This is a genomic window from Solibacillus sp. FSL K6-1126, assembly GCF_038003445.1.
In the GTDB taxonomy this organism is placed as follows: Bacteria; Bacillota; Bacilli; order Bacillales_A; family Planococcaceae; genus Solibacillus; species Solibacillus silvestris.
This window is the reverse complement of the sequence record NZ_JBBOPD010000001.1, coordinates 1,269,558-1,384,900: the sequence shown is the minus strand read 5'-3', so window position 1 is coordinate 1,384,900 and position 115,343 is coordinate 1,269,558. Positions and strand designations below refer to the sequence as shown.

Genomic DNA, 115,343 nt, shown 5'->3' with positions numbered 1-115,343 from the left:
CGCCGAAATGTTTCCTTGACCAATTCCGGTAAAAAACAACAACGACCATCATCACGACTACTAAAATATATAAGCTGAATGCGCCAATGTAAAACCAGCTTACAAATGCTAGAATACTTTGAAAAACGATCAAAAAAACAAGTTTATTTCGAATGACAATCCCTTTAAAATAAGCAGCGAGGCCCTTTTCTTTTGCCGGCTGCATCGTTACAAAATAGAGCAGCATCCCCATTCGCGCTATAAAAGGAATAAAGATTAAATAGGGCACAATCGCCAATTGCCCATACGTCAACATTTCATAAATAACGCCGATTTTTAATACAAGTAAACCAAAAACACTAAGTACCCCAAATGCGCCTGTTCGCGGATCATCTAATATCTCCAGCCGTTTCTCTTTTTCTCCATAGGAAAAGAACGCATCGCTCATATCGATCCAGCCGTCTAAATGCAGTCCACCTGTCAGAACGATTAATCCGATCACAATCAAAATCGCCAACAGCAACTCTGAAACCTCACTATAGCGAGATAGTATAAATACACCACTACTAATGATTGACCCGATAAGTAAACCGACAATCGGTAAAAATCCATACATCCATGTAACAGACTTGGCATTCATATCCAGCTGTTTTTTTATCGGCACTGCCGAAAAAAATTGCCAAGCTAACAAAAAACCGCTCAAACTATTTTTCAACTTGGTTCCTCCTTACTTCCAACGCTGTACAAGCTGAAATTGTACTTCATATGCTTCATCACTATTTTGGACAATCCATTGATGAAGCTCACCTAACAATTTGCGATACAAATTTACCTCATCATACGGTGATGGCAGTTCATCCAGCACTTCATTTGATACAACTATTATTGTAGCACCTTGCTTCCGCCATGTTAGCAATTGCTTTTGCAGTGATTCGATACAATTATCGATGTACTCGCTATTTTCATTTTTTTGTTCATATGTATACAGTACATTCGAAAGCCATGTTGTCACACATTCAAAAAGCACAACATCATTATTTGAAAGCTGCTCGATCGTAAAAGGAATCTGTACTTGCATTTCCACTGTGTTCCAATGGGCGTTCTGATTTTCGCGGTCTTGCTGATGGCGGATAATTCGTTTTTCCATTTCCTCATCAAAGGATACACCTGTCGCGACATAGTAGAGCGTCTTTTCTTCACCTAACTGCCTAGCAAATTTTTCTGCAAAAGCACTTTTGCCGCTGCGCACACCACCGGTTATAAAAATCAATCGTATCCCCCCTTATTTTTATCAATTACGCCTCGGCGTAATTGCGTCCGTATTCTGCTTTGCGCTGAAGCGCAAAGAATTCATCGCCGAAGTCGTGACATCCGCCGGAAGCCAATTAATTTCATTCAGCGATATCCGCTGAATGAAGTTAATTGAAAAAGACATGCCTAAACTTAGGCATGTCCTTCTATTCTATACTTATTTAAATAGTTCCGGGTATACTGATTGTGCCATAATTTCAACGGCTTCACCAATACGCGGTCCAGGACGGGACATAATATCTCCATCGACCAGATAAACTGCCTTTTCTGAAACTGCCTGTATTTTATCCCAACCTGTGCGTCCTAGAATCTCGTCAACTGCATTTTCCATATAGGTTGCCGGTGTAATAATAATTTCAGGATTACGAGTAATGACATCTTCTTCCGTCACACTAATCCAGCTCGTCTGATCAGCAAAAATATTTTCAACATTGGCGTGATCCATTATTTCCTGCTGGAATGTACTGCTGCCGGTAGTCCAAAGATCCGGAGCTGGCGAAACTTCATAATATGCTTTTTTCTTCGTATCAATTGTCGCTGTTTTTTCTTGTACTGTTTCGATTTGTGCTTTAATGTCGGCTACAATTTCTTCGCCTTTTTCTTTTACATCCATTACTTCGGACAGTTGGATAATATCTGTATAAACATCATCAAATGTCGCAGCCGAAGCAATTACAAATACTTTCAAACCTGCATCTTCCAATTGGGCAATTTGTGCTTCCTCCCCAATTGTATAGGCAACAACGACATCCGGATCCAATTCCAGAATTCGCTCTGCATTGATGACAGTAGAAGTCGACACACGTTCAATTTTTTGTGCGGCTTCCGGATATGTATCATATTCTGTTGCCCCGATAATTTGTTCACCGACACCCAGCTCAAACAAAATTTCTGTATTGCTAGGCTGCAGGGAAATAATCGTTTCCGGTACTTCATCGAATGTTACTTCAACACCACGATCATCAACAACTGTATACGGTGCACCTTCACTTTTCGAACCGGCCTGCTCTTCTTTTTTCACATCATTTTCAGACTTTTCATCATTTGATCCGCATGCTGCTAATAAGAATGTTGCCGCTAAAGCAACGATCCATTTGTTCTTAAATTTCATTTGTTGTAACCCCTTTTTTCTTTTTCGTCGGATAAGATTTTGAGATAAATGGAATTTCCTCTTGTTGATGCTGCTGATTCATATAGACCGCCATGACAAAAAACACATTGGCAAGCAGCCCGAGAAAATCAAACAAAATTTCATCCACTTCTCTTTCCTCGCTCACTTTATGTAATGCCCTGAAAGACTTTTTCGCCTCACTGCGGCAAATATGCAGTCTTGCTGAACTTTCGATTCCTTGTGGCAGTACAAACTGCTGAATCGCTTCTCCAACTTCACTTACATAAAAATCGTATCGATCGCTTAGCCATTGCAAATCCTCAAATGTAATGGCTAATTTACCGCGTACCGAACCATTGACATGATAAGCTAACGGTTGGATTCTCCTCAAATCTTCCAAAACGAGCTGACCGGAAGCATCATCAACTAACGTCGGAAAGACTGTACCGATTCGCGTTGTCAAAGAATCGGTGCGGATTTCATAGTCGACGCAGCTTGATTTTTCCCGCATAAACGGATAACAGGAAAAACGGATATCCTTTTTCATAAAATTCTCCTCACTTCAAGTAGTGCCTCACGAAATTACGAGTGTACGAAAAAAAGCCACCCAAGAAAATGGATGGCTTCAAAAATCAAAAAAGAGTGCTGCAAAAGGATGCTCATTCGATCAGTGACTGCCGTACATTCTCTTTAATTCCGAAGAGGGATGTTACGATAAGAAAAAGATTGGTCTCCTGGCTCTGCGTTTCACTTTACTCATAAGTACCTTCCCGCTATATTAGCAGTGGTCTCACACTTATTTTCATCAACGCTTACAGTTACGGAAATAGCTTCGGATTTACACCGAATTCCCATTTATGCATAATGCATCTTTTTCCTGCAAATTTATTCAATTTGTCTTAATCACTTTAGCATATTAACAGAAATATGCAATGGAAATTTACAAACAATCCGGACATTTGCCATAAATCTCAAATTTGTGTGCTTCTACAGCATAACCCGGCAGCTTTTCACCGAGCATTTCCATCGGGCAAACAGACAGTTCCTTTACATTCCCGCAATCACGGCAAATAAAATGGTGGTGATGATGATCCGACTCACAATGCATACGGAAGTTACGCTCACCGTTTAATTCTGTTTCTTCTAGAATATCAAGCTCCACGAAAGTAGCGAGGTTACGGTAAATTGTATCGAAACTCATCCCAGGGAAATCTTTTTTCAATACTGATAACAAATCACGGGCAGTCAAATATTTGTCTGTAGATGCAAACATACCCAAAATCAACTCTCGTTTATCCGTCTTTTTATAGCCATTATCCTTTAATATTTCCCACGCGCGCGCTGCATTCACAGTATCTCTTCTCCTTCCGATTTAATTGTGAATTTCAAAACAAGCTTTTTGATTAAAATTACTAATAGCAAGATCAAAATAGATGTGACAACAATTGTTCCACCCGGTGCCAAGTTCAGGTAAAATGCAGAAATGAGTCCGATTACTACTGCCAGCTCTCCAAATACAATCGCTAAAATAATCGCCTCTTTAAAACCGCGAGCTAAACGCATCGCTGCAGCTACCGGCAATGTCATTAAGCTTGAAACAAGCAAAATTCCGACAATACGCATACTTGCTGCGATAACTAGTGCGACAACGATCATGAACAATAAATGAATCCATTTCGCAGGTAAACCGCTCGCTTTCGCATATTCCTCATCGAATGACAATACGAAAAGCTCTTTAAAAAATAAAACTAAAAATAATACAACTACGACTGCAATTGCCAGCACAACATATAGATCCTGACGTGATACAGCCGATACAGAGCCAAATAAATAGCTCATTAAATCGGTATTAAATCCGCTTGCAAGTGATATTAAAATGGCACTCACACCGATTCCGCCCGACATAATAATTGGTATCGCAAGTTCTTCATAATGTTTATATAGTCGGCGTAATCGTTCAATTAAGATCGAACCACTTACAGATGCGATAATCCCTAAATAAATCGGGTTCAGCAAAGCCAGCGCTGCAAACGATTGGCTCAAGTACAGGCTCCCGGCAATCCCCGCCAGTGTTACATGCGACAGTGCATCCGCAATTAGCGATAAACGTCTTACTACGATAAATACACCAAGCAATGGTGCAATTACTCCAATAACAAGCCCTGAGAAAAAGGCATTTTGCAAAAATTCATAGTTTAATATAGCTTCTATCATAACGGCCTGCTCCTCTTAGTGAATCTTTCGAACAGAGTGGCCGTTCCAGCTAGCAATCTGTTCTTCCGAAATCGTATCAAAATCATTTTTGTACCCGTGGAAATGAATCGACTGATTTAAGCACGCTACATGACTGACACGATCCGAAACCGTGTCCACATCATGTGTAACTAAAATCATCGTCATATTGTGATGCTTATTTAAATGTGCGAGCATATCATAGAATGCCTGCACATTTTCTCGGTCAATTCCGACTGTCGGTTCATCCAAAATAAGAAGCTTCGGATCGGATACTAAAGCACGTGCAATGAACACACGCTGCTGCTGCCCGCCGGAAAGCTGTCCAATATTCCGTTTTAGAAATTTATCCATGCCGACATCTTTTAAAGCACTTTTCACTAAAATATCCGCATCTTTGGGATAGCGTTTAAACAGCCCTACCTTTTGCGATAAACCACTTTTCACGACTTCTTCGACCGTTGCAGGAAACCCCGAGTTAAAGGCATTGGATTTTTGAGAAACATAGCCAATCCATTCGCGGTGTTTAAAATGGCTTGCTTGTTCGCCAAATAATTTAATTTCCCCTGACATAGGCTTTAACAGTCCTAAAATTAATTTTAAAAGTGTCGATTTACCAGAGCCGTTTTGCCCAATTAATGCTAAAAAATCGCCTTCATTGACACGTAGTGAAATATTTTTCAATGCTTGTGTGTATTCATATTGAAAGGAAACATCCTTCAATTCTATCAATGGTTTTTTCATTTCGTTCGCTTCTTTCTAATTCAAAATCATTACGATTTACATCATGTTAGTATAATGCAGTTTTTTGTTCATGTAAAGGATTTAAAGTTGAACTTCAATTAGTGGGGATTTTTCTCATCCCCACTGAAAGTTAATTTAACCAATCGGGCTTTTACGGGTAGTTGACCTCCCGCCTATCCTTTTCGATCTGATTAGGTTTAGAGGCGGGAGTCTTGGCTCTGCCGCTACGCTTTCGAGGCAGATGAATTATTACCCGTTAATGCGGGATAAACTTGAAAGGATGAAGACAATTCAAATGCTACAATGGCTTGATAACTTAAAAGGAATGAATGACAGGCAACTGCAGGATTTCGCCAAACAGCAGGGACTTGAATTGAACATAGAAGAAGTTCAGAAGCTGCAAAAAATTCTGAAGCATGCCAATATCAGCTGGGCTCTTACCGGCGTTCCAAAAGAAGTTTTAAAAAAAATTCAGAAGCTGCTTGGGGATAGACGTTATAAAAAATTAATGAAGTTAGTCGGTTTGTAATTTAGACGGTTTTTCAGAACACATTTTTTGTAATGCTCCGTAAATTATTTTCCAATCTTTTAAAAACAAAAATCAGCCGCAACACGGCTGATTTTTTTGTCTTATTATTTTCCCATTACTTTAAATGCCCTATACAGCATTCTTACCTACACATACATCGAGTGCCAGTTCAATGGCCGCTGTTAAATCACGCATTGACCAGCCCGGAATCCGGCCGTGCTCGATCGCCAGCTCGAATGATGCAGGTATATGAATAAATCCTGCAGCTCGGATTGCTTCATTCTTTGCAGCGTAGTACAAACCTTCATACATAATATTATTACATAAATATGTTCCGGCAGAATTGGATATTGCTGTCGGATATCCTGCAGAATTTAAACGGTTGACAATTTTACGGATCGGCAATGTCGACAAATACGCAACATCCCCATCTTCTTTGATCGGTGCATCCTCAAATGCATTCCCTGCATTGTCCTTTTCCCCATCTTTTACATTCAATGCAACACGTTCCGGAGAAATTTTCGTAATGCCCGCCGCTAAGCCTAATGAAACGATAATCGTCGGCTTTACTTCTTCGACCAGTGCCAAAAACTGTTCCGGTGCTTTTGCAAAATCGACAGACAATACATGGCCAACAATTTCATACTGACCGATCGACTTTCCATTCAGTGCCTGTACCACTTCCATTGTAGGGTTGATCGGATTTGATAAAAACGGTTCAAATCCTGTTAAAAGTAATTTCTCCATCTGTCTTGCCCCTCTATAAGTTTTTTACAAGCGCTGCCATTGTACGGTCAATATATACATTTCCACTTGATTTATTCTCCAGTAGAATCGAGAAGATATATTGTTTTCCGCTTTGGCCTTTCATATAACCTGATAATGTATATACATTTGGGATATAGCCTGTTTTTGCATAAATTCTATTTTGCAAAGCACTGTTTGTTAAACGGCTTTTTAATGTACCGCCGACCATGCGATCTTTATTGCCGGCGACTGGCAACGAATCAAAAAATGTACCGAAATAAGATTCTTTTTGAACTTTGTACAATAACTGCGAAAGTCCGTTTGACGTTACACGGTTTGAATTGGACAATCCAGAACCATCTGCAAAACGCCAGTTGTTCACAGGAATATCCAATGAAGCACTGTACTTTTTCAGTAACGTGGCACCTTTGTTCGTACTGCCTTCACCTAGCTGCTGCTTACCCATTGCCTTTACAAGAATATCGGCAATACTGTTGTTGCTCAGTTTCATAAATGCCGGGAAAATGGCTGCCAACGTGCGTGATTCATTCGTGTAAAGCAATGTTGCCTTTTGCGGAACTTTTCCTAATTCCACTTTCGAACTCTTCACAAATTTTAAACCTGTCCCTTGCAGCGTCTGCTTAATTGCCTGCATTGTGTTTTTCGACGGGTCTTGCAATGTTACCCATTCCTTCTTACTGCTCCCTTGTGGCAGGTTTCCGGAAATGATAATACGGTTTGTATTGTAGGCACGCTTGATTGTGATTGTATTACGACTTCCTTTACTAACTGTTTTTGCTTGGTTGGAAATGACCATACCGCTTAAATTCGGTTCAATCGAATAGCTCGGTTTTGCTCCAACTTTACCAGGCTTTGCAGTAATAATGACTGTACTCGCATCAAAGTCATTGTTTTGTGACATCGTAATCGCAGAAGTACGCGCACCGAAGTAATACGTCTCATCCGACTTTAGAACACCCGGTGGCAATGTACTGCCGGAAAATGCTGTATCATCACCGATTAAATGACCATTGATTGTACGAATGCCAATGCGCTTCAATTCTTTGGCAAACTCTAAAAAGTCATCTTTTTTTAATGTCGGATCGCCACTGCCTTTTATGTAAACATTTCCATTTAATGTATCGTTGACAATAATGCCATCGATATATAAATTCGTTTTAAAACGATAGTCCTCGCCTAAAATCGACAATGCGGCAGCACCCGAAACTAATTTCATATTGGAAGCCGGTCGCATCAGTTTGTCCCCGTTTTGCGAATAGACGATTTTCCCGCTCTCTGCGTCACGAATCGTCACTGCTGCATTACTTTTCCCTAAATGTGTTGTAACCGCACCATTGATCGATGCGAAACTTTGAATAGGCAATGAAAAGAATAACGCTAACAAAATGACGAGCTGAAATATTTTTTTCATCAACTGATACCTCCTTTTGAATATTGCTAATTTACAGTTAACTCATTATAACAAATTATGTCATAAAAAACGCAAAAAAACATACTTTGCATCAAATTTGTGCCAAGTATGTTTTTCTTATTCTTATTATTCGCGCATTGCATCAATTAATGCTGGCTGGAATTCACTATTGCGAAGCATCGCAATTTCATGTAAATATGGCGCTTTTTTGTTTTTTGCATCCGGACCGACAAATGGTGTTTCCAGTATTTTCGGTAAATGCATTAACTGTGGATGATGAACAATATAGTGCATTGCCTCAAAACCGATTTCACCAAAACCGATATTTTCATGACGGTCTTTTCCAGCACCGCGCACATTTTTCGAATCATTAATGTGCAGTACTTTTAAACGATCCAACCCGATGACTTTATCAAATTCATTTAACACTCCGTCAAAGTCACCTGTAACGTCGTAGCCGGCGTCATGAATATGGCATGTGTCCATACAAATCGACAGGCGCTCATTGTTTGTCACACCATCGATAATACGTGCCAATTCTTCAAATGTACGACCGATTTCAGTGCCTTTGCCCGCCATCGTTTCCAATGCGATCTGTACTGGGTAGTCCTGTGTCAGCACTTCATTTAAACCTTCTACAATCCGTTCAATACCCGCATCAACACCTGCACCGACATGCGCACCAGGATGCAGTACGATTTGTGTCGCTTCCAATGCAGCAGTACGTTTAATTTCTTCCTGCAAAAAGTTTACGCCAAGCTCAAAAGTTTCCGGTTTTGTCGTATTCCCTAAATTGATAATATACGGTGCATGGACAACAATGTTGGATAGTCCGTTCTCTTTCATATGGAGCAGGCCCTTCATAATATTCAGCTCTTCAATCGGCTTTCTGCGCGTATTTTGAGGTGCGCCTGTATAGATCATAAAAGTATTGGCACCATAGCTTAATGCTTCTTCGCTGGCACCTAGCAGCATTTTTTTTCCGCTCATCGAAACATGTGAACCTAATAACATTCTACTTTCCTCCATTTAACGAATAAACAGGCTGCATAGAAAAATCATTCTAAGCAGCCCCTTGTGTAATTAGTTATTGTTGCGGCGCGCTTTAATACGGCGTTCGCGTTTTTTCACTTTTTCCATTTCCCACTTCATATTACGTTTATAGCCTGGTTTAACTTTCTTCGGCTTACGTACCAGGGCTTTGGCTTTTGCATCGATTTCATCTTCTTTACGCTCACCTTTACGGCTTGCACGCTGGTGACGGTCTTTTAAGTCAGACCATTCGCCATTTTTAATATCTTTTTGTACAAATGGAATCCCCATTTTTTCGATGCGTACTACTGCATCCTCATCTTCCGGCTGGAATAACGTAATCGCTGTTCCTTTTGAGCCGGCACGTGCTGTACGACCAACACGGTGAATGAAGAACTCAAGATCTTCCGGAATTTCATAGTTGATAACATGCGAAATCCCTTGAATATCAATACCACGTGCAGCTAAATCTGTTGCTACGATATATTGGAACTCAAGATCACGTACTTGCTTCATCATTTTTTTACGGTCACGCGGACTTAAATCTCCGTGGATTTGTCCTGCACGGATACCTTGTTCTGCTAAAAAGCTCGCTACCGATTCTGCATTTTTACGTGTGTTACAGAAAATAACAGCAAGGAATGGATTGATTCCCTTAATTACTTCAAGTAAACGTGTATTACGTGCCTTCGAACGTACAGGTACTAATACAAAGTCAATGCCTTCCGCCACCGGACGTTTATCATTCATATGAATATGGATCGGTGAATCCATGTATTTCTTTAAGAATGGTTTTAATTTTTCTGGAATTGTCGCTGAGAACACGAACATTTCAAGCTTTTCTGGCATATGCGACGCAAAGCCGTCAATATCTTCAATGAAGCCCATGTCAAATGCCAGATCTGCTTCATCGACAACTAAAATCGGCGCAGTGTGAACAAGCAATGCATTTTCTTTCACCAAATCTTTAATACGACCCGGTGTACCTACAACGATTTGAGGCTGTGTTTTTAATCGGTCGATTGTACGTTGTTTGTCCGTACCGCCGATAAATAATTTAGTTGAAATTTCCGTTCCTTCAACAAGCTGGTTTAACGCATCAAAAATTTGTTGTGCCAGTTCTCGTGTCGGCGACGTGATAACCGCCTGTACTTCTTGTTTTTCTTCTACAATACGCTCTACGATCGGCAATAAAAAACTATGTGTTTTTCCTGTTCCTGTATGAGCTTGTCCGATTGCACTCTTACCTTTTAATACGAGTGGAATCATTTCTTTTTGAATGGGTGTCGGCTCTGTAAATCCAAGCTTTGCAATGGCGTCCTGCAAAAATGGCTTGAATTGATAATCAGTATATTTTGACATTCACGTACCTCCTTACATCTTTCCTATTGTACCATAATTCGTACATTTAAGTGACCATCTGCATATCATAACGGTAAATAGTTTCAACGTCAAACTGTTGGGACGAATTTATGAAAGAAAATTGAAATATCATGTCGATTTTTAGAAAGGAGTTTATTATGCGCCCACCTTATTACTTTCCACCTCAAGGAATGATGAATCAAATGCCGGTTGCACCACGTTTTCCAATGTATGCACCATACATGATGCGAGGCCCGAGTCCAGGAGGAGGTCCGATTCCTGGAATAGGAGCTATTCCTGGAGTTGGTCAATTTATGAACCAAATGCCAATTCCACCTCAGGCAGCTGTGCAAGGTGCAGCAGGTGCACCGAAGCTCGAAGGGTTTTTATCAGGAGCAAACTCTTTATTTAGTAATGCCCAAAAGTTCACACCATATATTCAGCAGGCAGCCCCAATGTTTAAAAATCTGCCCGCTTTATGGCGTTTATATAAAGGATTTAAAGAAACTTCCGACCCGCTGGAGTCTTCTACTGTTTCAATGCCGCAGGAACGGCCAAGAGAGAGAGAAAGAGTGAGAGAAAGAGGAAATCCACGAGGCAACCGGCGAGAACAGGAGCCAGTTGAGGAGAAAATTACGACAAAACCATCATTACCGAAAATATTTCAGCCTCCTTTTGAATAACAAAATAAAAGCTACCCCAAGCAAATGAGTGCAGATTCGTATCTATTACGAGTCCTCTCATATGCGTAATGGAGTAGCTTTCTATTTTTACCGTGTATACTTACTGAATCAATATACTCCTTGGATCATGCTTATGAACACATAGTGCCTCCGCCATTTACATGGATACATTGGCCGGTAATATATGTTCCGTCCTGGGATGCCAGCAGCACATATGCTCCAGCAAGCTCACTCGGCTGTCCTGGGCGTTTTAATGGTGTTTCAGTACCGAATTCCGCTACTTGATCCGCATCGAATGTAGAAGGAATTAATGGTGTCCAAATCGGTCCTGGTGCGACCATATTTACGCGGATTCCTCGATCAGCTATATTTTGTGCCAAACTTCTGACAAATCCTACTATCGCACCTTTTGTGGATGTATAATCAATTAAAATCGAATGGCCTCGGTAGGCATTGACCGATGTCGTACATATAATAGAATCTCCCTGCCCCAAATGCGGAACAGCTTCTTTGCATAAATAAAAAATACCATCCAAATTTGTACGGAATGTTTTGTCCCATTGTTCGACCGTAATATCTAAAAATGAATCGACAGGATATTGTACCGCTGCATTATTTACGACAATATTAATTTGCTGGAAATGGTCAAGTGCTGTCTTTACAAGTTTTTTACTTGTTTCATAATCACCAATATCCCCTTCAACAAGAACTGCCTGAACGCCTTCTTTTTCAACCAGTTGTTTCGTTTCTTCTGCATCGGATTGCTCTTTTTCCAAATAGTTTATAACAAGATTTGCCCCTTCTTTTGCGTAGGCAATGGCAACCGCTCGGCCAATTCCTGAATCACCGCCCGTAATAATTGCCACTTTGCCTTTTAACTTATCGCTTCCCGAATATTCATAAGGCTGTGTTGATAATGGGTTCATTTTGCTTTCGATTCCAGGTTGTGATGGCTGAGTTTGTGCGGGTGTACCGCCAACTTGTTTATTTTCAACATTTGTCATGAAAGAAACACTCCTCTATTGAAATATTGTTATAAAGTTTTAGTGAAAAGTTTTCGATTGTTTCGTTCACATAAAACTATTTATGTAATATTTTTTCCCCGGCTATGTAGTTTAAAACAAAACTGAATTTTCTTTCAGCTCGTTTACCACATTTTGTAAGAGTGTTTCCGCATCTTCTGCTTTGATCAGTTCACCATTTACAATCGCAAATAGATGACATTCGCAAATTTCACAGTTTGAAGTACAGCCGGATTCCGTTAATTCAATATCTTCCCGCTCCAGCAGCACATCATATACATCTGCTGCGCCGAGCGATAAATTTGTCATGCAAAACTCCACCTGATTTTTTAAAGCTACTGATTTATTCCTCCTAAAAAAAGAAAACGCCATCCCATTTCCCCACTTTTCGTTTTATTTATTTCTGCTATTATAGCAAACGTTCACAAAATTCTGTACTTATGCGATTACTTCGCTATATCGCGACATTTCCATCGAATTTACTAGAGATTTCAGTAAGCGAACTTTGAATAAAGCATACACGTCCTATATAATGAAATTACAGGGCTTTGAAAGGAGTTACGTATAAATGAAAGTTGTTAAAATTAATCCGCGTGGATACTGCTATGGGGTAGTAGACGCTATGGTCATTGCACGCAATGCCGCACTTGATCCTACATTACCAAGACCAATCTACATTTTAGGTATGATTGTACACAATAAACATGTTACAGATGCATTTGAACAAGATGGCATCATTACGCTTGATGGCGACAACCGTAAAGAAATAATTGAACAGGTAGAGCAAGGCACAGTTATTTTCACGGCACACGGTGTATCACCTGAAATCCGTGAAATCGCGAAACGTAAAGGACTCGTATCAATTGACGCGACTTGCCCGGACGTTACGGTGACACATGACTTAATCCGCGAAAAAACAGCAGAAGGCTACGATATTATTTATATCGGTAAAAAGGGACATCCTGAACCGGAAGGCGCAATCGGTGTTGCACCAGACCATGTTCACCTAGTTCAATCGATGAACGATATAGATAATCTTGCTTTTGAAAACGAAAAAATTCTCGTAACAAACCAAACGACGATGAGCCAATGGGATGTCGCTTTTCTAATGGATAGTTTAAAAGAAAAATTCCCTCATGTCGAAGTGCATAAAGAAATTTGCCTGGCGACACAAGTCCGTCAAGAAGCAGTAGCTGAACAGGCCGGTACTTCCGATTTATTAATCGTTGTAGGCGATCCAAAATCGAACAACTCGAACCGTTTAACACAAGTATCAGTAGAGATTGCCGGAACACCATCTTACCGCATTTCGGATATTTCAGAGCTGCAAATTGAATGGCTGGAAAACGTTGAAACAGTAGCAGTAACAGCAGGCGCTTCAACACCGACACCAATCGTTAAGGAAGTCATTTCATTCTTGGAGAAGTTCGACAAAAATGATTCTGCAACACATGAAATCGTACGCTCCGTAACTTTGGACAAAATTTTACCGAAAATTAAAGCTCCAAAACCAGTTGAAAAAATTATGCCTTACTAACGCCAAATAAGCGAACCTAAAAAATCTCAATTTTCTTCTACCGGAGAAAATTGAGATTTTTTGTTGTTCCTGATTAAATAAACTGAAACGGTTCTGTATTGATTTTGGATTGGATAAATTCAACAGGCAATTTTTGATCCGCACATAAAGAAGCCATTTTTTCTGCAACGCCTTTAATCATGACCTTTTCAACATGGTGACCTGGATCGATAATGCTTAAGCCTTCCACTTCTGCATCCTGCGCCATATGGAAGCCGATATCTCCTGTTACAAATACATCAGCCCCCGCAAATTTTGCAGCACGAATATATTTATTGCCGTCTCCTCCAACAACTGCAACCTTCTGGACAACACGGTCCAAAGGTCCAACAGCACGCAGACAAGGCACGTCCAACTGTACCTTCACTAATTGGGCAAATTCCCGTAATGTCATCGGTTGTTTTAACTTACCAATTCGGCCAAGCCCCTGTTTATTTGTGTCAACGTCCATCGTAAACAGATCATAAGCAGGCTCTTCGTACGGGTGGTTGTTTAGCATCGCCTTTAATATTTTATTTTTCATCGATTGCGGGAACACGACTTCCACTTTTTCCTCTTCCTCGATGTGAAGCTCACCGATCTCCCCTACAGCCGGATCTGCTCCTTCTGTTGCACGAAAACGGCCTTTACCTTCCAATGTATAGCTGCATGCCTCATAATGGCCTAAACGACCGGCTCCGGCTTTAGCCAGCACATCACGCAAAGCATCTGCATCATCCACAGGAACGAATACGGCTAGCTTCATCATTTTTTCTTCGAACGACACTTCTAGAATTTTGCGGTTTTCCAGTTGCAAAGCATCTGCCAGTAAATCATTGACCCCGCCCGGCGCTACATCGAGATTCGTGTGCGCTGCATATACAGCGATATCATTTTTCAGACACTTTTCATACAGTGCCCCTTTCGGATTATCTGTACGCAAGTTTGAGAGCTTCATAAAGATCGGCGGATGATGGGCAATAATAAGCTCACAACCATTGTCGATCGCTTCATCTACGACTTCATTTGTCACGTCAAGTGTTACAAGCACTTTTGTGACAGGCTTATTTAACGTACCAATGGCCAAGCCGATCGGATCATTCGGCATGCATGCATATTTTTTAGGTGACCATGATTCAAATACTTGGATAATCTCGTTGCCATTTACGGATTTCACGCAATCGCCTCCTGTACCATTTTAATGTAATGTGTAAGTTGTTCATACTTTTCCTGATTATCAGGTGTTTTTTCCGCTTCTGAAATTGCTTGTTGAACACGTTGCCAATTCGCGATTTCACGTGACCACTTTTCAATGAAAACAGGTACTTTTGTTTCCATCAGCTTCGGTCCAAGCAAAGTTTGCGCTTCGTTTAATTTCATTTCACCGCGCTGTAATACAAGGACCTCATAGATTTTCCCATCCTCTTCTAAAATGACTTCATCCTGGATTGCCCAGCCATTTTCCATGGCCCATTCACGGATGGCCTTTGCATGAATATTCGGCTGTAAAATTAAACGGGTTACCGATTTTAAAGCTTGTGGATGCTTTTCTAAAATGGACACGATCAATGGTCCGCCCATCCCTGCAATTGTAACGGCTGTAATTTCATCCGCTTCTTCAACAGCCGCCAGACCATCTGCCATGCGTACTGTAATTTTATCTGTTAAGCCTTCAGTGCGAACTTGTTTTACAGCTGATTCATAAGGTCCTTTTACAACCTCACCCGCTACTGCACGTGCAGCAATACCTTTATGCACTAAATAACATGGCAGGTAGGCATGGTCACTTCCGATATCCGCTACAATTGCTCCTGTCGGTACAAATGAAGCGACCGTTTCCAGTCGTTTTGAAAGTTTTTGTGCGTTCATATTTATATATCCTCTTTTCTATATCACAAACTACCCCTATTATATAGAACTTTCACAAAAACGTCTCTTTCCAGAATACAAAAAAGTGCAGAACAGGATTACTCCATTTCTGCACTTGATTATTCATTATAAACCTGAAATATACTCAGCTACCGCATCTGCTTCCGCTTCGTTTTTAAGAACTGGCGGCATCATGCCGTTATCCGAACCATTTAATGCGAAGTCTTTAATATGCTCAGCATCTAATCCAACGATTGAAGGACCTCCACCACCAGTTAAATCACCACCGTGGCACGAAATACAGTTCTTTTGAGCAATATCTTCACCATTTAATTCAGCAGTTTCCCCTGAATGTTCGCCGTCCGCACTGTTTTTATCAGCTGCACCCTCAAATGACATGAAGAAAATTAGTCCGATACCGAATGCCATGATAAGTACGTAAGGAATAAGTGGATTGTTTCTCATTGCGTTCCCCTCCCTCATTAAATATTCTATTTCATGCTAGACATTAGCCTAGTAAACAATATTAATTGTACTTGATTCTATGGAAAACCGAAAGAGTTTACGAACAAGTTTTACTAGCTTTGTAACAATTTTACCAATTTGCTATTTCTATCATAATATATGTCTTGCAATTACCATTTTCTGTACTTCAGACGTACCTTCCCCAATTTCCAACAGTTTTGCATCCCGTAAAAAGCGTTCCACTTCATATTCTTTCATATAGCCGTAGCCGCCATGAATTTGAATGGCTTCATCACAAACTTCCATTGCCATCTCGGAAGCATAGTATTTGGCGATAGCAGCCTCTTTGCCGAATGGACGCCCCTGATCCTTCAGCCATGCCGCTTTATACACAAATGTCCGCGCTAATTGTATTTTTACCTCCATATCAGCCAATTTAAACTGTGTTGCCTGAAAATCTGCCAATGCCTTTCCGAATTGCTTACGTTCTTTTGCATATTGAACCGCTTTATTTAATGCGCCTTGTGCAATTCCAACTGCCATTGCCGCAATACCGATCCGGCCGCCGTCAAGCGTCGTTAAGAATTGTTTAAAGCCATTCCCCCGGACTCCAAGTAAATTTTCTTCCGGAACGCGGACATTTTCTAAAATCAATTCCGTTGTATTCGAAGCATTTAAGCCCATTTTTTCGTATTCCGACTTAATCGTAAACCCTTTTGCATCAGTCGGTACAATTATGGCGCTGATTTCTTTTTTGTTTCCATCTCGATTTGTAATAGCTGTTAACGCTAAATGTTTGGCATAACTTGCATTTGTAATAAAAACTTTCGACCCGTTAATGACAAATTCTCCATTATCCAACACAGCGGTAGTTTCTGTCCCACCTGCATCAGAACCGGCATTAGGCTCTGTTAAACCGAATGCGCCGAATGATTCACCTGTACAGATCGGTGTTAAGTATTTTTCCTTCTGCGCTTCTGTACCGAATAAATGCAATGGTGCACCGCCTAATGAAATATGTGCCGAATATGTAATTCCTGTCGAAGCACATGTACGGCTCAACTCTTCGGTAACGATCGCAAAGCTGATTGTATCTGCACCCGCTCCGCCATATTGTTCTGGAAATGGCAGACCCATAATGCCCATATTGGATAGTTCTTTAAAAATTTCTACTGGGAAGGCTTTCGTTTTATCACGCTCGATTGCTCCTGGTGCCACTACTTCATCCGAAAACTCACGTATCATCTTTTGTAACATCGCTTGCTCAGTTGTTAAATCAAAATGCATACCATTCATCCTCTCAGCCTATTTCATTTCAATTCTATTGTAATCTAAAAATATGTATTTTTACAGAAAATATATGTATTTTGCAGAGTATTTTGTAAAACGATACAAAAAAGCCATGCAGAAAAGTTTCATTTCTTCTGCATAGCTTAAAAAAATAGTATAAGTTTATGTATTATTTTGATGTTCCTACAGGAAATAAATCCATGCACTAATAATGGCAATTAACCCAAGAACGCCTGAGATTGTAAAATAAATAATTTTCAGCATGACACCGCTTAAAAGCCAGAATAAACAGTTCACAATAAGGATGATATAAAGCATTTCATTATTGCCGGCAAAATATGTTGTACTCACTTTCAATGTTACACCTAAAATCGCTAAAGCGGTCGCCAGCTGCAGCATCACTGCCATGAGATGGTTTCTTTTTGCAAAATAGATAGCCCCGATCAGACAGCCTGTTGCAAAAACTGCGGCAACAGCAATGACAACCCATTCGAACTGCATTGTAAACAGCAGCAACAACATAACAAATGCGCTGATTGGAAAGAACATCGATAGATTGCGGTTTTTTCGTTTTTCGACATTTATGACGGCATTTTTTGATTTTCCTTCAATCTCTTCTTGATGATTTCCTTCCGAATAAAGGGACATCAAAAAATCGCAATAATGTTCTGGTAACATTTTATTTTGTTTCCAGAACGTGATTTCATTCATAATAATTTGTTTTTTTGGATTTGACATCGTTTCGCTCCAAATCTGTATTTATATGCTACATCATATTGTAAATAATTCACGAATAAACAACATCGGTAAAAAGCAATACCATTATTCTTGGAAAATAGTAATTACCTGCTATATTTACACAAAAAAAGATGAAGAGTAAAATACTCCTTCATCTTTTTCCTGTTTAGCTTATTCTAAGAAATCTTTTAAGCGTTTTGAGCGAGATGGATGACGCAGTTTACGTAATGCTTTCGCCTCGATTTGACGAATACGTTCACGTGTAACACCAAACACTTTACCTACTTCTTCCAAAGTTCGCGTACGGCCGTCATCTAAACCAAAACGTAAACGCAATACGTTTTCTTCACGGTCTGTTAATGTATCCAGCACGTCTTCCAACTGTTCCTTCAATAACTCATATGCTGCATGATCAGAAGGAGATTGTGCTTCTGAGTCTTCGATGAAATCACCTAAATGTGAATCATCTTCTTCCCCAATTGGAGTTTCCAATGATACAGGCTCTTGTGCAATTTTTAAAATTTCACGAACTTTTTCAGGTGTTAAATCCATTTCTTCTCCAATTTCCTCCGGAGATGGTTCACGGCCTAAATCCTGAAGAAGCTGACGTTGTACACGGATTAATTTGTTGATTGTTTCAACCATGTGTACTGGAATACGGATTGTGCGGGCCTGGTCTGCAATCGCACGTGTAATCGCTTGACGAATCCACCAAGTTGCATAAGTCGAGAACTTGAACCCTTTACGGTGGTCAAATTTTTCAACTGCTTTAATCAGACCCATATTTCCTTCTTGAATAAGATCCAAGAACAACATTCCACGACCTACATAGCGTTTAGCAATCGAAACTACAAGACGTAAATTAGCTTCTGCCAGACGTTTACGTGCTTCTTCGTCACCTTGTTCAATACGTTCCGCTAAACGAATTTCCTGATCTGCGGAAAGTAAATCCACACGTCCGATTTCTTTTAAATACATACGTACCGGGTCATTAATTTTAACGCCAGGAGGAACACTTAAATCATTTAAGTCGAAAGCTTCTTCACTTGATTCTTGCTTAGAAAGTGCTTCTTCTTCAAATTCTTCTTTTCCTTCAACTGTTACATCATTTTTTTCGATTTCATCGGCAAAGTTGAAAATCTCTTCATTCTCCAGTTCAAAAAATGCTAATGTATCAGAGATTTCCTTCATTGACATTTCGCCAACCTGTTTTGCTTTAGCTAAAAGTTGCTTTTTTACCTGCTCTAATGAAACCCCGTTCACTACCGTATCTTTTGAATGTTTTGACTTGTCCGCCATAAACCTTCCTCCTTCTAAAAACAAATCGCGTTAAACGCCCATTTTTATCTTTCTATTTAAGTTAATTATTTGTTGGGCAATCTCAAGTGCTCGTCTATGCTCATGCATTTTTTCTGCTTCTTTTTGATCGTGCTTTAATTGTTCAATCTTTAGTTCTAATCGGCGTTTTTCGATTTGCTTTAAACAATCAATTATTTCCGCTTCACCATTATCAGGGTCACGCTCAAGTAACGCAGCATCCATCACGATTTTTCGTAAATCATGATCATCCAACACTTCGACGAATCGATGGAAATCAGCCATTTCATATTCTTCATAAAAACCAATTAAACGTACAAATACGGATAAATATTCCTCATGGATGAAAGGTTCGTTATTTCCCTCTCTGAGAACTTTATTCACAATATTTACATCATGCAACATATGTGCTAAAAGTATACTTTCGGCACGGTCTGTTGCGTCTTTTTTACGCTCCCTTTGGAGAAGGACAGTTGGTTCTTCCACCATTTTTTGATCGCGTTTCTGCTCTTTTACATTATCCGCGACCATTTTTCTTAATTGGGTGCTGATTGCCTCATGGGAAATATTTGTTTCATTTGCCAATTGGCGAATGTATAAATCACGTTCAGTTGGAGAAGTATTATTTTTTAATGTTTCCAGAACTTCTTGAATGTATTGAAGTGTGTCATTTTCAAATTGGAAATTTTTGCCGCGTTTCGCATGCATCATCATAAATGCAATATACGCGTGCGGCTTTTCTATTATTTGATTTTTAAATGCCTCTTGTCCGTGTGTACGAATATATTCGTCCGGATCAAGTTTATCTGGTAAAACAGCGACCTCAACTTTAATCTGTTCTTGATGAAGCATTTGTGCAGCGCGCTTGGCAGCCTCAAAACCAGCATTATCACCATCATAGCAAATCGTAATTTGCTGAACTAAGCGTTTGAGCTTTGTAATATGCTGGGGCGTAAGAGACGTACCCATCGTTGCTACAGCATTGTATATGCCCGCCTGGTTTGCTGCTAAAACATCAATAAAGCCTTCCATTAAAATTACTTGTCTTGATTTACGAATGGATGCCCGCGCCTTATCCAAATTATAAAGTACTTGACTTTTATGGAAGATCGGCGTTTCAGGACTATTTAAGTACTTAGCATCTTCGCCATCGGAATTCAAAATCCTGCCTGAAAATGCAATCGTTTTTCCATTTTCATCTCGAATCGGAAACATAATCCTTCCCCGGAAACGGTCAAAGTAGCTATCATCACTTTCTTTACGAATGATCAGACCGCTTTCGGCCATTTCTTCCGGATCATATCCTTTGCGCTCCAGTAAGATGGACAGCGTGTCCCAGTTCGGTAACGCCCATCCTATCTGATGTGTTTCGATTTGCTCACGTGTAAATCCTCTTTCAAGCAAATAATTTAATGCAGGTTCGCCATCTTCTGTATTCATTAAAATATGATGATAAAACTCCACTGCAAACGTATGAGCCTCTCGCATTTGCTGCTCTTTTTTTGAAATGGGCGAATTCGACATCGATTGATCGGTCGACAATTCCATTTCAAGCGGGATTCCCGCACGTTGACTTAGTTTAATGAGTGCATCCGGAAACGACAGATGTTCCATATCCATTACAAAGGTAATGGCGTTTCCTCCTGCCCCACAGCCAAAACAGTGAAATATCTGTTTATCGCTGGATACGGAAAAAGAGGGTGTTTGCTCACCATGGAATGGACATAATCCAAAATAGTTGCGCCCTCTTTTCGTTAACTGCATATAATCGCTAATGACATCGACTATATCGGACTGCGAACGAATTTGTTCAATCACATGTTCGGGTATTTTTCCAGCCATATTATCACCATCTACAGTATTCGAGATAAATTACAAATTTCCTCTATAATACGACAAAATTCTTTAATAAATTTGTAATTACCCTATAATAAATATTTTTACCACAATTTTATTATTATAAAACAAAAAGACTATACTTGCTATATAATTTCAAAAAAATAATCAGAATATAACTATAAATGTCGAAATTCAGCAAAATACAAAAGGTTTTCTGAAACAAAAGTATAGTTCACTTAGTTTCTAAAAAAACGCGAATATTATTCCACCAAAAAAACCTCCTCTTCCTTTTTGGAGAGGCGGCTTCAGTTGCTATCAACAATCAAGCTCTAGCATATCAATTATTTTGTGCGCTGTTTCTTCGACAGCACGATTCGTCACATCAATCGTTCGACAACCTATTTTATCAACAATACTATAAAAATAGCTAATTTCCTGCTCAATTCTACTATGTTGCGCATAAAATGCATTTTCCGTTAATCCTAAAGTTATTAAACGCTCTTTCCGGATATTATTGAGCTTTTCCGGTGTAATGACTAACCCAAAACATTTTTTCGGATCGATTTGCATTAATTCTATAGGGGGTTCCACTTCCGGAACAAGCGGCACGTTTGCCACTTTATATCGTTTATGCGCCAAATATTGCGATAAAGGAGTTTTGGATGTTCTTGATACACCGACCAACACAATATCCGCCAGCAAAATGCCGCGCGGATCCTGGCCGTCATCATATTTAACAGCAAATTCAATCGCTTCGATCTTTTTAAAATAATCATCATCCAATTGATGCACAAGTCCAGGCTTTTGCAATGGCATTTCATCAAAAGAAGTTTCGATCAAATCAAGCATCGACCCCAATAAGTCGATTGCATGCACTTTATATTCACTTGCAATTTTTTGAAGTGCCTGTCTCATCTGCTTTTCAACTAGCGTAAAAACAATGGTTGCCTCATTTGCAATCGCAATTTGGACAATTTTTTCCAGTACATCAACATTCGCAATATGAGGAAACTTTCGAATCCTTACTTTTTCGAAATTTGGCCGAAACTGGCTTACTACTGCCTTCACAGCAGCTTCTCCAGTTTCACCGACCGAATCTGACACAACAAATATAGTCAATTTTTTCATGAGATCACCTATAAATCATGCGTTTCTGCTAACGAAATAAACGCACGTGTAATATTCGTCTTCGTTAACCGCCCGGTAATGACTAATCCCCGCTCTGTTTCTTCAACAACCGGCATGGAATCGATCTCTCGTTCTATTAACTTTTTAGCCGCCACGATTAATGAATCCGAATTAACACAATAGGCGATGTTCGGCATTCTCGTCATTATTATATGCACAGGCATTTTATTTAAATCCTGTGTTCCGATACTGGAACGCAGTAAATCTTTTCGAGACAGTACACCTTGTAATATTTCATCTTTATCAATAACGAATAGTGTTCCGACATCCTCGGAAAACATATGGATAATCGCATCATACACCGTCATATCATCTGGAACAACTACCGGGATTGACTGAAAATCTTTCACTTTTAAATTAAGCATTGATTCCGTAAAGGCTGCCGTTGTTTTTTTTCCTGCATAGAAGTAGCCCACACGTGGACGCGCATCTAAAAATCCAGCCATCGTTAGTATAGCTAGATCAGGTCTCAAAGTAGCGCGCGTTAATCCAAGGCGCTCTGCGATATGTTCGCCCGTAATAGGGCCATTTTCTTTTACAATTTGCAAGATTACATCTTGACGTTTATTGAGTTCGATTGGACTCACCCGCTTCAAATAATGTTATACTTTTTCATTAATTATTATATACTATTTCCTTCTATATTGCGAAGAAAACAAACCCATGCTACAATATTACCGAACAACTCACTTGTTGTTTATGATTATTAATATGTAAGCGATGAAGGGATTTATAAGTATCAATTCTAACATAAGCGAGTAGGGATAGTGCAAGCCTACATTGAATTGAGAAACGGCACCCCTGAGCTATTTTTATAAAAGAGGTTTTTATTTATTTAAAAACAAGCGGGGTGGAACCGCGGGTACATCGTCTTGATGCACTCGTCCCCGGGCAGAGCTTTTGTGCCCGGAGACGGGTGCTTTTATTTTTATTCAGCGGGTGTTTATACACCCGCTGAATAAAAATAAGCTCTGGCAGATGTCACAGATTTTTTAGATGAAAAAAGAAGTCAGCCTAAATACGTCACATTCTGTGACAACGGCTGACTGACCCACATCCTGTGGGTCTAAAAATCTGGACGCAATTATGCCGAGGCATAATTGATTAAATATTTATGAGGAGGTTTTTTTCATGGCAGAAAAATCAATGGAGACAATTGTATCATTAGCAAAACACCGCGGATTCGTATTTCCTGGATCTGATATTTATGGTGGTTTAGCAAACACTTGGGATTACGGTCCACTTGGTGTAGAACTTAAAAACAACGTAAAAAAAGCTTGGTGGCTAAAATTCGTTCAGGAATCAGAACATAACGTAGGCTTGGATGCTGCAATTTTGATGAATCCTAAAGCATGGGTTGCATCTGGTCACGTAGGTAACTTCAACGACCCGATGATCGACTGTAAAGCATGTAAAGCGCGTCACCGTGCAGATAAATTGATTGAAGATGCTTCTTTAACAAAAACAGGCAAAGAAATTATCGTTGACGGTATGACTTTTGATCAAATGAAAGAAAAAATGGAAGAGCTTGAAGTAGCTTGTCCTGACTGCGGAAAAATCGACTTCACAGATATCCGCCAATTCAACTTAATGTTCAAAACGCACCAAGGTGTAACTGAATCTTCTTCAAACGAAATCTACCTGCGTCCTGAAACAGCACAAGGTATTTTCGTAAACTTTAAAAACGTTCAGCGTTCAATGCGTAAAAAAACACCATTCGGTATCGCACAAATCGGTAAATCTTTCCGAAATGAGATCACACCAGGTAACTTCACATTCCGTACTCGTGAATTCGAACAAATGGAACTTGAATTCTTCTGTAAACCGGGTGAAGATCTTGAATGGCACTCATACTGGAAAGAGTTCTGTAAAAACTGGCTTCTTGCATTAGGTATGAAAGAAGATTCAATGCGTTTACGTGACCATGAAGATGATGAGCTTTCACACTATTCAAATGCTACAACAGATATCGAATTCCGCTTCCCATTCGGATGGGGCGAACTATGGGGTATCGCAGACCGTACAGATTACGACTTAAAGCAGCATATGGAACATTCAGGTGAAGATTTCACTTACATCGATCCTGTTTCAAATGAGCGCTATGTACCATACTGCATCGAGCCATCATTAGGTGCAGACCGTGTAACATTGGCATTCTTATGTGATGCATATGAAGAAGAGCAATTAGAGGGCAATGATACGCGTACAGTATTACGCTTCCACCCTGCTCTAGCTCCATTTAAAGCAGCAGTATTGCCGCTTTCTAAAAAGTTATCTGAAGAAGCTGGCGACGTTTGGGCTGACTTGCGTAAAGCATTCCCGGTTGATTACGATGAGTCACAATCGATCGGTAAACGTTACCGCCGCCAAGATGAAATCGGTACACCATTCTGTATTACGTACGATTTCGATTCAAAAGAAGACGGTCAAGTAACAGTTCGTCACCGCGATTCAATGGAACAAATCCGTATGCCGATCGCTGAAGTAAAAGCTTATATCGAAAAACATTTACAATTCTAATTTTATAAAACACTTTCTGTTCGTTTTGAGCAGAAAGTGTTTTTTAATTTAACAAAAAACAATCCAACCGTTCTACACCCGGTTGGATTGTCTTATTTATTCAGCTGTTTTTCAATATCGAATTTTGCATGTAAAATGAGTTCACGTAATTCATCAAACTGCTCTTCATCAAAGCGCGCTTCCGGAATAATAATTGCAATCGATGCAACCGGCCGCCCGTTAGAAATTATCGCCGTACTGAATGAGCAGGCTCCGATAATACGTTCTGCACGTGTAAAAACATATTGCTGTTTTCGAATTTCCTGCAGCTGCTCCAACAACTGCTCGCGATCAACAACCGTATTTTCCGTTACATGCTCCATCGCCACCTCATCCAAATACTGATCAATTTCTTCCTGCGGTAAAAAGGCCAGCAATGATTTAGCAGAGGCTCCGGCATAGAGCGGTGAAGTATCCCCAACATGATTACGTGCCGATAAAGCATATGAACTCTCGATATTCATAATACAGCGGCGCTCATTACCGTCAATAATGCTCATCGAAATACTTTCTTTCGTCGCTTTGTTCAGCTGCTGGAGAATGGGCTGTGCAATCGTAATGATGCTTGATTCTTCCTCAACTAGCTTGCCTAAGTGGATTAACGATAGGCCAAGCTGATACTGCTTCGTCCGATCATCCCGGATTAAAAAACCTTCATACACTAGTGTGGCAACAAAGCGTTGCAAGCTAGATAGCCCGATTCCTGTCTTTTTATTTAATTCCGTTAAAGAAAGCTTTGGCTGTTCTTTCGTAAAGGCACGCAATATTACAATTGTTTTTTGAACTGTTTGCATTAAATACATTTTTTCAAATTTTTGTTGTTCCACCCAAAAGCCCCCCTTTTCCTAATAGTAGCAAAACTCATTCATATAAAAAAGAAGGGGCTATGTTAAAAGTCATAAAACTTTTCACCTAACTTTTTCACCAACAATAGATATCAATCAATAGGAATCACCAATTTTGGCCCAACAATTCCTAATTTTTATTAATTTTCAACAAATCATCCGTATGTTCCCCTAACTGCGGTGCCCCGTATTCATAGGAAATATTAAGCTCCGAATGTTGTAAAGGGTTTTTCACAAATTTCACTGTCCCGTATGACGGATGTTCGATCTCGCCTACTAGATTCCGGGCGACAACTTGCGGCTGCTGAAATGCTTCCTCTATTGTGTTGACACGTCCGCCAGGAATTTTATACTGCTGTAAAAGCTCGAGCCATTCATCACGGGTTTTTGTTTTTGTAATATCGGAAATATAAGCTGCTAGTACGTCTTCATTTTGTTTGCGTAATGAATTTGTTTTAAATCGCTCATCTGTCACCCAACCCTCGCGATTAATCATCTTGCAAAACTTTTTAAACTGATCTTCAGTGCCGACACAAAACATGAGCGGTCCATCCGAACATTCAAACACCTGATATGGCGCTACGTTATTATGCTGGTTGCCAAGACGGTTCGACTTGAAGCCGGTATTTAAATACGCGCTTGCAACATTAGCGAGTGAACTCATTTGTACATCAAGCAGTGCCAGATCAATAAATTGACCTTTGCCCGTCATGTCACGCATTCTTAATGCCGACAGTATCCCAATTACGACATAGTGGGATGTTAAAATATCTGCAATTGGCACCCCTACTTTTGTCGCTTCTCCATCAGGATGTCCCGTTACATCCATTAAACCGCTCATTGCCTGAATAACCGGATCAAATCCTGGCTCTGCAGCGAGCGGCCCGGTCTGACCAAATCCGGTCACCGAGCATTGAATAATTCGCGGATTAATTTGCTTAAGCTGCTCATAATCGAGACCCATCTTTTTCATATCGCCCGCTTTAAAATTATCGATAATGACATCCGCTTCTTTTACTAAATCAAGCAGTACTTCTTTATCGGACTGGTCTTTTAAATTTAATGTGATTGATTTTTTATTGCGATTCGCACAAATATAATATGTGCTTTCCCCATTTATAAATGGACCCCAACCACGCATACTATCCGAACCAGCCGGATGCTCGACCCGAATGACTTCAGCACCTAAATCCGCTAAAATCATCGTTCCTGCCGGAGCAGCATACACACGCGATAAATCCAATATTTTAACATTATCCAATGGGCGCATCCCCATCACCTCAATTCTTCTACTCTTTTATTAACGATGGTGCAATTTTCCGTTCCGGCTGCTTCAAAATGATTTGTGTCGCAACAGCAACGGCAATTACTGCTAACGCGATTAAGTTATAAATTAACGTAGTATCCATTAACGCAATCCCAGCGCCAAAAAAGACGAGGCGCTCGATGAAATACGTATGTCGGAATAAATAACCTTTAATACCGGCAGCAATCGATACACCACCGATACAAGCCGTAATCGCTGCAAAAATGTATTCTCCGATTGTACCGCCTGTTAGCAGCAGCGCCGGGTTAAAAATAAAGAAGAACGGGACAATAAAGCCGATCAACCCGAGACGAACCGATTCAAATGATACTTTATTCGGCGATTCGCCAGCGATACCTGCTGCGGCATATGGTGCCAATGCTACAGGTGGAGTAATACTTGATAAAGCAGCAAAGTAGAAGGCAAACATATGTGCTGCAATCGCCGGTACACCTAATTGTGTTAAAATCGGTACAGAAATTGTTGCAACAATAATATAGGCAGCTGTTGCGGGAATCCCCATTCCTAAAATAATACTGATTACCGCTGTTAAAATAGCTGCCAGCATGACACTGTCTCCAGCAAAACTTAATACGTTGTTTCCGATGATCAAACCGATACTTGTTAGCGTGATCGTCGCAATAACAATCCCTACGATCGCACAGGCAATTCCTACACTAATCGCTCCTTTGACCCCTTCAACAACAGAATCGATAACCGCTTTCAGATTCATACGTGTATGTTTGCGAATGGCTGCTGTCGGCACGATAGAAAATAGCGCGAAGATTGCCGCATATAACGGCGAATAGCCTGCAAACAGCATAAATAATAAAATAAATAAAGGGATTAATAAGTGCCCCCCGTTTTTAAGAACTTGCATTGCTACCGGAATATTCTCTTTTGAAATACCCGATAACCCCATTTTTTTCGCTTCAAAGTGCACAATCATAAACAATGTTAAATAGTAAAGTATTGCTGGTACAACTGCCGCCAGCATAACAACCGAATACGCAACACCTAAATACTCCGCCATAATAAAGGCTGCTGCACCCATTACCGGTGGTGCAATTAAGCCACCTGTTGAAGCAACCGCCTCAACAGCCCCGGCAAATTTTTTCGAATAGCCGGCCTTTTTCATCATCGGGATTGTCACTGTACCAGTTGTTACAACATTACTTACAGCACTCCCGCTGATTGTGGCCATCAACGCACTTGCAAATACTGCAACTTTAGCAGGTCCGCCTGCTGTACGGCCCGCAATTGTCAGTGCCAAGTCATTGATAAAATCCGAAAACCCGCCGTTTTTTAAAAAAGCACCAAACAGTACGAAAATAAAAATATATGTTGCCGAAACACCTAGAGCTGTTCCGAAAATTCCTTGCCCGCCCCAGAACATAATGTTGATAATCCGTTCAAGGCTAAATCCGTAATGCCCTAAAATTCCTGGTATATAGGCTCCAAAGAAATTGTAGGCAAGGAAAAACAGTGCAATTAATGTCAGCGCATTGCCGACAACGCGACGTGCAGCCTCAAATAATAATACGATCGCTATCCCGCCGACCCATAAATCAAGAATCGTATTTTCTCCTGCACGGTCTCGAACTAAAATATCGTAAATAATAACGAAATAAAGTGTCACGAAAATTGATAATGTAATACAGATGCTGTCAAACCATGTAGGCAACTTTCTCGTCCCAACACTTTTCTTTGTAGCAGGATAATAAATAAAACTAAATAAAAGCAAAAACCCTAAATGCCACGCACGAAATTTTGTCGCTTCCATCACACCGATACTGCTCATATATATTTGGAAGATGGACCAGATGATTGCAACACTAATCACGATTTTTCCAAATATACCAACATAATTACGGGAATTGATATTTTTATCTTCAAGGTCCATTAATTGTTGAATTTCATCTTTTTCAAGTACTTTTTCTGTCATACCGTCCCCTCCTTGTTCTTTACTTTTAATCGATTACACCAATTTCACGATAATAGCGCTCTGCACCCGGATGTAGCGGTATATCCGCCGTTCCCGCAACCGCGCTTTCCGGACTGAACTGCTTCGCAATGCTGAATGATTTTTGCAGTGAGTTCAAGTTTTCCCACAGCTCTTTCGTCAACTGATAAACGGTTTCTTCATTCACACTTTCGTCAATTACGATCGTGCTGTACTGACCGACAGTTTGTATCGCTTCCGGCTGTTTATCATATGTGTTTGGCTCGATCGTATAAGCAAAGTTCCAAGGGTATTCCTCTACTAAATGGTCAATGGCGCTGTCAGAAAAGCTTAAAACTTTTGAATCCACTGTTGAGATCAGCTCTGTCGCAGCAGCTGCCGGTACACCTGTGTATATATTGACACCTTCCACTTGACCATTTCGCATTAAATCAGTCGCTTCTGTAAAACCGACATAGTTTGCTTTAATATCCTTTTCTCCAATACCATGTGCTTCAAGGACGAGACGGGATTCTACCTCAGTCGCACTTCCCGCAGCTCCGAATACGAAGCTTGTTCCTTTTAAATCTTCAATCGAATTGTATTTCTCATCGTTTTTCACAATAATGTGACTGATATTAGGATATAAGTTTCCTAATATACGAACATCTTCATATTGTTTTCCTTCAAAGCTTCCAACACCGTTGTATGCTTCATAGGCGATATTCACCGTCGTAAATGAAATATTCGCCTCCCCTTTACGCATTAAATTCAAGTTCTCAATACTCCCATTTGATGCTTGAGAAGCAACACGCTTTTCCAGTTCATTTGTCCACATCGTTGAAATACCTGCTCCAAGTGAATAGAAAACACCTGTTGTTGTACCTGTTGTAAAAATAAGCGGCTCCCCATAACGCTCAGCATTACTTTGGCAACCTACTAGCAACATAGCAGCCATTGATACTATTGCGAGAAATTTTTTCTTCATCCGCGTCCCCCCATGTGCACTGTATTATTTGAAAACGGCTTTTCGTTTTTCTACTATCGCTTTGACTCCTTCTTCGTATGCTGGTAATTCTGTTACTAAGCCCATTTTTGACGAAATATAGTCAAGTGAAGAACGAAGACTCATTGATTGGCTTTGAAAAACAGCGCGCTTAATAATTTTGATCGTTTCAATTGGACCATTTGCCAGTTTCTCCGCATAACTTTGTGTAAAGCTTTCCAAGTCCTCATCATTCACAACAAATGTTACGAGTCGTGCTTCCTTTGCTTCCTCTGCCGTTAAGACACGCGCTGTCCATAACATGTCAAGTGCCTTGTCGATACCGACGAGGCGAGGTAAAAAGTAAGCACCGCCATCACCAGGAACAATCCCTACATTAATATAGCTTTCAGAGAACTTCGCAGACTGTGCAGCAATACGGATATCACACATCAATGCCATATCAAGTCCTGCACCCATTGCAAAGCCGTGCATCTGCGCAATGACCGGCTTATCGATTTCTTCAAGTAATAAAGGTACGCGCTGCACCTTTTTCCATAAAGAATTTTTCCGGGCCAACGCCGTTGAAGTAATATCTTCCTCACTATGGTAAAAGCCCTGGCCCGCCACCATTGCTTTTATATCTCCACCTGAGCAAAATGCTTTGCCGTTTCCTTTTAAAATGACAGCTCGAATGTCATCATTGTCACGCACTTCTTCCAGCGCTTTAATCCACGAAAGGATCATTTCTTCGCTAAATGCATTTAAACTTTCCGGGCGATTCAGTGTTATTGTTGCAATATGGTCCTTCACTTCAAATAATAAATCCGACATTGTTTTTCCTCCTTATGCATGTACATGCGTTTCTACTTCATCTGTAATGCTTTCCCACAAGTCCATTTTTGTTTCCAGCAGTTGCTGTGCCAACTGTTTTTTCCAGTAGCGTGCCGTAAATTCTTCATCTCGCCAAGCCCATAAACGGCGCGTATACTGGTGGAGGCGATGTTCATGTGTCACACCGATTGCTGCATGAACTTGGTGCGCAGAAGTTGCCACCACACGACTCGCATCATCCATTCGCAAGCGTGCATACGCCACTTCACTTTCTTCTCGCCCAGCTGCCAATAATGTTTGGATATTATTGACGGCCACTGTCATAAGCGTCTGTTCTCCTGCCATATTCGCTAAATGCTGCTGTACAAGCTGGAACCGGTGAATTGGACGGCCGAATTGTTCGCGTTCTTTACTAAACTGAACACTTAGCTGAAATGCGGTTGTTAGTGCTCCGCTCATTTTGCTGACAGATGCCGCTGTAACTAACTTTTTAAATTGGACATACTGCTTTGCTGAAATCGGCACTTTTTGAAGCGCTTTCATATTTTCGAATACGACTTCTGAACGTGGTTCGGCTGCCAAGTTTGTGCTGTTTTTCATCAGTGCATCTTGTAAGTCGGCAACAATGATAAACTGCTGCGCCTCTTCCTGTGCAACCGCCACAATTTTTTCGGCATACTGGGCCCACCCGACATGCTTTAATGTACCGGATAAAGCATTATCCTTTAATTGCAGCGGGGTTGTAATGCTGTAGGTAGTTAACTGCTCAAATCCTTTTAGGTCCACTTGCTGCAATAAAAAATGGGCTAACGTATGCTCAATAAACGGAACAGGTACAGCATATTTTCCTAAAAGTTCATACAGTGCCAATAAATCTTCAATATCCCCACCTGCTCCTCCATCTTCTTCACTTACCACTACCTGATGGAGTTCATTATCTAGCAACAGCTGCCAAACATCTTCGGCCCACTTATTCTCCTCCAAAAGATCAACTGTTTCTTTTTCGACTTTATCTTTAAAAATCTTTTCAACTACTTCTAAGACCATTTCTTTAATTTCGCTCATTGTGCAATAACCCCCTTCGCTAAAATTCCATACAGAACTTCTGATGTTCCGCCACGAATTGTAAAGCCTGGTGCATGTAAAATAGATTCAGCCAAATATCGCTCGACCCTATTGTCGCTATGCAAGTTTGGATACACATCAAGCATCAGGCGGATGATTTCAGGAATTTTCTGTTCAAACTTCGTGCCGATACTTTTTACAAGTGCTGCCGGTACTGCAACTTCGCCGCCTTCTTCCAATACTTTTGCAACCCCAATTGATAAGTTGCGTAATGACCACAGTTCAGCAACAAGCTTCGTCGCTTCTTCTAGACCCACTAGATCTCTCTTAATCTTCAGTTGTTCAATTACCTCGTTTAAAAGCGGGAATGTACTTAAAATTCGCTCAGGCCCACTACGTTCAAATGCCAGCTCTGCCAAACCTTGCTTCCACCCGTCACCTAGTGTCCCTACTACCATTTCATCCGGAACAAACACATTATCCAAGTAGACATCGTTAAAATGCGGTTCTCCTGTTAAATAACGAATTGGCGCAATCGTCACACCTTCACCTTTTAAATCGATTATAAATTGCGAAAGACCCTCATGCTTTTTCTCACCTAATGGTTCTGTACGTATGAGCGTTACCATGTAATGTGCATCATGGGCATTACTGGACCAAGTTTTTGCACCATTCACAATCCAGCCGCCCTCTACTTTTTCCGCGCGTGTTGCAACGGATGCCAAATCCGATCCACTGTTCGGTTCACTTAAACCGATCGCGAAAAAGCATTCACCTTTCACAATTTTCGGCAGGAAAAATTCCTTCTGGTAGTCTGTACCAAAACGCAACAGCAATGGTCCTGTCTGGCGATCTGCAAACCAGTGTGCAGCTACCGGCGCGCCAAATGCCAAAAACTCTTCCGTTAAAATATAGCGGTCAATTGTACTGCGCTCACTGCCACCATATTGCTTCGGCCAGGTCATTCCGATCCATCCTTGCTCTGCCACTAGTTTTGAAAAAGAAGGGTCAGAGCCGCTAAGCCATGAGTCACAGCGTGTTTCAAATGTCCCCTTTTCAATATGTTGCTTTAAAAAACTTCGCACTTCCTGTCTAAACTGCTTTTGTTCTTCTGTAAACTGTACATTCGGTAGATTCATAACTTTACCCCCAATTACGCATATTGTGTAACGACTTTCTAATAACGATATTATAAAATACATTTTTCCGAATTGTCAAAACTTTTTTACAATATCATTGCCTATTGCAGAAAAAATGTGCATTATCGAGAACTTATAATTTTTCAATCTATTTCGTGATAAATATACAATTTCAACCTGTTAATATTTTGATTATTTAGATAATTAATGTAAAAAAACGATATAATCTAATAAAGAATAGATGGAGGGGATTACATGTTTTTTCAGTTAAAGGACAGCACTACCACAACTTTAGACACATTCGATAAAATTTCACATCTCGTTAAAGCTATACTCCACTTTGAATGCCCGGAACACCGCGCACAGCATCACATCCTCTACACGGCGAATATGAAACTTGAAACTTATCGTGAAGCCCAGTCATTTTACAGAAAATTTGACGATCCGAGCAATGCACTTGGTCGGTTAAGTCGAGAAGCGTATGAACTGGCAAACAAAAAATACCATCAATTATTTACAATAATCCGGAGCTATATGCATTTAAGCGACCATAATAAACGCAACCACTTTAATCACCACTTCCGCTTTTCTAAAGAAAAAATCGAAGCGATGTTTACTCTTTTTGAACAAATGCACCATCATGAACACTTAAAACTTGAAGCAGAGTTTTATGAGCGGTTAAAAGAAGATATCATCCCATTGCTGACACAATTCGAATGACTCGCTGAAACCTTTTTCATTTAGGAACGTAAAATAAGTAACATGTCCATCAGGAGGGCGACTCATGGAAACACAACAGCAGCTGGAAAATCACTTATTAACAATCCAACAATGGGAGAAAGATCAAAGCGGTTTATGGTTTTGGGAAAAGATTGGCCGCATCCCATTTAAAATACTCGATAAATTAACACCTAAATTCATTCAAGAGAAAATATCCGTTTTAATCGACGAACTGGTGAGTTATGTTCAAACCGGCGGAAAATATTTAGTAAGCGAAAGATCGATGATGCGTCATATTCAAAAACATACGCTGCATTCGGTTTCCACATTGGAGGATATTGGACAAATGCCAATTGAAGATATGGTGGAACTGAGTGAAAAGCTACAAAAAAACCGTGCAAATATTGCAACCGTACAAGGAGCATCCGCCGGCTTTGGTGGTGTGTTTACATTGGCGCTCGATATTCCTGTCATTCTAGGGATTGCGTTAAAAACATTACAGGAAATTGCGATGATCCATGGTTATGATCCAAATGAAAAAGCCGAGCGTATTTTCATCGTAAAGTGTCTGCAATTTGCTTCTTCTGATGTTGTCGGCAAAGAAGCGATATTAAATGAGCTGGCACAGCATTATGAGAAACCTAATGCGGCAGAAAATATGGTTTCTCAGTTACAAGGCTGGCAGGAAGTCTTCTTTACGTACCGGGACAATTTTGGTATGAAAAAGCTCTTTCAAATGATTCCTGTAGCAGGTATGATTTTCGGTGCCTTTATCAATAAGTCAATGATTGAAGATATTGCCGAGGCAGGCAGGATGCTGTACCGCAAGCGACGAGTGCTGGAGCGGATGAATGAACTGGATAACCGCTAGATGCACAAAAAAATAGCCACAGGTTTTAAGTTCTGTCTCTTAAATCCTGTGGCTATTTTTGTTGAATATTTTTTTATTAAGTTCGTGCATTTCTTTTAATCCTTTATAAAACGGATAAAGTTTCTGTAATTCCGATTCATCCACATTACCGCTTGATAAATTATTTAAATATAATAGCGATGCATCAATACGTTTTTGAATTTCACTTCGGTTATTTGTCGTTGTCCCATGTCCTGGCACAATAACTTCAACTTTTTTATCCGATATAATTTTTTGCGCCTTTTGGATTGTTGCTAAATAGGCTTCATAATCTTCTATAAAAGGAAACTCGACATCCGATAAATAATCCCCCGCCAAAAAAATACCGAACGGCTCCACAACTGTAAATAATCCATCTGCCGTATGCCCTGGTGAAAAGTAAAAGCTACATGTTATATCCGGCAGCTCAAGTGTTTGGCCATCTTCTTTAATCACGATGTCTATGTGAGGATACATAATATAATAATCTCTATCAATATAGTACTGAGCATCAAACTGACGGATTTGTTCCAATACCTCTTCTTTATTCGTCCGCTTGACAAAAGCTTCACTTGCAATTGTTGTCGCATGCGGAAATGCGCCTGCTGCAATAATATGATCATAATCACTATGTGTATAAATAAGATATAATTTCCGATCTTCAATAATCGACTCGATATAGGTTTTTATTTCGGCAATTTCGTTCGGCAGCCAATTAGGATCGGTTACGATTAATGCCTGCTTTGTTTTGATTACCGCTGATGTCGTTTGATATAACACACTTTGAAATACGGTTAACTGCTCATTTTCAAATTGGCGCATTGTATTTCCCTCCTTAACAAAAGAAAGCAAGTCTGCGCGATTCTACGCTTTCGACTCACTTTATTTCCTAGGCAATAATTTTCCCGGTGCTTAAACAGGGGTTGATTTCCATTTCAGGTCGGACGCTTTCCGCGGGCCCGGCCTGAGCCTGTAGTCTCAGACGTCGGGCTGTTTCCGCTGGAGTCTCCTCCCCTTCATTTCAATCAACTCTTTTAATCTAGACTTTGCCCTCTTAAAATGGACTATCAATAATTTTATTCTTCTTCCTTCTTTTCACGCTGCAGTAATGGTGTACGCTCCAGTTGTTCGATGAAGTTACGTGATTTCAGACGAATTCCCGTTTGTTCTTCATAGATTGTCGTCACGATTTTCTTTATAAATTGCTTCGTTTGCGGTTTTAACTCCAGCTTGCCGACTTGCTCAATCGGCACCGTATAAAACATGCGAATCAGCTTAAGCTGTGTTGGTGACAACCTGATAATATACGGGTCCAAATGGAAGCATCGATGACATATAAATCCGCCTTGTGTAAATGAAAACGCAAATTCCCCATCAACAGCTCCACACCCTGCACATGCATGCAAAATCGGCTGGATCCCTGCAAACGGGAGCATTTTCCAATCGACAAACAATGTAATCGCTTCCGGATCATACCCTTCTTCAATTGCATTCAATGCCTGAATTAATATATCAAAAGCATAAGGTTCCGGTCTGCCTTCTTCAACGAGGCGATCGACAATTTCCACGATGTAGCTTGCATAAGCTGTTGCCACAATATCTGTTTGGATGTGGCGCATCGAATTGAAATGTTCCCCTTGCTGCAATGTCCCCATGCCCGATGTTCGCTGGACTAAAAACGAGCCATGCATAAATGTTTGCGTTACACCTGCCAAACGACTCGTAGGTTTTTTCGCTCCACGTGCCATACACGCGACTTTACCGGCTTCACGTGTCATCAGGGTCACGATTTTATTGGATTCACCATAAGCACGCGCCTTTAAAACGATGCCTTCCCATTTATGTAGCATCTGTTGCACATCCTTTTATTTCTTTCGTATCTCTATTATACCGCACAATTGCTAGAAAAGTTTAATAAACGGTTACATGTTGGCCCATGATTTGCTTTACCCACTGCAAATTTTTTACAGAGCGCTGTTCCACATATTTTAATGGATAAACCCGATAAATTCCATCTGCATCCAGTAATACAGAAGTGGCATAAAGCTCAGGTTCATCTATAGTAATCCTGTCGCCTTCCTTAGTAATTTCAAGGCTCGCGATTCCGCCGATCATTGTGTTCGGGATCGTTATAATTGTTGAAAAGAAATTACCGAGCGAATAAAAAATATGTGTCTCCTGTCCCTGTTCATTGATGAGCTTGTCATACGGTTGCAGGACATGCGGATGGGTCCCGAAAATGATATCGGCTCCCGCTTCATTTAATATATCTGCATAATGTTTTTGGTTGTCATTTGCTTCATACACATATTCCGATCCCCAATGCATCGATACTGCTACAACATCGACCGATTGTTTTAATTCCTCTACATCCGCTTTTATTTTCGCTTCATCAATATAATTTATGAGAAACGGCGATTCCTGTGGCAAATAAAGTCCATTTGTCCCATATGTGTAGGCAAGCAGTCCAATTTTTATCGATCCGATTTCCATAATACGTTGGGTAGACCTGTCATCTTCATTTTTATAAGCCCCTACATAAGGCATATGGTAGTCTTCAAGATTGTTAAAGACGGTACGCATTCCATTTTCCCCTCGATCGATAATATGATTATTGGCGATTGTGACTAAATCGACTCCTGCATGTTGAATATCCCGAATAATATGGGGCGGACTCGAAAATAGTGGATAGCCGCTTAGTGGATATTCATTTCCGACAGGAGGCGATTCCTGATTGGCGATCAGAAAATCATAGCTTTGCATCATCTGTGTCACTGCTGAAAAAGATGAAGTAAAATCATTATATTTCGCAAGTCTTAAGTGCAGTAAAATATCCCCCGCCATTGCAAGACGAATCGATTCTTTTGGTGCTTGTTGCTCACGTTCACTAATTGGCTCGTTTTTGTCTTTTATATCATTCTCTATATTTATTGTTGGCGACGGGATGGGCTCTTCGATATTCATTTGTCCTTCTGCGACAATAATCGTTTTGTCCTGATCGACTGTCGCAACGACAATAAATAATAAAGCGAGTGAAATCCCCCAAAGCGCCAATAAAAATTTATTTAAATTATTCAATGCGTTCACCTTCTAACTTCTGTTAAATATTCCCTTACTAAATGGTAGCAGAACATTGCCTATAATCAAGAACAAAATCATTGTCGTCCTGGGGTGGGGGATTTATTCGCCAAGTTGTGGGTGAATGTAGAATATGTTGTGGGGAAGCTAGAATGTTTCCGGCCGAATGTAGAAAACTTCTAATGAAATGTGGAACAAAACTGTTGAAATGTAGAACCTATTCATTTTATTCGCTAATTCATCAGAGTATGTATGTTTCGAAGGCAAAGTAGAAAGTTTCCGGCCAAATGTAGAACTTTTCACCGATAATGTGGAACAACGCATCTAAAAAGTAAACTCCATATAAAAACACACCGAGTTTCCCTTAAAGAAAATCGGTGTGTTCTGCTGCTATCTATTAATACTCGTCTTCTCTAAATCCGAAATCGCGTAAATGCGTTTGCTTGTTACGCCAATCTTTTTGAACTTTTACCCAAAGCTCTAAGTATACTTTTGAGCCTAGTAGCATTTCAATATCCTGACGGGCACGTGAGCCGACTTCTTTTAAAAGAGCACCGCGTTTGCCGATGACAATTCCTTTTTGTGAATCGCGTTCTACCATGATTGTCGCCTGTACATGAATCATATTTTCCTTTTCTTCATGTGGCTTAATGCGCTCAATGACAACCGCAATTGAATGTGGAATTTCTTCGCGTGTTAAGTGCAATACCTTTTCACGAATCAGCTCAGAAATAATGAAGCGTTCCGGGTGGTCTGTTACTTGGTCTGCCGGGTAATATTGCGGGCCTTCAGGTAAATACTTTTCGATTGTCGATAATAAGTTTTCCACGTTGTTGCCCTGTAATGCTGAAATTGGAATAATTTCAGCAAAGTCGAACTTATCTTTATACGAATCAATGATTTTTACCAGTTCATCCGGATGTACTAAATCAATTTTATTGATGATTAAAAATACCGGTGTTTTATTGCCTTGTAACAACTCGATGATAAATTCATCACCTTTTCCGATAGCTTGTTCAGCATTAACCATAAACATGATCACATCCACTTCACGTAAAGCATTACGTGAAGTTTTCAGCATAAATTCGCCTAATTTATGTTTAGGCTTATGAATCCCAGGTGTATCGATGAAAATCGTTTGAGAGTTTTGTTGTGTTAAAACACCTTGTACTTTATTACGTGTCGTTTGTGGTTTGTCAGACATAATCGCAATTTTCTGGCCGATTACTCTGTTTAAAAATGTTGATTTGCCCACATTAGGACGACCTACAATCGAGACAAAGCCCGATTTGTATCCTTTATTTTCCTGCATTTTTCATATCCTCCGTATTAAATGCACCCGGGATTAGCTCACCTACTGTTGTTTGTTGAACGTCACCATTCATATTTGTTAAGTAGACAGGCATATCCGGAGCACAAAATTCACTCATTACTTGTCGACAAGCTCCGCATGGGGAACATGGACCCGGTGTGTCTGCTACGATCGCCAGCGCTTTAAATTTCATATTGCCTTCTGACACTGCTTTGAAAAACGCCGTACGTTCCGCGCAGTTTGTCATGCTGTAACCTGCATTCTCGATATTGCAGCCATTGTACACTGTACCGTCTTCTGCTAATAATGCCGCACCTACTTTAAATTTCGAGTAAGGTACATAAGCAAATTCACGTGCAATTTTAGATTGTTCCATTAATTGTTCCATGTTCATCTTTGGTTCCCCCAAAACATTATTTTTAAAACCATTTTGGTAAAAATATGAGTAGTCCGATTATAACACTTGCGAGCGCAAAAACAAGTACAGCACCTGCCGCAACATCCTTTGCCTGCTTGGCGAGCGGATGAATTTCCGGTGATGCCAAGTCCACTACACGCTCGATTGCCGTATTGATCAACTCAGTTCCGATGACAAAAGCTATGACTAAAGTGATGATACACCATTCAACGATCGATAGCCCCGTCAGTAAACCAGCCATCAGGACAATTACTGCACTCACTAAGTGAAATCTGAAGTTTTGTTCCTGTACAGCCGTAACTAGTCCTTCCATTGCATAACGAAAGGAACGAAAAAATTTACGGACGTTCATTCGTATCACGACCTAGGCCGTATGACTGTAAAATCGTATCTTGCTTCCCGAACATAACTTTTTCATCTTCCGGTGTCATATGATCATAGCCAAGCAGGTGCAAAAAGCCATGGACAGCCAAGAAGCCAAGCTCACGTTCAAACGTATGGCCATATTCAGCTGCCTGTTCACGAGTACGGTCTGTCGAGATGATAATATCGCCTAAAATACGGGGAATCCCTTCACCGATAATTTGCAGTTCCCCTTCACCCATTTCCTCCAATGCAAAAGAAATGACATCAGTAGGCTGGTCTTTATCGCGGTATTCACGGTTAATTTCATGGATCGCTTCATTCGTCACAAATGTCACCGAGACTTCCGAGCCATCCTCGATTCCTTCCTGTTCCGCTGCATGCTGAAGCAGTTTTTCCACTAACTTCAAGTGGGATTCTTGTACTTCATTTGTTTCATCTAAAAAATCAATTAATAACATGTTGTTCCCTCCTACTATTCCTTTGGATATTCAATACGCGAGTGGAACGTTCCATTTAATGTTTCACATAATACGTCTTCTATCTTTTTCAATTCTTTTAATGAAATATCGCATTCATCAAACTGGTCATCCTGTACACGATCCTGAATAATCGTTTGCACAAGCTTCTGTATTTTCTCTGCATTTGGGTGCTGCATTGAACGTACTGCTGCTTCAACACTGTCCGCAATACTAATGATGGCGGCCTCTTTCGTCTGTGGTTTTGGACCCGGATATCGGAATACACTTTCGTCCAATTCTTTCCCTTCTTCCTTAGCCTTAAACAAAAAGAATTTCAATGTGCTTGTCCCATGATGCTGTAGACAAATATCGATGATTTCCTGAGGCATTTTATGCTTGCGCAGCAGCTCTGCCCCATCTGTAGTATGTGCAATAATAATTTCTGCACTACTCTCGGGTGCCATCGTATCATGAGGATTTGTCCCCATTTGGTTTTCAATGAAAAATAAAGGTCTTCGCGTTTTCCCTACATCATGATAATAGCAACCGACTCTTGCTAGCAAGCCATCAGCCCCAATTGCTTCACATGCTGCTTCAGCCAGATTGGCAACCATTATACTATGGTGATACGTACCGGGTGTTTCCGTCAAAATTTTCTTTAACAACGGGTGATTCGGATTCGATAATTCGATCAGACGCACGACCGATAAAAGACCGAAAGCCGATTCGAAATACGGAAGGAGACCCATCATTAAAGCACCGGATAACAATCCTGAAATAATCGCTGCAGCAACATAAAATGCAACTTCCTTCATTCCGTATCCTGACTGTCCCATCAGTATATAAAATGCGATAAATACGATGTTAACAAGCGTTACGATACCTACTGCCTGCAAAATGTCTGTCCGTTTTTCAAGGCTGCGCATAAAAATAATCGACGCAAATCCGCCAAATAAAATGTAAAGCGCTGTATCCATCTGCAAAATACCCGATAATCCTTCATGGAAGATGATGCCTGCAGACGCAGCAGTAATGATTGTCACAATACTTGCGGTGCGGTCATTGGCTAACACGCGGACTAGCATTGTCACTAATGCCGATGGGAATATAAAGGCAATCATCAGATCAAAATTCGTTGAAATCAGTGCGATCAGTTTCATCATGATTAACGCAATCACATATACAATAATCGTCACGAGCAGTTCATTGCGCTTTGAAGCAATGTCTTTTTCCGTGCGATCAAACAGAACAAACAGGAAAGACATTTGCAGTAAAATCAAAATAATTAATCCGGCAATCGGTTTAATCGATTCTTCACTGTCTAGCATCCCTAATAGTTCAAGCTGACGATAAATTTCACGTGTAATTACTTCGCCTTCCTGAACAATGATCTGTCCTTGCAAAATACGTGTTGGCTCAACTGCTTCCTTTGCCTGCTGTTTGGCAATGGCCGTTTTTTCTTCATCCAGTACTTCTGTTTCCACAATAGCTGCACGACCAATAACGATCGCCACACTCATTAAGCCTTCAGATATCGAAGGCTGCTGACGAATCTTGCTTTCCAGTTCATTACGGTACGGCAGCAAGCTATCCTTACGAAGCGGATAATTTAAGTTCACTTCAACCAATGTCGCCAATGCATCACGTGCAGACTCAAGATTTGCTTGTGATGCACTTAATACATTCAGCAACTGTGCATCCGATAAAATCAGATTTTGATGGTTATCAAATATATCTTTTAATCCGGTACGCAGCATTTTTATTTGTTCGGCTTGTGGTATTTCCTCCTCTGCCTCTGCAATATCCTTCTTCACTTCCAATGCAATATCAAAAATGGTTGTCACAAAAGTTGCACGCTGACTTGGCACTTCATCTTTATATATGTATACAGGGTCTACGGCTTTCTCCGCATTTTCCCTTTCTATTTCTGTCTTTACCGTATCTTCCACTGTTTTAGATGAACGAATGGTTTCCGGTGATAATTCAGTTAGTTGGATATCATATGTAACGCCCCGAACATTATCAATCATCAGGAAAAACTGCAGGAGTGCAGTAGCCGCAAGGACGATGAATAACAGTGCGCGAAAGCTGATTAATTGGATGAGCTTGTTAAATCTTTTTATGATCATGCACCTCCCTTTGTTTCTATGTCCATTTTATCAAATTTATATGTTGGGTGTTACGAAAAGTACGTATGTTTTTCAAATAAAGTTTAACTTCAATCAGTGGGGGGGCTTTTTCATCCCCACTGATTGTTAGTTAAACCAATCGGGCTTTTACGGGTAGTTGATTACCTACCTATGCTTTATGACAAAGATGTGAGTCTTATTTCAGCCGCTGAACAATCGATCGAAGCAGATAAATTACTACCCGTTAATGCGGGATAAATGTCTTTCCACCTACTAATGGATGGAATAATTCCTCCTCTTAGTTTATATACGGAGATTTTTCCAATAAGTTTCATGCTATTTTTCCCAATAAAAAACTTTCAACCTTTAAATAAAAGTTGAAAGTTCCATTTTTTATAATTCCTGCTCTGTGTAAGCCTGAATGACTCTCGCTACTAATGGGTGACGGACTACGTCACCTTGCTCAAGTATTTGGAAGTGAATATCTTTTACATAACGTAATGTACGCTCTGCAATAATCAGACCGGACTCCGTGTTTTTAGGTAAATCAATTTGTGTTTTATCGCCTGTAATGACCATCTTTGAGCCAAAGCCTAAACGCGTTAAAAACATCTTCATTTGCTGATGCGTTGTATTTTGAGCTTCGTCTAAAATGACGAATGCATCATCCAATGTACGGCCACGCATATACGCTAAAGGTGCGATTTCAATCGTCCCGCGCTCTATTAGACGCTGCGTCTGCTCCTGTCCATAAATGTCATGAAGTGCATCATAGAGCGGACGTAAATACGGATCGACCTTTTCCTTCAAGTCCCCCGGTAAAAACCCTAATGACTCTCCTGCTTCAACGGCAGGACGTGTTAAAATAATCCGTTTTACATGACCATTTTTTAATGCCTGTGTAGCCATCACAACCGCTAAATACGTTTTACCGGTTCCGGCAGGTCCAATTCCGAAAATCAGGTCTTTATGACGGATTGCCCGGATGTATTCACGTTGCCCAATTGTTTTTGCACGGATTGGCTTGCCTTTTGTATTACGCGCAATTTCTTCATCATATAACTCCGCATAATATTCAATTGTGCCTTTGCTGGCCATTTCAATGGCTGTTGACACATCACGCTGATCGATATTAATATTTTTTCGTATAACTTTCAATAACGCTTCTAAAACGGCATATGCTTGATTTTTCTTTTCTAAATCATCGCCTGCAATTTGTATGACTTCCCCACGCGTAATAATTTGTACGCTATAAGTTTCTTCAATCAATGTTATATTTGCATCTGACATTCCTAAAAGCATTACAGCTTCATTTGGATTGTCTATTTGAAGCTCAACATATTTTTCTGACATACTCATTCTCCTTGGTGAATTGGATGTGGTTGTGCGATATTTTCATTAATTAAATACAAGACTTTCCCTTTAACTGTATCATCATCACTGTGGACGTGCAAAAGTTTTTCTGCTTTTATGGCGGTTTCAAGCGGTAATGAAGAAATCATCTTTTCGTGCAATAATGGCAAGATAGTCGTTTCTACATCCTTTTCACTTATCTTTTCCTTCTTTTTATGAAACATTCGATAAGGCTTATACGTTACAAAAGTCTTTAACGGTTTAATAGACATCTGTTCTATTGCTGTCCCGATTTTATCCCAGTTTACGTCATACTTCCAGCCATGATCATCCAATACTTCAATTTCGATTGTTTTAGGAACAGAAAATGATGTTTCAAGCCAGTAATCAACAAACACTTCGCCTTCTGCACCAACAATGATTTCTTTATCCCCATGCTGCAAAACACCTGAAACGAGAATATCTCCCTTGTATACCGTCATATTTTGTTCCACTTGACGAACTCCGCGCTCAATTTGGAAATGAGTTACGACACCACTGTTGTTCGCCACTAAATGCTGGTTCTTATTTACTTTTGGTACCGGCTCAATCTTTGGCGCCAATTGCGGATTAATCGTAATCTTACTTCCATTTTTCATAATATGTACCCATGAAAACTCCCGAAACTCCTTCATCATCGTCTGTCTGATTTCATTATCGGATAAAAACGTTTTTTTCGGTACAGGAAACTCCACACCCATTTCCTTTTGCAGATAGTGTGCCACTTCATCTTCCAGCTCGATTGTGGCGGCATCAACTTCAACTTGCCATACAAACCGTGACAGTATGATCGGCAGGACGATTAACATGATGATGCCAATCGCCGTAACCATATCTTTTTGCAGAATTCTCTCCGGCTCGCTGTAACGGACTGTAATTTTAACTTTCGCTTTTTTTCTTAGTCTGCGCATTAAAGACAAGTTACTATGCGCTACTTGGAAAGTTATTTCGCTCTGTTTAAAATTCAAGTTGAAAATCCGGATTTTATGCTCTTTCATCAGCATAATAAAAGCACTAGCTTCTTTAGATTGCTTTAGTTTAATTGTTATAAGCTTTTTATAGGATTTACTCATTTTGCATTCCGCTCAATCGTAAGCTTCTGCAGATTTTTACATTGAATTAAAAAACCTTCTTCGAATAAATGCTGGACTTCCACTTCCCCTGCATTAACATACATCGTAAAATCTTTAGTTGTACAGTTATATTCAGTCGGGGTTACATCACCTATCGTATAGGAACCATCATAGCGGATATCCATAAAAGAGGTGATTTGCAATTTATTGTTTTTAGGAAATAAATTTTTCAATAAAAGCCTCCTTTTTACGTCACTATATGCTTGGAAAAAAGAAGGCATGTATAGATAATTTTATCCCCCATTAACGGGTAGTAAAACTACCCGTTAATGGCTGATTGTTTTCACTTGATCGGAATTTCCCAGTTTGCAAAGTCACCTAACGCATCACCGGAACTTTCGCTTTCCGGCTCCTTAAATGCAGCTGGAACCCGCATATTCAGTGATTTATTTTCATCGTATATATGCTGAGGAATCAAATAAGTCACGTTAAAAGTTGTTTCCATTTGAGGATTCACCATAATTTGCTCGTTCTCAACAGAAGACGACAGCTGCTCTATTTCATCCTGCTCTAATGTTTGAATTGTAAAATCCGGCGTATAGTAGACAATTTGACTGTACTCATTTTCTATAGTTCCTTTAATTTCAAGAATTAATTCTCCGGGCTCAGCGGAAACCTTATTTACCGTATAGTCGAGCTTTAAAGTGACACCTTCCATACTATGTGTCAATGACTCCTCACTCTCATATACAGTAGACGTTCCATCCGTCTCCAAAAGTGTTTCTTCCTCTTCCTTACCGCATGCGGCCAATACTAAAATAAGAATTAACAATAACATCCATCTTTTTTTCATGTCGTTTCCCCCTCTCATTATATATATACCCGGTTCCGCGGAAATTTAGTTGCTGGTTTTCTATACTATGTAAAAAAACTACCTATTCCCACATTACGTTGAAATAGGTAGTCTCGTATTATTTTTTTCTTGCTTTAGGTGGGCCAAGAACTTCCGTCATAATAATGGCCTGCATTAAATCACGTTTGCTCGATGGCACAACTTGGAAGGCTTCTGCTTCTTTTTTGGCCATTGCAACAATTGGACGCTCCTTTAATGAACGAGGATTATTGATCTTGTCAGTTACTGGTTCCACGATTGAGCGAGCAGCTTCAACAGGTTTTTCTACTTGTTTAGGGAGCTCTCGTTCTATTCTTTGACTTACTGGTTTTGCTTTTTCATTCAGCTGGCCGAATACTTCATTCGCAAAATCCTCCAATGATTTTGGACGTTTTTGCTCTGTTCGACGTTGAACTTCCTGTTTTCGAGGAGCAGGTTGACTGCTAAATGGCGGCATCTGTTTTGATTCTTTTTTTTGCTGTTGTTCTTTACCTTTACCCAATAAAGAACTGACAATAAAGACAATCACCATAATGATAATTCCTTCCATTTAGTGCTCACTCCTTTCCTCGATTATTTGTTTTTCGGATCTTTGTTGTCGTCATTCGAAACTTTTGAGATCGAATCACGCATTGATGTGTCCGCCTGAATATTTTTGTAGTTCATGTAATCCATAATACCGAAGTTGCCTGAACGTAGCGCTTCTGCAAGAGCCATTGGAACTTCTGCCTCTGCTTCTACTACTTTTGCTTTCATTTCCTGAACTTTTGCAATCATCTCTTGCTCGCTTGCTACGGCCATTGCACGACGCTCTTCGGCTTTTGCCTGAGCGATGTTTTTATCTGCCTGTGCTTGCTCGATTTGAAGCTCGGCACCGATGTTTTTACCGATATCAACGTCCGCAATATCGATCGATAGAATTTCAAATGCCGTACCAGAGTCTAAACCTTTAGATAAAACTGTTTGAGAAATTAAATCCGGGTTTTCCAGTACTTTTGAATGTGATGCACTAGAACCTAGTGTCGATACGATACCTTCACCAACACGGGCAACGATTGTCTCCTCACCAGCACCACCGACTAAGCGGTCGAGGTTTGCACGTACTGTAATACGCGCTTTTGCTTTTACTTCAATCCCGTTCATCGCAACACCGGCAATAAATGGTGTTTCAATTACTTTCGGGTTAACCGACATTTGTACCGCTTCTAAAACGTCACGGCCAGCTAAGTCGATTGCTGCTGCACGTTCAAATGTTAACTCAATATTCGCTCGGTGTGCCGCGATCAATGCATTGACAACACGGTCTACGTTACCACCTGCTAAATAGTGTGATTCTAATTGGTTAATCGATACTTCTAAACCGGCTTTATGAGCCTTAATTAAAGGATTCACAATACGCGACGGAATTACTCGACGTAAACGCATTCCGACTAATGTGAAAATACTTACTCTTACACCTGCTGCTAGTGCACTAATCCATAGTGCAACCGGAACAAATGTGAAAAATACTGCCAGGATAATAAATGCAATGACTAATCCGACAATTAATGTTATTGTTCCTGCATCTGCCAACATATTCATACCTATTCTCCACCTCTTCCAATAAATTCTCTTACGACAATACGAGAGCCTTCTACTTTCACTACTTCAACTGTTTTACCAGCATCAATATAACCGCCTTGTGTTACAACATCAAGACGTTCCTGGTCAACAACAACGGTTCCTGATGGTCGCAACGGCGTAATAGCCTGCCCTGTTTTGCCTATTAATTCAATTCGGTTTTTGTTTGAAACATAACCTTCTTCCGTCGTCGTTGCATCTCTCAGCACGAGACGGTTGAACATATGCAACTTTTTCCCGAAGAATTTCATAAGTATCACCATTCCTATACCTGCAATTATCATTGCGATTAAAATCGAATAAGCCATATGAACAAAGCTTTCCCCTGCAAAAAGCAAACTTCCTATCATTAATGCGCCACCGATAATACCAACTATACCACCTGGTACAAATAGCTCGGCAATGAGTAAAATAAGTCCGATTACAAAAATGATGACTGTTTCATATCCGGCAAAACCTGCAATCGTATGTCCAAAGAAGAACATACCTAATGAAGCAAGCCCCATTGTCCCTGCAACACCAAAGCCTGGTGAATACAGCTCAACAACTAATCCGATACTTGCAATCGACAGTAAAATAGGAACGATAATCGGATTTGTAATAAAGCGTGCCAGTTTTTCAGCAAATGTTAGCTCAACTTTTACTACTTCGCTGCCATCAAGGTTGGTGATTTCAAGCAGTTCCGTTATCGAAGCAACAGTGCCTTCTGAGTACTTAACTTTTTCCGCATCTTCTGCAGTTAAAGTGAGGAGCTTTCCTTTAGGGGCTCTTAGTTCAGGCAAATCGTAGTCGTTTCTGACCATTGCCTGCGCATATATAGGATCCCTGCCGGAGTTTTCGGCAGCCGAAGTCATTTTGGCAAGCCAGTCACTTTCCGCCTTTTCTCCTGCTGTGTTACCGGAAGAATCGATGACCGCCGCAGCACCCATTGTTGCGTTTGGTGTCATATAAATTTTATCAGCATGTAAAGCAATATACGCACCAGCAGACAGCGCATCCGAATTGACGAATGCAATAATCGGTATATCGATTGCATCCATCAGCCTGCCGATTTCCGAAGCCGCAGCAACAAATCCGCCGGGTGTATGCATATTCAGAATAATTGCTTCTGCGTTATTACTTTTTGCTTCATCGAATCCACGCTTTAAATGCTCCACCAAACCTTTTTCAATTTCATTATTGATGGATATTTCATACACTTTACCATCTGCAAATGCTGTTAAAGAAGGAAACATTAATACGAATGACATGACCATCAGAAAAATCCAACTAATCCCTTTCGTTCGTCTCAATTTTATCACCCCTTTAGCTAAGTTATGTACAGTTAATTCTACGGATGAGATGAAGAAAAGTTTCAATTTTTTTTAAATACCTAAAAAAACTTCCTCCTATATTATTTGCTAACATATACCAATCATACGGTATTAATCGCTAATTATTAAAAGTTTCTCGAAAACGCTTTCTTTCTCTTCTCTATTATGGTTGATTTGAAGAATAAAAACAAATGCAAATACCCCGCAGTTATATAAATAACTGCGGGGTATATCATTTGTCTGCTCAGTTAAATCTGAAAATTGCGTGTTATGAACGTAGGGTTTTTACAGGGAAAATTACCACTTACGTTTACGTGCAGCTTCTGATTTCTTTTTACGCTTAACGCTAGGTTTTTCGTAGAACTCGCGCTTTCTAACTTCCTGAATTGTACCTGATTTTGATACAGTACGTTTGAAGCGACGAAGAGCATCTTCAAGCGATTCGTTTTTGCGAACGACAGTTTTTGACATCTCTCTTTCCCTCCCTCCGAACACACGTCAGTACATGCACTAATACTTAGTTAATGTGTACTAAAGTAGTATAGCGTATCCTTAAAAAAGAGTCAACAAAAACTATCGAATTAGTAATTAGAATCTGATTTTAGGCCATTCATAATAGCAACACCAGAAGAAGCACCAATTCGAGTCGCGCCATTTTCAATCATACGTTGCATATCTTCTAAGCTGCGAACACCGCCGGAAGCTTTCACACCAAGATCCGGACCGACTGTTTTACGCATTAATGCGATATCTTCAGCTGTCGCTCCACCTGTTGAAAAACCAGTAGAAGTTTTAACGAAATCGGCACCTGCTTCAACAGAAAGTTCGCAAGCTTTTACTTTTTCTTCATCCGTTAATAGGCAAGTTTCTATAATTACTTTTACTAATGTACCATTTGCAGCGTCTACTACTGCTTTGATGTCATCACGAACTAAATCGTAATTTCCGTCTTTTAGAGCACCAATATTAATAACCATATCGATTTCGCCAGCACCGTTTGCAATCGCATCTTTTGTTTCAAATGCTTTTACTGCAGATGTTGTAGCACCTAGCGGGAAGCCGATAACTGTACATACTTTTACGTCTGTCCCAGCCAATTGCTCTGCACTGAATTTCACCCATGTAGGATTTACACATACTGAAGCAAATCCGTACTGCTTTGCTTCTGCACAAATTTTTTCTACTTGATCTTTTGTAGATTCAGCTTTTAATAAAGTATGATCAATCATTACTGCAAAATTTTGAGTCATTTCTCATTACTCCTTTTACTAAACATTAGTTGTCCGTACATCTATAGTTTAGCATGTATTTTAATTGACGCAAATTATCAGACAACTTAAATTATTCGTCTGAATAGGCAAATTTTGTACGAATAATTTTTCTGTCCAAAGGTTCACCGTTGTCTGTGACATACTGAATATTTAACTCAGGAATATTACGGTGGACTAACTGGTACGTTAAAATATTTTTAATTAAATGCTCTTGTGCCAAATCAAATGCTTCTTCGCCTAAAAGTGAATCATCCGATAATACAATTTTCCAATTTGAAAAGTCTTCATTAGCATCGATATGTGTAATTCCATCTTCTGTACTTTGCTCACTCGTTTCTTTGTACTGCTCCAGGAATTGTTCCGTTTGTTGCGCAATTTCAGTTAACTGTTGCTTATTTATCTCTAAAGAAACCGCACCATTTGGCTGAATAGTTTTATAAACGTCCGATGCTTTGTACTCGATATTAAGCGAGCCGTAATGCTGGGCTACTTCCGTAGGGATATTGACTTCTACCATAGCCGATTCACTTTCTACTGTTGGTTCTTCTTTTTTCTCCGTGCAACCATATAAAATAAATAGAATTGCAGCAACCATCCATATTTTCTTCATATAAATTGCTCACCTTCTTTGCCTGTAATCGGGATAAACATAATGTTCCAAATAATAGTGTTGGCTTGTCCTCTAATTAATATACTTAAACTTCCATTAGTTTAGGACTAACTATTTGTAAATTAATATGCTGTAAAAAAATACATAACGTTTCGCCCGATTATATAAACTTGCGCACACTATTTTCTCTACCCTATTTTATTTGAAGTAAAAAAGATAGGCTATTTTTATATCTGCTTCTTACACGTTGTTCTACGTTACGGCGGACGCTTTCCAGGGGCACGGCCTGAGCCTGTAGTCTCAGGCATCGTGCTTGTCCCCCAGGAGTCGCCGCCTTCACTACGAACAACTAATTACCCTTTTATATCAAGTAAAGTCGTACAAAACAAAAAAGAGAAATTGCACATTGCAATTTCTCTTTTTTCATAAATTTAACTCCGCAAGCACAATATTTAAATTGCCTGGCCTTCCAATACGCGAACGAATTGTCCTTCGTTGTACGGATAGCCTGCTTTAGTAACTTTAACTTTTACAAGCTGGCCGACCATTTCTTCTGTGCCTTCAAAAATGACTTTTAAGTAGTTCGTTGTATAGCCGACATATAGGTTTTCATTGTCGCTATCTTTAAAGCGCTCTTCCGGAATGACTTCCAGCACTTCCCCTTCAAAACGAGAAGCATATTCTTTTGCAAGCTGGTCATTCAGTGCAATCAAGCGGTGAACGCGTTCGTTTTTGATTTCTTCATCAACTTGGTCTTCCATTCTTGCTGCAGGTGTACCTGTACGTTGAGAGTACGGGAACACATGTAACTCAGAGAATTTATGATCGCGGATAAAGTTGTATGTTTCCATGAACTCTTCTTCTGTTTCACCCGGGAAACCTACGATTACGTCAGAAGTAACCGCTAAGTCAGGTAAAGCAATTTTCAGCTTTTCCAGACGCTCTGCGAAAAACTCCATCGTATATTTACGACGCATACGTTTTAAAACTGTATCTGAACCTGATTGAATCGGAATGTGTAAGTGGTTTACAACGATTTCAGAGTTTTGTAGTACATCAATTACTTCATCTGTTAATTGAGATGCTTCAATTGAAGAAATACGTAAACGTTTCAAGCCTTTCACTTGCGCTTCCAAGTCACGCAAAAGCTGCGCTAAGTTATAGTCTTTGAAGTCTTGTCCGTATCCGCCTGTGTGAATACCTGTCAGGACAATTTCCAAATAACCCGCATCCACAAGCTGCTGAGCCTGGCGAATAACTTCTTCCGGATCACGTGAACGCATTAAGCCGCGCGCCCAAGGAATGATACAGAACGTACAGAAGTTATTGCAGCCTTCCTGGATTTTCAGTGAGGCACGAGTACGGTCAGTAAATGCCGGTACATCCAATTCCTCATACACCCGGTTTTTCATAATATTACGTACCGCATTGATCGGCTGGCGCTCGTTACGGTATTGATCGATATATCCAAGCATTTTCTCGCGGTCCTGAGTACCAACAACGATATCGACCCCTGGAATTGCCATAATTTCAGCTGGTGAAGTTTGTGCATAACAGCCAGTAACACAAATAACCGCATCCGGATTTTGACGGATAGCACGGCGAATCACTTGGCGTGATTTTTTATCGCCAGTGTTTGTTACTGTACATGTATTAATAACATAAACGTCCGCCTGATGATCGAACTCAGTACGCTCATATCCCTGCTCTTTAAATAGCTGCCAGATTGCTTCTGTTTCATAGTGGTTTACTTTACACCCTAATGTATGTAGAGATACGGTTTTCGTACGTTCGTAACTCATAATTTATATCATCCTTTCAAGGTTAGCACTTATCTATTTTACTCCGGCGAATTGCCTCTTTTTAGTCGACCGGTAGCATGCTCTTCATTCTCTAAATGAAGAAAAATATCAACGTGTTTTATAATAGCATAAAACGCTATACAAAGCCTATTTTTTTAACTACTTGTTAAACTACCGGCTTTCTTCCACAGATGTAGCCGGAGAGATATGATCTTCTTCACTGTCACTGTCGGAAACCTGCTGCAGTATTACCTGTCCATCCGGTAAATCCATCAGCGATAAAGCTGCCTGTTTTCGAACATGGCTATTTGGATCACGCATTAACATTTTCAGATAAGTGTATGAATCATCCTCTTTAACAAAACGTAAAATTTCGGCAAGCAATAGACGCTCTTCCCAAAGTGCTGAATGAACAAAGACTTCGTAATGCTTCACATGCGAAATTTTGCCATACGATGAAATGGCTCTTAATGCTCGAAGACGGATTCCCGGGCACTCGGACGTCAATAACTGTTCAAATAATGAAAGGTATGAAGGATTCATGTTCATGTTCAGGCACGAAAACTCCAGAAACGCTAATTTCAGCTGAATCGGCAATTCTTCAAAATGATCTTTAAAGTAGTCACAATAACCATTCTCAATATTCGATAGCAACAGATGGTACTCACTATCATAAAAAGTCAATCTAGGCTTATACATATGAGCCAAAAATAAATTTCTATTATATTTCGCTGCAACCTTTAACATTAATAAATATTCTTCGATAGAGCCGGTACGATTATCTTTTAGCCGGCGTTCGATTAACGGCACTAAAAATTCCAGCTCCAAAATCAATGTGCGCTGTAAAACATGTAAACGGACAGTTTCATCACGGCTATTCAATTGCTCCACATAATAGTTTTTCATATTTAATGCAGCATATGTTGAAGCTCTCTCCAGGATTTCTTCTTTATTCATCGTTGTAACATACGAAACAAAAATAGTATCAATTGCCGCCAGCTCATTCTTTGTAGTTGAATGATTCCGAAGAGGCTTGTTTAAAACTAAATAATTATACCAGTCCCTTTCATTTTGCTGGATATAGTTATTAATTTTATTAAAAGAATGTTTCTTTCTGTTCTTACGATAAATTGTATAAAAATAAATACATAATAAAATAAAAAGCATTACACTACAGATAATTAAGATCCCTTTTAAAATTTCTTCAATCTCCATTATTATCGCGACCCTCTCAATCTGTTTTCCATGTTATTTACTAATATATCACCTTTTTCCGTTATCTTTATACAACCAATTTTTTCTCCTGTCTCCAATACTTCATTTATATATGGAATTTGCCCCATTTTTTGTTGATTCATGGAGATTGTTTATGAATTTGTTTTGGAAAATTTATGTACGGACAAATTCCGGTTCTTTTGAAAATAAAGAAGAAGACAGACCAAATAGACGGAGTAGTTCCGCCTATCGACTTAGTCTATATTATAAAGTATCATTTGTTTTCTTTTGCAATCCAGAACGCGTTAAGCTTCCCCAATCGTTTTTGCCCCGAATAAAGTACCAGAATCCTTGAAGGCGGAAAACAACCATTAGCGGACGGAACCAGAACACTTCCGACAAGGAATACAATAATAGCTTCACCGAATCCCGGATACGTGGATAAGTGCCCATACTCCATGCTTCCAGCAAAATTGAAAACATCGAAATGACGGTACTGTAAATTAAAAACAGGACAAATAAAGTAAGAGCCGATTCCAAATAGATATTACCGATTACAAATGATAAAATGACATATATATATCCCAATAGTTCAACAATCGGGCCGATTAATTCAATAAATACAAAATACGGAACAGATATGAGACCGATTTGTTTGTATTTCGGATTGAGCAGCATCCCACGGTTCAGCATAAGACTGCTTAACAGCCCCTGATGCCATCGTCTCCGCTGTGTTTTTAAATCCTTTAAATTATCCGGGGCCTCTGTCCAGCATACCGGATCGGGAATAAATTCAATCGATTTTTTTATTTTATTCTTCAGTAAATAGTTGTGCAGCCGGACGACCAGTTCCATATCTTCGCCGATCGTATTCTTATTGTAGCCACCGACTTTTATTGTATATTCTTTCGAAAAGACACTAAACGCACCGGAAATAATTAATAATAAATTAAAACGGCTCAGCGCAATTCTTCCCATATAAAAAGCACGTAAATATTCAATAATCTGCATGACGATAATCGGATTATTCGGGACAACCGATTTCAAAACACTGCCGTACTCGATTTCCGAACCGTTTGCTATACGCACACTTCCACCTGCAGCAATGACTTTCCCGTTGGAAGAGACAATCGGCTTCATCACCTGCAGCAATGATTTAGTGGATAAAATTGAATCACCGTCAATCGAGCAAAAATAAGGAAATCTTGATACATTTATGCCTGCGTTTAACGCATCGGCCTTTCCTCCATTTTCCTTGTCTACTAAAACAATATTGTAATGGAGCTTCGACTGGTAAATGCCCCTGATTTCCGCTGACGGCAGCTGATTCTGTACAGTCCGGAAAACAGGCTCCATCTGAAAGACATCAATCACTGTCTGCAATGTCGAATCTTTTGAACCATCGTTTACAATCACGATTTCATATTGCGGGTATTCAAGTGTCAATAATGATTGAACCGTACTGATAATACCGATTTCCTCATTATAAGCCGGGACAATGATTGAAACAGGCTTCGAATAAACCGCATTTAAATTTACTTTCCCTTCCAAATTCTTATCCAGATTCCTGTCTTTTCTCAACTGTAAGAAAGCAAAGACCAGCATTAATGAATAAACCAATATAACAAATAACATGTATATAAAAATTAATGAACTGAACACTTCGTTAAACCAATAAAGTATGTTATCTAGATTCATTTATCATCATCCTAACTTCATGACTTCCCTTGCCATATCTGCTGCATACAAATCGTTTTCACAGTCGATTATTTGCTGTAAAATTACTCGTCCGTTTGGCATATTCAGTAAAGATAAGGCCGCCTGTTTTCGTACTTGCCAATTTGAATCAGCCATTAACCGCTGAAGATTTTGATAAGATACCTCTTCTTTTACAAACCGCAAAATTTTCGCCATCATCAATCTCTCTTCCCAGCTGGCGGAATCGACAAAGCGCTCATACAGTTGGAAATCAGAAACCATCCCGAATGATGCAATCGCTTTTAGAACCCGAATTCTTAACTCCTGATCTTCCGATGTTAACAAACGCTCATAGAAAGAAAGAAAATCATTATTTACATTTGTGCTTAAACTCAGAAAATCAAGGAGTGCAAGTTTCAATCCGATTGGCAAGGAATCAAAATGGCTTGTGAAATAGTCGATATAGCCTTCATCAATTGTCGATAATAAAAGTTTATATTCATAGTCATCCAATGGTAATCTCGGCTTATAAACATGGGCATAAAATAAATTCCGATTATATTTCGCGACTACCCGCAGCATTAATAAATACTCTTCCATCTCATAATCTCGTTTTCTTTTTAAACGCCGCTCAATAAGGGGCACTAAAAATTCCAGCTCCAGCAGTAATGTACGCTGCAATACATTCAAACGGACCGATCGATCACGGCTTTTTATTTGCTCGATATAATAATTCTGCATATTCGATGCAGCGTATTCGGAAACTTTGGTGTGAATAGAAACATTATTAAGCGTTGTCAAATAGGAAACAAATAGATGATCAACCGCCTTCATTGTAATTTGATTTTCCGGCCGGTGATCCAGCGGTTTGTTATAAACAAGATAGTTATACCATTGCGTTTTATATTGTTCGAAATACGCATTCATCTTTTCATTGATTCGATTTCTTTTCGTCCCTTTATAGACTAAATATATAAATATACATAAAATAACGATCAGCATGATAGTGCCGGCAATAACCGCCCCGACTAAAAATTGACGATCTATCATATTATCGCGACCTTCTCAAATGATTTTTAATACGTATTTCAAAAATTTTCAAATTAAAGGGACGGACAAAGTAAGCATCAGCTCCATTTTCAAAACTATAAAGCTGTGCTTCCTCGGAATTACGTGATGAAATAAATAAAATTAAATATTTTTGTTCATTAGGCAAACCGCGCAAATAATGCAAAACCTCAAAGCCATTTTTTCTAGGTAAAATATCATTCAGCACGATAATATGATGATGCTCACTTCGGTACCAGTCGGATTCTATAAATTCAAGTCCGTCATTAAACACCCGGACCTCCAAATCTTGTTCAGCTGTTTCCAGATTGTGAAACAGATTCGAAAAAATAGATTGTGTAATATGATCATTTTCGATGATGCTGACTTTCATCTTGATTCGCTCTTTTTCCATAAACTGCGGAATCACCACTATTTGTGTATCTGAAAAATCAAGGCTCATCACCTCTTCCTCACCAACTTCCAGTATTTCTTCAAGCGGATGCAAAGAATTCGCAATTTCTGCAATAACAGCGACAAGCGGCATTTTGAAAGGTGACATAGCAGTTTGAAGCCGACCTAGAAATGATTTGGATTCCATTGATTTACTGATCGACAGAACAAGAATGATGTATTGTTTTGACTGATGCGAAAAAGCAAAATCCGACTTACGTAAATTTTCTTTTACCAACTGATAGAATTCTTCATAGCTTACAGACATTTCATCTGAATATTTCACGAAAACAAACGTAAAATGAATCCCCTTTTTTCGGATATAAGTTAACTGCAAATCATAAAGATGCTTCAAATTTTGAAGATTCTCTACGCTATTACTAAACTGATTCTCCGTTTCTTTCATTTTTATTTCACCCCTGTTCATACATATGCCTCAACCCACTGTAATCGATTTCAATCACTCAGAAAACAGTGGATCTTTGCTTTAGCTTAACGGATCTCTGAAAATTTTTCCTGCAAAATATAATACGATTGCTTTAAACGTTCCTTATACTCAGGTATTGTCCAGCTTTCCCATGTATAGGTTTTCAGGTCGGATTTTTTGTCCGGTATACGGTTTTTCACGGTATTATTTTCGATGAGCAATGCACCGACTTCAATTCCTTCTATTATTTCCTTTGTCATTTCTTCATTTTCATATAAATCCGACCAAACTTCCAGACGGCTCGGATCCGTAAAATTCAGCAATAGCCAAGGAATACGAATTTCGACAATCCCATCTGCTTTGTTGATTTCATAATCGGCTAGTGAATCATAATCCGGGCTTTCCGGGTTACCGTTTCCTTTTCGCAGCTTCCCGGTCTCGTATTTTTCGAATGGATAGGTTTTATCGAGAATCGGAATCGTGAGCTGTTTATTTATTGCATACTCAATAGGGTTAAATTGCCCGCTGTTTTTTTCGGTCATCCCTTCAAACGGGACGAGCTTCAATCGGTCGCCGTACAGTTTCTGGAACACATCATAGTAGGCATCGACTTCAATTCTGCTATTTTCCTCATCTTTAATCGTCAGTACAAAATCAGCTTTGTTCAATAACGGGTAGTCCTTATATGTTGAATTCCCCTGCCCTTTCACTGTATTGAAATAAATTAACGGAAAATCGGCATTTGAGAATTCCGTATTTTCCATATCCATCCGTATATACAAATAGCGTTCGTCGGAATCCATATACATGGCCATCTGTTTCGTTTTATACATCGGCTTTTTCCCTGACCAGTCCGAAATATCCCCATCCACTTTTATTTTCAATGTATCAAAGCTGAGCAGTCCGAACTGCTGTTCATTTGTTTGTGCATTTGACCAAAATGGCCGTTGATCCGGATTATCGAGATCCATCGTATTCCATGTCCGCTTAAACCATTCATCCTGCCATGAGAACACTAAACCGCCAAGCATGCCTTCTTGCAGAATATCTTCATAGAGACTGACTAAATATTCCCCTTGCTGGCGCTCGGTCACAAAGCCCTGATTCCAGCCGAACGGATTTTTATGAGTCAATCCACGGGAAGCCGGTATTCCGAATTCGGAGATTAATATCGGCAGACGGTGCGCTTTTTTCAAATCATTTAAATAGGCTGCATAGCTATTCGGTTCACCGCGATGGTCCTTATATTGTAAATACTCAGGCGTAAAGTTCAAAAAATCCGGATAATACGGATAGACATGGTAGTTTGCAAATTGACCAACATGTTGCAGCTCGTTTTTCTCATAAATGACATTCGGATTTACGGTCGCCATATCTTCCTCTTCACTCGGTTCGTACGGGTGGTCCAATAAATCGGTCGTTACCCAGTTCGTAAAGCTGAACGGCCGCATCCATTTGTATTCGTCCATTTCGTACTGGGCGGCATATTCCATCTGCTCTGCTAGCCAGATTTCAAATGGAGCAGCATCTTTTGTCGAAAAGTACTTGCCGTCATATTGTGCCTTGCCTTTATTTTTCTCATTAACTGAATTAACTGCATCCGGATACCACTCGATGCCCATCATCCAGCCAATAACATATGGAGCGACATTGGCAGTATAATTCCCAAAAGCATGTCCCGGCTGATGTTCAATTTCTGCATTGCCGTGTAATATATCGATAATATCTTTTATTTCCTTTTGAAACTTTTCTGTCGGTTCACCATATACATCCAATTGCTCAATTACCGGCTCTTCTTCCAGCCAAACCCCATGGAACAAGTAAATCGGCTGTTCATGCGACTCATTGTACTCCAGCAACGCTTCATAAAATGCCGGCGGGTGGATTGTATAAACACGGATTGCATTCGCGTGCATATCACCAATTGATTTGAGCCATCTTGTATAATCTTTTTTTGTAATTCCTGCTTCACCCGGGAAAAGACCGGGCTTAGCCATCCCGATATTTACCCCTTTTATGGTCATTTCCTGCCATTTACCGTTTTGCATCACTTCATATCGATCGCTTAACACCCGGGCATTATAGGCAATATTCTGCTCATAGACCGGTTCAACGGATGTTGTAACTATTTGCTTCGATGTTGAAGAATCCTCATCTGCATCATCACTTTCCGAAACGGATTTATCATTGATGAAATATATCCCTAACGGAACTGTAATCACCAGCAGCAGCAATCCTAGTACGAGTAATATTTTTTTCATTAGCGCCACCTATCATCATTTATAATTAAAAAGGGAAAGAATTACTTTATTGTTTCTCTTCCCCTTAAACACGGTCCAAAAACGGAAAAGAATTGAAAAGAAAAACACTCATAACCTATTTCAGATATGAGTGTCATCTTCAATCTATTAGTTATTAATATATTTCTCGAAAACATCGCCGAAATCTTTTTTAACAAACGCTTTCTTTTGCTCCAGCAGCCAGCTATGTGAAAATGCTGTGATTTCCTTAAATGCATCAGCTGGTGAAACACCTTCATTACCCGCGCGGCCGATTGCAGAGGCAGCTAAATTCAAGCTTTGTTTTGCCGCATCCATGCTGAATGTATTCGCCTTCTGTTCAAGGGAAATCGCATGAAGCGCTTTGTATAGATCTTTAATTTCCGTTAAGTGTTTTTTATGAATATCAATACTTAACGGCATATTTCCGATCACAAATTTAATTTCCACATCCAAATCAATTGTTCCGGCCGTTTCCAGCAGCACTTCTTCAATCGCAAAATGTTCGTAGTCATAGCGGCGCAGCATACGTTTTTTACTGATCGCATTTGCCCCGTCCACATGGATTAATGCATAGTTGGTGAAGCAATACTCATCCGCTTTTGTTTTGATCAGAAAATAGATTTGTTCATCCACTTCATTAAAAATAAAATCATCTGCATCTGTTTTGTCAAAGTCCTGTCTTGAAATCACTACCCCGATATCTGATAACCCTAATGCATCTGATGCCAATTTTTTGAACATTGTATTGCCTCCTTTAATTGAATAGTTATTATACGTTTCCATTCAATTAAAGGTTTCATTACATTGAAATCCCTAGTCAGACATTTGTTTGAATGGCTGCAGGCTGATGCTTTAATTGGGATTGTTTCTTTCTATACAGTTCCACTTTCGGCAGTGGTTTAACCGGGAGTAACGTCTGTTTATCCTGCTGTAAAATGCCGTTTGCTGTAATTCGTGCCGATTCCAGAATAATTGGCAAGCCACTGCCCGGATGTGTACCACCACCGACTAACCAGCAATGATCGAGCTCTTCAAATTTATTGCGCGGGCGGAATACAAGCATTTGCGATAATTGGTGCCCTAAATTGAACGTTGCCCCTTTATATACATGAATATCTCGTTCCCAGTCGGCTGGTGTAATCATTCGCTCCTCTTCGATATATTCCCACATATCCTTAACACCCAGTTTATCGGCTACCATATTTAAAATCATATCCCGGAAAGGACCTGCCTTTTCCGACCAGTCGATACCGCTCATATTATTCGGCACCGGAACTAAAATGTATAATGTCGACTTTCCTTTTGGTGCAACCGTTTCATCCGTAACGACGGCATTTTGAATGTAAATCGAAGGATCCTCAGACATCAATTTCGTTTTTGTAATTTCCTCTACATTTTTCCGGTAATCTTTTGCAAACCAGATTGTATGGTGCGGTAAATCAAATCGTTTATTAACACCTAAATACAGCATGAACGTTGAACAGGAGTATTGTTTTTTCTCGAGCTTTTCCGGAGTATATTTTTTCAATAGACCGGGTTCCACAAGATTCGTCATCGCATGTGCGAAATCTCCGTTAATGATTACTTCATCTGCCTCAATTTCCTGACCATCTTCCAGCAGAAGACCCGTTACTTTTTTGCCTGTTGTTCTTAACTTCTTCACACCGTTATTTAATAAAATTTTCCCGCCTGATTCCAGGACAACTTTCGCCATCGCTTCTGTCAGCTTATTGATACCACCTTTAATGTGGTAAACGCCGTAAGCGTGTTCAATATATGAAAGAATTGAAAATGCGCCGGGACTTTCCCATGGAGACATCCCCAGATATTTTGCCTGGAATGTAAAAGCGAGCTGTAATTCCTCTTCGTTATAAAACTTTGAAAGCGTATCAACAAGAGAATTCCCTACTTCCAATTCTTTGAAAGCTTTCATCACTTTCGGATTGAACAGGTCTGTCAGCTTGTTCATCGGTGCCTGCAATACAGGAGCAAGCACTTCAAGTTTCTTTTGCGTCTGTTCCATATAACGCTCATAACTTCCCTCATTTCCAGGGAACAGCTCATCGATTTGACGAATCATCTCATCTGCATCACGCGTCATATTAATCTTTTTATTATGGTAGATTAATTGATACATCGGATTTAAATCGATCAAATCCACATAGTCTTGAATATCGCGACCTGTTAACTCAAAAATTTCCTCTGCAATGTACAACATATTTAAAAATGTTGGTCCCATATCAAATTTATAATCACCAAGCTTAATCTCGCTTGTTCGCCCACCTACATAAGCCTGCTTTTCATATACCGTCACTTTATAACCTTTATGCGCCAATAACATGGCAACCGCTAATCCACCAGGTCCTGCCCCTACCACTGCAATTTTTTTCATCTATAGTTCCTCCCTGTTTCGATTCGATATTGTACAACGATTTCCTCGTACAGAATAATTTGTATAATGTTCAGTAACATTCTTTATTCATTTCACGATTAATATTAATAAAATTCCATATTGTAGCTGTTTACAATAAAAATTTGTCCAGAGACACTATTTCATGTTATACAAACATTATACATATTTGTTTTTCGTTATACAAGGAAGAAATACACTCAATTTGAGATAGTTTGTAAATAAGGGGGTCCGGTAGACAAAATAAAAACCACCAGTTGAACTGGTGGTTTTCTCTGCGCGTGAAACGCTGGGTTACTGGCCCACGTCTAAAGACGCTCTGAAAGGTCTGCCAACCGCACTACGTTTCCGACTACCGCTAAAGCGGTGTACTTATTTTTTTCTTCGATTTATTTCTTCACCTGTGAATGGGTCAATGAATTCTTTCATCGTCATTTGATCCTCCAGGAGATCTTCCTGCAATTGATTTTTTATATATTCCTGAATTACTTTTCTGTTTCGTCCTACTGTGTCTACATAATATCCTCGACACCAGAATTTCCTGTTTCCATATTTATATTTCAAATTTGCATGTCGATCGAATATCATTAGGCTACTTTTCCCTTTGAGATACCCAACAAACGCAGATACACTAAGTTTCGGCGGAATACTTACTAACATATGTATATGATCAGGACACGCCGTGGCTTCAATGATTTCTACGCCTTTTCTTTCACACAGTTGACGTAATATTTTACCAATATCCGCTTTTATTTTTCCATAGATCATTCTTCTTCTGTATTTTGGCGCAAACACGATGTGATACTTACAATTCCATGTTGTATGTGCTAAACTTTTATTATCCATTATTGGAGCTCCTTTCGTACGTAATCGGTTGACCAGACCTGATTTTATTGTACGACTGGAGTATTTTTTTTGTCCATAGCTAAAAGCTCTTTAGAACCCCCCGCATAGCAGGGGGTTTTCGTTTCCATAACAAAAAGCCTTAATTTCTCTTTGTGTGAGAAATTAAGGCTCTTTGCTTTGTTTAGGTCTGTTATTTTAAATCATTCACTATTCAAATTCGTACGAAATTGCAGATAACGCATACAACGGTGCCGTCTCTGCCCGTAAAATACGAGGCCCCAGTGACATTGTCTGTGCACCGGCTTCAAGGAAAACTGCCGATTCATTACGGGAAATACCGCCTTCAGGACCGAAAATACATAAAATGCGCGGCGTATTTTCCTTATTTAACGATTGCAGCTTTTGTTTGAATGTCGTACGGTTTGCCAACTTCGCATCCTCTTCATCAGCAATATAGACAGCATCATAGTTTGAGAATGTTTGTACAAGCTGCTTAAAACTGATTGGCTGTACAACATCCGGGACATATGTACGATGCGATTGCTCCGCTGCTTCCTGAGAGATTTTTTGAAGACGTTCCTGGTTTTTCTTTGCTTTTTTATCATCCCATTTTACAATCGAACGTTCCGCAGCAAACGGAATTAACGCGTGCATACCAAGTTCTGTCGCTTTTTGCGCAATCAGTTCCAGTTTATCGCCTTTTGGCAAGCCGCAAGCAATATCGACTTGTACCGGCATTTCCGGCGAAGGGATTGTCGTACCTGTTTTTTTCACACGTACATCCTGGTCCAGCTCGATAATTTCACAAACATACGCTACATTGTCATGTACAACAATGATTTCTTCTCCTACCGTCATACGCATTACTTTTGAAATATGGCGCGCGTTTTCCCCGGAAATCATAAAGTGGTCCATATCATTTTCCACAGTATCTACAAAATACCTTTGCATTGTCTTCACTCCTAGTTGATAACGTAAAAATCGAACATTTTGCACATTAGCAAAATGTTCGATTTTCGATTAAACGATTTAATTAAGGACGACGTGAAATAATCGCTACCCAATCTTCCATCATTAATACTTCTTCAATGACAAATCCGGCTTTTTCAAGAGCTGCTTTGACATCATCTTTCTTCGCTCCGATAATGCCCGATGTAACGTAGATGCCGCCTGGTTTTACAATTGAAAATGCATCGTCCGTAAATGACATAATGATTTCTGCTAAAATATTCGCTACGACAATATCAGCCGGATCTTTTACTGTGTCCAATAAATTGCCGTGGAATACTTCTACAATATCACTCATTTTATTCAATTCAACGTTTTCACGCGCTGCATTTACTGCCACTTCATCTAAGTCCAGTGCATGAACGCTTTTCGCGCCAAGCATGGCAGCACCAATTGACAGTACGCCAGATCCTGTACCAACATCGACTACCGTGTGGTCATGTTGTACAACTTTTTCAAGTGCCTGTAAACACATGACCGTTGTAGGGTGTGTTCCTGTTCCGAACGCCATTCCCGGATCCAGCTCAATGATCAGCTCATCCGTTGATACCGGTTTGTAGTCTTCCCAAGTCGGCACAATTGTAAAGCGTTCCGAAATTTTTACCGGATGGTAGTATTGTTTCCACGCCGTTGACCAATCTTCTTCATCAACTTCACATAAAGTTAATACATTTTCACCAATATTAATATCAAAGTTTACAAGGTTTGCGATTGCAAGCTTAATTTCTTCGATTGTTTCCGCTAAAAAACTTGAAGCCGATAAGTATGCTTTTACAATGACACCTGTTTTCGGAAAATCTTCTGGGTTCAGTGCGTAAATTTCACCAAATTTATCGATTCTCTCTTTGTCTAATTCCTTTGAATCTTCAATTACTACACCGCTTGCACCAGCTTCGTGTAAAATGTTCGTCACTGCATCAACAGCTTCATGCGTTGTTAAAATCGAAAGTTCTGTCCATTTCACTTGCAATACACTCCTTAGTCGCCTTTAATTTTTTTCTTGATTTTGTCGAACAGCGAGCTTCCGTGTTCTTCCGGAATGTCTCCACTAATTTCTGCGAATTCACGTAACAATTGTTTTTGTTTTTCCGTTAATTTCGTCGGTATGACAACATTTACGATAACATACTGGTTCCCCATACCATAGCCGTGTACATTTTTTACACCTTTATCTTTCAGGCGGAATTGTGCACCCGATTGTGTACCTGCAGGGATTTTCAGCTTCACTTTACCGTGAATTGTCGGTACTTCGATTTCATCACCTAATGCAGCTTGCGGGATTGTTAGTTTTAATTCATATAAAATATCATCGCCGTCACGTTCGAAATACTCATGCTTGCGAACATTAAAAATAATGTATAAATCGCCGGCCGGACCATTGTTGAATCCTGCTTCACCTTGACCTGCTACGCGTAATTGTTGACCATCATCAACACCTGCAGGGATTGTGATTTTGATTTTTTTCTTTTTCGTAATCGTACCAGTACCGCGACATGGTGTACATTTTTCCACAATGATTTTACCTTGACCACGACATGATGGACAAGAACGTTTGTTTACCATACGGCCAAACGGTGTGTCGACCGCTTGGTTAATTTGGCCCGCACCATTACATTGTGTACATGTTTGTGGCTGCGTACCTGGTTTTGCACCGGAGCCGTGACATGTATCACATGTTTCTTCTTTTGGTATTTCGATTTCTGTTTCTTTTCCGAATACTGCTTCTTCGAAAGAGATGTTCATACGGAACTGAAGATCGTCGCCTTTACGTGGGGCGTTTGGATCTTGGCGTCGGCCGCCTCCGAAGAACGAACTGAAAATGTCTTCGAATCCGCCGAAGCCAGCGCCGCCTCCGAAGCCGCCGCCACCAAAGCCTGCATTTGGATCTTCATGGCCGAACTGGTCATAGCGTGCGCGTTTTTGGTCGTCTGACAGCACTTCATATGCTTCTGCGACTTCTTTGAACTTTTCGTCTGCACCCTCTTCTTTGTTTAAATCCGGGTGATACTGTTTTGATAATTTACGATACGCTTTTTTTATTTCATCTTTGCTTGCACCTTTGCTCAGGCCAAGTACTTCATAGTAATCGCGCTTACTCATTGTTCACTCTCCGCTCTTTTTACATAACGTCTATTTTAACATGTTGAAAAAATGATGTATAGCTTTTGCTTGCATAATGAATGCAATTAATATTCCGTTGTAATCACATAGCCCGTTGTGCTGCGTTGCGGGGCACGCTTTCCTGGGGGCGTGGCTCCAAAGCTTTGAATAAAGCTTTGCGACGAGTAACCGCAGGAGCAACCTGATTTTCCGCGCACGCTAATCCCCTAGGAGTCGGCCCCTCCACTTCGCACAACTACCGGTTAATTTTAATAACCTTTACTACATCAGTTTTCGCAATATATAATTTCTTCTCTTCATAAGGTCCAGTGCTTTCCATTCCGGGTCGGACGCTTTCCGCGGGCGTGGCCTGAGCCTGTAGTCTCAGGCGTCACGCTATTCCCGCTGGAGTCTCCTCCCCTCCATTCCAAGCACTTCTCGTTTAGTATTAAATTTCGTATTCTAATTATGTTTATCCATGAATAGCTTCCACTTTCGTCGCTGAACTTTCTACTTTCGATTCAATAAGTTCTACTTTCTCACGGAAATCCGCTAAAAAGATTTGCACTTTCTACTTTCCGGGCGATCTATTCCACTTTTCCCTGAATAGCTTCCACATTAGCCGCTGAACTTTCTACTTTCGTTTCAATAAGTTCTACTTTCCCACGAGAATCCGCTAATAAGCCCATATCACTACAAACTTAAAAGCCAAAGCCGCAAGCGGTCTTTGGCTTTTATGTGAAAATCAGAAAGAATTATTTATTGTCTTTGTCGTCTTTAACTTCTTCAAAGTCAGCGTCTACGATACCGTCGTCTTTTTGACCAGCGTCTGCTGCGCCTTCAAAGCCTTCAGCGCCGCCTTGTGCTGCTTGCGCTGCTGCCGCTGCTTGCTCGTATACTTTCATTACTAATGGTTGTAGTACGCCTTCTAATTTTTCTTTAGAAGCTTTGATGCCTTCAAGCTCGCCTTTTTCTAAAGCTGCTTTTAGCTCGTCGCGTGCATCTTCAACAGATTTCTTTTCGTCTTCTGTAATTTGCTCACCTAAGTCTGTGATTGTTTTATCCACTTGGAATACTAATTGGTCTGCTTCGTTGCGAAGATCTGCTTCTTCTTTACGTTTCGCATCAGCTTCAGCGTTTGCTTCAGCATCTTTCACCATACGCTCGATTTCTTCTTCTGATAAACCTGAATCAGATTGGATCACGATTGTTTGTTCTTTTTGTGTACCTAAGTCTTTCGCTTTAACTGATACGATACCGTTCGCATCAATATCGAATGTTACTTCGATTTGTGGAATTCCACGTGGTGCTGGTGGAATATCAGATAATTGGAAGCGACCAAGTGTTTTGTTGTCTGCAGCCATTGAACGCTCACCTTGTAATACGTGAATGTCTACTGCTGGTTGGTTGTCTGCAGCTGTTGAGAACACTTGAGATTTAGATGTTGGGATTGTTGTGTTACGATCGATTAATTTCGTCATAACACCGCCCATTGTTTCGATACCTAATGATAATGGTGTTACGTCTAATAATAATACGCCTTGTACGTCACCAGCTAATACGCCACCTTGTACAGCAGCACCCATTGCTACTACTTCATCTGGGTTTACGCCTTTGTGTGGCTCATGACCAGTAGCTTTTTTGATCGCTTCCACTACTGCAGGAATACGAGTAGAACCACCAACTAAGATTACTTTATCTAATTCAGAAGCAGAAAGACCTGCATCTGATAATGCTTGACGAGTCGGTACGATTGTACGTTCTACCAAGTCTTTTGTTAAATCATCGAATTTCGCACGTGATAATGACATTTCTAAGTGAAGCGGGCCATCAGCACCTGCTGTGATGAACGGTAATGAAATTTGAGTAGAAGTTACACCTGATAAGTCTTTTTTCGCTTTTTCAGCTGCATCTTTTAAACGTTGCATTGCCATTTTGTCTTTTGATAAGTCTACTGAGTTTTCTTTTTTGAACTCTTCTACTAAATAAGCAATGATTTTGTCGTCGAAGTCGTCACCACCAAGTTTGTTGTCACCTGCAGTTGCTAATACTTCGAATACGCCGTCTGCTAATTCAAGGATTGATACGTCGAATGTACCGCCACCTAAGTCGAATACTAAGATTTTTTGGTCAACATCTTGCTGATCTAAACCGTAAGCTAAAGCAGCTGCTGTTGGTTCGTTAATGATACGTTCTACTTCTAAACCAGCGATTTTACCAGCGTCTTTAGTTGCTTGACGTTGAGCATCGTTGAAGTAAGCAGGAACTGTAATAACAGCTTTTGTTACTTTTTCGCCTAAGTAGTCTTCAGCATAACCTTTTAAGTATTGTAAAATCATTGCAGATACTTCTTGTGGAGTGTACTCTGTATCATCCACTTTTACTTTATCATTCGTACCCATTTTTGATTTGATTGAAATAATTGTGTTCGGGTTTGTTACAGCTTGGCGTTTTGCTACTTCACCAACTTGTTTTTCTCCATTTTTGAATGCTACTACAGATGGAGATGTACGGTTACCTTCTGGGTTTGGAATTACTTTTGGTTCTCCGCCTTCTAATACAGATACACAAGAGTTTGTTGTTCCTAAGTCAATACCGATAATTTTACTCATAATTTAATTTCCTCCTAATAGTAAAAAACAAAATGTGTTTGATATGAAAACATCAATTTTATTAAATATATAAATAGCACCGAAAAGCACTAAATTACTCGTTTACTGATACCATTGACGGACGCAGTACACGGTCCTTTAACTGATACCCTTTTTGCAGTTCGCGTAAAATGATGCCTGTTTCCTTTTCACTGTCCTGCTCCTGCATTACAGCTTGGTGGAAGTTCGGATCAAAGCTTTCGCCCTCTGCCGGAATGATCGAAAGACCTTCTTTTTCGGTTGCAGCAAGTAACTGGTCATATACCATTTGTACACCTTTGTACAATGATGCCGCTTCTTCTGTCGTCACTTCTATTTGCAGTGCACGGTCTAAATTGTCCAGCACTGGTAAAAGTTCAGTCAGCAGGCTTTGTGCACGGTATTTCTCCGCTGCTTCACGATCTAAACGCGTGCGACGCGCCAAGTTATCGTAGTCTGCACGCAAACGCAGATAACGTGCATCCTCTTCAGCAAGTTTTGCTTCCAGTTCAGCGATTTTCTGATCTTTTTCATCTACTGTGATTTCTTCTGTTTCAGTAGTTTCAGCTGTTTCCACTACTTCTTCCGTAGTTTCTTCTTGCTGCAATTCTTCATTGTTTTTTGTTTCTGACACTTCTTTTCCTCCTCGAGTATCAATCATTTATGAATTCAGCGGTAATGTATTACGCTACGACCGCTGAATCAACGGCATTACTGCTTTTTATCGAAAAACGCTCTGGACAGACTGTTTGTCATAACATCCAATAATGTAACAACACGTCGGTAATCCATGCGCGTCGGACCGATAATTGCGATCGCCCCCTGCTGTTCTTCCCCGACAAGGAAGGAAGCGGTGATGACACTGCAGTTCTCCATTGCTAAATGATTGTTTTCTGAACCTATTCGGATTTGAATACCATGTTTCTGTTCATTGAATAAAGTTTGAACTTGGCTTTCCTTGTCGATCAGATCCATCAGCATTCGCATTTTCTCTAAATCATGGAACTCCGGCTGATTCAACATGTTGGACTTACCACCGTAATAAACTTTATTTTCGTGATGGTTTGAAGTAATGGATAACAAGGACCGGACAATCGAATCGGATGCATGAATATGAGACTTCAATACCGATATTGCCTCAGTTTGAAGCTTTACCGGCAGCTCATATAGTGGTACACCGACTAGGCGGTCATTCAAAATATTAACCATCTTTTCAATATCATGCGGGTTAAAACCCGGTGGTAACGTTAATGTACGATTTTCTACATGACCGTTATCTGTGATGATAATTGCCACCGCTGTCTGTTCTGTTAACGGTACAATCTGGAATTTCTTGACACGATGTTTTTGAACATCCGGACCGAGTAAAATCGTCGTGTATGTCGTTAACTCCGATAATATATTTGCGGATTCTTTTATAATTTGTTCTGCTTCAACAATCTGCTTTTTAAAGAGCGACTGGATTTGCGCTACTTCGCCACTCGAAATGATTTGAGGCTGAAGTAAATGGTCGACATAAAAGCGATACCCTTTTTCAGAAGGTACCCTGCCTGAAGAAGTATGCGTTTTTTCTAAAAACCCTAACTCCTCCAAATCTGCCATTTCATTACGTATTGTAGCAGCACTATACGTAATTCCTTCTTTTTTGGAAAGTTGACGCGAACCAACAGGCTGTGCTGACATCACAAATTCGTCTATGATTACTTGCAATAGTTGTAACTGCCGATTTGTTAACATCTTTCTCACCTCTGTTAGCACTCGATTAAGAGGAGTGCTAATATATTTATAAATTAGCAAATCTCTAAATTGATGTCAATGAATTCGTCCGTTTTTTTTAACTTTTTTCAAGCATCGGCTGTAAAAAGATTATTCCCCTACTAAAAACCGCTGAAATACTTCATTGCCGATAAAACGGCCTTTTCTAGTTAAACGGATCCCTTCAGAGTCCAGTTCAATCAGTTGCTCTTCCTTTAATTGGTCGATTATTTCCTTATATATAGAAAGCATTGGCTGAGCGAATTTCATTTCAAATTCTTCATGTGTCACACCAACAGATTTTCTTAATCCTAAAAACATCTGCTCTTCCAGCTTCTCATCAGCTGTCACTTCATGCTCATGCAATAAAGGGCGCTCCCCTGCCATCACCGTTTCAATATATTTTTTGATCGGTGCGACATTCGAATAACGTATTCCTTCCAAATAACCGTGAGCACCAGCGCCAAATCCTGCGTATTCGTCATTATCCCAATAGATTTTATTATGTGTGGATGCATAGCCTTCATTCGCAAAATTACTGATTTCATATTGCTTCAATCCGTGCGCTTCCATCGTGTCCATCAAAACACTATACATGTCCGTTTCCAGATCCTCTGTCGGCAAGTGCAGCTTTCCTTTAGCATACTGGATATAAAAGATCGTTTTAGGCTCTACAATAAGCGAGTACGCCGAATAATGCGGCAGCTTCAGTGCCAATGCCTTTTCAAGCGTTTCCTGCCATTGTTCCATCGTCTGGCCAGGCAGACCATACATTAAATCAATGCTTATATTTTCAAATCCAACATTTTTTGCGTTTTGGATTGTTTCATATACATGTTCATTTGAATGGGTACGTCCGATTTTTTCAAGCAGAGACTGGTCGAATGATTGTACACCCATGCTTAATCGGTTGACGCCTCCATTATAAAGTGCCTGTAATTTATCGATTGTCAGCTCATCCGGATTGGCTTCACTACTAAATTCTTTTACGGATGACATCGGAATATGTTTCGTAATAAGTCCCAATAATTTTTCAATTTGCTCTGCGGATAATGCCGTCGGGGTACCGCCGCCAAGGAAAATCGTTTCAATATTCGTGAACGCTTCCGGCATTTGCGCTACCGTCATTTCCATTTCCCGTCCAAGCGCTTCAATATATTCATCTACTGGCTGATTTTTAAAAAATACTTTATTAAAATCGCAGTAGTTACAAATTTGATGACAAAAAGGAATGTGAATATATACACCTCTAGCCATTTAAATCACTTCCTTATTCTAATTGTTCTCCTTTATTGTAGCCTTTCTCCACTAAAATACAAATACGGACCCTCGGAAAAAGAACAACAAAAAAAAGCTTTGTTAAATGAAGATTCATTCAACAAAGCTGGATTAATCTATTAAATAGAAAATACAGGCTCTTCCTTATTCATTAGCATAACCAAATCAATAGCCGTCATTTCAGGCAGCTTTGCACAAAATTGCTGCGCTTCTTCTGCAGTGTCAAATTGGAAGGCATCCAATTCTTTTGTTATTTCATATTGGTCATTAAATAGTTGGATCATATAAAGTCGAACTGTTGGATAGCATCGCTTTGTTGCATCGAAGTTTTCACCTGCAATGACAATACCTGTATCCGTTGACGTTTTGCTTACGATCGTTTCGATAATATGTAGCTCATCCTGGACAAACCACTTTGGTGCAATTAGTTGAATTTGACTGTTCATAAAAAATACATCCCCTTAATTAATATATTTATCTAATGACAAATCTAATTGATCACAGCAATTATTAAATATTTGCCACGTTGAACATAACACTCTGTCCTTTTGCAAACATTCAGAATAATGAAGTCTGCAATGAAACGAAACGGTACGGTACGACCTAAGTATTTTCTACTAACTATTCTCTCTATATAATTTCGTATTAATAAATAAAACACATATTTTTATACCACTATTCTACTACAGTCAATAATTTATTAAAAGCTAGATTCTTAAAAATATTCTTAATATTAAATTAACGACTATAGGCGTATTGCATTATGGAATAAATTTACATATCATTCATTAATATGACTTCTTGATTAAAGATACCAGTTTTCATGATAAATTTCATCAGTTTTCAGAAAATAATTACAAATTTTATCGTATTTTTATCTTTCCCTGTAAATTACTTATAAATATTACAGTAATATAACAAAAATTAAAATGCTTTCGACAAAACTCGTCAAAAGCATTTTGATTAAATGTGAAATCGTTTTACTGCATGTGTTAAGGACCGCATATTTTTTGCAATGCTTTGAATCTCTTCATAAATTTCGGCCGTTGATTTTTTCTGCATGTCAATCTGTTCCTGAATGAGGTGCATTGACACAAGATTTTCCTCGGAGCGGTTGCTTAATTCAATAGAACTATGCGCCACATCATGGGTATGGTCGGAAATTTCATTCATAATAGTAGAAACGTGCTCCATTTGCGGACTGATTTGTTGTACTTGCATTGTAATTTCTCTGAACTTGGCCGCGCTGAGTTGCGTTGTAGTGACGCCCGTATCAACACTGCGCATCGCATTTTCCATATTGGTCGTCGCTTCCAACATTCCTTGCTGAATTTTAGTGACAATAGTTGCAATGGATTTTGTAAACTCCTGCGATTGTTCCGCCAATTTACGTACTTCCTGAGCTACTACAGCGAAACCTCGACCATGTTCCCCCGCTCTTGCCGCTTCGATCGAGGCATTCAGTGCAAGCAAATTCGTCTGATCGGCAATCGAGTGGATCATCGTAACCGCCCTTGAAACATGCTGTGTCTGCTCATTCAGCTCGATAATCGTATTACTCGCTGTTTGCATCGCCTGTTCCACATCCTGCATTTGTACTATATTTTGCCCGACGATTGCTTCCCCGTCGACTGCCTGTGCAATTGTTTCTTTTATATAGTGATCGACATGGTGCATACGCTCGGTTATTTCATCAATTCCGGCTGCCACTTGCTGTACAGATGCCGCATTATCCGATAAGCGGGCTGTGGCATATTGCAGTGAACCTCTCATGTCATCCGAGCTTGCCGCAATCCGGACTGCCCCTGTCGTAATTTGCTCTGCATTTGTTTGAAGTTCGTTATTCGCTTCTGTCGCCGATTCTGTATTTTTCCGCACTGTTTTTAGGAGTTCCTTCATGTCCGCGATCATTAAGTTATAATATTTTGTTGTTTCCCCAAGCTCATCACGCGCCGAGTATGTCGCGTATTTCGTTAAATCCCCGTGCTGCACAAGTTTGAATAGCTGCTTTAGCTCCCGTGTCGGCTTATTGATCGAGCGAATCGCCTGAATGCCGAAAAACAGGATAAGCAGCATTAATATGATCGAAATCGATAATAGGAGACTGTAGCCGAATTTTATATCGTTTTCATGATTGGTTAATTGCGCGGATGCCCGCTCGATTATGTATGCATCTATTTCCTCGAATAGTGCCGCAGATGGATTGCTTACCAGCTGCTTCATATAAAATTCCATTTTGGAATCAAATGCGGCTGCTGTTAATTGCTCTGTGGAATGTGCCGGGATTTCATTCGTTTGGAGATACTGATGTTCGATGTCCTGCATCATATGTAAGGTTATGAGCTTTTCTTCATATAAAGCCTGTGCTTCTCTTTCCATTTTCCGCAAGTAATCCATACTAAATACGGTTAAAATGATATTCGAGCAAATACAAATGATCATTAATACGGCAAGCCGGTCTTTAAATTTAATCGCATTCCGAAAGCGCACGTTACACTACCTCATTTATCTATGTATTTTGATTCAGTATAAAGGGACTATGTAAACGGATATGTGTAAATATGTAAAATTGTTGTAAAAGTGTGGGGGTTTTCATTTCTGTTACCTTAGAAGACTTAATGAAATTCATTGGAAGAATGGTATTTAGAGTCGGATAATCTGTTGTGTAAATTATAATAGCTGCCGTCATAACGGACAAGTCAGCGATCGAGCCGAAATTTGAACCAATTAGTATCCCCGCTATATTTCGTTTTGTCGAATTTAATTAAGAAAGGCTGGCGGCTGGAGATGTTCTAATATATTTAGAAATCTTCCAATATATTTTTATTTGTTCTAATAAGATGCGGATTTTCTAATATAGCCCCCTGTTGTTCTAATAAGTGTTCGGAATGTTCAAATATCATCTTCTAATTTGCTAATATCACGGTGACTTTTTCTAATAAACCACTATAATGTTCTAATAAAAACCGAAGCCAACTCATTCCCTATCGCATCTGAATTCAAAAATAGCTCTAAAGATGCTTTATTCAAATTTTGTTGTTCGATTTTCTAATAAGACACCAACTTTTTCTAATAAACTATTATTATTGTCCAATAAACCACTCCAATGTTCTAATAAAAGCCAAAGCCTGCTACTTCTCTGGTGCATCTGCCGTCAATCGGTACTCTTTTTTAATATACCGCTCCATTGTTCCAATAAAATGACCAAATCTATAATTCCCCCCAAAACAAAAAAAAGCTATACAAGCCGGAAACTCCAGCCTGTATAGCCCTAAAAACTATTTACATAAATTCCTTAGTCAACTGATCAAATTGTTCTTCTGATAAGCTAATATCGATATCTGTTAACGGCAGCTCTGAGTAGCCTTTGATTTTTTCCTGATACGAAGTTGTTTCAGTATCCTGATAAATAATGCCTGTTACAAGACCTTCATGGCGCATTACTGTTTGCATGGCCATTTCGCGGTTAGAAGAATCATAGCCTTCGATGTCAGCAAGCTTCGTTAAGTTCTCTTTGAACCAGTCGTACGTATTCACTTTGTTGTACGTTACACATGGTGAGAATACGTTAATGAATGAAAAGCCTTTATGGTTTAAACCGGCTTCGATCATTGCTGTCAGTTCTTTAATATCCGTTGAGAAGCCTTGTGCCACAAATGTCGCACCTGCTGTTAACGCAACTTCCAATGGTTTTAATGATGGCTCGATTGCTCCGCCTGGTGTTGATTTCGTAATGAAACCAGCTGCAGAACGTGGAGATGTTTGCCCTTTTGTTAATCCGTAAATTTGGTTGTCCATTACTACATACGTAATGTCGATGTTACGGCGGATTGCATGGATTGTATGACCCATACCGATTGCGAAGCCATCACCGTCACCGCCAGAAGCGATTACTTTCAGGTCTTTGTTCGCCATTTTAAGGCCTTGCGCGATCGGTAATGCACGACCGTGAATGCCGTGGAAACCGTATGAGTTAATATAGCCAGAAATACGACCTGAACAGCCGATCCCTGAAATAACTGCTAATTCGCTTGGTTCATAGCCTACATTTGCTGCTGCACGCTGAATCGCCGCTTGTACGGAGAAGTCACCACAGCCTGGACACCAGTTAGGTTTTACGGAATTTCGGAAATCTTTAAATGTTGCCATGATTAAATTTCCTCCTTCACTAAGTTTGTTAATTCACGTGGTAAGAATGGTGTACCATCGTATTTTAAAATCGATTTTGTCTTCGCGTGACCACCGATATTCATTTTCATTACATTTGCAAGCTGCCCTGTCGCATTGTTTTCCACGACAATCACTTTTTTCGCTTTATCCATCTGTGCAATCATCTCTTCTGCAGGGAATGGATGGATCAGCTTAATATGTGCGTGGTTTACTTTCACACCTTCAGAGTTCAGCTTTTCCTGTACTTCTTCCAATGCACCGCGCGTTGAGTTGAAACCTACAAGTAATACGTCCGCATCTTCATGAGGCGCATTCACATATACCGGATTTTCAAAGCGGACATGCTGTAATTTACGCATACGCTTATCCATTTGCGTGCGACGGTTGCCCGTTGCTTCAGATGGCTTACCTGTTTCATCATGCTCTACACCTGTTACATGGTGAATACCACCTTTTGTACCTGGCAGGACACGTGGAGAAACGCCGTCTTCTGTATTTTCATAACGCTTGAAGTACTCTTTCGTTTCTTCGTCTTCCACCGCTTCGACAATTTTACCGCGGCGAATTTCAATTTTGCTGTAGTCAAATGGATCAACCGACTGCTTACCTAATGCTAACTGCAAGTCTGTCATCACGATTACCGGTATTTGCAATTCTTCGGCAATGTTAAATGCCTGAATTGTATCGTAAAACGCTTCTTCCATTGTGGAAGGCGCAATGACTACTTTCGGGATTTCACCATGTGTACCGTAAAGCATCGCCATTAAATCCGATTGCTCCTGTTTTGTCGGTAAACCTGTTGATGGACCACCACGCTGTGTATCAAAAATTACAAGCGGCTGTTCCGTCATACCTGAAAGACCAATTGCTTCCATCATTAATGAAAGACCAGGACCAGCTGATGCCGTGAATGCACGCACACCACCGTAGTTTGCACCGATTGCCATTGTTGCTGCAGCAATCTCATCTTCTGTTTGAATAACCGCTCCACCTACTAATGGAAGCTTCTTAATCATGTATTCCATAATTTCAGATGCCGGTGTAATCGGGTAAGCCGCCATGAAACGAGAGCCTGCTGCCAATGCACCTAATGCCGCTGCATCGTTACCGATCATGAACATACGGCGTTTTCCGTCAGCAGGTGCAATTTCCCATGTACCTACACGATCACCGATCTGCTCTGAAATCGCCTGACGTCCGCGTTCGATCGCTTCAATGTTTTTCGCAACGACTTCTTCACCTTTACGTCCGAAAATTTCATTAACAACACTTTGGAAAACTGATTCATCCAAGTTTAAAAGTGCTGCCGTTGCACCAATCGCAACCATGTTTTTCATAAGAGACGTACCAAGCTCAGCCGCAATTTCCGTAAATGGCACCGCGTATAATGGCGCGACACAATCTTCCGGATTTTTCGGATCAAATTTCGCATCCGCTAAAATGATACTTGATGGTGTTAATTCTTTATAGTTCACGTCGATCGTTTCCTGGTCAAACGCCACTAGTATATCTAAGTCGTCCGCAATTGCGCGTACTTCTGTCGGACGAACCGTAATTTTATTATTCGTATGGCCACCTTTAATACGAGAAGAGAAATGACGGTAACCGTATAGGAAATACCCTAGACGATTCATTGCCATTGAGAAGATTTCACCTGTACTCTCAATCCCTTCACCTTGCTGCCCACCGACTTTCCATGAAAGCTGATGTAACATATCAACATCTCCTTAAAGTTTCTGTATTTATAAATAAAGCGTATAAGATGCTTTATCGAGCAGCTGCCGATTGCACAGCCTTTTTATAGTTTTTTCCTACATTAGTTTAACATGAAGTGTTAGTCTCTACTATTGCAAATGTCATATCGAGTCAAAAAATCAGACCTTTGACGGAAAGTTCTGTACACAAATTGTTTTGATGTAAATTTAGATTTCTATTCCCTTAAATTTATATGAGAAATCTTTAATTGGAGGACGATTGATTATGTAAAAGGGTTGCGTTTAGGAATAAATGTGGTTAGGATTTCAATTTTATGAAGTGAGCGTTTCATTTTCCCCAATAGTGGAAGTGACGAATAACTAGCCTAAATTGACGATTAAAACCCCCGCCAATTTAAATCCCTTCTATTTAAATATATCCCGCAAACCAAAAAACACCCGCTTAGCAAATTGGATGCTAAGCGGGTGTATGGCTCTTCATGAATTAACGACTTCTTTTTTCAACGAGTAGTTTTAATGCCGTACGATCTTCTCCTGCAATGATGATGTCCGCGAAAGCCGGAGCACAAATTAAATCTGTGCCGCTTGGGGCTACAAACCCTCGAGCGATTGCTACTGCTTTAATTGCCTGGTTTAACGCACCTGCACCTACCGCCTGCATTTCAGCAAACCCTTGCTCTCGTATAACCGCAACGAGTGCTCCTGCAACAGAATTAGGATTAGAACGAGATGATACTTTTAATGAATCCACAGCTATTTCCTCCTCATCTAGTACTGCTTTATCTTTTTTTTAGGCAATTTTTATTGCCTGTACGTCATTGTATGCGCTTCAATGATTAATTAGAATTCGAATATTTGTAATTATTGAAAGATTTTACTCAATGAAACTATATTCTTCATAATAATTGAAGTGTTTCGGCGTTTTATAATTATTCAACACAATACCCAAAATCTTTGTGTGTGAAGCTGCCAGTAACGCTTTTGCTTTTTTAACAGCCCGTTTATCGACAACTCCCGTATTTAAAATGAGAATCGTACCATCACATTTATTCGCCAGTATTTGCGCATCCGTCACCGATAATAATGGCGGTGAATCTATTATGATGATGTCATAGTCATTCTTCACATGTTGAAGTAATGCATCCAACCCTTGGGACGAAAGTAATTCAGCAGGGTTTGGCGGAATCGGACCACTGGTAATGACATCGAGTCCAACGATAAATGTCTCCTGCACCGCCTCATGTAGCGCCGATCTCCTTGCAAGAATATTCGATAGCCCTACCTTATTGAACGTTTTAAATGTGTGATGCAATGTCGGCTTCCGCATATCCGCATCAATTATCAGCACTCTTTTGTCTTCCTGTGCAAACACAACACCTAGATTCGCCGCGTTCGTTGATTTTCCTTCCCCTGGTGTAGAAGAGGTAACTAAAATGGTCTTTAACGGCTCATCTGGCATAGAAAACTTAATATTTGTGCGCAAAGTGCGAAACTGTTCGATAATATGAGATTTCGTCTCGGAAATCGTCACAAGCTTCCGTCCAATTTGTAAATTTTGCAAAACACTTTTCTTTTTTTTCAGACGCCACTTCATCATTTAACTTCTCCTCGCTTTTCGGGGATTAAATGAAAATCTGTTTTGCTTTTCTTCCTTAATTAAATCAACTATTCCAATGACCGGCAAACCTAAATAATCTTCCACATCTTGCTCGCTCTTAATTGTCATATCTAAAAGCTCAAGTAAAAATGACAACCCAGCGCCAAGCATGAGACCGATAATACCACCAATCGCAATATTCAACATTTTATTCGGTTTCACCGGGGTAGGGTTTTCACTTAGCTTAGCTGCAGATAAAATGGAAATATTATCGACGCTCATTAACTGTGGAATTTGTTCTTTAAACACTTCCGCTACTTTATTTGAGATTTCGACTGCCATTGATGGATTTGAATCCTCGACGCTGATTGTTACAACTTTCGAGTCATTTTCGTTAGAGATGAAGATTTGCTGTGTTAATTGTGCTGGAGTTAAGCTTAGATTGAGTGCGTCGATTACTGGAGTAAGAATGACTGGACTTGTAATAATGACATTATACGTATTGATTAATCGTAAATCGGTTTCTGTAGTTTGCCAGGAGTATACTCCCTCAGAGCTACTATTTTGATTTACTAAAATTTGTGTTTGTGCCTGATAGATGGGGGTTAATGCATAAAAGCTAATACCTGCACTGATGCCAATGCTGATAAAGGTAAAAAAAATGACTAGCCATAATCGTTTCTTTAGTATTTTTGCAATTTCCTGTAGACTGAGTGTTTCTTCCAAATCTATTGCCTCCCTGAAACATAGCTATTTTATTTTATAGTAATATTGATTAGATAATCTAATAAACATTATCCCATATATTTTTGCCTGTTTTAGAAATCCTAAATTTATAATTCAATAAACTAATGAATCATTTAAACAAACTTTAATGTATTTATTTATATTGTCCATTTTTTCTAGCATTTCTTCTTTGGACGAATACTTAATTACCATTTCACCTAATTTCTTATCTGTTCCGGTAAAGGCACTAATCTGATCTCCGCTTTTAAAGTGCAATGCATATTCAACTATATTGTTCTTCTCAAACTCACTATCTATTTCAATACTTTCAAATATCCCACTCTTCTGACTATTAATAATATAGCAAGACCAAAACCCTTGTGGTTCAGTCATTTTTAAATCACGACAATCTTCACCTAAGGCTGCTTTAATAGTATATTCAATTAAATCTACTCCAGTGGCATATTTTGTAATTCGCGGGATTAAATTTGCACCAGTTCTTGCACCCATTTCAATGAAATATACATGATCATTTTTATCTAATCGAATATCGAAATTATATGGGCCTGTTTCCATTCCAAGTAAATTTATCAACCTTTGAATTTCTATATGAATATTATTTTGAATATGTGCCGGTAATATGCTTGGCCAACTTCCTCCTAAAGGTATAAAAGGATTTAAATGTGAAGCATCAAGATGATTATTTGTGAAGGAACGAAATACTAGTTCACCATTCACTGAGAAACCATCGCCTCCAACTTGATATCCCTTCTTATCGATATACTCTTCTATAATAAAACGCTTTGTTTTCGAAAAATTTAATGCATATTCTATCTTTTCTTCAAGTTCCTCAATCCTATTTATTTTTGATATTCCTCTGCTTCCTGATGAATCGACTGGTTTTATCATAACCGGTAAATTAAAGTGGTCTATTTCATATTTTGCTTCTTCATAAGATGTAAAGCTTTTTGCTTTAGGGACATGAAAATTATTATTCTTCAAAAACTCCCTAAATAAATGTTTATTATTAATAATTTCTATAGACTTCGATGGATAGGATGGTAACCCTAAATGGTCAGCAACGTAAGAAACTGTCGGCATTGCTTCATCCGCTGAAAAACAGGTGATCCCATCTATTTTAAGTTCTTTTGCTAACTCTAGCACCCTTTCCTTGTCCATATAACTCACATTGTGATATTCATGGGCAAATTTATGGCCGGGGTTATTTTCGAAATAGTCGCATGTAATTGTGTAATATCCCATTTCTACTGCTTTTTTTATAAATGGTATATGATATGGTTCTCCACTAAGTATTAACAATTTTTTCATAGAATTAACCTCATTCTAATTGTATTTTTTTACTCAAGTTTCATATTATCTATATGAGAATAGCCATTTTTTCATGCAATAATAAGAAGGGTAAACTTAATGATATGATTAATTTATTGACATTTATTTTAATTAAATTATTAATATTATCGATTTTTTTAATCATATCTTGCTTTTTTTTAAATGTTAATAGCATTAATCCTAATTTCTCATGAGATCCAGAAAGTGCTGATATCTTATTATTTGTTTTAACTAATAATTCATAGTCCACTACATTCTTTTCGAAAAATTCTTCTTGTATTTCCAGACCCATAAATGTACCACTTTTATCACTATTTAAGACAAAAGTTGCCCAATAACCAGTTGGTTCAACCATTTTTAAATCACTGCAGTCTTCTCCTAAAGCTGCTTTAATCGTATATTCCATTAAATCAATATCCGTCGCATAACGTATTGCTTCAGGATTCCAATCACCACCATTTCTAGGCGTAATTTCAATAAGGTAGACGTCTTCATTTTTATCAATACGAATATCAAAATTATAAGACCCTGTTTTCATATTTAATAAATCAAGTACCCTTTGAATCTCATTATGAATTTTTTCCTGTATATGTTTCGACTTACTATAAGGCCAAGTTGTCAAAACTGGAACAAAAGGGTTTATACAATTTGTTGAGAAATATTCATTTGAGAAACAGCGAAATACAAGTTTCCCATCTACAGAAAACCCATCTCCGCCAATATGTGGACCATAATTTTCTATATATTCTTCTATAATAAATCTTTTAGAATTTGAAAAGCTTAAAGCTAATTCTACTTTTTCTTCAAGCTGGTCAATTGATGCAATTTTGGAAACCCCTTTACTACCTGAAGAATCAACTGGTTTTATCATGACCGGCATTTTAAATTGGTGAAAATGTGCTTTTGTATCTTCAAATGATGTAAACCCTTCTGCTTGCGGAACATTAAAATTATTTTCTTTTTGGAACTTTCTGAACAAATCCTTGTTAGTAAGAATTTCAATAGATTTATACGGATGTGATGATAAATTTAATTTTTCTGCAACATAAGCTACTGTGGTTGCTCCTGATTCCGCAGCATAGCAAACAACACCATCTATACATAACGATTTGGCTAAAGATAGTACTCCTTCCTTATCCGTAATACTCACATTATAGTACTCGTGAGCATATTCAAATCCAGGACTTTCTTCTATAATGTCACAAACAATTACATAATAACCCATTTCTCTTGCTTTTTTTATTGCTGGTACTTGAAAAGAAGCACCACCAAGCATTAATAGTTTTTTCACATTATAGCACCTCAATTATTTATAGTTAATCTAGTACTACGTCTTTTTTCCTTTGAATTACTTCTTTCATACTAAAAACTAGATAAGTAAAACTTTCAATTTTAAATAACAATGCCAATCCTACATATACAACTGTACCTACAATTATTTGAATTATAATTGTTATAATATCTGAGAACTCAAACCCCTTAATACTGTAAGTGATTGTTCCCATAGCTAAAGACAAAAATATCGTATCCTTTGTATCCTTAAGCTGCGCTATAAAACTATAATTTATTAAATATTTATTGGGATACGCATCAATAATTGTTGTTATAATTCTATTAATTAATACACCTAACGCTATACCATATACCCCATATGGTATACTAATTATTAAAATTAATATTCCTATTAAAAACTTGAGTATTTCTAACTTTAAAAATATATCGCTATGTCCCAATGCTTTAATTACATGTAAATTGGTAGCATCAATACTCCATAATGCATAATAACCACAAAATATTTGTAAGAAAGGAACGGCAGATAACCATTTTTCTGTAAATAAGATAATTACTAACGGTTCTGCAATTACAGCTAACCCTACCATCATTGGAAATATAATAAACGAACTTGTTACAATGGATCTTCGTGCTAGCCTTCTTACTTGTTTTCTATTATCTTGCTGCGATGCTAGTGTTGGAAACATTACAGATTGTATTGTTCCATTTATATTTGAAACAAAAATTGCGGGAAATTGCATCCCTCTACTGTAGAATCCTAACATTGCAGGACTTACTATTCTACTAATAACAAGACTTTGCATGTTCGTATAAAATGTGTAAATTAATGTTGATACAACTAACTTCCAACCATAAGAAAATAATTTTAAAACACTTTCAAATGAAAATATAAATCCAGGCTTCCATTTTATGACAAAACATAAAATTACAGTAACAATCAACTGACTTGTCAGTTGTTGACCTACTATAGCCCATACACCAAAATTTTTATATGCCATATAAAGACCGACAATCCCTGAAATGAATACCGCAAATAATGTACTTTTAAATAATAATTTGAATTGCATATTTCTTACAATAATAGCTTGTTGAATTGAATAAAAGGCGCTTAAAAATAGGCTTAATGATGAGATTCTTAGTATAAGTATTAAATTGGGTACTCCAAAAAAGTTAGCGATAAAGGGGGCTGTAAAATAGAGAGTAATATATACTATAGTAGCAATAAATAGATTTAAATAGAAAACAGATGTTAAGTCGATATTATCCACTTCTTTTCTCTGAATAAGTGCCTCACTAAACCCACTATCAACGATTAAAGTAGCGATACTAATAAAAATTGCTACTATTGCAATTAAGCCATAATCTTCTGGTAATAGTAGTCGCGTTAATACAATCATTACAATTAATTGTACAGTTTGAGTGCCTCCACGTTCCATTAACTTCCAGAATAGAGATTGGATAATTTTCGATTTATTTACTTCAATCATAATTTGTTTTCCTCACCTTTCTCTAAATCTAGTAATTATATTTTGCTCATTTTTTCTTTAACTGTTTTATATTTAGAGTTATTTTTTTATATTTTGCTAACGGACGTGTCGTCTATACAATTATACTTAGGGGAAACATGTTTTTCGACATTGCCTCATCAATAAAACTTGTCAGTTGTTAAATCAAAAGCAACATAAATTTAAATCGTTGAATAAGTACTTTAACACAAAACTTATAATGTTAGAAAATCACGCCTCCTAGTGACAAATAGGCAAAACTTATTATTAATTTTGTACTTTAACTCTTAAAATTTCTTTAAGACAAATATATCTGCTCCAACTGAAATATAGATTCTAATATATCAAATCCTTTTTCAGTTAACTCTTGAGAACAATTAATTCTGTTAATATTTACATTTTCCAAAATTTTATTAGCCCATATTTTAGGATCTTGATTTATTGATAAAAATGTAACTAAGTTTGTTATCTTCACATCAGAAGTAATATTATCAGAAACTATGCAGGGAGCCCCTGAAGCCTGGGCTTCAATCATTGCTACAGGCAATCCCTCGTATAGAGATGGAAAAACAAATATATCTATTGCATGTACTAAATCTGCTACATCTAATCTGTTTCCAGTCATAATTACTCTATCTTCTATTCCTAAATCTATACATTTATTTTCAATATGGGTCTTTAATTCTCCATCACCAACTATTAATAACAAAACATTATTATTTAATAGATAAAGCTCCTTAAATATTCTTAATAAAAAATCATGATTTTTAACTACTGACAATCTTCCAATATGCCCAATTACAATTGCATTTTTTAAATTGAATTCATTACGTATTTTTATTCTTTTTTCTTTACTAAAACTATATTTATTAACATCTATACCATTATTAATAATTATCCCTTTTTCTTTTGATATTTTCTCTCCGTACAAATAATTTGCAGCATCTTTTCCACAAGCAATATAATGTGTAGCATATTTTTTTATAAATTTTCTCATAAGATATACATACATTTGATAAATGGAATTCATTTTCTTACCACTATTGGTACTATGTGAGTGGGATATCCTTTTACTAACATTTAGATGATGCGCTACCTTCAAGCTCAACCCATTATTAGATAGCAAATGCGTATGAATAACATCATACTTTCCATTTATTAAGATCTCTTTTAGGTTTTTCATATATTTAATATATCCATTACTAGGAGATTCAATATGCATAACCTTCGACCCTAGATTTATAGCTTCGACCTCATATTCCCCTACATTATTTCCAAATACTAAATAATCAATTTGAAATTTTTCTTTATTCATATACCTAGCAAAATTCATTGCAATCGTTTCAGCTCCACCAATTTGAAGTGTACCTATAACTTGTAATACCTTAACTTTTCCCATAACTAATTCAAATCCTTTATTTACATAACTTTGTCATTTCTCAAATACTTTCTCATCATTATTGAATTTACTACTATATAGAGAATAGATAAAAACAAAGAAATCCAAAATAAATCCCTTATCATGCCAGCAAAATAATCTCTAACCCACCACAAAATCCCACTAAACAGAATTAAATATATAATTAAGCTAAAATATCTTTCATTTAGTATACTTAATTTTATTTTCTTTGAAATAAACGCAACAAATACCCCTATGAATAAAGCCATTAAAATACCATAGTTATTAAAACTATAATAAAGTTCCCCTATATACGATCCGCCCATATACATTCTTGAACCTGGATAAAAGTATATATATTCGACTTTATTATAATAATCACCAAAATCACCAAGATTACTAGGAAGTAACGTAATAGCTGCAGCTAGATAATTAGCTCCCCATTGAATAGGTGCATATTGAGGGAAATACCGCATTGAAAAGCACACACTTAGTAACGTTCCACCAAATTCCTCCATTATTTCAAATATAGGATTGACTATTTTTTGCTCTGTAAGAATCGTTAATAAATATCGGAAGTCCCCATTCTTTTCTCTATATTCTCTTATAATATTTATAAATATTACGCCGATGTATCCTATAACAAAATATTGAAATATGGTTTTAAATTGTACTTCTTTTACAACTTTAATATAAAGATATGTTAAGGTGATTATCGTAATAACAGCCTCACCTCTACCACCAGATAACATACTAAAAAATTGGTAAAATATAGATAAAAACACTATTACCATTGCCATTTTTTTATTTTCTTTATTGGCAATAATTAAGAGCATTACCCCAACTATCGTTAACTTTGCAAGTAAATATATATTTCTAACTTCTAATTCGAAAATGGCCAGGTAGCCATTTTCTTGGTAAGCAATTAATTTAGAAATATCAATATAAATCATTGGAATTATACCAATACCAACACAAATTGTTCCCATATATTTAATAATTTTTTTTGACATTATAATATTTGACTTTTGTAAGGGAGTATCACTATATTTGATAGGTTTTATATATATTAAAATCATTCCTAGTGCAACAAACGCTTGTACAAATAAAATAAAAGTAGAGGTATCTTTAATTAAATTTATAGGTACCGAATTAAAGAGAATTTGCCTTGAATAAGATGGCTTTATTTGAAAACCTAACATAAAAATATAACTAAAATGAAATAGATAAGAAAAAATTAGAAATAAGCAAGTTAAAGAAAATAACTCTTCACCTAAAAATTTCAATAAAACAATATTAAAAAACAATTGAGCTAATGAAATAAATGCAAATAATTTTATCCATTCATCAATAGGAACATTGTCTATTGATAGAGTAATTAATAGTAAAAAAATATTAATGAGTATCCCTAGTGAAGAAAGCACTATATTTTTTAATAACTTTTTATTTATTCTATTATTATTTAGTGTCATTAATATTACCCCAGTACCTAAATATTCTATTCATTTTTAACTACTTATATGTCTTATATTTTTACTAGATCCAATGAAATACTTTACTATTAGATAATATATACTAGGTGAAGACATAAAAAGCACGCTACTTATTTTAACTTTATTTTGAGGATAAAAAATGAGGTTTTTCATATATTCTTTAAATTGAAATTCATCAATCATTTTATAAAAGCTCTTATAATCTTTGCTCCCAATAGCTATTTGCCAAGTAGTCGCCCACACCCATCTGGCTACACCAAACTTTTTAAATTCCTTATAGAAATTTGGTTTCTCTATTTGGAAATATTCTTCTAAATCTAACATTAACTTGAATCCATCAAGTCTTTTATTATCTACTACACTCATAGCAGAATTATCTCTAATCCTATATAAATACTGAGGATTATTAATAGATGCTATTAAATTGGATTTACTTATTATTCTCCAAATAATTTCTTGGTCCTCACTATATCTATACCCCTCTTTAAATCTTATACATTCATTATCTAATATCTCTTTTTTAATTAACATTGTACCTATACCAGAAACTAGTTCCTTATACAAAAAACTTTTCAACGCTGTAATTGAATCCATAATTTTAATTTCCGATTTTAATTCACCCAGGTGTTTTAAATCATTGTTATTAAATTTATACTCTTCTGGAACAATACTACTACTACAAAAAACTAAGTCACAGTTTTCCTTTTTTAAAAGAGAAATCATCTTTAATAAATAGTAAGGGCCAACCATATCGTCAGAATCTACAAAGCAAATAAATTCTCCTTTCGCTTCTTCAATCCCTCTGTTTCTTGCTGCGCTAACCCCGAAGTTTTGTTGATTTATTATTGTAATAATCAGCTGGCTATTTTTTAAATAATTCTCCGCTATTTCCACCGAATTATCAGTCGAACCATCGTTCACTATTATTAATTCAAACTCTTTGTATAATTGTTTTTCAAAGGATTTTAAACATTCTATAATGTATTGCTCTACATTATATAGTGGTATAATTATACTAATCATTATTAAATCCCCCTAGAGCTCATTATTTACTTATATGCTTGCTTCTATTAAGACAATACATTTTTCCTGGTAAATAATTATCCCCCCCACACAACCCGTTTCACATAATCTGTATACGACAAAATAATTCTCAACACCTTATCTGAAACATTTGGCATTCGATAATCACCAACAAATCTTAATGTATCATTTTCTTGAGTCTCTAATACTTCAAGTCCTTGTAAGATTCTTTCCTTTTCAAGCCCAACCATCATCACAGAGGCTTCTTCCATCGCTTCTGGTCTTTCATGAGCTTGCCGCATATTAAGTGCTTTAAATCCAAGAATGGATGACTCTTCACTTATTGTCCCACTATCACTAAGTACAGCTTTTGATTTAAATTGCAGTTTTAGATAATCGTTAAATCCTAAAGGCTTCATAATTTTGATCAAAGGATTAAACTCAATACCTTTAGTTTCAATCATGTTCAACGTTCTTGGATGTGTACTTATGATAACAGGAAGCTGATACTTTTCTGCAACAGCATTTAAACTTTCTACTAAATGAAGGAAGTTTCTAGTTGAATTGATATTTTCTTCACGGTGTGCAGAAATAACAAAATACTTACCTTCTTCAAGCTCTAACTTTTGTAAGACATCCGACTTTTCTATATCCGCTTTTTTCGAGTGAAGCACTTCAAACATTGGACTCCCTGTCTTAATAATTCGGTCTGCCGGAAAACCCTCACGGAGAAGATATTCTCTCGCAATATCACTGTAAGTTAAATTTATATCTGAAATATGATCGACAATTTTTCGATTTGTTTCTTCAGGTACACGTTGGTCAAAACATCGATTTCCTGCTTCCATATGGAAAATTGGTATTTGCCTTCTTTTCGCAGCAAGAGCACACAAACAACTATTCGTGTCTCCTAAAACTAAAAAAGCATCAGGCTTTACTTCCTCTATAACAGGGTCAATTTTATTTAAAATATTACCTATTGTTACCGTTGCTTTGCCTGTAGCTGCATTTAAGAAAAAGTCTGGCTTTTTTAAACGAAAATCATTAAAGAATACCTCATTCAATTCGTAATCATAATTTTGCCCTGTATGAACAAGTGTATGTTCAATTACATTAGACTGCTCTAATTTATTGATTACAGCAGACAAACGAATGATTTCAGGTCTAGTTCCTACTACTGTCATCACTTTTAATTTCTTCAAGATTTATACCTCCAAATAGTACGTATCTGGCTTTACAGGATCAAAGCATTCATTTACCCACATCACTGTCACAAGGTCTGTATCTCCTACGTTTACAATAGAGTGTGTATATCCAGTAGGAATATCAACAACCTGCAGCTTTTCACCATTTACTTTGTATTCAATAATGTCATCAGAGTCTAATTTTCTAAAACGTATTAAGCCTTTACCGCTAACAACTAAAAACTTCTCGTTTTTTGTATGATGCCAATGATTTCCTTTTGTAATACCTGGCTTAGATATATTAACTGAGACTTGACCGCCACTAGATGTTCGAATAAATTCAGTAAAAGAGCCACGGTTATCTAGATTCATCTTTAAATCATATAAAAATTGATCTGTAGGTAAAAAACTTAAATAAGTACTATAAAGCTTTTTCGTAAGAGCATCTTCCATATTTGCAATACTTAAATCCGCTCGGCTACTTTTAAAACTAGCGATTAAATTTGCTATTTCACCAAGTGAAGTAGTATATGTCACAGGAACAATACAATACTTTCCTTGTATTGTTGGCATACCGTTCAATGCTCGTAATAATTCTTCTAACACATCATCGATATAACAAAGTGTTAATGCTGTATTTGGATTGTGTATTTGAATCGCTAAATCTCTTCCAATGTTATAACAAAAAGTAGCTACTACACTGTTGTAATTTGGTTTACTCCATTTACCAAATATGTTTGGTAATCTATATATATACACTGGGGCTCCCATTTTCTGATGATATTGAAACAATACATCTTCCATTAGTCTTTTGCTTCGCCCGTAAGGATTATCTGATTCAGCTTGGATAGAGGATGTTGCGATAATCGGCACTTTCTTGTCATTTTTTTTTAGAAAATTTACTAATTGAGATGTAAAACGATAATTTCCATCTATAAAATCAATTTCATTTTCAGTTCTGTTTACTCCAGCTAAATGAAATACAAAGTCACATTCTTTTGTATATTTTTCTAGAAGCGCAGGATCGCTCTCTCTTGTATACTCAAAGATTTGATTGAATCCTTGGTTTCTTAATTCTACAATTAGATTTTTTCCTATAAACCCTTTCGCTCCTGTAACTAGGATGTTCATTTATCCAATCCACCTTTAATTTAAGATATGAATATCTTTATTCCACTTTTTCAATTCCGCTTGAATATACTCTAATTGCAGTAAAGTTTCTTTTATTTCTTCTACATATAATTGTTTTGTATTATCAGAATTATATTCCATAACATTAGATAGCTCCGGAAGTCCCTCTACAAAATATTTATTATAGTTAAGTTCTCTTTGATCGGCAGGCACTTTATAAAATCCCCCTAAGTCCTGTGCCACTACATATTCTTCTTTTGTAAGCAGCGTTTCATAACGCTTTTCTCCGTGTCGAGTTCCAATAATTTTTATTTCGTTATTGACTTCAAATAATTCTTTTAATGCTTGAGCAAGATTTCCAATCGTGCTCGCAGGTGATTTCTGAACCATAATGTCCCCTGTTTGACCATGTTCAAAAGCAAACAACACCAATTCCACTGCTTCTTCTAAACTCATTAGAAATCTCGTCATATTTGAATCTGTTATTGTTAGAGGTTGACCACGCTTAATTTGCTCTATAAATAATGGAATGACCGACCCTCGGGAAGCCATTACATTTCCATATCTCGTCCCACAAATTACTGTGCCATTTTCAGGAACTGTTTTTGATTTTGCGATAAAAACTTTCTCCATCATTGCTTTTGAAATTCCCATTGCATTGATAGGGTAGGCTGCTTTGTCCGTCGATAGACAAATGACTTTTTTTACACCATATTCAATAGCTGTAGTTAATACATTTTCCGTACCTAAAATATTCGTTTTTACAGCTTCCAGTGGAAAAAATTCACAAGATGGAACTTGCTTTAATGCGGCCGCATGGAAAATATAATCGACATTATGCATCGCATTTTTTAAGCTATCAGTATTTCGAACATCCCCAAGATAATATTTTAATTTTTCATTATTATATTTTAGCCTCATATCATTTTGTTTCTTTTCATCACGGGAAAATATGCGGATTTCTTTTATATCCGTATTTAGCAACCTTTTCATAACAGCATTTCCGAAAGAGCCCGTGCCACCTGTGATTAACAAAATTTTATTTTTAAACATCCATTAACCTCTTTCTATTTATTTAAAATGGTTCATAATAATTTCGTAGGTATGTTTTGAAGTGTAATTTTGTTCTAAATACAGCCTGGAATTTTTACCCATTTTTTCTCTTAAGTTCGAATCAACAAACTGATTTATCTGTTTGTTAAATTGTTCAATATTATTACTCTCACTCCACAAACCAAATTTCCCTTGTTCGATTACTTGCCCTATATCAGTACTAGTATCCGTAGCTGCTAAAACAGGCATAGATGCATGCATATAAGAAAGTAATCTAGATGGGAAATTAGGGATTGTAAAACGATGATCTAGAAAAATTAGTCCAACATCACAGGACAGTACCAATTGGTCATAATCCTCTTGCGGCAGTTCTTTAATTAGCTGTGCATTAGAAGGGGGTTCTTTATCAAAATAGGCTTTAATCTTATTAAATTCGGTACCAGATCCGGCTATTACAAAATAAACATGTTGATTCATTTTGTTTGCATGTAAACATTCTATGAGGAAGTCTATTCCCTGAGGTTTCCCAAGATTTCCTCCATAAATGAAAACGGTTTTATCAAAAGGAATGTTATACCTTTTTCGTATACTTTGTATTTGAGTTTCGTCAATTTCAATTGATATAGGATTAATACTATTTGGGCAAATTTCGAGATGTTTTCCTGAAATTTCTTTATTTTGTTTGTATAAAAATTCGAGATTAGCCTGAGACATGCATCCGATTAAATCTGAAATTTTATACAACCGTTTTTCTTTCATCCTAAAATACTTATAAATTAAACTTTTATTACTAAACATATTTAAATCTACAGCATTTTGCGGAAAAATATCTTTTAGTAATAAATAAGATTTTGCTTGATCTCTTTTTTTTATATAACTTATGACTTTTTCAAAAGTTATAGGTGGGGTTGAGTAAAGGATTAAATCAAATTTAATATTTTTGAAATATAACTTAATGGCTTTTAAGAATTGTCCTTCAATCCGTAAAGTGGAAATACCCTTTTCGATAAGGTTATTTTGTGTTATATTTCCTATCTTTACTTTAAGTAAGTGAACACCACTTACAACTTTATATTGGGTAGGTTTTTTCAAACGTTTTTCTGTCGGACTGATAACGTACACTTGATGGTCATTATCTCTAAACTGCCTAATTAGGTCAGTATAAATACCTTTTGCTTCTATATTATTTAAACTACTAATGGATAGAAATAAGATTTTCATTCATATAGCCCCACTTATGATAATTGAATTACTTGCTTAATTATCTAACTCCTATAGCTCGGGAAAAACACTTCCGTTTCAATAAAATAGTCTTCTTTCTTTCTTATCTTCATTAAATTATTATATTTTTCAAGATCAAATATCTTCTTACCGATTGAGAAAATACAATCAGAATTCTTATTAAATCCTTGTTTGAATTTATAAAGACTATCTTCCTTACTCCCCACTCCCCCGCCTAAGTGAAAAGTTTTAAAGCCATTTTCATTTCCCCAACATGCAATCTCATACATTAAAATATTGGTAGGTCCGAGATGTAGAAAATCTAAATCAGAAGCAGATAAATGATGGTGAATTTGTCCGTTTGCAAATGTAATTAGCACCATTCCTATTATCCTGTTTTCAAATAGCGCATAAAAAATCAATGAATTATATGGCAGATCATTTAGAACACTTTTATAAAATTCCTCATTGAAAAAATAGTAATTTTTTGCGTTATTCTTTTCCATTGTTCGATTATACATACGCCTAAAATCACTTAATAATTCAGGACTTCTTCCCCAGTAAATTTCTACTCCAGATTTTTTAGCCTTCTTTATCCATCTCTTCTTATTCGTATTGAAGTTATCCCAAATTTCATCTAAGGAAGATAAAGAAAGTGTAATAGTTTTTCCAAGATTATCTATCTCATACATTCGACTTACATTTTTACTGTTCTTCAAGATCGGATGGAATCGAACAATTTCACTTATAATGCCCTCTTTCTTACATAAAGCGATGTATTCTTCGTTTAACGCTTTCATACTACCTTTCGTACTATTCCCTTCTATTAAAAAACCGCCATAACCATAAGGTGTAGATAAATCATAAAAGGTATTTGGAGATATTTTCTCATGAAATCTTTTATCGTCAGCTACATCTCTTTTCATAACTGCATTAATTGCACGGATATTTTCATCCTCATAATAAAATAGTATCGGTTCACCGTCCCCATGCACTTTAAAAGCCTTTAAATAATTGGAAAGATAATAAACATCGTATGCTTTAAAGTTTTTCACTATCTCATTCCATTTTTCAGTATCATTGAATGTGACAATTGATAACACCGTTCTACCCCCAACCAAGTAATTTATACCGTTTAAACATTTAAATATCTCTGACTTCGAATTTCTCTCTTCTATACTGATCAAAGTCTATTGGTGTATCCACGCCGCTTTCTCCAATATCCACTCTCTTTATAACCTTTATCATCGTTTTTAAAATTATTTTAATATCCCTCAAAAAAGTAATATTTTCCACATATTCTAAATCGTAAAGAAAACGTTCCTCCCAATAAACCGTATTTCTACCATTAATCTGGGCCAAACCTGATAATCCAGGTCTTACTGAATGTCGCATTCTTTCCTGTTCCGTATAATAAGGTAAATACTCTATAGCTAAAGGCCGAGGTCCAATGAATGACATATCGCCTTTTAGTATATTTATTAATTCTGGAAGCTCATCAAGAGACGTAGATCGCAGGAAACGTCCAAATTTCGTTAGCCTAATACTATTCGGTAACAGTTTCCCGTTTTTATTCCTTTCATCAGTCATCGTTCTAAACTTATAGATAGTAAAAATCTGTTCGTCTTTTCCAGGCCTCTTCTGTTTAAATATCACAGGAGTTCCCAGGTTAATACGTACTAATAATGAAACAATTAGAAAAACTGGGCTTAATAAAATAAGTGCTACTAACGCAAGCGTAAAATCCATTGGTCTTTTAATATATTTTTTATAAATAGAATAGTTATAATCTCGCATGGGATTCCATCAAAACATCCTTTTTAATAATATTTACAACCCTTTGTAAATCTTCAATCGACATCTTCGTATCCGAAGGTAAACATAATCCATTTTCAAATAGGGTTTCCGACACATCTGTACCAATAAAATCATATTTCTCAAAGAATGGTTGCATATGCATTGGCTTCCAGATTGGTCTTGATTCAATATTTTCTTTTTCAAGAGCTTCAATAATATGATGTGGTCGAACCGTTCCGCACAAAATAATGCTACTTAACCAATAGTTGGGTTCATTCCATTCATTACTTGGCATGAACTCAATGCCATTAAGTCCTTCTAGCTCTCGCTTATAATAGCTGAAAATCTCTCGCTTCTTTTCCACCCGTTCATGCAAAATTTTTAATTGCCCTCTTCCTATACCAGCGACAACATTACTCATTCGATAGTTGAAGCCTAATTCACTATGTTGATAGTGTCTTACGGGATCACGTGACTGAGTAGCCCAAAATCGTACCTTTTCGATATCATTTTCATTATTCGAAACAAGCATTCCACCACCCGAAGTCGTAATGATTTTGTTACCATTAAAAGAATAAACGCCATAATCCCCAATAGTTCCGCAATGCTGACCCTTATAATAAGTTCCCAGGGACTCTGCAGCATCTTCAATCAGTGCTACATTATATGTGCTACATAATTGAACAATTTCATCCATTTTTGCCGATAATCCATAAAGGTGAACGACAATAACAGCTTTTACATGGGGGTATTTAACAAAAGCTTTCTCTAATGCTTTTGGACACATATTCCATGATTCATAGTCACTATCAATAAAAACAGGCACGGCATTTTGATAAATAATAGGATTCGCTGTAGCTGCAAACGTAAGAGTGGAACAAAAAACGATATCTCCAGCTTCGACTTTAGCTGCTTTTAATGCCATATGAATAGCTGCTGTTCCAGAAGAAAGTGCAACGGCAGATTTACTCCCTACTTTTTTTGCCAGCTCTTTTTCAAAGCAATTTATATTTTCTCCGAGCGGCGATATCCAATTCGTATCAAAAGCTTCTTTTACATACTGCATTTCATATCCTTCAACACTCATATGTGGCGATGAAAGAAATATTTTTCTAGTCATTGCATCTAACTCCCATTCAATATTCAAGCAATTGTTTTAGGTGAAAACTTGCTAATAACCCATTTCCCATTAGCGACATCTAGCAGCTTATGTTTTAGTTCTAATAAATTGCATTCTTCTAATTCAATTAGAATAGCCATTAATAACTGCTCTTCTATGCAAATCGCTTTACCCACATGAATTTTCGGATAGATATTCTCCTCCTGGATTTCCTCATCATTTAATAACTCTTCGTACATTTTTTCGCCGGGTCTAATTCCAGTGAATTCAATATCAATTTCATCTTCTAAAAATCCAGATAAGCGAATCAAATTTTTTGCGAGATCGACAACTTTTATTGGCTCTCCCATGTCAAGGACAAATATTTCTCCTCCTTGAGCAAGTGCACCGGCTTGCAGTACGAGTTTTGATGCTTCCGGAATTGTCATAAAATAACGAGTCATTTCAGGATGCGTGACCGTGACAGGTCCGCCTGCAGCAATTTGTGATTTAAACCGGGGAATAACACTTCCACGCGAGCCAAGAACATTCCCAAAACGCACGGCTGCAAAGTTTGTATCACTATAGGTGGCTAGATTTTGGATAATAATTTCTGCAATTCTCTTAGTTGCCCCCATAACATTAGGCGGATTAACCGCTTTATCAGTTGAAATCATGACAAAGTTGGAAACACCAGATGCATGTGCCGCATCTGCTATATTTTTTGTCCCGAAGATATTATTTTTCACTGCTTCACGAGGATTACTTTCCATCATTGGAACATGTTTATGCGCAGCAGCGTGATAAATAACATCAGGTTGAAAGTGTTGAACTACTTCAAAAATTCGTTCTCTATCCTGCACATCAGCAATAATAGGAACAAATTCAATATTTGTGTATTCATTTTTCTCTGATAATTCCATATGGATTTTATAGATGGAGTTTTCTCCATGACCGAGTAAAATAATTTGTTTAGGGTAGAATTGTGCTGTTTGTCGGCAGATTTCGGAACCAATCGATCCGCCAGCACCTGTTATGAGGATTGTTTTATTCGTTAAAGTTTTTGAGAGAGCTAACATATCTAGTTTTACTTCTTCACGTCCAAGTAGGTCTTCTATTTTGATTTCCTGCATATTTTTCACTGAAACTTTGCCCGTCATCACATCTTCAATTTTTGGCATGATTTTTATTGTTGCTTTCGTTTCTCCGCAGCGTGTATAAATTTTTTGCATCTCTTTTTTACTTAAAGAGGGAATAGCTAAAATGATTTCTTCAATTCCTTTATCTTCTACAATTTGTGGAATATCCTTTGTAGTGCCGCATACATTTACATCTACAATTTTTAAATGTTGCTTATTTCGATCATCGTCTACAAATGCAACAACTAGATATTGTGATGGATTTCTTTTAAGGCTACGCAGAAGCATTGTACCTGCTTCGCCTGCACCGATAATTAATATTCGCTTTACATCATCATTTGGTTTAAATGAAGTCCAGTCATGGGCAATTCTTAGTAAAAATCGCGAACCGCCAATTAAAAGAATAAGTAATAGCCATGTAACAACCATTACTCGAAAATAGATATCCTGCTTTATTAATAGTTGCATGGCACTTGCTGTACAAACAGATGTCGTAACTGCATAGCCAATTGTTAATAATTCCCTTACGGATGCTAAACTCCACATACGATTATAAAGTTGAAAAAAGTAGGCCATTATATGATGGCTAATTAGCAAAGTTATAGAACTAAAAACGATTACTGTATCCGAATAAATATTCAATGTTGGATGCAATAAAAAATAACTAATAAAAATGGCTGATACTACAATTAATGAATCTAGAATAGAAAAAATTGTGTATCTAGCAGTATAATTCACTACTAATCCAGTCCTCCCCCGACTAACCATATAAAGTTGTGAATGAAATATGGTGCTAGACAAATTTTTAAACTACTTGGTGATTATAATTTTGTTCAAATTTCCAGGCATCTTCACACATCTTTTTCACATCTCTTCTTGCGATCCATTCGAGTTCCCTATTTGCTTTTTGTACATCCGCATAACAAGCAGCAATATCCCCCGGTCTTCGATCTACAATTTTAAAAGGTATGCAAACTCCATTCGCTACTTCAAATGCTTTTACGAGCTCCAAAACACTTGTTCCTTGACCTGTACCTAAATTATAAATTTGAATGCCTTTTCTTATACGGCTTAATGCAGCAACGTGCCCTTCAGCCAAATCCATCACATGAATATAGTCACGGACACCTGTACCATCCAATGTCGGATAATCATTCCCGAATATACTTAAAAATTGATGTCTTCTTTTTGCCACTTGTGTGATATATGGCATTAAATTATTTGGTGTTCCATTCGGAGCTTCACCGATCAATCCACTTTCATGAGCACCTACCGGATTGAAATAACGCAATATAGAAACCGAAAACAATGAATTTGCTCTAACAATATCATTTAGGATTCTTTCACAAATTGCCTTTGTTTCTCCATAAGGGTTCGTAGTAGGCAATACATCCATTGTCTCAACAAAAGGCACTTCATTTTCTCCGTACACCGTAGCCGATGAACTAAATACAAACTGATTAACGCCAAATTTTAAACAACAATTTGCTAAGACAAGTGTGCTAACTATATTATTCTCGTAATAGGTTAGTGGTTTCTCAACAGATTCACCTACCGCTTTTAATCCAGCACAATGGATCACCCCTTGGATTTTGTGATTTTTGAAAATATGCTCAACTGCCTGTTTATTTGTTACGTCAATCTCGTAAAAAGGGATATCATGACTTGTAATTGTTTTGATAGTTTCGATGGAATCTCTTTTACTATTGGTGAGATTATCCACGACAACTACTGAGTAACCAGCCTCAATTAGTGCTATACAAGTATGCGAACCAATATATCCCGCCCCACCACTAACTAATATTTCCATGACATTCCTCCCTTAATTAGTTTGACTGGGCGAACTAAGATTAAATTAAACATTAAATACATTTTTCTCTTATCCAGTCATTTAGTCTATTTAGCATATTCATGAGAAATAGAAACTATTCATTTATTCCTAAAAAAAGAGAATAGAACCTCGTATTCGACAAGTTTCTACTCTCTGCTTCAATTACATTTACATTTACTGTGTATTTATTCCTATTTTTAAACCAGTGGTTTTGAAGGGACTTTTTTCCTTTTTCTAATTGAACTTATTATAGTTGCAGTCCCTATCCCGAAAACTGCACCTGCACAATCGATCAGTACATCCTTCACCTGTGCTCCCCTTCCTGGGACAAACAACTGATGAAATTCATCGGAAGCTGCATAAATGATACAAACAAAGAGAGCTAACCATATACTACGAATTCTATTTATTCCGTTTTTTCTAAGTGCCCCCAAGATAAAAATTCCAAGAAAGAAATAAATAATGAAGTGTGCATTTTTCCTTACAATATGATTAACAGTATCGACGTGTACTTCTTCTAACGGGACAATCGTTTGTACTGTTTCAATAAGTTGTTCTGTAATAGTCGTACTTAAGCCATTCGAAATATGGACTGGCTGCTGAGAAAAGTAAAAAATAAGGATCATCCATAAAAAAACTGTGATCCAAGTAAGTGATTTTAGCATTTATTTATTTCCACCTTGTCTGTTAAATCTCCATATGTTCTTGTAAATTTTGCTGAATATCCTGAAGTTCACTTTCATTCGGCAAATAATAATAAATTTGATTTTTCATCATGGATGACCCGTTACTTATATAAAGCTGTTCGATTTGTTTCAAGCTGTCCCCGTAATTTTTACGTATGCGAAGAAAATCTTCAAATACAACATTCAGCTCAATATTTTTTTCAATTGCTTTGAAAATTGATTTATAGTTCCATATAGTATTTAGCGACAAGCTCTCTTGTATAACACCTTGAATTACTTGCTTTTGACGATTTTGCCTTCCAAAATCACCGGATGGATCATCATAACGCATTCGAACATATTTTAATGATTTATCTCCATCCATTTCCAATTTCCCTGTGGGGAAATTTTCTCCATCATAATTAAAAGCAAACGTATTTAAGACTGTAATTCCACCAATAATATCAATAATATCGACAAAACTTTCCATATTAACTTTCACTACATAGTCAATAGGAATATTTAATAAGTTTTCCACTGTTTTAACCGACATTTCCATACCACCAAAAGAATAGGCATGATTTATCTTATCTTTGAAACCTTTTCCGATTATCTCTGTATAGGTATCACGCGGTATACTAATCATTTTTGTTGTTTCCAAACTTGGATTAACCGTCAAAACAATCATCGTATCAGAGCGACCCCCATCACTGTCCCGTTCATCTACACCTAATATAAGAGCGGAAATTGGCTCTTTTTTTACTGTAATATCAACTGGCTCCGTACGAATATCAGGTACCCGCTCACCAATCGGTGTATAAATTTCGTCTGCCGTACTTTTGATATCCCCATATACTTTCACAAGTAAAATAAGACTCCCACCACATAAAACTAATACAATACTAATTAACCACTTCCATACATTCTTCATACTAATTTCTCCCTCAGATTATATTAACTTCTTTTGAAAACATTTTTCTGTTGGATATAAATCTGTAAGTAAGCAACATAACTATTACTTTCTAGATTCATAGTTATTAAATCCCTTTCAAACTTAATATTTTCCACAATTATAATTTCCATCTTTAATATTAATTATTCTTTTAACATAAAATTAATGCATAGAAGCTACAACAAAAAACACCTATCACTGAAAAAAGGCCGCTGCCCCCATCAGTAATAGGTGTTCTTAGTTTACTTTTTATTTACACTTGAAACGGATTATCCTCATTAATCAATACACGTTCCTGGCGAATCGCTTTACCTGTTTTGTCATCAATTTCTACGAAGAATGCACTTAATACAGCACGGCCTTTTTTCGGTACTTCGTAACGTGCCGGCATATTTGTCAGGAATTTATAGATGACGTTATCTTTTCCCATACCTAACACTTCATCATATGGACCTGTCATACCAACATCTGTAATGTATGCTGTACCCCCTGGATAAATGCGGTTGTCCGCTGTTTGGACATGTGTATGCGTTCCGACAACGACAGATGCTTTGCCGTCCAGATGCCAGCTTAAAGCGATTTTTTCACTTGTTGCTTCAGCGTGGAAATCGACAAATACGATTGGTGACGTTTTCTTCGCTTCTTCGACCATTTCGACTGCCATCGCAAACGGATCTTCATGCGGCGGCAAGAATACGCGCCCGTGCAGATTGATGACCGAAATCGTCACACCGTTTTTCGACACTTGTGTCATACCGCGTCCTGGTGCATCTTTAGAAAAGTTTGCCGGACGCACTAAGTAATCTGCATCATCGATAAAATCAAAAATGTCTTTGTTGTCCCATGTATGGTTACCCATTGTGATGACATCAACACCCATTTGAAGTAAATCATTATAGATCGCTCGTGTAATGCCGCGCCCTGCTGCAGCGTTTTCACCGTTTGCAATCACTACATCGAGATTATATTTTTTCTTCAATCGAGGCAAATACTGCTCCACAGCATCGCGACCGATTGAACCGACGATATCGCCAATAAATAATACTTTCATTTTTAAAAACCACTCTTTCTGTTCTTCAACATCTAATTATTTTACCACTGTTTTTATACTAGACGCAAAAAAACTGCTACAAATTGAATTGTAACAGAGTAATACGCTAACATTTTGAGTTTTCATGCCAATTCCATGCATCTTCAATCATTTCATGTACATTCCGTTCCGCCTGCCAGTCCAATTCCTGCTGCAAATTTTCCGAGCCAACTGCCGATAAATCATACATTTTATAAGCCAATTCACCCCGCTCCAACGCTTCAAGCACCAAAACATGGGCACTCGCTACATCAGTCACATTATTGAAACCACGGTTGCCTGTCCCTTCAGAAACCGCATCTTCAGGACTTTCACTACCCGAAGCTTGTACATTCGTACTCTTACAATAACGAAGAACAATGCCATTCATATCATAAGCTTTTGTATAAACTTCCAGCATCTGTTCAATCATGCACTTTTGCTCTAGTAGCTTATTTTCCTCTGTAACAGCTGAAGATAACACAATATTTTTCACTCGGCATGCCCTCATAACTTTCAATAACGCCAATGTGCCGCCGACATTATTTTCATAGTAATATTCAGGATTCCCCATTGCTTCCTTGACTGAGTCCGATGCTGCGAAATGGATGACAGATTGAACGGGAAACAATGTGAATATTTGTGTTAGACGGTTCTGATCTGATAAATCGCCTTCAATAAAAATAGACCGCTCATCAACTGATCCGCGGTGTCCTGTGGATAAATTATCATACACAACGACCGGCCCTTTTTCCAGTAATAAATTTACGACATGGCTTCCAACATAGCCTGCTCCACCAACGACTAATATCACAAATATTCCCCCTTATCGGCTTCGAATTTTACTTGTAATGTAACGAGTTTTCCCACTTTCTCTAAGCCTTTACCCTATGAACCAACCGGAAAAATGTCGGATACACCCTCATTTTCACTAACGGTTTCATAAAGCGAAGATTCCATGGAAGCTGGGAGAAATTCTTGCTTTCCCGAATTATTTGACGTTCCAGCGATTTCACCTGTCGTGAGTTGGAGGTCGTTAATAATACATGATGATAACGGTGAATATATAGACGTAAATTTAAACCTTCCATCACATTGCGGTATTGCCTTTTATCAAAAAACTGCTTCAATTGCGCATACGTTTGCGCATGTGAATGGGCAATAGACGGACTATAATTTTTCATCAGCATATCTTCATACTGCACAAAGTTGTACTGCGCTTCGTTCACAATAGCAATCTTTTTCGCAAAAGATAAGTACTGCGCGATAAATCCGACATCTTCAAAAAATGGATGATTATCAAAATATAATTGTTCCCCCATAATGATGGAACGTAAAAACAGTTTGTTCCAAGGCACAATATACGCTTCATTGTGCTTTGTAAGGTAATAGTTAACAGGGTTCGGTTTTGTTAATAACGCTTCATTCACTTTCACCTGTTTTTTGCGCTCCGTTTCCGGCCAGTATTTCGTATAGCCGCATAGAACGAGATCCGCATGCTTCTGCTCAGCTCGCTGCACAAGCTTTTCATACATCGTACTTTCCACAAAATCATGCCCATCAACGAACGCAATATATTTTCCGGCAGCTTCCTGCATTCCATAATTGCGCGCTTCACTTAACGTAAGGTTTTGCGCGTTAAATAAACTGAAACGCTCATCTTCACTGACAAATTCTTCACAAATAAGAGCCGTTCCTTTAGAAGAACCATTGTTCATAATCAGTATTTCGATTGCTTGCAATGTTTGCTGCTGCAGGCTTTTCAGACATTCTCTTATCGAATATTCAACATTATGTGTTGCCACAATAATAGACACAATTGGTAGCATGGAAATCCTCCTAAATAGTTAAGGTAATTAATATTTTGAACGGGCTACAGTAACTGGATGCCTCGACTTCCCAATATCCAAATCAAGCCATTGCCCAAGCTTCAGACTGTCATCTTCTTGCATTTGGTTATTTAAACAAGCGTCCGGTGTGAATGTAAAGTTGTTAAAGTACACTTTCTCATCTACTATCTTTAAATCGATCCGTACATACGTAAACGGCTTGCTTAACTTTTTCGCAATAGCGAGCAGTTCGTCCAACTGTGCAGGTCTTGCTTTTGCTTCGTCAAACGGATGCTTTTTCTTTAAATAATTCGTATTGAACCAGTCCGGTGTTAACATTAATGTTTGCTCTTTCGGTGTAAAGCGGTCGAAAGTAGATTCGATAATCTTCGGTACTCCATGGAAACAATGAATGTTGTACTCTTGTACATCATCGCCAGTCGATGATTCGATTAAACGTTCGATAATAATTCTAGGAATGATTGATGAATAGTGAGGCTCCGCATATTTCAGCGAATAATCCGTTGCCATCATTTCCGCTAATTGCAGCCTAGTTTCCCGGTAATCCATTTCACGTTTATTTTCACAAACAATTGTCATGCCCTCACCGTGCGAACATTTCAAAACAAATTTTCTCGGCAACTGTTCGAAAATAATATCTTCTATTTCATCAAAAATACCGATCAGCGGCGGCAGCAAATAATTGTAGCCGACAGTGATCATATACTCGCGTGCCTTCACCTTATCAGTAAATCTTCTTTTAAATTCAACATCTTCAAACAGTTTGAGCCACATTAATTTTTCATTGAAGGTTTTTGGGTTTTCCAGGTTTAAACGGGTTTTGAATTTGTTCCAATATAATAATTTACTTGCGGCAATTGGGGATAGCTTTACGACTTGTGTGAATGCATAGCGCTTTGCATGTACAGGGATTTGCATAAACGAATCACAGCTCCTTCTATTATTTTTTCACATTATTAACTGGTTGTGATTAAGTAAATTAGTGAAGTTTTAGCTGTGAATAATAGAGTGGCCATGGTAGTGTTTTAAAGGTGAAATATGTTTGATAAAGTAGTATAAGATAGGCAAATTGACAGTTGTTGATTCTCAACTATTTTGGTGAATTAAAATTAATTCTATAAATATCTTTCTAATAGTATAGTCTCGAAACATCTAATATATACCTACTATTCAAGTTTTTCTTCTATTAAATGCAAAAAGGTATTTAGATATTGTCATTCTAAATACCTTTATATATCTATATAAAACTTTATTTTAATTGTTCCAATCACTCTGAAGCTTGACCAGCACTTTCACCAGTTACACCAAAATAGTATTTACATTTCGGTTCCGTACCAGATGGACGGATGGCAACCCAAGACTCGTCTTCCAGTATAAACTTCAGCACATTTTCTTTCGATAAATCGATCGGTAGCTTGTCACCTGTAATAGCAGTTGCCGTCGCTGTTAAATAATCTTCGAATAGAACAACTTTTTTGCCTGCAATTTCAGTTGGGGGATTTTGGCGAACGGTATCTAACATTGCGGCCATTTCCTCTTGACCTGATTTACCTTCGAAAACTTTGGAAATGAGTGCTTCTTTGTAATAGCCAAACTGCTTGTACACATCTTCTAAGGCATCAAGCAAGGTTTTGCCATGCAACTCATAGAAGCTTGCCATTTCCGCTACTTTTAACGCCACTTGCACCGCATCTTTATCGCGTACGAACGTTTCGATTAAATAGCCGTAGCTCTCCTCATAACCAAATAAATACTTATACGCACCTGACTGTTCATATTCGGCAATTTTTTCAGCAATATATTTGAATCCTGTTACCGTATTAACTGTTTCCACACCGTAATAAGCAGCAATCTTGGCACCTAATTCAGATGTAACAATTGTTTTAATCATAACTCCATTTTCAGGGAGTGTTCCGTTGCTTTGTTTCGTCTGTAAAATATAGTTTAACAGTAAAGCCCTTAACTGATTACCTGTTAAAAGTTCATAGGATTGACCGTTTCTAACTGCAACGCCTAGGCGGTCTCTACCGTAAGCCCCTAAAACTTTAGCCGTTTCAACAGCGAACTCTTTCGAAAAATGACGTGTATCATACGCAATGACAACACCTCTTGTCTTCGCTTCTTCGCCGCCTTCACATACATATTGTGCAAGATCTGCAGCTGCACGCCGTACTGTATAGATGTTCATGCGATTCGTGCCAACACCTAGTACACTGTGCATGCCACCCGTACCGAACTATACATTCTGTTAGAAATGATCTTCTACTAATCGTTCGTCTTTAATAATTTCTTCAAGCTCTTTCTGTAAATATTGTGGTAACTTTGCTATTCTCCATTTCTCAGAATGCTTTCGAATTTCAAACGAATTTTCACCTTCTCTTGAATAATTTACATTTCATTATTTTTACCAAAAGCTGTAAAGTTTTTCAATTTAAAATATTAACCAGGATTTTTTAAATTGTACTTCCTCTGGTTCATATAATATAAAATCTTTATTTTCAATTATCCGAGCATTGTTTTCTAAAAACAGCTCAACTGCATCTAGTTGTTTCTTTTTCTCTAAAAAAGATAATCCTTCATTAAAGAGGAATGGTCTTGTAGTAAGGTTATGGACATCAGAACCATAAGTATGGACTAAGTTGGCTTTCACTAAATCCAACGAAAGTTTTTGAACCTTTTTTCCAAATTGCCCCGCAAGACTTCCAGAAGTAATTTGTGTCATTGCCCCTTCCCTTACTAACTCCTCTAGCTTGCTTGGGCGTTCTGCAATTACTTTATTACGCTCTGGATGCGCTATAATTGGGATAATTCCTTTTAATTTAAGCTTAATGATAATTTCCTTTGTATAGAATGGGATAGTATGGGACGGTAATTCAATGAGTATATATTTGGAATTTGCAAGGGTTAATACTTTCCTTTCCTCTAATAGTGTAGAAAGCTCTCCGACTAAGCGTACTTCTTGTCCAGCATATATTTTTAAAGGAATATTATATTTATTTACCTGTTGCTGTATAATAGCAATCTGTTCATACACCGTTTCGGGAGATACATGGTACAGAGGATGGAAACTATGTGAAGTTGCAATTATTGCTGTGATTCCTTCATCCACAGCTTTTTGCAACATTTCAAGTGTATGCTGCAATTCTTTTGGCCCATCATCAACTCCAAATAATATATGGCTATGGATATCAATCATTGTCTTTTCCCTCTCTCCATTAATTTCGAAAAGATTTCCTACGAAGCCTTATAAATACGCAAATCTCAATATTATAATATATGAACAAAATAATGCTATTAAAACTCTAAAACTCTTTTATAATGTCCTAATAATTATTTTTAGTTTCAAATTTCCTTAAAGGCTGAATGAGAAATATAAAATTTTATATAATAAAAATCCCCGTTTCATAGATTAGTTTCTATGAAACGGGGATTTTTAAAAAAGATAAAAATACTTTAATTATTTCGCATACTCCACTGAGCGTGTTTCACGAATAACTGTCACTTTGATGTGACCCGGATAATCGAGTTCTTCTTCAATGCGTTTGCGGATATCTCGCGCTAAACGATGTGATGCAAGATCATCAATTTTTTCAGGCTGTACGATGATACGTACTTCACGACCAGCTTGGATCGCGAATGATTTTTCAACGCCGTCATAGCTTTCTGAAATTTCTTCCAGCTTTTCTAGGCGGCGAATATAGTTTTCTAATGTTTCACTGCGGGCACCTGGGCGGGCTGCTGATAATGCATCGGCTGCTGCTACAAGTACAGCGATAACTGAAGTTGCTTCTGTGTCACCATGGTGGGATGCAATCGAGTTAATCACAACTGGGTGTTCTTTATATTTCGTTGCCAGTTCCACACCGATTTCTACATGGCTTCCTTCTACTTCGTGGTCAATTGCTTTACCGATATCATGCAGTAAACCTGCACGACGCGCTAATGTCACATCTTCGCCTAGTTCAGCAGCAAGTAATCCTGCTAAGTGGGCTACTTCAATTGAGTGTTTTAATACATTTTGACCATAGCTTGTACGGTATTTCATACGACCTAGGATCTTCATTAAATCCGGATGCAGGTTATGAATACCTACTTCAAATGTTGTTTGCTCCCCTGTTTCGCGGATCTGTTCGTCCACTTCACGGCGAGACTTTTCAACCATTTCTTCGATACGTGCCGGGTGAATACGACCATCTTGAACTAGTTTTTCCAATGCAAGACGAGCTGTTTCACGTCGGATCGGATCAAAGCCGGATAAAATAACTGCTTCAGGTGTATCATCAATAATCAAATCAATACCTGTAAGCGTTTCTAATGTACGGATGTTACGGCCTTCACGACCAATGATGCGGCCTTTCATCTCATCATTTGGAAGATTTACAACGGACACTGTTGTTTCTGCAACATGGTCAGCTGCAAAGCGTTGTAATGCAAGTGATAAAATTTCTCGAGCCTTTTTGTCTGATTCTTCTTTTGCACGCAATTCTGATTCTTTCGTCATTACAGCGATATCTGTAGAAAGTTCGTTTTCAACTTCCTTCAAGATAACCTCTTTCGCTTCTTCGCGCGTCAGAGCTGCAATGCGCTCAAGCTCAGTTTTTTGACTTGCAACAAGTTGTTCTACTTTGCTTTCCATCTGTTCAATATGCTGTTGTCTGCTTGCCAGAGCTTCTTCCTTACGCTCTAAGCTTATCTCTCTTTTGTTCAGAGTTTCATCTTTGCGGTCAAGGTTTTCTTCTCTTTGCAATAAACGGTTCTCTTGTTTCTGAAGTTCTCCACGACGGTCACGAATGTCATTTTCCGCTTCAGTACGAAATTTGTGAGTTTCATCCTTTGCTTCAAGCAGTGCTTCTTTTTTCAGTGCATCCGCTTCACGTTTCGCGTCTTCCACGATTTGCTCGGCAACATGCTTTGCACCAGTCACTTTTGAATCATTCACGTTTTTCATGTAGAAATAGATAACAGCGACACCGACAGCGAATCCTAGCAAAGCAGGGAGTATCATTTCCATATCGTTTCCCTCCTATGCCTATATATGTCTGATGTTCTTTTAGTCGGCATAATATATCTGAATTATTCAAACATACCGCCTATTCATTTCAAAATTTAGAAATTATACATTTTAATTGTATAGTTCAAAATTAGGTATGTCAAGAATAGCCATGGTTTAAGGGGCTTTTTATATTTTTTTGGTCTATTAGGGGACTTCCAGAAATTAGTGTGGATTGGGGTGGCGGGTTACCAATCTTTTCTATAATGAATCCGGTTATCGCGATTTACGGGCTACCAGGCAACGGGAAGTTCTAATATAGTTCTAAATGTTCTAATATATTTTTATTTGTTCTAATAAACTTGCGATTTTCTAATATATTCTGTACTTCTTCAAATAAGTCGTCCCGATTTTCTAATATCCTCTTCGTATCTTCTAATATCCGATGGAGATTTTCTAATATAACAAACATTTGTTCTAGTATAAATCCCTGCTTTGTTTTTCCCACCGGTTTTACCTAGAAAAATTCAATCAAAATCGGTTAAATCATTCTCATCTTCTAATATCACGCAGAGACCGTCTAATAAAACCCATATTTATTCTACTCCACTGACCCAACAGGTACTTCAACCAAAGACCGCCCCACCATAACTATAAAACCGCCCTTCCCCAACAAAAACAAAAACCCAAGCAAAATTCTTCGCTTGGGTCTGTAACATTATTCTTTATCTTTTTCGTCTTCGAATAGTTCTAGTTCGTCCAGTTCTTCTTCTTCAGTTGTATCGTTGGCGCCGATTGTGTAGCCTAGTTCGCCGATACCGAAGTGTTGACGGATTTTTTCTGTCACTTCTTCTTTGATCGCTGGGTTTTCTTTGAAGAATTGTTTTACATTTTCACGACCTTGGCCGATTCGTTCGCTGTTGTATGAATACCAAGAACCGCTCTTTTGGATGATGTCCAGTTCTGCACCGATGTCGACGATTTCGCCTTCTTTTGAAATCCCTTCGCCGTACATAATATCCACTTCCGCTGTACGGAATGGTGGTGCTACTTTGTTTTTCACGACTTTGATTTTCGTTTTGTTCCCGATAATTTCTGTACCTTGCTTAATCGCTTCACCGCGTCGTACTTCTAAACGGATAGAAGAGTAGAATTTAAGGGCACGTCCACCTGTTGTTGTTTCCGGGTTACCGAACATAACACCGATTTTTTCACGAACTTGGTTGATGAAGATAGCAAGCGTATTCGATTTATTAATAACACCTGATAATTTACGTAATGCCTGTGACATTAAACGCGCTTGGAGACCCATGTGCGAGTCACCCATTTCGCCCTCGATCTCGGCTTTTGGCACTAATGCTGCTACAGAGTCGATTACGATAATATCAATCGCGCCAGAACGTACTAATGCTTCTGCGATTTCAAGTGCTTGTTCACCTGTATCCGGCTGTGATAATAATAATTCGTCAATGTTAACGCCTAATTTTTGTGCATATACCGGGTCAAGTGCGTGCTCAGCATCGATAAACGCTGCTGTACCGCCGTTTGCCTGAATTTCTGCGATGGCATGTAATGTAACTGTTGTTTTACCAGATGATTCTGGTCCGTAAACTTCTACAATACGTCCGCGCGGGTAGCCGCCTATACCTAATGCTGCATCAATTGCGATAGAGCCTGATGAAGTTGTCTCCATATGACGGTTCGAGTTTTCACCTAACTTCATGACAGAACCTTTACCGAATTGTTTTTCTATTTGTTTTAACGCCATATCTAATGCTGCTTTACGATCGCTCAAACTATTTCCTCCTTAAGAAAAAGCTTTATTTAACTTATGTCTCTATTATACTTGCTAATGAGATAACATTCAAGAAAAAAGCGAACATATTTTCGCTTTTTCTTTGAATGTTTCTAAATGTCTTTAAATCACTGATCAAATTGTCTTTTTCATTAGAATACAACAACTAAATCAGCTTTTTGTAACCTTGATTCGCTAATTCTCTCATTAAATAGCTGAATGTAAACTTCACTGCGCGGATTCGGTTCGTATTTCTTGAACCGGTTAATTGTAGTCGGTACGTGAGCGGTTCTGTGTCACCGATCTTAATGCCAACCCAGATTGATCCTGCAGGCTGTCCGTCATGATCACCCGGTCCTGCTGCTCCCGTCAACCCAACGCCGATATCTGTACCGAACTTTTCACGGACTTGTGTTGCCATTGCTGCTGCACATTCACTGCTGACGATGCCTTTTTCATCAAGCAGTTCACCGGAAACACCGAGGTGCTTAATTTTCGCTTCTTTCGTATACGTCACAACACCGCCGATTAATGCAGATCCAACACCCGGGATTTCTGCCAGCTCCGACTGGAACAGACCGGCCGTTAAACTTTCGGCAGCGGAAACTGTTAATTCATTTTCAAGAAGCATTTGCACAAGCTTGAAACCTAATGATTCATCATTTACGCCATAATAGTATTCTCCGACGATATCGAGAATTTCACGTTTCTTTAACTCGATCAGACGGAATGCCTGTTGTTCGTTTTGTGCTTTTGCCGTAATGCGCAATGTAACTTCACCATCTGAAGCAAGCGGGGCTACTGTTGGATTTGTCTGTTCCTCCAAAATACTCTGTATGCGGGTTTCCAGATCTGCTTCACCGATCCCGTAAAAACGTAGTACATGCGATAAAATTACACCGCCGTCATGCAAAAGTGCTGCCAGTTTTGGCTTCGTTTCATATTGGAACATTGGCTCAAGTTCTTTTGGCGGACCCGGCAGTAAAATATAAATGCGGTCATTTTCCTCCAAAAACATCCCCGGTGCCATCCCATGCTGGTTCAACAAGACATCGCAGCCATCCAGTACTAGCGCCTGTTTTCGGTTGTTTTCCGTCATCGGTCGTCTTTGCTTCGAGAAAAATTCCTCAATCGCAAACAGCGCCGTTTCATCAAACACTAACGTACGATTCAAATGTTTCGCAATCGCTTCTTTTGTCAGATCATCCTTTGTCGGACCTAAACCACCTGAGAAAATAATTACATCCGCACGCTGTTCCGCAATTTTGATCGCCTCTAATAGCCGCGCCTCGTTATCTCCTACAACTGTATGATAATAAACATTAATGCCAAGTTCCGAAAGCTGGCTCGAAATAAATTTCGCGTTCGTGTTGGCGATTTGTCCTAATAATAATTCCGATCCTACCGCTATAATTTCTGCATTCATTCCTAAAACCCCCTAAATATAAAGAAAACTAGATTAGAAAAACAGCGCCGTCCAAAATGCACGGGCATCTGTTATGTCTTTTATGGATACTTATTACTATTACCTATCCTAAAAGAAATTCTAACCTAGTTTTAGAAATTTTATTTATTTTGAATCCAATAATGCACGACGGTTTATATAGAAATAATCCCATCCAGACCATACTGTAAAGAACAACGCTACATAAAGCATGATCATATCAAAAGGTATGCCAACTAATGTAAAAATCGTATTGTGTAAAATTAATGCAGAAATCGCCACGATTTGGGCCCAAGTTTTAATTTTACCAAGCTGGTTCGCCGCTACGACTTCCCCTTGTCCAGCTAAAATCAGTCGAAGTCCCGTTACCGCGAACTCACGCGAAATAATGATAATGACAATCCAGGCAGGTGCCAAGTCGATTTCCACCAATAAAATAAAGGCAGCGGAAACGAGCAGCTTATCTGCAAGCGGGTCCAAAAACTTCCCTAAGTTCGTCACTAAATTATATTTGCGGGCATAGTAGCCATCAACCCAGTCCGTTGCAGAAGCGAAAATAAAAATAAGTGCCCCGACAAAATAGTTCACTTGCATTTCCGCGCCAAACAGCGTCATATTCCCCCAACCGAAATCAAACATCATTACAATCACAAATAGTGGGATCAATAAAATGCGCGAGACTGTAATCTTATTTGGTATGTTCATTTGCTAACACCTTTCGTCTAAAGAAAAGAGCCATCTTTTAAGATGACTACTCTCCTTGTCCTTCATTCACTAACTTTAAAATCACGTTTTGAGAAACCATATCTTGTGCGTAAGCTAATTCTACATCATTTACGTAAACTTTTGCCACTTTTGAGTTTCCTAAGCGAATACGTGCATAACCGTTTGCCGTTGAATCATGTTCTACTACTTCTCCAGCTTTGTAGACACGTGCATTTACTTGCTCTTGGCGGTTTTCATTACGAATACCAACCCATGTATCACCTGCTACTTCAACACGGATATTCAGGCTGTCTGTTCCCGATACTTCAAAAGTTGTATCTTCACCTTGTACAACACCTTCACTGATTGTTTGAGCTGCTTCAGGCTCTTCTGTGACAGGTTCTTCAGGCTCAGTGTTTTCTTCAGTGTCTGCATCTGTGTTTTCTTCGCTGTCTTCAACAGGTTTTGTTGGTGTTGAATTTGGATTTTGTTCGTATTCAATCGGTTCAATATCCTCTTCTGCTCCATCCGGGGTACTGCCCGTTTTTTGAATGTAGAGAGTTGTAATCACGACAATAATGACAATCGCAAACAATGCGACGATCAACTTCGGCATTGCTTCATTCATTTTATTGCTCGATGTCGCTTTCATATTGCGGCGACTCGGACTCTGTGTGAATGATTGAGCGACCTCTTCTTTTTGCATTTCCGGAATATCTTTTCGATACTCAGTCAATACTTCATCCGCATCTAATCCAACTGCCTCTGCATATTGCTTAATGAAGGCACGTACATAGAAAGAACCAGGCATAATAGTATAGTTACCTTCTTCGATTCCTATTAAATAACGTTTTTGGATTTTTGTGATGTTTTGTAAATCATCTAAACTATAACCTCTAGCTAATCTCGCTTCTTTCAAGCGAGCTCCTAGTTCCGTCAAAAAAAACACCTACTTTTAATATATTCAAATAATGGGAGCACATACTATGTACCCTCATATTTACTAAAAATCAAATCCGCCAAAATGGTCTGTACTTGATAACATATTATTCTTTTCAATAATTTCATATGTTATTTCTTCATCCGGCTCATGGCGCAATTCGATTATATAGTCAAAATCTTCTATTTTATATGATGAATGCTGTACGAACAGATCTGGATGCTCAATGACTTTAATCGTCGGCATACCCATGATTTCCCGAACTAACTGCTGGTGGCGTTCATCCGTCGAGCGACGTGTGACGGCACCGTCCATTATAAAAATATTATTCCCATTAAACTCATCGCCCATTAACGTATTCCGGACGGTTTGTTTAATCATAGTAGAAGAAATGAAAATCCATTTTTTATTCGCGCACACACTTGCGGCAACGATTGACTCTGTCTTTCCTACACGCGGCATTCCACGGATTCCAATTAATTTATGCCCTTCCTTTTTAAATAATTCGGCCATAAAATCAACTAAAATTCCTAATTCGTCACGTACGAACCGGAATGTATTTTTTTCATCCGCATCTTTCGGTATATAATGCCCATGCCGAACAGCCAACCGATCACGCAGCTTTGGCTCACGAAATCTTGTTACATTAATATTTTCCATTGTTGAGACGATTGAAATAAAACGCTGGATAGATTCTTCGTTTTCTGTAGATAACAGCATTCCACGATGCTCCTCATCCACACCGTTAATCGAGACAATATTAACGCGAAGCATTCCTAACAGCGATGCAATATCTCCTAATAAACCTGGTCGATTCACTTGAATTTCATATTCAAAATACCATTCGCCCATTTTGTATCTGTCCCCTCATAATAGAAACGTATTTATTTCTTACAAGTTCCATCATAGCGGATTTTCTACCTATTGAAAAGTTAGAAAGCCACGTTTTTGTTAGTTTTCTTGAAATAATTTTTAAAAAAACACGTTCTGGAAGTAACAATGTTGGACAATCATGCATTTCTAGTTGGAGATTGGTTCAATTAGTAAATCATGCAAATATGTAAACCGAAAAAAATGCCGCTCACTTATGCAGTGAGTGACATTTTTTCGTATAGCCGATTAGTGTTGTGGCTTATTTTGAACGAGCTTCATAATACAGCTTGCAATTGCTTGCTTTTCGTCCTTTTCGGCAACAGACCATAAGTCTGATAACACACGCTCTTGCTCGTTTTGTGGGTCAACGTTTTTCGCAAGATATTCACCAATCTGAACTGCGGCCTTCTCAATCATTTTATTAGGCATGCCGCTTTCTTTTGCATCAGATACTTGTTTACCTAAGAAGCTTGTCCATTGTTCCCAGTTTTGTAAAAGTCCCATTTGCTTTCCCTCCTCTCGCACAATTAGTATGTGCGGATATCAGGAAATTATATGTACCAACCGCCATTAACTCGAATTATTTGCCCTGTCACATAATCCGCACGTCCGCTCAAATAAAAAGCCGCCATATTAGCGATATCAAGTGCTTCCCCAAAAGATTGTAAAGGAATTTGACTTTCGATCATTTCGCGCTCCTCGGCATCAAACTTTGCATTCATCTTCGTATTAATAATTCCAGGTGCAATCGCATTAACACGAATGCCGCTAAACGCCGCTTCCTGCGAGTATGCTTTTACGAAACTGTGCTGAGCGCCTTTTACAGCTGAGTAGGCTACTTCGCCCGCTGCTCCGACATCACCCCAGATTGAACCGATGACAAGCACATAGCTGACTTTGTTCGCTCGTAATTTACCCGCGAGCAGTGCGGTTGTTCGCATCGGATTTTGTACATGGACGTGCCAAAGTTTGGTCATTTCCTCGGCTGGAGTGTTTTCCAGCAAATCATAATATGCATGACCGTTCGCATAGACGATTGCCTGCAATGAATAAATTTGGGCGGCAATTTGCTCCGCCCCGGTGTCACTGCTGAAATCTGCTTTTACTGGTATAAACTCCTGATTCGGAAAGTTTTCGGTAAACGTTTGAAGCATACTGTCAATGACAGTATGCCCTGTGTGATAATGCAGATAGAGTGACCAGCCATCCTGTGCTAACTGCTGGCAAATCGCTTGCCCAATCGCACCAGATGCACCACAAACTAATGCAAACTTCTTCATTTTTGATCGCGCCCGCTAACCGGCATGATTGTAAACACCGTTTGTTGCTCTTCACCTTGAATCGTCTTAAATGCATTGACGATATCTTCGACTGTAATCGTCTCCAGCACCGGTACCACATCAAATAAGTTCATGTCGTTAAATTTATAACGTGTAAACTGGTTGGCGATAAATTCAATCGAATTCAGTGCGCGCAGGAAGAAACCGATTTTTTTACGTTTAATACGTTCTACATCTTCAGAAGTGAATAAGTTCTCTTGTTCTGATTGTGCAAGCTTCTCTTTAATCAATTTGGCAAGCTGCTCCGGCTGCTCCGAATCAGAGCCGATCAGTGCAAAACCGTAGCCATTTTCCAATGAAAAATCATAGCCGTATGATTCGTCAATTAAGCCGTTTTCATATACATCTGTATAGAACGATGAAGCGCGGCCGAATAAACATT

Annotated in this window: 107 protein-coding genes, 1 pseudogene and 1 riboswitch (2 of these 109 cut by a window edge); of the genes and pseudogenes, 6 read left to right on the top strand and 102 right to left on the bottom strand. The window is 38.4% G+C overall.

The annotated features are described in order from the left end of the window. From cobS to MHH44_RS06575, 7 genes are all read right to left on the bottom strand, one after another. On the bottom strand, positions 1–694 hold the 5' portion of the coding sequence (cobS, locus tag MHH44_RS06605) for an adenosylcobinamide-GDP ribazoletransferase (protein WP_340798100.1). 80 nt of this gene lie to the left of the window's left edge; 694 of the gene's 774 nt are visible here — the first part of the coding sequence; the start codon lies at positions 692–694; its stop codon lies beyond the left edge, outside the window. 12 nt (positions 695–706) lie between these two features. Further along, complete coding sequence (locus MHH44_RS06600) at positions 707–1,249, bottom strand: bifunctional adenosylcobinamide kinase/adenosylcobinamide-phosphate guanylyltransferase (RefSeq protein ID WP_340798099.1); 543 nt, start codon at positions 1,247–1,249, stop codon at positions 707–709. 198 nt (positions 1,250–1,447) lie between these two features. Further along, the gene (locus MHH44_RS06595; RefSeq protein ID WP_340798098.1) at positions 1,448–2,401 is read right to left on the bottom strand and encodes an ABC transporter substrate-binding protein; all 954 of its coding nucleotides are present in this window, start codon (positions 2,399–2,401) and stop codon (positions 1,448–1,450) included. After that, entirely contained in the window at positions 2,391–2,948 is a 558-nt protein-coding gene (locus MHH44_RS06590; RefSeq protein WP_340798097.1) for a hypothetical protein, read from the bottom strand. The genes MHH44_RS06595 and MHH44_RS06590 overlap by 11 nt, the downstream gene beginning before the upstream one ends. Positions 2,949–3,108: 160 nt before the next feature. Then, positions 3,109–3,290: riboswitch (cobalamin riboswitch) on the bottom strand. 51 nt (positions 3,291–3,341) lie between these two features. Next, positions 3,342–3,752: a Fur family transcriptional regulator gene (locus MHH44_RS06585; RefSeq protein ID WP_008408025.1), complete on the bottom strand. Its 411-nt coding sequence runs from the start codon at positions 3,750–3,752 to the stop codon at positions 3,342–3,344. Next, a complete protein-coding gene (locus MHH44_RS06580; RefSeq protein WP_008408024.1) occupies positions 3,749–4,615 on the bottom strand; it encodes a metal ABC transporter permease in 867 nt (288 codons plus the stop codon). Before MHH44_RS06580 ends, MHH44_RS06585 begins: the two co-directional genes overlap by 4 nt. 15 nt (positions 4,616–4,630) lie before the next feature. Continuing rightward, the gene (locus tag MHH44_RS06575) at positions 4,631–5,377 is read right to left on the bottom strand and encodes a metal ABC transporter ATP-binding protein (protein ID WP_008408022.1); all 747 of its coding nucleotides are present in this window, start codon (positions 5,375–5,377) and stop codon (positions 4,631–4,633) included. 295 nt (positions 5,378–5,672) lie between these two features. Here MHH44_RS06575 and MHH44_RS06570 point away from each other — a divergent pair, with 295 nt between their 5' ends. After that, positions 5,673–5,906, top strand: a complete 234-nt coding sequence (locus tag MHH44_RS06570; protein ID WP_340798096.1) for an isopropylmalate synthase — start codon at positions 5,673–5,675, stop codon at positions 5,904–5,906. A gap of 129 nt (positions 5,907–6,035) precedes the next feature. Here the strand turns inward: MHH44_RS06570 and MHH44_RS06565 are convergent, their stop codons facing one another. From MHH44_RS06565 to MHH44_RS06550, 4 genes are all read right to left on the bottom strand, one after another. Then, positions 6,036–6,653, bottom strand: a complete 618-nt coding sequence (locus tag MHH44_RS06565; protein ID WP_340798095.1) for a pyroglutamyl-peptidase I — start codon at positions 6,651–6,653, stop codon at positions 6,036–6,038. A 13-nt stretch (positions 6,654–6,666) separates the two neighbouring features. Beyond that, positions 6,667–8,085 carry a D-alanyl-D-alanine carboxypeptidase/D-alanyl-D-alanine endopeptidase gene (dacB, locus tag MHH44_RS06560; RefSeq protein ID WP_340798094.1) on the bottom strand — a complete coding sequence of 473 codons (1,419 nt, stop codon included), beginning with the start codon at positions 8,083–8,085 and terminating at the stop codon, positions 6,667–6,669. 126 nt (positions 8,086–8,211) lie between these two features. Next, positions 8,212–9,099 (bottom strand): deoxyribonuclease IV, encoded by an 888-nt coding sequence (locus tag MHH44_RS06555; RefSeq protein ID WP_008408018.1) that lies wholly within the window; start codon positions 9,097–9,099, stop codon positions 8,212–8,214. 69 nt (positions 9,100–9,168) lie between these two features. Continuing rightward, positions 9,169–10,479, bottom strand: a complete 1,311-nt coding sequence (locus MHH44_RS06550) for a DEAD/DEAH box helicase (protein ID WP_008408017.1) — start codon at positions 10,477–10,479, stop codon at positions 9,169–9,171. 158 nt (positions 10,480–10,637) lie between these two features. On the opposite strand from MHH44_RS06550, the gene vrrA reads away from it, so the two are divergent. After that, the gene (gene vrrA / locus MHH44_RS06545) at positions 10,638–11,162 is read left to right on the top strand and encodes a VrrA/YqfQ family protein (RefSeq protein WP_340798093.1); all 525 of its coding nucleotides are present in this window, start codon (positions 10,638–10,640) and stop codon (positions 11,160–11,162) included. Between the two features lie 131 nt (positions 11,163–11,293). On the opposite strand, the gene MHH44_RS06540 is transcribed toward vrrA, so the two are convergent. Both MHH44_RS06540 and MHH44_RS06535 read right to left on the bottom strand, forming a co-directional pair. Next, entirely contained in the window at positions 11,294–12,166 is an 873-nt protein-coding gene (locus MHH44_RS06540; RefSeq protein ID WP_340798092.1) for an SDR family oxidoreductase, read from the bottom strand. 111 nt (positions 12,167–12,277) lie between these two features. Further along, the gene (locus MHH44_RS06535) at positions 12,278–12,556 is read right to left on the bottom strand and encodes a DUF1450 domain-containing protein (protein ID WP_087615300.1); all 279 of its coding nucleotides are present in this window, start codon (positions 12,554–12,556) and stop codon (positions 12,278–12,280) included. Positions 12,557–12,752: 196 nt separating this feature from the next. Here MHH44_RS06535 and MHH44_RS06530 point away from each other — a divergent pair, with 196 nt between their 5' ends. Further along, a complete protein-coding gene (locus tag MHH44_RS06530) occupies positions 12,753–13,721 on the top strand; it encodes a 4-hydroxy-3-methylbut-2-enyl diphosphate reductase (protein WP_340798091.1) in 969 nt (322 codons plus the stop codon). Between the two features lie 73 nt (positions 13,722–13,794). Here MHH44_RS06530 and MHH44_RS06525 read toward each other — a convergent pair whose 3' ends face one another. The 9 genes from MHH44_RS06525 to MHH44_RS06485 form a co-directional block, all read right to left on the bottom strand. Beyond that, entirely contained in the window at positions 13,795–14,916 is a 1,122-nt protein-coding gene (locus MHH44_RS06525; RefSeq protein WP_008403103.1) for a Nif3-like dinuclear metal center hexameric protein, read from the bottom strand. Next, positions 14,913–15,608, bottom strand: coding sequence for a tRNA (adenine(22)-N(1))-methyltransferase (locus tag MHH44_RS06520; protein WP_008403104.1), 696 nt, complete (start codon positions 15,606–15,608; stop codon positions 14,913–14,915). Before MHH44_RS06520 ends, MHH44_RS06525 begins: the two co-directional genes overlap by 4 nt. A gap of 126 nt (positions 15,609–15,734) precedes the next feature. Beyond that, positions 15,735–16,073: a c-type cytochrome gene (locus tag MHH44_RS06515; protein WP_008403106.1), complete on the bottom strand. Its 339-nt coding sequence runs from the start codon at positions 16,071–16,073 to the stop codon at positions 15,735–15,737. A gap of 150 nt (positions 16,074–16,223) precedes the next feature. Further along, positions 16,224–17,360 carry an acyl-CoA dehydrogenase family protein gene (locus MHH44_RS06510; RefSeq protein ID WP_008403107.1) on the bottom strand — a complete coding sequence of 379 codons (1,137 nt, stop codon included), beginning with the start codon at positions 17,358–17,360 and terminating at the stop codon, positions 16,224–16,226. A 186-nt stretch (positions 17,361–17,546) separates the two neighbouring features. Further along, on the bottom strand, positions 17,547–18,101 hold the full coding sequence (locus MHH44_RS06505) for a hypothetical protein (RefSeq protein ID WP_065217016.1): 555 nt from the start codon (positions 18,099–18,101) through the stop codon (positions 17,547–17,549). Between the two features lie 171 nt (positions 18,102–18,272). After that, complete coding sequence (rpoD, locus tag MHH44_RS06500) at positions 18,273–19,400, bottom strand: RNA polymerase sigma factor RpoD (RefSeq protein ID WP_008403109.1); 1,128 nt, start codon at positions 19,398–19,400, stop codon at positions 18,273–18,275. A 30-nt stretch (positions 19,401–19,430) separates the two neighbouring features. After that, a complete protein-coding gene (gene dnaG / locus MHH44_RS06495) occupies positions 19,431–21,260 on the bottom strand; it encodes a DNA primase (RefSeq protein WP_008403110.1) in 1,830 nt (609 codons plus the stop codon). A gap of 312 nt (positions 21,261–21,572) precedes the next feature. Beyond that, a complete protein-coding gene (locus tag MHH44_RS06490) occupies positions 21,573–22,385 on the bottom strand; it encodes a pyruvate, water dikinase regulatory protein (protein WP_008403111.1) in 813 nt (270 codons plus the stop codon). A gap of 8 nt (positions 22,386–22,393) precedes the next feature. Then, positions 22,394–23,032 carry a helix-turn-helix transcriptional regulator gene (locus MHH44_RS06485; RefSeq protein WP_008403112.1) on the bottom strand — a complete coding sequence of 213 codons (639 nt, stop codon included), beginning with the start codon at positions 23,030–23,032 and terminating at the stop codon, positions 22,394–22,396. A gap of 544 nt (positions 23,033–23,576) precedes the next feature. On the opposite strand from MHH44_RS06485, the gene MHH44_RS06480 reads away from it, so the two are divergent. Continuing rightward, positions 23,577–24,965, top strand: a complete 1,389-nt coding sequence (locus MHH44_RS06480) for a glycine--tRNA ligase (RefSeq protein ID WP_340798090.1) — start codon at positions 23,577–23,579, stop codon at positions 24,963–24,965. A gap of 92 nt (positions 24,966–25,057) precedes the next feature. Here MHH44_RS06480 and MHH44_RS06475 read toward each other — a convergent pair whose 3' ends face one another. The 7 genes from MHH44_RS06475 to MHH44_RS06445 all read right to left on the bottom strand — a co-directional run bounded on the left by MHH44_RS06475 (position 25,058) and on the right by MHH44_RS06445 (position 33,120). Next, positions 25,058–25,831, bottom strand: coding sequence for an IclR family transcriptional regulator (locus MHH44_RS06475; protein ID WP_008403114.1), 774 nt, complete (start codon positions 25,829–25,831; stop codon positions 25,058–25,060). Positions 25,832–25,979: 148 nt separating this feature from the next. Further along, complete coding sequence (locus tag MHH44_RS06470; protein WP_340799487.1) at positions 25,980–27,119, bottom strand: CaiB/BaiF CoA transferase family protein; 1,140 nt, start codon at positions 27,117–27,119, stop codon at positions 25,980–25,982. A 19-nt stretch (positions 27,120–27,138) separates the two neighbouring features. Next, entirely contained in the window at positions 27,139–29,100 is a 1,962-nt protein-coding gene (locus tag MHH44_RS06465; protein WP_340798089.1) for a TRAP transporter permease, read from the bottom strand. Positions 29,101–29,125: 25 nt separating this feature from the next. Continuing rightward, positions 29,126–30,085: a TAXI family TRAP transporter solute-binding subunit gene (locus MHH44_RS06460; RefSeq protein WP_339264050.1), complete on the bottom strand. Its 960-nt coding sequence runs from the start codon at positions 30,083–30,085 to the stop codon at positions 29,126–29,128. A gap of 24 nt (positions 30,086–30,109) precedes the next feature. After that, the gene (locus MHH44_RS06455) at positions 30,110–30,916 is read right to left on the bottom strand and encodes an enoyl-CoA hydratase/isomerase family protein (RefSeq protein ID WP_340798088.1); all 807 of its coding nucleotides are present in this window, start codon (positions 30,914–30,916) and stop codon (positions 30,110–30,112) included. Between the two features lie 12 nt (positions 30,917–30,928). Continuing rightward, the gene (locus tag MHH44_RS06450; protein ID WP_340798087.1) at positions 30,929–31,981 is read right to left on the bottom strand and encodes an acyl-CoA dehydrogenase family protein; all 1,053 of its coding nucleotides are present in this window, start codon (positions 31,979–31,981) and stop codon (positions 30,929–30,931) included. Next, positions 31,978–33,120 (bottom strand): acyl-CoA dehydrogenase family protein, encoded by a 1,143-nt coding sequence (locus tag MHH44_RS06445; RefSeq protein ID WP_340798086.1) that lies wholly within the window; start codon positions 33,118–33,120, stop codon positions 31,978–31,980. Before MHH44_RS06445 ends, MHH44_RS06450 begins: the two co-directional genes overlap by 4 nt. A gap of 255 nt (positions 33,121–33,375) precedes the next feature. Here MHH44_RS06445 and MHH44_RS06440 point away from each other — a divergent pair, with 255 nt between their 5' ends. Further along, entirely contained in the window at positions 33,376–33,840 is a 465-nt protein-coding gene (locus MHH44_RS06440) for a hypothetical protein (protein ID WP_340798085.1), read from the top strand. A 64-nt stretch (positions 33,841–33,904) separates the two neighbouring features. Next, positions 33,905–34,711 carry an EcsC family protein gene (locus MHH44_RS06435; protein WP_340798084.1) on the top strand — a complete coding sequence of 269 codons (807 nt, stop codon included), beginning with the start codon at positions 33,905–33,907 and terminating at the stop codon, positions 34,709–34,711. A 39-nt stretch (positions 34,712–34,750) separates the two neighbouring features. Here MHH44_RS06435 and MHH44_RS06430 read toward each other — a convergent pair whose 3' ends face one another. From MHH44_RS06430 to yfmH, 73 genes and pseudogenes are all read right to left on the bottom strand, one after another. Then, complete coding sequence (locus tag MHH44_RS06430; protein WP_340798083.1) at positions 34,751–35,551, bottom strand: MBL fold metallo-hydrolase; 801 nt, start codon at positions 35,549–35,551, stop codon at positions 34,751–34,753. Between the two features lie 254 nt (positions 35,552–35,805). Further along, positions 35,806–36,579, bottom strand: a complete 774-nt coding sequence (gene recO / locus MHH44_RS06425; RefSeq protein WP_008403126.1) for a DNA repair protein RecO — start codon at positions 36,577–36,579, stop codon at positions 35,806–35,808. A gap of 61 nt (positions 36,580–36,640) precedes the next feature. Beyond that, positions 36,641–37,816 (bottom strand): CapA family protein, encoded by a 1,176-nt coding sequence (locus MHH44_RS06420; protein ID WP_340798082.1) that lies wholly within the window; start codon positions 37,814–37,816, stop codon positions 36,641–36,643. Positions 37,817–38,204: 388 nt separating this feature from the next. Next, on the bottom strand, positions 38,205–39,119 hold the full coding sequence (gene era / locus MHH44_RS06415; RefSeq protein ID WP_008403129.1) for a GTPase Era: 915 nt from the start codon (positions 39,117–39,119) through the stop codon (positions 38,205–38,207). Then, complete coding sequence (locus tag MHH44_RS06410; RefSeq protein ID WP_008403130.1) at positions 39,106–39,513, bottom strand: cytidine deaminase; 408 nt, start codon at positions 39,511–39,513, stop codon at positions 39,106–39,108. The genes era and MHH44_RS06410 overlap by 14 nt, the downstream gene beginning before the upstream one ends. Before the next feature lie 25 nt (positions 39,514–39,538). Continuing rightward, positions 39,539–39,889: a diacylglycerol kinase family protein gene (locus MHH44_RS06405; protein WP_008403131.1), complete on the bottom strand. Its 351-nt coding sequence runs from the start codon at positions 39,887–39,889 to the stop codon at positions 39,539–39,541. After that, positions 39,876–40,361 (bottom strand): rRNA maturation RNase YbeY, encoded by a 486-nt coding sequence (gene ybeY, locus MHH44_RS06400; RefSeq protein WP_340798081.1) that lies wholly within the window; start codon positions 40,359–40,361, stop codon positions 39,876–39,878. Before ybeY ends, MHH44_RS06405 begins: the two co-directional genes overlap by 14 nt. 14 nt (positions 40,362–40,375) lie before the next feature. Next, complete coding sequence (locus tag MHH44_RS06395; RefSeq protein WP_008403134.1) at positions 40,376–42,490, bottom strand: HD family phosphohydrolase; 2,115 nt, start codon at positions 42,488–42,490, stop codon at positions 40,376–40,378. A 393-nt stretch (positions 42,491–42,883) separates the two neighbouring features. Then, positions 42,884–43,843 (bottom strand): PhoH family protein, encoded by a 960-nt coding sequence (locus MHH44_RS06390; RefSeq protein ID WP_008403135.1) that lies wholly within the window; start codon positions 43,841–43,843, stop codon positions 42,884–42,886. A 2-nt stretch (positions 43,844–43,845) separates the two neighbouring features. After that, positions 43,846–44,955 (bottom strand): sporulation protein YqfD, encoded by a 1,110-nt coding sequence (locus MHH44_RS06385; RefSeq protein WP_340798080.1) that lies wholly within the window; start codon positions 44,953–44,955, stop codon positions 43,846–43,848. Next, positions 44,952–45,188, bottom strand: coding sequence for an RNA methyltransferase (locus MHH44_RS06380; protein ID WP_340798079.1), 237 nt, complete (start codon positions 45,186–45,188; stop codon positions 44,952–44,954). Before MHH44_RS06380 ends, MHH44_RS06385 begins: the two co-directional genes overlap by 4 nt. Before the next feature lie 110 nt (positions 45,189–45,298). Beyond that, complete coding sequence (locus MHH44_RS06375; RefSeq protein ID WP_008403138.1) at positions 45,299–45,808, bottom strand: hypothetical protein; 510 nt, start codon at positions 45,806–45,808, stop codon at positions 45,299–45,301. Between the two features lie 118 nt (positions 45,809–45,926). Beyond that, on the bottom strand, positions 45,927–46,397 hold the full coding sequence (locus MHH44_RS06370) for a hypothetical protein (protein ID WP_340798078.1): 471 nt from the start codon (positions 46,395–46,397) through the stop codon (positions 45,927–45,929). Positions 46,398–46,420: 23 nt separating this feature from the next. Further along, positions 46,421–47,428, bottom strand: a complete 1,008-nt coding sequence (floA, locus tag MHH44_RS06365; protein ID WP_008403140.1) for a flotillin-like protein FloA — start codon at positions 47,426–47,428, stop codon at positions 46,421–46,423. Positions 47,429–47,430: 2 nt separating this feature from the next. After that, positions 47,431–48,759, bottom strand: a complete 1,329-nt coding sequence (locus tag MHH44_RS06360) for an NfeD family protein (protein ID WP_065217032.1) — start codon at positions 48,757–48,759, stop codon at positions 47,431–47,433. Positions 48,760–49,077: 318 nt separating this feature from the next. After that, entirely contained in the window at positions 49,078–49,251 is a 174-nt protein-coding gene (gene rpsU, locus MHH44_RS06355; RefSeq protein WP_004227078.1) for a 30S ribosomal protein S21, read from the bottom strand. 110 nt (positions 49,252–49,361) lie between these two features. Further along, positions 49,362–50,030 (bottom strand): deoxyribose-phosphate aldolase, encoded by a 669-nt coding sequence (deoC, locus tag MHH44_RS06350; protein WP_340798077.1) that lies wholly within the window; start codon positions 50,028–50,030, stop codon positions 49,362–49,364. 91 nt (positions 50,031–50,121) lie between these two features. After that, complete coding sequence (locus MHH44_RS06345) at positions 50,122–50,661, bottom strand: adenylate cyclase (RefSeq protein ID WP_340798076.1); 540 nt, start codon at positions 50,659–50,661, stop codon at positions 50,122–50,124. A 452-nt stretch (positions 50,662–51,113) separates the two neighbouring features. Further along, the gene (mtaB, locus tag MHH44_RS06340; RefSeq protein ID WP_008403144.1) at positions 51,114–52,463 is read right to left on the bottom strand and encodes a tRNA (N(6)-L-threonylcarbamoyladenosine(37)-C(2))-methylthiotransferase MtaB; all 1,350 of its coding nucleotides are present in this window, start codon (positions 52,461–52,463) and stop codon (positions 51,114–51,116) included. A 171-nt stretch (positions 52,464–52,634) separates the two neighbouring features. Further along, on the bottom strand, positions 52,635–53,678 hold the full coding sequence (locus tag MHH44_RS06335; RefSeq protein ID WP_340798075.1) for a HEAT repeat domain-containing protein: 1,044 nt from the start codon (positions 53,676–53,678) through the stop codon (positions 52,635–52,637). A gap of 264 nt (positions 53,679–53,942) precedes the next feature. Further along, positions 53,943–55,376 carry a glycosyltransferase family 2 protein gene (locus tag MHH44_RS06330; protein WP_340798074.1) on the bottom strand — a complete coding sequence of 478 codons (1,434 nt, stop codon included), beginning with the start codon at positions 55,374–55,376 and terminating at the stop codon, positions 53,943–53,945. 6 nt (positions 55,377–55,382) lie between these two features. Continuing rightward, a complete protein-coding gene (locus tag MHH44_RS06325; protein WP_340798073.1) occupies positions 55,383–56,426 on the bottom strand; it encodes a HEAT repeat domain-containing protein in 1,044 nt (347 codons plus the stop codon). 1 nt (position 56,427) lies between these two features. Beyond that, complete coding sequence (locus tag MHH44_RS06320; protein ID WP_008403148.1) at positions 56,428–57,282, bottom strand: response regulator transcription factor; 855 nt, start codon at positions 57,280–57,282, stop codon at positions 56,428–56,430. Positions 57,283–57,368: 86 nt separating this feature from the next. Continuing rightward, positions 57,369–59,564 (bottom strand): hypothetical protein, encoded by a 2,196-nt coding sequence (locus tag MHH44_RS06315; RefSeq protein WP_340798072.1) that lies wholly within the window; start codon positions 59,562–59,564, stop codon positions 57,369–57,371. Between the two features lie 147 nt (positions 59,565–59,711). Beyond that, a complete protein-coding gene (locus tag MHH44_RS06310; protein WP_014824432.1) occupies positions 59,712–60,326 on the bottom strand; it encodes a PH domain-containing protein in 615 nt (204 codons plus the stop codon). 76 nt (positions 60,327–60,402) lie between these two features. Further along, a complete protein-coding gene (locus MHH44_RS06305) occupies positions 60,403–61,977 on the bottom strand; it encodes a phytoene desaturase family protein (RefSeq protein ID WP_340798071.1) in 1,575 nt (524 codons plus the stop codon). Between the two features lie 390 nt (positions 61,978–62,367). Next, positions 62,368–62,841 carry an IS200/IS605 family transposase gene (tnpA, locus tag MHH44_RS06300; RefSeq protein ID WP_340798070.1) on the bottom strand — a complete coding sequence of 158 codons (474 nt, stop codon included), beginning with the start codon at positions 62,839–62,841 and terminating at the stop codon, positions 62,368–62,370. Positions 62,842–63,048: 207 nt separating this feature from the next. Continuing rightward, positions 63,049–63,792 carry a 16S rRNA (uracil(1498)-N(3))-methyltransferase gene (locus tag MHH44_RS06295; protein ID WP_340798069.1) on the bottom strand — a complete coding sequence of 248 codons (744 nt, stop codon included), beginning with the start codon at positions 63,790–63,792 and terminating at the stop codon, positions 63,049–63,051. 82 nt (positions 63,793–63,874) lie between these two features. Next, complete coding sequence (gene prmA, locus MHH44_RS06290; RefSeq protein WP_340798068.1) at positions 63,875–64,813, bottom strand: 50S ribosomal protein L11 methyltransferase; 939 nt, start codon at positions 64,811–64,813, stop codon at positions 63,875–63,877. A 14-nt stretch (positions 64,814–64,827) separates the two neighbouring features. Then, positions 64,828–65,949, bottom strand: coding sequence for a molecular chaperone DnaJ (gene dnaJ, locus MHH44_RS06285; protein ID WP_340798067.1), 1,122 nt, complete (start codon positions 65,947–65,949; stop codon positions 64,828–64,830). Positions 65,950–66,704: 755 nt separating this feature from the next. Further along, a complete protein-coding gene (gene dnaK, locus MHH44_RS06280; RefSeq protein ID WP_065217043.1) occupies positions 66,705–68,561 on the bottom strand; it encodes a molecular chaperone DnaK in 1,857 nt (618 codons plus the stop codon). 94 nt (positions 68,562–68,655) lie between these two features. After that, entirely contained in the window at positions 68,656–69,213 is a 558-nt protein-coding gene (gene grpE, locus MHH44_RS06275; RefSeq protein WP_065217044.1) for a nucleotide exchange factor GrpE, read from the bottom strand. Positions 69,214–69,290: 77 nt separating this feature from the next. Further along, positions 69,291–70,316, bottom strand: coding sequence for a heat-inducible transcriptional repressor HrcA (gene hrcA / locus MHH44_RS06270; RefSeq protein ID WP_008403160.1), 1,026 nt, complete (start codon positions 70,314–70,316; stop codon positions 69,291–69,293). Positions 70,317–70,445: 129 nt separating this feature from the next. After that, positions 70,446–71,591, bottom strand: a complete 1,146-nt coding sequence (hemW, locus tag MHH44_RS06265) for a radical SAM family heme chaperone HemW (RefSeq protein WP_340798066.1) — start codon at positions 71,589–71,591, stop codon at positions 70,446–70,448. Between the two features lie 140 nt (positions 71,592–71,731). Continuing rightward, positions 71,732–72,058 carry a geranylgeranyl pyrophosphate synthase gene (locus MHH44_RS06260; RefSeq protein ID WP_340798065.1) on the bottom strand — a complete coding sequence of 109 codons (327 nt, stop codon included), beginning with the start codon at positions 72,056–72,058 and terminating at the stop codon, positions 71,732–71,734. A 517-nt stretch (positions 72,059–72,575) separates the two neighbouring features. Then, complete coding sequence (locus MHH44_RS06255) at positions 72,576–74,102, bottom strand: methyl-accepting chemotaxis protein (RefSeq protein WP_340798064.1); 1,527 nt, start codon at positions 74,100–74,102, stop codon at positions 72,576–72,578. A gap of 792 nt (positions 74,103–74,894) precedes the next feature. Beyond that, the gene (locus MHH44_RS06250; RefSeq protein ID WP_008403164.1) at positions 74,895–75,761 is read right to left on the bottom strand and encodes a 2-oxoacid:ferredoxin oxidoreductase subunit beta; all 867 of its coding nucleotides are present in this window, start codon (positions 75,759–75,761) and stop codon (positions 74,895–74,897) included. Positions 75,762–75,763: 2 nt separating this feature from the next. After that, positions 75,764–77,497: a 2-oxoacid:acceptor oxidoreductase subunit alpha gene (locus MHH44_RS06245; protein WP_340798063.1), complete on the bottom strand. Its 1,734-nt coding sequence runs from the start codon at positions 77,495–77,497 to the stop codon at positions 75,764–75,766. A gap of 484 nt (positions 77,498–77,981) precedes the next feature. Beyond that, entirely contained in the window at positions 77,982–78,248 is a 267-nt protein-coding gene (locus MHH44_RS06240; protein WP_008403166.1) for a stage V sporulation protein S, read from the bottom strand. Between the two features lie 123 nt (positions 78,249–78,371). Next, positions 78,372–79,094 (bottom strand): CpsD/CapB family tyrosine-protein kinase, encoded by a 723-nt coding sequence (locus tag MHH44_RS06235; RefSeq protein WP_445683036.1) that lies wholly within the window; start codon positions 79,092–79,094, stop codon positions 78,372–78,374. Continuing rightward, entirely contained in the window at positions 79,095–79,820 is a 726-nt protein-coding gene (locus MHH44_RS06230) for a YveK family protein (protein WP_340798062.1), read from the bottom strand. It abuts the gene before it with no gap. Between the two features lie 114 nt (positions 79,821–79,934). Then, a complete protein-coding gene (locus MHH44_RS06225) occupies positions 79,935–81,149 on the bottom strand; it encodes an ATP-grasp domain-containing protein (protein ID WP_340798061.1) in 1,215 nt (404 codons plus the stop codon). Positions 81,150–81,198: 49 nt separating this feature from the next. After that, complete coding sequence (locus MHH44_RS06220) at positions 81,199–82,461, bottom strand: ATP-grasp domain-containing protein (RefSeq protein ID WP_340798060.1); 1,263 nt, start codon at positions 82,459–82,461, stop codon at positions 81,199–81,201. A 25-nt stretch (positions 82,462–82,486) separates the two neighbouring features. After that, positions 82,487–83,950, bottom strand: a complete 1,464-nt coding sequence (locus tag MHH44_RS06215; protein ID WP_340798059.1) for a lipopolysaccharide biosynthesis protein — start codon at positions 83,948–83,950, stop codon at positions 82,487–82,489. 316 nt (positions 83,951–84,266) lie between these two features. Beyond that, positions 84,267–85,367: a glycosyltransferase family 1 protein gene (locus MHH44_RS06210; RefSeq protein ID WP_340798058.1), complete on the bottom strand. Its 1,101-nt coding sequence runs from the start codon at positions 85,365–85,367 to the stop codon at positions 84,267–84,269. 20 nt (positions 85,368–85,387) lie between these two features. Next, a complete protein-coding gene (gene wzy, locus MHH44_RS06205; protein WP_340798057.1) occupies positions 85,388–86,839 on the bottom strand; it encodes an O-antigen polysaccharide polymerase Wzy in 1,452 nt (483 codons plus the stop codon). A gap of 36 nt (positions 86,840–86,875) precedes the next feature. Beyond that, the gene (locus MHH44_RS06200) at positions 86,876–87,883 is read right to left on the bottom strand and encodes a glycosyltransferase family 2 protein (protein WP_340798056.1); all 1,008 of its coding nucleotides are present in this window, start codon (positions 87,881–87,883) and stop codon (positions 86,876–86,878) included. A gap of 77 nt (positions 87,884–87,960) precedes the next feature. Then, positions 87,961–89,085 (bottom strand): non-hydrolyzing UDP-N-acetylglucosamine 2-epimerase, encoded by a 1,125-nt coding sequence (gene wecB, locus MHH44_RS06195; RefSeq protein WP_340798055.1) that lies wholly within the window; start codon positions 89,083–89,085, stop codon positions 87,961–87,963. Positions 89,086–89,088: 3 nt separating this feature from the next. Continuing rightward, the gene (locus MHH44_RS06190; RefSeq protein WP_340798054.1) at positions 89,089–90,198 is read right to left on the bottom strand and encodes a capsular polysaccharide biosynthesis protein CapF; all 1,110 of its coding nucleotides are present in this window, start codon (positions 90,196–90,198) and stop codon (positions 89,089–89,091) included. A gap of 15 nt (positions 90,199–90,213) precedes the next feature. After that, the gene (locus tag MHH44_RS06185; protein ID WP_340734829.1) at positions 90,214–91,251 is read right to left on the bottom strand and encodes a polysaccharide biosynthesis protein; all 1,038 of its coding nucleotides are present in this window, start codon (positions 91,249–91,251) and stop codon (positions 90,214–90,216) included. Positions 91,252–91,269: 18 nt separating this feature from the next. Further along, positions 91,270–92,472, bottom strand: a complete 1,203-nt coding sequence (locus tag MHH44_RS06180) for a glycosyltransferase family 4 protein (RefSeq protein WP_340798053.1) — start codon at positions 92,470–92,472, stop codon at positions 91,270–91,272. 44 nt (positions 92,473–92,516) lie between these two features. After that, positions 92,517–93,575, bottom strand: coding sequence for a GNAT family N-acetyltransferase (locus MHH44_RS06175; RefSeq protein WP_340798052.1), 1,059 nt, complete (start codon positions 93,573–93,575; stop codon positions 92,517–92,519). Between the two features lie 40 nt (positions 93,576–93,615). Beyond that, positions 93,616–94,269, bottom strand: coding sequence for a sugar transferase (locus MHH44_RS06170; RefSeq protein WP_340798051.1), 654 nt, complete (start codon positions 94,267–94,269; stop codon positions 93,616–93,618). Then, positions 94,256–95,389, bottom strand: a complete 1,134-nt coding sequence (locus MHH44_RS06165; protein ID WP_340798050.1) for a DegT/DnrJ/EryC1/StrS family aminotransferase — start codon at positions 95,387–95,389, stop codon at positions 94,256–94,258. The genes MHH44_RS06170 and MHH44_RS06165 overlap by 14 nt, the downstream gene beginning before the upstream one ends. A 23-nt stretch (positions 95,390–95,412) precedes the next feature. Beyond that, a complete protein-coding gene (locus MHH44_RS06160) occupies positions 95,413–97,245 on the bottom strand; it encodes a polysaccharide biosynthesis protein (RefSeq protein ID WP_340798049.1) in 1,833 nt (610 codons plus the stop codon). A gap of 67 nt (positions 97,246–97,312) precedes the next feature. Next, a complete protein-coding gene (gene galE, locus MHH44_RS06155; protein ID WP_008403183.1) occupies positions 97,313–98,317 on the bottom strand; it encodes a UDP-glucose 4-epimerase GalE in 1,005 nt (334 codons plus the stop codon). Between the two features lie 218 nt (positions 98,318–98,535). Next, positions 98,536–99,003, bottom strand: a complete 468-nt coding sequence (locus MHH44_RS06150; protein WP_340798048.1) for a VanZ family protein — start codon at positions 99,001–99,003, stop codon at positions 98,536–98,538. Positions 99,004–99,025: 22 nt separating this feature from the next. Continuing rightward, positions 99,026–99,934, bottom strand: coding sequence for an LCP family glycopolymer transferase (locus MHH44_RS06145; RefSeq protein WP_008403185.1), 909 nt, complete (start codon positions 99,932–99,934; stop codon positions 99,026–99,028). A 274-nt stretch (positions 99,935–100,208) separates the two neighbouring features. Further along, positions 100,209–101,006, bottom strand: coding sequence for a TIGR00282 family metallophosphoesterase (locus MHH44_RS06140; protein ID WP_008403186.1), 798 nt, complete (start codon positions 101,004–101,006; stop codon positions 100,209–100,211). Positions 101,007–101,112: 106 nt separating this feature from the next. Beyond that, positions 101,113–101,838, bottom strand: coding sequence for an NAD-dependent epimerase/dehydratase family protein (locus tag MHH44_RS06135; RefSeq protein ID WP_340798047.1), 726 nt, complete (start codon positions 101,836–101,838; stop codon positions 101,113–101,115). Between the two features lie 61 nt (positions 101,839–101,899). Continuing rightward, positions 101,900–102,853 carry a glycosyltransferase family 2 protein gene (locus MHH44_RS06130; RefSeq protein ID WP_340798046.1) on the bottom strand — a complete coding sequence of 318 codons (954 nt, stop codon included), beginning with the start codon at positions 102,851–102,853 and terminating at the stop codon, positions 101,900–101,902. A gap of 27 nt (positions 102,854–102,880) precedes the next feature. Continuing rightward, on the bottom strand, positions 102,881–103,792 hold the full coding sequence (locus MHH44_RS06125) for an ATP-grasp fold amidoligase family protein (RefSeq protein ID WP_340798045.1): 912 nt from the start codon (positions 103,790–103,792) through the stop codon (positions 102,881–102,883). A gap of 349 nt (positions 103,793–104,141) precedes the next feature. Then, positions 104,142–105,230 (bottom strand): annotated as a pseudogene (locus MHH44_RS06120) (hypothetical protein). A 75-nt stretch (positions 105,231–105,305) separates the two neighbouring features. Then, positions 105,306–106,070: a tyrosine-protein phosphatase gene (locus MHH44_RS06115; protein WP_008403193.1), complete on the bottom strand. Its 765-nt coding sequence runs from the start codon at positions 106,068–106,070 to the stop codon at positions 105,306–105,308. 261 nt (positions 106,071–106,331) lie between these two features. After that, on the bottom strand, positions 106,332–107,885 hold the full coding sequence (rny, locus tag MHH44_RS06110; RefSeq protein WP_008403194.1) for a ribonuclease Y: 1,554 nt from the start codon (positions 107,883–107,885) through the stop codon (positions 106,332–106,334). Positions 107,886–108,582: 697 nt separating this feature from the next. Next, complete coding sequence (gene recA / locus MHH44_RS06105) at positions 108,583–109,659, bottom strand: recombinase RecA (protein WP_014824449.1); 1,077 nt, start codon at positions 109,657–109,659, stop codon at positions 108,583–108,585. Between the two features lie 166 nt (positions 109,660–109,825). Continuing rightward, entirely contained in the window at positions 109,826–111,085 is a 1,260-nt protein-coding gene (locus tag MHH44_RS06100; RefSeq protein ID WP_340798044.1) for a competence/damage-inducible protein A, read from the bottom strand. 144 nt (positions 111,086–111,229) lie between these two features. Next, positions 111,230–111,808, bottom strand: coding sequence for a CDP-diacylglycerol--glycerol-3-phosphate 3-phosphatidyltransferase (pgsA, locus tag MHH44_RS06095; protein ID WP_008403198.1), 579 nt, complete (start codon positions 111,806–111,808; stop codon positions 111,230–111,232). Positions 111,809–111,854: 46 nt separating this feature from the next. After that, positions 111,855–112,757 (bottom strand): helix-turn-helix domain-containing protein, encoded by a 903-nt coding sequence (locus MHH44_RS06090; RefSeq protein ID WP_231918688.1) that lies wholly within the window; start codon positions 112,755–112,757, stop codon positions 111,855–111,857. Between the two features lie 54 nt (positions 112,758–112,811). After that, entirely contained in the window at positions 112,812–113,600 is a 789-nt protein-coding gene (locus MHH44_RS06085) for a DUF3388 domain-containing protein (RefSeq protein WP_008403200.1), read from the bottom strand. Between the two features lie 267 nt (positions 113,601–113,867). After that, entirely contained in the window at positions 113,868–114,125 is a 258-nt protein-coding gene (locus MHH44_RS06080) for a DUF3243 domain-containing protein (RefSeq protein WP_008403201.1), read from the bottom strand. Positions 114,126–114,172: 47 nt separating this feature from the next. Continuing rightward, positions 114,173–114,901: an elongation factor P 5-aminopentanone reductase gene (ymfI, locus tag MHH44_RS06075; protein WP_065216395.1), complete on the bottom strand. Its 729-nt coding sequence runs from the start codon at positions 114,899–114,901 to the stop codon at positions 114,173–114,175. Then, positions 114,898–115,343, bottom strand: partial view of an EF-P 5-aminopentanol modification-associated protein YfmH gene (yfmH, locus tag MHH44_RS06070; RefSeq protein WP_008403203.1) — the end only. The gene runs 859 nt beyond the window's last position; only the last 446 of its 1,305 coding nucleotides appear in the window; its start codon lies beyond the right edge, outside the window — the gene reads right to left on this strand; it ends in the stop codon at positions 114,898–114,900. The genes ymfI and yfmH overlap by 4 nt, the downstream gene beginning before the upstream one ends.

Coding starts and splice junctions, on each gene's coding strand:
- MHH44_RS06445 (WP_340798086.1), bottom strand. CDS start 33,120: ATGAATCTACCGAATGTACAGTTTACAGAAGAACAAAAGCAGTTTAGA.
- MHH44_RS06455 (WP_340798088.1), bottom strand. CDS start 30,916: ATGTCGGATTTATTATTTGAAGTGAAGGACCATATTGCAACAATAACA.
- pgsA (WP_008403198.1), bottom strand. CDS start 111,808: ATGAACATACCAAATAAGATTACAGTCTCGCGCATTTTATTGATCCCA.
- MHH44_RS06450 (WP_340798087.1), bottom strand. CDS start 31,981: ATGAGCGAAATTAAAGAAATGGTCTTAGAAGTAGTTGAAAAGATTTTT.
- MHH44_RS06345 (WP_340798076.1), bottom strand. CDS start 50,661: ATGAAGAAAATATGGATGGTTGCTGCAATTCTATTTATTTTATATGGT.
- MHH44_RS06540 (WP_340798092.1), bottom strand. CDS start 12,166: ATGACAAATGTTGAAAATAAACAAGTTGGCGGTACACCCGCACAAACT.
- MHH44_RS06250 (WP_008403164.1), bottom strand. CDS start 75,761: ATGGCAACATTTAAAGATTTCCGAAATTCCGTAAAACCTAACTGGTGT.
- vrrA (WP_340798093.1), top strand. CDS start 10,638: ATGCGCCCACCTTATTACTTTCCACCTCAAGGAATGATGAATCAAATG.
- MHH44_RS06590 (WP_340798097.1), bottom strand. CDS start 2,948: ATGAAAAAGGATATCCGTTTTTCCTGTTATCCGTTTATGCGGGAAAAA.
- MHH44_RS06510 (WP_008403107.1), bottom strand. CDS start 17,360: ATGCATTTTGATTTAACAACTGAGCAAGCGATGTTACAAAAGATGATA.
- MHH44_RS06375 (WP_008403138.1), bottom strand. CDS start 45,808: ATGAAAAAAAGATGGATGTTATTGTTAATTCTTATTTTAGTATTGGCC.
- MHH44_RS06150 (WP_340798048.1), bottom strand. CDS start 99,003: ATGCTAAAATCACTTACTTGGATCACAGTTTTTTTATGGATGATCCTT.
- MHH44_RS06260 (WP_340798065.1), bottom strand. CDS start 72,058: ATGAACAGTCAAATTCAACTAATTGCACCAAAGTGGTTTGTCCAGGAT.
- MHH44_RS06405 (WP_008403131.1), bottom strand. CDS start 39,889: ATGAACGTCCGTAAATTTTTTCGTTCCTTTCGTTATGCAATGGAAGGA.
- mtaB (WP_008403144.1), bottom strand. CDS start 52,463: ATGAGTTACGAACGTACGAAAACCGTATCTCTACATACATTAGGGTGT.
- MHH44_RS06395 (WP_008403134.1), bottom strand. CDS start 42,490: ATGATCATAAAAAGATTTAACAAGCTCATCCAATTAATCAGCTTTCGC.
- era (WP_008403129.1), bottom strand. CDS start 39,119: ATGCAGGAAAATAAAGGATACAAATCGGGCTTTGTCTCGATTGTAGGT.
- MHH44_RS06315 (WP_340798072.1), bottom strand. CDS start 59,564: ATGAAAAAAATATTACTCGTACTAGGATTGCTGCTGCTGGTGATTACA.
- MHH44_RS06595 (WP_340798098.1), bottom strand. CDS start 2,401: ATGAAATTTAAGAACAAATGGATCGTTGCTTTAGCGGCAACATTCTTA.
- MHH44_RS06140 (WP_008403186.1), bottom strand. CDS start 101,006: ATGAAAGTATTATTTATTGGCGATATCGTCGGTTCAATCGGTCGCGAT.
- MHH44_RS06330 (WP_340798074.1), bottom strand. CDS start 55,376: ATGAATCTAGATAACATACTTTATTGGTTTAACGAAGTGTTCAGTTCA.
- MHH44_RS06165 (WP_340798050.1), bottom strand. CDS start 95,389: ATGACTAGAAAAATATTTCTTTCATCGCCACATATGAGTGTTGAAGGA.
- MHH44_RS06385 (WP_340798080.1), bottom strand. CDS start 44,955: ATGAGTAAATCCTATAAAAAGCTTATAACAATTAAACTAAAGCAATCT.
- MHH44_RS06575 (WP_008408022.1), bottom strand. CDS start 5,377: ATGAAAAAACCATTGATAGAATTGAAGGATGTTTCCTTTCAATATGAA.
- MHH44_RS06335 (WP_340798075.1), bottom strand. CDS start 53,678: ATGGAGATTGAAGAAATTTTAAAAGGGATCTTAATTATCTGTAGTGTA.
- MHH44_RS06480 (WP_340798090.1), top strand. CDS start 23,577: ATGGCAGAAAAATCAATGGAGACAATTGTATCATTAGCAAAACACCGC.
- MHH44_RS06515 (WP_008403106.1), bottom strand. CDS start 16,073: ATGAGAAACAATCCACTTATTCCTTACGTACTTATCATGGCATTCGGT.
- rpoD (WP_008403109.1), bottom strand. CDS start 19,400: ATGGCGGACAAGTCAAAACATTCAAAAGATACGGTAGTGAACGGGGTT.
- MHH44_RS06410 (WP_008403130.1), bottom strand. CDS start 39,513: ATGAACATGGAACAATTAATGGAACAATCTAAAATTGCACGTGAATTT.
- MHH44_RS06535 (WP_087615300.1), bottom strand. CDS start 12,556: ATGGCGTTTTCTTTTTTTAGGAGGAATAAATCAGTAGCTTTAAAAAAT.
- MHH44_RS06130 (WP_340798046.1), bottom strand. CDS start 102,853: ATGCTACCAATTGTGTCTATTATTGTGGCAACACATAATGTTGAATAT.
- MHH44_RS06080 (WP_008403201.1), bottom strand. CDS start 114,125: ATGGGACTTTTACAAAACTGGGAACAATGGACAAGCTTCTTAGGTAAA.
- MHH44_RS06505 (WP_065217016.1), bottom strand. CDS start 18,101: ATGTCAAATCCAAAAAAACAAATTATTATGAATGAAATCACGTTCTGG.
- MHH44_RS06215 (WP_340798059.1), bottom strand. CDS start 83,950: ATGATTGAAGTAAATAAATCGAAAATTATCCAATCTCTATTCTGGAAG.
- MHH44_RS06460 (WP_339264050.1), bottom strand. CDS start 30,085: ATGAAGAAAAAATTTCTCGCAATAGTATCAATGGCTGCTATGTTGCTA.
- deoC (WP_340798077.1), bottom strand. CDS start 50,030: ATGACTCAAAATTTTGCAGTAATGATTGATCATACTTTATTAAAAGCT.
- MHH44_RS06550 (WP_008408017.1), bottom strand. CDS start 10,479: ATGTCAAAATATACTGATTATCAATTCAAGCCATTTTTGCAGGACGCC.
- MHH44_RS06310 (WP_014824432.1), bottom strand. CDS start 60,326: ATGTTCAAAAAATTGGCATCAGATGCATTAGGGTTATCAGATATCGGG.
- MHH44_RS06370 (WP_340798078.1), bottom strand. CDS start 46,397: ATGGAAGGAATTATCATTATGGTGATTGTCTTTATTGTCAGTTCTTTA.
- ybeY (WP_340798081.1), bottom strand. CDS start 40,361: ATGTTATTAATTGATTTTTTAGATGAAACAAATGAAGTACAAGAATCC.
- MHH44_RS06170 (WP_340798051.1), bottom strand. CDS start 94,269: ATGCGAGATTATAACTATTCTATTTATAAAAAATATATTAAAAGACCA.
- MHH44_RS06470 (WP_340799487.1), bottom strand. CDS start 27,119: ATGCGCCCATTGGATAATGTTAAAATATTGGATTTATCGCGTGTGTAT.
- MHH44_RS06115 (WP_008403193.1), bottom strand. CDS start 106,070: ATGATTGATATCCATAGCCATATATTATTTGGAGTTGATGATGGGCCA.
- dacB (WP_340798094.1), bottom strand. CDS start 8,085: ATGAAAAAAATATTTCAGCTCGTCATTTTGTTAGCGTTATTCTTTTCA.
- hemW (WP_340798066.1), bottom strand. CDS start 71,591: ATGGCTAGAGGTGTATATATTCACATTCCTTTTTGTCATCAAATTTGT.
- MHH44_RS06440 (WP_340798085.1), top strand. CDS start 33,376: ATGTTTTTTCAGTTAAAGGACAGCACTACCACAACTTTAGACACATTC.
- MHH44_RS06125 (WP_340798045.1), bottom strand. CDS start 103,792: ATGCAAATCCCTGTACATGCAAAGCGCTATGCATTCACACAAGTCGTA.
- MHH44_RS06520 (WP_008403104.1), bottom strand. CDS start 15,608: ATGAACGCACAAAAACTTTCAAAACGACTGGAAACGGTCGCTTCATTT.
- MHH44_RS06210 (WP_340798058.1), bottom strand. CDS start 85,367: ATGGGAAAAGTTAAGGTATTACAAGTTATAGGTACACTTCAAATTGGT.
- MHH44_RS06390 (WP_008403135.1), bottom strand. CDS start 43,843: ATGTCAGAAAAATATGTTGAGCTTCAAATAGACAATCCAAATGAAGCT.
- MHH44_RS06555 (WP_008408018.1), bottom strand. CDS start 9,099: ATGTTATTAGGTTCACATGTTTCGATGAGCGGAAAAAAAATGCTGCTA.
- dnaG (WP_008403110.1), bottom strand. CDS start 21,260: ATGGCTGGAAAAATACCCGAACATGTGATTGAACAAATTCGTTCGCAG.
- MHH44_RS06100 (WP_340798044.1), bottom strand. CDS start 111,085: ATGAATGCAGAAATTATAGCGGTAGGATCGGAATTATTATTAGGACAA.
- MHH44_RS06245 (WP_340798063.1), bottom strand. CDS start 77,497: ATGTTACATCAGCTTTCATGGAAAGTCGGTGGGCAGCAAGGTGAAGGG.
- MHH44_RS06435 (WP_340798084.1), top strand. CDS start 33,905: ATGGAAACACAACAGCAGCTGGAAAATCACTTATTAACAATCCAACAA.
- MHH44_RS06580 (WP_008408024.1), bottom strand. CDS start 4,615: ATGATAGAAGCTATATTAAACTATGAATTTTTGCAAAATGCCTTTTTC.
- MHH44_RS06570 (WP_340798096.1), top strand. CDS start 5,673: ATGCTACAATGGCTTGATAACTTAAAAGGAATGAATGACAGGCAACTG.
- MHH44_RS06465 (WP_340798089.1), bottom strand. CDS start 29,100: ATGACAGAAAAAGTACTTGAAAAAGATGAAATTCAACAATTAATGGAC.
- recO (WP_008403126.1), bottom strand. CDS start 36,579: ATGCTACATAAATGGGAAGGCATCGTTTTAAAGGCGCGTGCTTATGGT.
- MHH44_RS06565 (WP_340798095.1), bottom strand. CDS start 6,653: ATGGAGAAATTACTTTTAACAGGATTTGAACCGTTTTTATCAAATCCG.
- MHH44_RS06190 (WP_340798054.1), bottom strand. CDS start 90,198: ATGAACATCCTAGTTACAGGAGCGAAAGGGTTTATAGGAAAAAATCTA.
- floA (WP_008403140.1), bottom strand. CDS start 47,428: ATGAATATGTTGGCAGATGCAGGAACAATAACATTAATTGTCGGATTA.
- MHH44_RS06325 (WP_340798073.1), bottom strand. CDS start 56,426: ATGATAGATCGTCAATTTTTAGTCGGGGCGGTTATTGCCGGCACTATC.
- MHH44_RS06085 (WP_008403200.1), bottom strand. CDS start 113,600: ATGGGCGAATGGTATTTTGAATATGAAATTCAAGTGAATCGACCAGGT.
- MHH44_RS06235 (WP_445683036.1), bottom strand. CDS start 79,094: ATGATGAAGTGGCGTCTGAAAAAAAAGAAAAGTGTTTTGCAAAATTTA.
- MHH44_RS06430 (WP_340798083.1), bottom strand. CDS start 35,551: ATGCGCCAATTTGAAAATGAGCAGTTAACCGTATTTCAAAGTGTGTTA.
- MHH44_RS06200 (WP_340798056.1), bottom strand. CDS start 87,883: ATGATTAGTATAATTATACCACTATATAATGTAGAGCAATACATTATA.
- rny (WP_008403194.1), bottom strand. CDS start 107,885: ATGGAAATGATACTCCCTGCTTTGCTAGGATTCGCTGTCGGTGTCGCT.
- MHH44_RS06320 (WP_008403148.1), bottom strand. CDS start 57,282: ATGAAAGAAACGGAGAATCAGTTTAGTAATAGCGTAGAGAATCTTCAA.
- MHH44_RS06225 (WP_340798061.1), bottom strand. CDS start 81,149: ATGAAAAAATTGTTAATACTTAGTGGAGAACCATATCATATACCATTT.
- dnaK (WP_065217043.1), bottom strand. CDS start 68,561: ATGAGTAAAATTATCGGTATTGACTTAGGAACAACAAACTCTTGTGTA.
- tnpA (WP_340798070.1), bottom strand. CDS start 62,841: ATGGATAATAAAAGTTTAGCACATACAACATGGAATTGTAAGTATCAC.
- dnaJ (WP_340798067.1), bottom strand. CDS start 65,949: ATGAGTAAGCGCGATTACTATGAAGTACTTGGCCTGAGCAAAGGTGCA.
- hrcA (WP_008403160.1), bottom strand. CDS start 70,316: ATGTTAACAAATCGGCAGTTACAACTATTGCAAGTAATCATAGACGAA.
- MHH44_RS06180 (WP_340798053.1), bottom strand. CDS start 92,472: ATGAAAATCTTATTTCTATCCATTAGTAGTTTAAATAATATAGAAGCA.
- wzy (WP_340798057.1), bottom strand. CDS start 86,839: ATGACACTAAATAATAATAGAATAAATAAAAAGTTATTAAAAAATATA.
- MHH44_RS06185 (WP_340734829.1), bottom strand. CDS start 91,251: ATGTTTAAAAATAAAATTTTGTTAATCACAGGTGGCACGGGCTCTTTC.
- MHH44_RS06490 (WP_008403111.1), bottom strand. CDS start 22,385: ATGAAAAAATTGACTATATTTGTTGTGTCAGATTCGGTCGGTGAAACT.
- MHH44_RS06145 (WP_008403185.1), bottom strand. CDS start 99,934: ATGAAGAATGTATGGAAGTGGTTAATTAGTATTGTATTAGTTTTATGT.
- MHH44_RS06295 (WP_340798069.1), bottom strand. CDS start 63,792: ATGCAAAGGTATTTTGTAGATACTGTGGAAAATGATATGGACCACTTT.
- ymfI (WP_065216395.1), bottom strand. CDS start 114,901: ATGAAGAAGTTTGCATTAGTTTGTGGTGCATCTGGTGCGATTGGGCAA.
- MHH44_RS06305 (WP_340798071.1), bottom strand. CDS start 61,977: ATGAAAAAAATTGCAGTGGTAGGGGCAGGACCTGGTGGATTAGCGGTT.
- MHH44_RS06530 (WP_340798091.1), top strand. CDS start 12,753: ATGAAAGTTGTTAAAATTAATCCGCGTGGATACTGCTATGGGGTAGTA.
- galE (WP_008403183.1), bottom strand. CDS start 98,317: ATGGAAATATTAGTTAGTGGTGGGGCGGGATATATTGGTTCGCATACT.
- rpsU (WP_004227078.1), bottom strand. CDS start 49,251: ATGTCAAAAACTGTCGTTCGCAAAAACGAATCGCTTGAAGATGCTCTT.